The organism is Lysobacter niastensis (assembly GCF_031457115.1).
Classification (GTDB): Bacteria; Pseudomonadota; Gammaproteobacteria; order Xanthomonadales; family Xanthomonadaceae; genus Lysobacter_J; species Lysobacter_J niastensis_A.
Genome location: NZ_JAVDVY010000001.1, coordinates 1,859,078 through 1,974,420 on the forward strand (window position 1 = coordinate 1,859,078; position 115,343 = coordinate 1,974,420).

Sequence of the window (115,343 nt, forward strand, 5' to 3'; positions counted from 1 at the left end):
CCGAGCACGGAGCTTTTCGGAATGCCGAAGTACTGTTCCAGGATGCTGCCGTCGGTGTCGTACAGCACCCAGAAGCCGTAGCCGTTCTCCTTGGTGTACATCTCGGCGGCATTGGCGGCGGTGACGTCGGCGATGCCGGTCTTGCTGGCGATGGTGCCCGCGATCTCCGCCCGGAAGGTGGAGGTCGGCACCTTGCTCCATTCGTTGAACGCGAACGCGGTGATCTCGTTGGCGCGATCGATGGTGATGAACGGCGTGACCTTGTCGAAGTTGTAAGTAAAGGCGCCGCCACCGTCGGTGTAGACCGGGATCGGACCCTTGCTGGTGTCCCACGTCATCGGCTTGAGCGTGCCGCTGTCCATCGACAGGTACAGCGGGCCGGCGGCCTGCGCGGAACTTGCCGCCAGCGCCAGGCCGAGCATCAGGGTGAGTTTGGAGACTTTCATCACTTCATCTCCCCGTTCTCGACCCACTGGCCTTCGACGGCGTGGCCGACCAGGGCCATGAAGGTGCGCAGATCCACCGCGCCACCCGACGACTCGAGCATCGCTTCTTCGGCGCTGGTGGTCAGCGATGCGTCGATCTCGACGCCTTCGAACAGGCCGACGTTGTTGAACTCGTTGACCAGCTTGTCGTTGACCATCGACAGCTTGCCTTGGGCCAGGCCGACCGTGGTCTGCAGGCCGGTGATCGAAGCGGGTTTGTACAGGAAGGCGACGGCGTACTCGCCCTCGCGCCAGGTCGGGAAGCCCTCGGGCGCCTTGGCCAGCAGTCGGTGGCCGTTGGCCTGGACGCGCGGCTGCAGCAGGCCGAACTGACGGAAGGTGTAGGTCTGGCCGCCGGCGACATTGCCCTTGGCGGCCGTACCAACGGAGATGGTGACCTCGGTATAGGGAACGCCCGTTTCGTCAATGCCGTCGTGCACGTCTCGGACGATGCCGCCGATGATGCTGTCGGACTCGGCGATCAACTGGGTGAGGTTCTGCTGCTGCAACTTGGTGGCCTGCGCCGCCGGGGCGAGCGCCAGCGACATCGCAAGCGCAAGTCCTGCGCCGCGCGATGAGCGCTTGAACAACGAAAACGGGTTCATGGGTGGTCCTAATGCAAGTGGTTGGATAATTCAGTCTTAAAAACAGCGTGAAGCAAAACGTAGTCCCTGCGTGTCATGTTCGCGGCCCCCGCAAACGGATGGAACGACAAGACCGGACACGGCTTTAGAATCGGTGAAACCGCGGCCCTGGCGTAGCTGGTAAGCTTCAAAGTCACGGCGCGCACATTCGCGGGCGGCAATGACATGCCAAGCGGCCTTATCATTGCGGCCGTCGAGAATGACGATGAACCTCCCCCCCACGGAGGCAAGCGCGCCGGCCCGATTGGTACGATAGAACTCGGCGAATACCATGGTGGCCGGCGCCATGGGCGTGGCCCGTGTAGTAGCGCCTCGGGTTACGCCGGCTGCTGTCATTTTGTCTCCCATCTGTGCTTGTGCGGCGCGTGTGCGTACCGGCAGATCTAACTTGTGGATGAGATCCAGATCAGTTGAATGCCGTGAGATCTTTCGGCTTGATGCCATGCTGCTCGCAGTAGGCAAGATAGCGTTGCAACGCGGTCTTCCAGTTTTCGAGCGCGACGATGTTGTTGTTCTCGTCGAGGAACGCGAGATCGCCGGTCATCTGAACCAGTACGACCATATATCCGTCTGCGCCGCCTTCCGTGCTGACGACTTCAGGCGTGTGGGTCGATGCGGCGGTCTCGTACACGACACTGCCGGGCCCGGCGACCCAATCGTGCTCCTTGTACTTCCACTTGCCTTCGATCGTGTAGACCATGACCGTGCCGGTGTGGTGGTGCCTGGGCAGTTGCATGTCGAGCGGCGCCTTCATCAGTACGATGATCTCGCCCCGGATCGGGTCAAGCTTGAAGTACTTCATGAAGACATTGTCTGCGTAGGGCGTAAACGGTACCCACGGCAGCGATTCGCCATCGATGACTGCGGTGTCAACGTGTTCGTAGAGCATATGTAATTCCATTGATGAGTTGAGATCGAGAACCTGTAGACGCGGCAAGGCTGTTCGCCTTGCGGGCCGCGCCGTGGATTCGCCTGAGGGAAACCGTCGGATCAGGTCAGCGGAGTGCCCGCGAGGGTGGCGCGCAGCATCTTTCTTGGCGCGTTGCCGTAGTCCGCCACGGCGTAGTGCTGTACCTGCAGGTTGTCCCACATGGCAACCGTGTTGGTTCTCCACTTCAGACGAACCTGGTATTCCGGAATCGCGGCCTGGGAGGTCAGATAGTTCATCAGCTGATGAGCTTCCGGCATGAAGTCCTGGCCGTAGCGGATGTCCTCGAAGTTGAAGAAGTTCGAGAAATGGGTCGTGAACGCCGAGTTGACGAACAAAACCTTTTCGCCCGTCTCGGGATGGGTTAGCACCACAGGATGCTCAGCGGCAGGGTTCTTCGCGGCCATCGCGTGACGTTCTTCGATCGGCAACTGCGCGCCAAACGTGTGTTCGGCATCGTGCTTGGCGTACAGGCCATCGATCCGTTGCTTGATGGTGGCGGGCAGGTTTTCATAGGCCATTACCATGTTGGACCACATGGTGTCGCCGCCGGTTTCCGGACCCAGTTCGCAGCGCAACACCGCGCCGCGGGGCGGCGCCTTCTTGTACGTGACATCGGCATGCCAGATGTTTTCGCGGCTGGCCTTTTCGACGTAGTTCTTCGGCTTGCTCGGGTCGAGATTGCGGTACAGCATCAGCAGCTTGTCCGCCTCCGGATGGCTCGGAGCAAGGGGGTGGGCTTCCAGTTCGGCGAATTGCGCGGCGAAGTTCTGCTGCTCCATCGGCGAGATGTTCTGATCGCGAAAGAACAGGACTTTGTGCTTCAGCCACAGTGCCCGGATTTCGGCAATGGCGTCAGGATCGAGGGCGGCATCAGCCAGGCTGACGTTGCTGAGTTCGGCGCCGATGGCGGGCGTGCAAAGCTCCACCTTGATCGAATGCCGGCGCACCGATGTCCGGATAATGGCCGGCGCCATTGGCGTGCCTTGTGAAGCAGTATCTTGGGTTACGCCGGTTGTCATGATCTCTCCAATCTGTACTTGTGCTGCGGCGGCAATATGTGCGTTCGGCAGATGCACTTGTCCGTGTCACGGGGCAGGCACCGTTTCGTCGGTCCACGGGTTTCATAGTAGGTATTGACGACGCCGGCGCATTTGTGTGGCGGGACAATTTCTTCGCATATTGGGACTGCCGTGGGCGGCCGGGATCCAAGGCTGGAAAGCCTTCGGTGACAACGCTTCGGCGCCGTCATGCGGCAGGCCGCAATCGCGGGTGCAGGCCGGGACCTACCGTCAGGTCTGTACCGTCAGGGACGTGTACGGTGCGGCGGGGTCAGGCTGTGTGGCTGGCTGGATGCGGATGACGAAAGGACGCACCACACGCCCCCGAACCTGCGTTCCTACTTATGCGAATGCGAGACCGGCCGCCGGGCCGCCGCCTTGCTCTCCCGGTATTGGGCGGCCCAATCCGAGGGTGTCCTGCCGAACTGACCGCGGAACCAGCGCGAAAAATCACCGGCAGAAGAAAAGCCGAGGAGTTCGGCGACCTCGTACAACTTGCGTTTGCTGTTGGCCAAATATTCTTGGGCAAGTTCAGCGCGTACAGCATTGATGATCGTTGAGACACTCTCGCCCTCGGCTGCCAGGTGTCGATTAAGGGTGCGTCGATGCATGTCGAGATGCTGGGCAACCCGATCTACCGAACAAAGTCCGCTCGGCAGCAGCATCCTGACGATCTGGCGCGCCCGTTGCGCAGGCGCCTCGTCGCGGAGGTTGGCCAGTTGCATGTCGAGCCATCGCTTCACCTCGCGATTCAGTGATGGGTCCGCGGCAGGGATTGGCGCGTCAAGGTCGCGCGCGCGACAAACCATGGCGTTGGATTCCTGTGAAAACGCGACGGCGGTACCCAGCACGCGGCGATGGACTTCAAGGCTGGCGGGCCGCTCGTGGGTGAAACCGATCTTTACCGGCCGGAAGGACTCGCTGCTGAGCACTCTCAACGTCCGAAGCACGATGCCGGTCGACATTTCGATGGCCTGGCGGCAGAGGGCCTGGCGCTGCATGTTCACACCCACATGCAGCAACCCGATGTCGCCTGCATCGTCAAGGCGCAATTGCACGCCGGCGTTGTGCAGCCGCATATAGCGGACGCAGGATTGCACTGCTGCGCGAAGCGTCGGCTCTTCCCGGATCACCAGCGCCAGCATGCCGAGGTTGGCCAGGCTCCTCGTTTCTGCGAGCAACAGTCCGAAGGCCTCTTGGCCGGACAGGCGTGCCGACTCCTCCAGCAGCCACCCCACCGAATCGGCGCTGATCATCATGTTCGGATCGTCGAGCACCTTGGCCGGCAGCTTGGCCATCCGCAGCATACGAAACGGATCCAGCCCCACTGAACGGGCCACGTGCTCGTAGTCGGTAAGGCTGGCACTTCGCGTCTCGGGATACATTGCGCTTGTCCCAATTTCGCAAGTTTATATCCTAAGAAGCTTAGCTGGCGCAGGCTGCCGAAGCTATCTTTTGAGACCGAGAACTTCGAAAGATGGTGTAGACAATGGACACGAGCGCTGCAATGGACATCGATCGGCCGCGCACCGCCTTGGGGCAGGTGGATGCCGACGACCCCAACGCATTCAATCACTGCTTCGCCGAAGTCAACGGCATTCGCATGCATTACGTAGGCGAGGGGCAGGGCCCGCTCGTCATTTTGCTGCACGGTTTTCCATACCTTTGGTACATGTGGCGTCGCCAGATCGTGGCTTTGGCCGACGCCGGATTTCGGGTCGTAGTTCCCGATCAACGTGGATTCGGGCAAACCGATCACCCAGATTCCATTGAAGCCTACGACATGAGTCAGGCCGTCGGTGACATGGTGGGCTTGATGGCGGCCTTGGGTGAAACGTCCGCGGTGATCGTCGGACACGACTTGGGCGCATGGGTGGCTCAAGCGGCGGCGATGATGAGGCCGGATCTGTTCCGCGGCCTGGTGATGCTCAACACTCCGGTGCCACCGCGCGGAAAGATCAAACCGAGCATCGGCTTGCGGGAGATGGCGAAGGGCAGGGTGTATCACCACCTGTACTTCCAGCAGATTGGTAAGCCGGATCGCGAGTTGGCCAGCGACCCGCGCAAGACGTTGCGAAGCGTCTTCTACTCGATCTCCGGCAGCGCCGTCGGCGCCGAACGCTGGCGCCTGTTCATCGAACCCGGTGAGCCCATTCTCAACGCCTTTACTGAGCCCAAGGAGTTCCCATCATGGTTGAGCGCGCGGGCCCTGGATTACTACGTCGATGAATACACTCGCACGGGGTTTACCGGCGCCCTGAATTACTACCGCTGCCGCGATCGGAACTGGGAAATAACGTCCTTCCTCGACGGCGCCACGGTGCGCCAGCCAAGCCTGTTCATTGGTGGCGCTGCCGACCCTTCCCTCGAACCGATCGAAATCCGCGGGCTCTACGACCGGCTCGACACCTATCTGCCCGGACTGCGGAAGAAGGTGCTGCTACCCGGCGTGGGCCATAGCGCGGCGGAAGAAAGCGTTGAGCAGGTAAACGAATTGCTGCTGGAATTCCTCGGGCAGCTGTAGTGCGGAAGGTGAGCACAGGGCAGATTTCAAACTGCCCTGTGATGGTGGCGGCAGAAGCTACTGTCCCGCCGCGGACCAGCACGGTTACCGTGTCATGTGCAGGCCAAGTCGGCCGCGATCGAAGCCTGCACACCCTGGCTCATGGCCTCGAACAGGATGGCGGCGTTATGCGCGCCGGACAGCGACAGCCGCCCGTTGAGCACGAAATGCGGCACGCCCGGGACGGCGGGCGCGGCTTGAGCCGCGCATGCGCCGTCTGGTGCCGCGTCGGCGAGTCGATCGGAGGGCACGCCGACCTCTTCAGCCAACCGCCGCAGCGTCGCGGCGTCGCCGATATCCTCGCCGCGCTGGAAGTACGCGGCAAACAGACGATCGAGCAGCGCCTCGTACAACGCCGGCTCGCCCAGCACCGCGACCCGACGCAGCAGATCAAGCGCTCGCGCCGTGTTGGGCATACGCTGGATTGCGGTCATATCAAGTTCCAAGCCGGCCCTCCGCGCCGCTAACTCCACCTCTTGCGGTGATCCCAGACGCGTTTGGTAGAGCTCGGCGAACGCCAGTCCCTGTTCCGGCGCCTCGGGCAGCAACTGCACCGGGTGCCACTCCGATTCCACGGCGACGGCGGGATACTTCTGCGCGAACAGAGCCCTCGCGAGCGCGAGGTGACGCGTGCCGATGAAGCACCATGGGCAGATCAGGTCGAAATGGACAGCGATCGTGACTTTGTTCCTGCCGCTCACGTCGGCACCTCGACCCCGTAGGTGGGCACGTGCAGCCTTCCTACCTGCTGGACATCGGCCAGGTAGTGTCGCTTGGCGAAGTAGAACACCGCGGCCGCGGCCACGCTGATCAACGGGACCAGTTGGAACGCCTTCTCCAGACCCAATTGATCGGCGAGCAAGCCGGTGACCAGCGGTCCGGCAGCGATCCCCAGCAGGTTGTTCACCAGCGTCAGCATCGCGAACGCGGTGCCATGGATCGGCTGCGGCGTGAGATTGGCGACCATGGCCCCGGCGGGACCACTGGTGCCGACCGCCAGGAACAAGCCCAGTCCGATCACGACCAGTTGCGGCGTGCCGTGCGGCAGCGCGAACGCCAGCGACAGCAACGCGCAACTGGACAGGGCGTAGGCGATCGCCAGGCTGAACTTGCGCTCCGGCGCATTCCGGCAAAGGCGGTCACTGAGCATGCCACACGCGATCATGCCCATACCTCCGACTAGTACGATCATGGCCGCCACACCGCCGGCGGCATCGGTCGCCATCGCGTAGTAGCGATTGAGGTAGCTCGGTAACCAGACGATGACGGTGCCGCCGACGAACAGCTGCAGACCGCTGCCGATGTAGGCGGCGACCACCGAGCGGCTGTTGACCAGGCTGCGTAGCGGCACCTTCGCGGCCGGCGTGGTTGCGGCGCCACTTTTACCAGTGCGCAGCTCATCGGGACGCGGTGGCGCGATGCGCTTTTCGCGAACGATGATCGGGTACAGCAACGCCAGCACCAGGCCGAACAAGGCCACCGTGGCGAAGGCCCAGCGCCAGCCCATATGCGCTGCCACGGCTCCGCCCAACGCCATGCCCAGCACCGAACCGAACATGCCACCGGCCATGAACGCGCCCGTCAGCGTCGCCCGCATGTGCTTGGGGAACACCGACAGCACCACGGCAATGCCGACACTGCCGTAAGCCGCCTCGCCGACCCCGACCAGGAAGCGCGCAACCAGCATCTGCGGATAGTCCTGCGCCAGGCCGCAGCCGAGCGTCGCCAGGCTCCAGACGGTCGCCATCACGGCCAGGCTCTTGACCCGTCCGAACCGGTCGGCGAGCAGCGACAGCGGGAACGTCAACAACCCCACCATCAGCGCCACGATGCCGCTCAGCAGCCCCAGTTGCGCATCGGACAGCACCCACTCGTGCTTGAGCAGCGGGAACACCGCGTTGAGCACCTGCCGGGACATGTAGTCCGACAGCAGCAGGCCGAAGCTCAGTGCGAACACGACCCAGGCATACCGCCGCGGGATGCGCGCGCCGGGATCGTCGTCGCCAGGATTCGGGAGGGAGTGGTAGGTCATGGATGCAGCCCTGATGATTTCAAACGTCCGGAAAGCGGTAATCGCGGAACTGCTCGCGCAACGCCGCCTTGAGCAATTTGCCGGTCGCGGTGTGGGGCAGTTCCTTGACGAACACCACGTCGTCGGGGAGCCACCATTTGGCGACGCGGCCCTCGAGGTAGTTCAAGACGGCCTCGCGCTCCAGCGTCTGGCCGGGCTTGACGACGACCACCATCAGCGGCCGTTCCTGCCATTTCGGGTGCGCGATGCCGATGACGGCGGCCTCGGCGATCACCAGGTGACCCATGGCCGCGTTCTCCAGGGCGATGGAGGAGATCCATTCGCCGCCGGACTTGATCACATCCTTGGAGCGATCGGTGATCTGCATGTAGCCATCCGTATCGATCGTCGCGACGTCGCCGGTGTCGAAGTAGCCTTCGTCGTCGAGGATCGGACCGCCTTCATCGCGGTAATAAGCCTTGGCGACCCACGGTCCACGGATCTTCAGGTGACCCGCCGCCTGGCCGTCATGCGGAAGGCGCTGGCCGTTTTCGTCGGTCAACTTGAGGCTGACGCCGAACACGGCGCGGCCCTGTTTGGCCTGCACCTGCATGCGCTGATCCAGCGGCAGCGAGCGATGCTTGGGGAGCAGGTTGCAGATCGTGCCCATCGGCGAGACCTCGGTCATGCCCCAGGCGTGCACCACGAACGCACCAAAATCGCGCTCGAACGCCTCGACCATCGCACGCGGCACCGCAGCGCCACCGATCACGACGCGACGCAGCGCCAACTCGTCGATCGGCTTCAGGCCCGCGGTCGAGGCGTGCTGCAGCAACATCATCCAGACCGTGGGCACGCCCAGGGCGAGCGTGACCTGCTCGTCGCGCAACAACTGGTACACGCTGGCGCCATCGAGGGCCGGGCCGGGAAGGACCAGCTTGGCGCCGCTCATGGCGCCGACGTAGGGCATGCTCCAGGCGTTGACGTGGAACATCGGCACCACCAGCAACGCGGTTTCGCTCCTGGACACGGCCATGCTGTCCACGGTGCACGCGCCGAACGCGTGCAGCACGGTCGAGCGGTGCGAGTAGAGCACCCCCTTTGGCATGCCGGTGGTGCCCGAGGTGTAGCACAGCGCGGTGGCGGCGTTTTCGTCGAGATCGGGCCAGACGTAACTATCGGATTGCGCTGCCAGCAGGTCCTCGTAGCACAGCAGACCGGGGATGCCGCACTCGGGCATGTGCACGCGGTCGGTCATCACCACGAAGGTGCGCACGGTGTTCAATCGCGGCAGCAGTTTTTCCACCAGTGCCACGAAGCTCAGGTCGAAGAACAGGACCGTGTCTTCGGCGTGGTTGATGATGTATTCGAGTTGCTCGGGGAACAGGCGCGGGTTGACCGTGTGCAGCACGGCGCCCGTGCCCGACACGCCGAAGTACAACTCCATGTGCCGGTAGCCATTCCACGCCAGCGTGGCGACCCGGTTGCCGCGCTGCACGCCCAGGGCACCCAGCACGTTGGCGACCTGCTTGGCACGCTGATGGATGTCGCGGTAGGTGCAACGATGGATCGGGCCTTCGACCGTGCGCGAGACGATCTCGGCGTCGGGGTGGCAGTTCACCGCATGTTCGATCAGCGTCGAGACCAGCAGCTTGTGTTCCTGCATCAAACCAAACATTTATGCCTCCACCTTGCGTAGCAGGAAATGCGAGAGCGCGGGAATGAGCACCAGGGCGCCGATCATGTTCCACACGAACATGAAGGTGAGCAGGATGCCCATGTCGGCCTGGAACTTGATGGGCGAGAACGCCCAGGTGATGACGCCGGCGGCCAGCGTGATGCCCACCAGGGCAACGACCTTGCCGGTGAACATCACCGCACGCCGGTAGGCGGCGGCGAGCGACAAGCCGGCGCGCTGCTGCGCCAGCTGCACGCTGAGCAGGTACAGCGCGTAGTCGACGCCGATGCCGGCGCCCAGCGCGATGACCGGCAGCGTCGCGACCTTGACGCCGATGCCGAGCTGCACCATCAGTGCTTCGCACAGGATCGAGGTCAGGATCAGCGGCAGCACCGCGACGATCACCGCGCGCCAGCTGCGGAAGGCGACGAAGCACAGCAGCGCCACCGCGCCGTACACGTACAACAGCATCGAGCGGCTGGCGCGGCTGACCACTTCGTTGGTGGCGGCCTCGATGCCGGCGGAACCTGCGGCCAGCTTGAACGTCACGTCCGGATCGTTGTTTCGCGCGGCGAAGTCCTCGGCGATGGCGGCGACGCGCTTGAGCGAATCGGCCTTGTGGTCGGACAGGTAAGCGATCACCGGCAGCACCGAGCACTCGGTGTTGAACAGGTCCGGATTCAACACCGTAGCCTGCTGGCCCGAGTAATTGATCACGTCCTGGTTGCGGTTGAGGGTCAGCCACTTCGGATTGCCTTCAAACGAACCGGCGGTGATGTTGCGCACGGCGTCGGCAAGCGACACGGTCGTCTGCACCGAGGGATCCTGCTGCAGCGCCCAGCCCAGGCGATCGGCCTGCACCAGCGTCTTGTAGTTGAGGCAGGCGTCCTTCTTTGTCTTGACGATCACCGCGAACAGGTCGCTGGACAACGCGTAGTTCTTGGTGATGTAGGCGTTGTCCTGGTTGTAGCGCGAATCCTTGCGCAGTTCAGGCGCGCCCGGGTCGAGGTCGCCGATCTGCAGCCCGCGGCTGATCCACAGGCCGCCGGCGGCGAGCACCACCGCGACCGTGATCGCGCCAATCGCCCAGCGTCGTTCGGTGAATTTATCGAGGAAGTTCCAGAACGCGCCGAAACCGCGACCGTGTGCCTCTTCGTCTTCCTCGCGCAGGCTGCGCTTGGCGGCGGCCGGGCTGACGCCGACGTACGACAGCAGCACCGGCAGCAGGATCAGGTTGGTGAACACCAGCACGCCGACGCCGATGCTGGCGGTCAGTGCCAGTTCCTTGATCACCGGAATGTCGATCGTCATCAGCACGGCGAAACCGACCACGTCGGCAAGCAGCGCGGTCAGGCCGGCGAGGAAAAGGCGACGGAAGGTGTAGCGCGCGGCGACCAGGCGATGGGTGCCGCGACCCACGTCCTGCATGATGCCGTTCATCTTCTGTGCGCCGTGGCTGACGCCGATGGCGAAGATCAGGAACGGCACGAGCACGGAGAACGGGTCCAGCTCGAAGCCGAACAGGCGCACCAGGCCCAACTGCCAGACCACGGCGACAACCGAGCAGGCGACCACCAGCACCGTACTGCGCAGGCAGCGGGTGTACAGGAAGATGATCAGCGCGGCGATCAATGCTGCTATCAGGAAGAAACTCGCGACCTTGACCAGGCCTTCGATCAGGTCGCCGGCCAGCTTGGCAAAGCCGATCACGTGGATCTTGACCTTGCCGCTGCCGTACTTGGTGCGGACGCTTTGCTCCAGCTTCTGCGAGAACGCGTGGTAGTCCAACCGTTCGCCGGTATCCGCGTTGCGCTCGAGCAGGGGCACGAACACCATGCTCGAACGGAAGTCGTTGGCCACTAGGTTGCCGACGATGTTGGCGCGGCGGATGTTGAGCTTGAGCGCATCCACCGATTCCGGCGAGCCGTCGTAGTTGTCGGGCATCACCGGCCCGCCGACGAAGCCTTCCTCGTTGACCTCGCTCCAGCGCACGGCCGGGGTCCAGATCGACTTCATCCACGCACGGTCGACGTCCGAATTCAGGAACAACTCGTCGTTGACCTGCTTGAGGACCTCAAGGTACGCCGGATCGAAGATGTCGCCGTCGGTGTTCTCGACCACGACGCGCACTGAATTGCCCAGGCCGCGCAGGCTGCCGCGACTTTCCAGGTAATTTTTTACGTACGCGTGACCGTGCGGAATCATCTTCTCGAAACCGGCGTTGATCGCCAGCTTCGTGGCCTGGAAGCCGAGCAGCACGGTCAGCAGTACGCAGGCGACGACGATCAGGAGACGGTTGTTGAAGATCGCTCGCTCGAAAACATGACCCGAGCGGTGGTCGAAATCCTCGATCGTGCGAACGACCGGCATCCCGTCGAGAGAAGGGGGGGGCATATCCAACGTTAAATCCTCAACAATTACAGTTCGGGGCGTACGACGCGTACGCCGCGCAGGCCGCTCAGGACCAGCGCATCGCCGGACACGGCCAGGCCGGTGCAAGGCATCGCTGCCTTCAAGGGCAGACGGCGGAAGTGCGCACCGTCGTCGTCACTCAGCAGGACATCGCCCGCCATGGAACACAGCAGCAGGCGACCGTCAGGCATGACGCTGCTGGCGGTGATCGAGGTGGTGATGCCGGTGTCCACCGATTCCCAGTTCTTGCCGCCGTCGAGCGAGCGGTAGGCGGTGCCGCGCAGGCCGTAGGCGAGCACGAGGCCGGGTTTGGTCAGCACGCCGAAGTAGCTGCCTTCGTACGGGGTCTGCAGTGCGGTGAAGCGGCCGGACGCAGGATCCAGCCGCAGCGCCAGTCCCAGTTCGCCGACCATGTACACGCCGTCGCTGCTGCCGCGGATGCCATACAGGTGGTAGAAGCGTTCGTTCTGCGTGCGATCGACCCAGGGCTCCCAGGTCTTGCCGCCGTCGGTGGTGTGGAAGATCAGGTTGTAGGCGCCGACGACGTAGCCTTCGCGCTCGTTGGCGAACCAGACATCGAGGAACGGCCGGCTCGGGCCTTCCGCCGCTGCGCGTTCGGCCTCGGCCTTCAGCGATTCGAGCACGGCCGGATCGGTGTCGGCGGGCAGGTTGCGCACGTGCTTGAGCACGAGCGCATTGGCGCGACGGCCGTCGAGCTGTAGTTGCCAGGACGCGCCGCCGTCGCGGGTGTGCAACACCACGCCTTCGTGGCCCACGGCCCAGCCCTGGCGTGCATCGACGAAATGCAACGCGGTCAGGTCGGCGCTGACAGGCACCTTCGCCTGGTGCCAGGTCGTGCCCTGGTCGTCCGAGTACACGATGTGGCCACGCGCTCCGGCGGCGACCATGCGCTGGCCGGCGATGGCGCTGGCCTGCAGCACTCGCTGCGCGGCCAACGGGCTGATGGTGGCGGGTTGATCGAGCACGTCGGTAAAGCGGCGGCCGGGAGCCGCCGTTGCGACGAGCAACGTCGCCAGTCCGGCCACAGCGGCCAGCCTTAGGGCAGGGTGCTTCATAAGAATGATTTCGTTCTAGAGCGGACGCCGGCGGCGGGCAGGCCGCCGCCGGAGGTTCACCGTCAAGGTTCAGCGGATGCCGGCACCGGCCAGCACGTCAGGCGACCATTGGTTGACCGGGAGCGGATTGGTGTACTGCACGCCGCCATGGGGACCCATCAGGAAGCCGAGGTTGTACACACCCGATGTCAGGTCGTAGAACACTTGGGTTTCTGCGTTGGGAGTCTTGGCGTCGTAGCTCGGCGACATGTGCGCGAAGGACGCACGGTACAAGCGGCCCTTGGCGTCGTACTGGTCGGCCGCCAGCGCGGTCCAGCTGTCCTCATCGAGATAGAAGGTGCGCTTGGCGTAGATGTGGCGCTTGCCCGGCTTGAGCGTGGCTTCCACGACCCAGACGCGATGCAGTTCCCAGCGCACCAGATCCGGATTGAGGAACTGCGGCGTGGTCACCTCTGCGGCCTTGTTGTGATACGTCAGCCGGTAGGTGTTGTACGGAACCAGCATCTCCTTCTTGCCGACCAGCTTGAAGTCGTAACGGTCCATCGCGCCGTTGAAGATCCAGGTGTCGTCGTAGGTCGCCGCGCCGGCCGTGCCCGGATTCGGCGTGTCGTAGGAGATGTCGGGCGCGAGCTTCACGCGGCGCTGGCCCGGCAGGTACAACCAGGCGCGGCGCGGACGCTTGAACGGATTGACCACGTCGACCGCCATCAGCGCCTCGCCGGCGCGGCGTGCCGGGGCGTTATAGAAGATCTTGGTCTGGAAGTAGACGTCGGTTTCTTCGGCCGGCTTGGTGTTCTTCGGGTCGTAGTACGGGTACTCGACGAACAGCTTGCCGCTGGTGGACAGCGCCGGCGTGCCGGAGGCATCCACGTTCCAGTTGTCGTACTTGAAGCTGCTGGCCACGCCGGTGTAGCGCAGCAGGTGGTTCCACATCGCCTCGTTGCCGCTCTTCGGGATCGGGAACGGATAGCCGCCGATGGCACCGGAGATGCCCAGTCCGCCGTCCTTGGTGCTGGCGCGCGTCGCGTTGGCGAGCGTGTTGTCCAGCACGCGGTCGGGAAGCGCCACGGTGCGGTGGGTCGGGTACACGTCGATGCGGTACTTCGGATACTTCTTCAGCAGCGCCTGCGAGCCGGCGGTCAACTGGCCCTGGTACTTGGCCATGTTCGCCGCGGTGATCGTCAGACGCGGCTTTTCATCCGTGAACGGGTCGGGGCGGACCGCGCTGCCGGCTTTGAAGCTGGCCGGCGGCGTGGTCAGGCCGCCGGTGTAGGCGGGGATGGTGCCGTCGGCGTTGCCGGCCTTTTCGGCGCCGACGCGGGTCAGGTCGGTGCCGAGCTTCTTGGCCTCTTCCGGGCTCACCGCCTGGGCGGTGCCGAGTACGGTCAGCAGTGCGCCGGTCAGCAGTGTCTGGGTGAATTTCATGGTGTGTTCCTCTGCAATGTCTGATGGTCAGCGCGGTCTTGAAGGTGAAGACCACGAAACCGTGGTTCGTGAGCAGCTCTGAAGGACCGTCACAGCGTGGTCTTGAAGGTGAAGACCACGAAACCGCGGTCCGTGAGCAGCGAATTGGCGCCGCCGCTGGAGGTGATCTGGGCAGCCGGGTTGGCGGTGGTTTCGCCAATGAAGTCCACGTACTTCAGATCGAAGCGGTACTTCGAATGCAGGTCGATGGCCACGCCCAGGGAATAGCTGCCGGCATCCTCGTTGCCACCCAGTACTACGGCGGAGTTGCCGCTCAGACCCTGCGAGTAGCTGATCGGCAGCGACAGATCGGCGCCCGGGAAGACCTGGTACTTGGTCGGATTGAAGTTGATGGCCAGGCCGTAGAAGTCCTTGGTCACCTTGTCCGCCGGGGTCACCGGCGTGCCGGCGGGGCCGATGACCGTGTAGTTGCTGCGACCCTTGAAGACGGCGGCGTTTTGCGTGACGTCGCTCCAGTGGTTCCAGACCAGCTCCATGATCAGGTTGGCCGAATCCCACACCGGCGACTCGGCGAAGGTGGCGAAGCCGTTGAGCACGCCGTGCCAGGTGTTGCCGCGCGCGCCGCCGCTTTCGCCTTCCGCAGGCGGGGCGAACAAGCTGCCCGGCGGCAGGACCGCCGCAAACGGCGCGAACGATGCCGGCAACACGCTGACGGTGTCGCTGAGCAGCGGCATGTCCTCGCGGTAGTTCAGGTCCGCGCCGAAGCTGACGCCCCACAGGTTCTTGGACAGGCTCAGGCCGTAGATCTTGATGTCGTCGGCGTAAGCGGCGGCATAGCGACCGATGGTGCCGCCCACGACTTCCGGTACGGTCGCCGCGGACGGGTTGATGTAGCAGGTGGTCGAGGTCGGCGGGCCCAGCGGCGCCGCGCCCAGTGCGCGGCACAGGCCCGGGGGCGTGCCGGGTCGTACCGCCGGGGTGGCGTTGCCCTGCGGCAGGATGTCGGCGGTCTCGCGGTAGTAGGCGCCGAGCGTGCCGTCGAGCCACTGCGGGCTCCAGCGCGAGGAGATGCCCCAGTCGCCGTGCTTGTCCGGATCGCTGTCTTCGCCGCGCACCAGGCGGTTGACGCCCAGCGGGTTGGCCGCGGTCACTGCCGCTGCGCCGAAGATGAAGGACTCGCCGCCGCGCAGCAGATGATCGTTGAAGCCGAGGAACGAGCCGGACTCGGGGATGCGCGCCTGCTCCCAGTCGAAGAAGTACTGGCCGGCGAAGGAGAGCTCGGGCGTGGGCTGGACCTGGAACGAGACCGCTTCGCGCGGCAGGAACAGCTCCTTGGCTTCGGTGCCCGGCACCGAGAACAGCTTGCCCAGGTCCAGCGCCGACTGGCCGTAGCTCAGGCTGTGCACCGGATTGAGCATGGCCTCGCCCCAGAACACGGTGTGGCGGCCCGCCTTGACGTTGACCGGCACCCCGCCGATATCGAACTTGCCGAACACGAAGGCGTCGAGGATCTCGCCCGACGGGCCGTGGAAGTAGCGGTCGGTCTCGTCGCTCAGGCCGAATGCCGCCCGGCCGTTGACCAGGTGGTTGGACGAGACCAGGTGGTCGTTGTCCAGGTCTTCATAGGCTGCGTCGTACCAGCCGGCGCCGCTGACGCGGAAGCCGAAGCGGTCCTGCCAGATGAGGTCGAACTCGCTCAGCAGGTCGAGGCGCTCGGACACCATGCCGCGATCGAAATTGCGGTCGCCATCGTCGAAGTTCGGGCTGTTGATGATCTCGCGATCCTGGCCCTCGACACGATTGGCCAGGTTGACGCGGATCGTGTTGTCCCAGCGCAGGACCAGATCCGGGTTGCCGGTGTTGATCTCGATGGCCCCGGCGCTGCCGGTGGCCGCGAGCGACGCCACGATCATGGCGCTGAGCAGGCGCTTTGACGTCTTAGGTGACGCCTTCTTTACATGCAATGACTTCAAACTCACCCCTCCCCCTGTTGTGATCCAAAAACCCGCCCGGACCGGCGTTTTAAGCGCCGCGAAATTCCCGGACGGGGAGCCCCTCAAAGGAGGCGATTGCGTTGGACTATAGCTAGGGCGGTGGCGCGGCTCTTACCAGATTGAGACACTGGCTTATCATTTCAGGACAAGGCGATCAGCTGCCCGCCGGACAGTTCTGTGAACAGCTTGGCCTGGGTGAAGATGGTTCATCTGCGCGGCTCAAAACCACCGCCACCGCCGCTCAGTACTGGCGCAGTGCTGACCTATTTCTTCGGTCGCTGTCGCTTGTGACTGCTTGGCCGCTGCCGCGCTGTTCCCTGTCCCATACATCTCGCTTGCAAGACTTGGCGCTGGCGAAGACGAAATCGTGCCGCTCATGTCGCGCCCCATGCGGCCCTTGCGCCGGATACCTGCTGGATCCGCAAGGACGAGCCCATGGCGCCGTCGAGCTGCTCGCAGACGGCCGCTGGCTAACGCGGGTCGGCTTGCTGTGGTCGGAGCGGTTGCAGCACGAGGCGGTGGCGGGCACGCCCCGCCAGGCACGGCGGTGGGTGCAGGCATGGCTACACGCCCAGATGCCGCGGATCAACCGCGCACGGCCCATCATGCCTGGTCTGCGGGAAATCGCCCCAAACCAAGGCGGCATGCGCGAAAGTTGAGGGAGAAATGACGGTAGGGTATTAGGCGCAACCAAGCGGGCCTTGGCGAGGGGCAAGGTGAGCGCCAAACTTTTGGGAAGAAACATGCTGTTCTCCGACTATTGCCGAACCAATGACAGTCCCAGGCGGAATGAAGAATCGCAATTTGCGTTTCTGGATCGTTCGGCGCGTCCCGAGATAGAGCGCGCGCGTGAAATTCTGTCCGTGTGTCTCACGCACTTTCCAGAGAACGACGCCGACGAGCTTATGGCAAGAATCCAAAGCGGTGACGACGTCCTTTTCGCATCGGCCACTTTCGAGTTGCTGCTGCATGAAGGACTGAAACGCCAAGGATATGCATTGCGGGCGCATCCCGAGGTGCCAGGCAGTCAAAGACGACCGGACTTTCTCGTAACAACCCCGCTCGGCGACGAGTTCTATTTGGAGGCGGTACTCACGGCCGAGAAGGGCAGGGTTGTGGCTGGTGCGCGCAAGCGGATCGGGGTCGTTGAGGATGCGCTTGCACGTCAGCCTCATCCAGACTTCTATGTGTTCTTGAGCGGAAGTGGCGCTCCGAAGACGCCACCCAAAGCGGCCAAATGCTTGGCCGATATACATGAATGGCTCGATTCTCTGGACCCGGATCAAGTTACGGCCAACCGGGAGTCCGGCTATCCGCATACGACATGGAGCCATGATGGCTGGAAGCTTGGGATTACCGCCATCCCACTACCGCCAGAACGGCGAGGGACGAGCACCACTCTGGTGGGTGGGATGAGCACGGGAGCCCATATGGTTGACGCGCGATCATCGCTGCGCGAGGCGGTCATCTTCAAGGCTGGGCGGTACGGCGATCTTGATCGACCATTACTTATCGCCGCCAACTACGACTCCGTATTTCTCTCCTACCACGATGAAGTTGATGCCTTGTTCGGGGACGAACTGATTACGTTACGTGTCGGTGATGTCGATGCCCAACCATCGATTACCCGAGTGCCGAATGGAGCTTGGCGGGATCCGAAGGGGCCGCGCGGGCGGCGTGCGTGTGGTTTGTGGAGTTTTAGGGGCTTGAATCCCTACAACTTGGCGACATGTCAGCAGTTGATCTACTTGCACCCTTGGGCACGTCGGCCCATGCCGACCGAGATGCGGATGTTCCCGCATGTCGAGTTGATCGAGGATTCGCTCAGGTTTTCAGATGGCTTATCACTACGCGATGTGTTCGGCTTGGCAGAAAATTGGCCAATGTCTTCTCAGACTGCTTAGGCCAGGGAGCGAACCTGCGGGGCGTCCGCTGAGCGCCGCCGCGCTTCATGCGGCCAAACTGTGCTCGTAATAAGGGCGGAAACGATCGTCGAGGATCGCGTACAGGGCGGCGAGGTTTTTCGGGTCCGGGCTGAGCCAGGAGTCGACGTACTCGGGCTTGATCGGAATGATGCAGCGGTCGTGGCCGGCAGCCGCGACTTCCGGCGGCGGGTCGTCGGTGATCGCCGCGAACGACTGCAGCTCGGGCTCGTTATTGCGATCGCGCCAGTGCGACCACAGGCAAGCCACCAGCATGTCTTGCGGCTCCGATGGCCGGAACTCGAGCACGACGCTCTCGTCCTTTTCGCCCGGCGCCAGCTCGCGACCCTCGGCTTTGTGCCGGCTGACGTTCTCGTAGAAGGCGCTGACCACGGTGATGCCGTGGGTGTAGCCGAAGGTGCCGCCCCAGAAGCCCTCCAGGTTGTCGCGGCGGGCGTTGTAAGTGCCGGGGTAGAGGCGGTCGTAGTCGGCGGACTTGCCGGCCAGCCGGCACTGGTAACGCATCGGTTTCACCACGCGCCGCCCGTTCTCGACGATCAGCACTGGGGCGTACCAGCCCGGGAAGATCCGCTCGTCCTCGTCGATCAGGTTGGTGCGGCGATGCCCTTGGCCCACTCGATCTTGTCGGTCGAGATCCGCAGGTCTTCCTGCGCCTTCTTCGTCGTCTTGGTCTGCAGGGTGCGCTCGGCATCGGCGCGGCGCTTGGTCTGCTTGAACAGTTCCTGCTCCAGCTTGGTCGCCTGCTGGGTGTTGAACTCGTCGATCAGAGCGCGGATCTCCCGCTCGTCCTCGGACTGCGGATTGGCGAAGGCGGCGTCCATGGCCTTGGGGATCTTGATCTGGGCGCTGGCCTTCCGTTCCCAGTACAGGCGCACGAAGTCGCGGATGCTGATGTCAGCGCCGTACGCTTTCACGTACTTGCGGTAGTCCTGGCGGATCTGGGCGGAATAGCACATGGCCGAAATATACCCCCGGAGCTGTCGCACCAGATGAGACGGAGGCGGTCTGCAACTGCATTGCAGCATCGACACCCATCGGCGAGGATGAGAACTTCCGCTGCCCGCCACTTGGAGTGCCCATGGCCCAGATGACCGACCCCTCTCTGGCCATGGCATCGTTTCAAGAAGAACTCCGACAGAGCGGCGTTGAGTTGGAGCGCGGCCGCATTGATCCCGAAATCCATGTATTTGCCGATAACGCGGACGGGAGGCCGAGGCTCACCTACGTGCGGCTGCAAGGTCGAACCGTCACCGCTTACGCCAGCTTCGTGATCGGGGATCCCATCGACGACTCACCTTGTTTCCAGGTTGGCTACGCGGTGCCGGCGAAGTATCGCAACCAGGGGCGTGCGCGGGATGTGCTTCGCGCCGCCATTACGGAGCTCCAGAACGGGTTTGCCGGCAATCCGCCTTTTTACGTCGAGGCGGTAGTAGGCGTTGACAATCCGGCCTCGCAGCGCGTGGCCGAACAGGTGCTGTCTACCGAGCCGGAAACCATTACGGACCGAGTGTCAGGATTACCGGCTCTCCACTATGTTCGGAAGGTCGAGACCGGCGTACAGCGTTAGATGCCTGCGAGGTGGAGTCAGCGAGGCAGGCCAAGCGGTTTTGTTATCGTTCGGCCAGCCAAGCCTCCTCCGCCCGATGGCGGTGGCGCGAAACAATGGCGCGACGGGGATGGCGGCAATGCCAGTGAAGAAAACCACCAAAACTACGGCAAAGGCTAAGCCTGTCCAGAAGGCGCTTGATGCCTTGGTTTTCATCGACACCAGCGTGCTGCTGGATTTTTGCGGTCAGCAGAGGTGCCGATCTCTGAATTGAGACGCCGATCAGGCATTATTGCGAAGACGGTGCCACAAAAGGCGATGACCGTGCTCACCGACCGCTCTGCGCGGGCCGTCGGCTATGCCCGTATCCCGCCCGTCCAGGTGCGTAAGGGCACCAACGATCAAAAGTTTTTTCAGATGCGACGACATTTTGCCTGCGAATAAGGAACCACCATGGATTCGACCCAGCTCAGCTGGATCACCAATTTCATCTGGGGCATCGCCGACGATGTCCTGCGCGACCTCTATGTCCGCGGCAAATACCGCGACGTAATCCTGCCGATGACGGTCCTGCGCCGGCTTGACGCTGTGCTCGAGCCAAGCAAGCAGGCCGTGCTGCAGATGAGGGCCAATCTTGACAAGGCCGGCATCGCCAACCAGGACGCCGCGCTACGTCAGGCCGCAGGGCAGGCGTTCTATAACACCTCGCCGTTCACCCTGCGCGACCTGCGCAACCGTGCCAGCCAGCAGAAACTGCGCGCCGACTTCGAGGCCTATCTGGAAGGTTTCTCGCCCAACGTGCAGGACATCCTCGACAATTTCGAGTTCCGCAACCAGATCCCGCGCCTGTCAAAGGCCGACGCGCTGGGCACGCTGATCGAGAAACTGCTCGATCCGGCGATCAACCTCGGTCCGGAGCCCGTGCGCGACGCCGACGGCAGAATCCGCCAACCCGCGCTCGACAATCACGCGATGGGCACCGTGTTCGAGGAACTGGTGCGCCGCTTCAACGAGGAGAACAACGAGGAGGCCGGCGAGCACTGGACCCCGCGCGACGCCGTCAAGCTGATGGCGCGATTAATCTTCGATCCAGTTGCCGACCAGGTCGAATCCGGCACTTACTTGCTGTACGACGGCGCATGTGGCACCGGTGGCATGTTGACGGTGGCCGAGGAAACCCTGATGGAGCTGGCGGCCGCACATGCCAAGCAAGTGTCAGTGCATCTATATGGCCAGGAGATCAACGCCGAAACTTACGCCATCTGCAAGGCCGACCTGTTGCTGAAAGGCGAGGGCGACGCCGCCGACAACATCGTCGGTGGCCCGGAGCATTCCACATTGTCCAACGACGCCTTCCCCGGGCGCGAGTTCGATTTCATGCTCTCTAATCCGCCATACGGCAAGAGCTGGAAAAGCGACGCGGAACGCATGGGCGGCAAGGGAGGCATCAAGGACCCGCGCTTCCTGATCGAACATAGCGACGATCCCGAGTACTCGCTGATCACCCGTTCCAGTGATGGCCAGATGCTGTTCATGGCCAACATGTTGAACAAGATGAAGCAGGGCACCCCGCTCGGCAGTCGCATCGCAACCGTGCACAACGGTTCCAGCCTGTTCACTGGTGACGCCGGGCAGGGCGAGAGCAACATCCGCCGCTGGATCATCGAGAACGACTGGTTGGAAGCCATCGTCGCCCTGCCGCTCAACATGTTCTACAACACCGGCATCGCTACCTACATCTGGGTGCTGGGCAACCGCAAGCCGGCTCACCGCAAGGGCAAGGTGCAGCTGATCGACGCCACGCAGTGGTTCCGCCCGCTGCGCAAGAACCTCGGCAAGAAGAACTGCGAGCTTTCGCCCGACGACCTCGAGCGCATCATCGATACGTTTCTGCGCTTCGAGGAAACCGAGCAATCAAAGATCTTCGACAACGCTGCGCTTGGTTACTGGAAGGCTACGGTCGAGCGTCCGCTGCGCTTGGCCGGCATCGAGTCGGACCGCGCCTACACGCCGAAGGAGATCAAGGCCCTGAAGGATGCCTGTGAACGCCGCGAGGACGCGTCCCCGGTCATCCGCAAGATCCACAAGAAGGGCGCCACGGCCGATCCCGTGCGCGGACTGTTCGCCGTCACCCTCAACGGAAAGCCGGCCGTGGTGGAATACGAGCCCGACCCCGATCTGCGCGACACCGAGCAGGTGCCGTTGCTGGAGACAGGCGGCATCGAGGCATTTCTGCAACGCGAAGTGCTGCCGCACGCGCGCGATGCCTGGTACGTGGCCGACAGCGTCAAGACCGGCTACGAAATCAGCTTCACCCGCTACTTCTACCAGCCGGCGCCGTTGCGCACGCTGGAGGAGATCCGCGCCGACATCGCCGCGCTGGAGCGGGAAAGCGAGGGCCTGCTGGCCGACATCATCGGAGCCCGCACATGAGGCGGATCGAAGGTCACGCCAAGGCCGTACGCGACGTGCTCTCCGGCAAGCGCTATTCCATCGACTACTACCAGCGCGAATATCGCTGGCAGCGCAAGCAGGTCAAGGAATTGCTCGAGGACCTGTCCGAGCAGTTCCTCAGCTATTACGACGGCGACCACGAGCGCAAGGCGGTCGCCCAGTACGGCCATTACTTCCTCGGTTCCATCATCCTTAGCCAGCGCGACTCGCAGTTGTTCATCGTCGACGGCCAGCAGCGCCTGACCACGCTGACGCTGCTGTTGATGCTGCTGCAGGTCCGCCAGGGCGAGCGCCCCGACCGGGTCAAGCTGGAAGACCTCATCTACGTCGAGAAGTATGGCGAGCGCAGCTTTAACATTGCCGTGCCCGAGCGGGCCGCCGCGATGGAAGCCCTGTTCAAGGGCGATGCGCCGGATCTTGGTGCCGCGTCCGAATCCGTTCAGACCATCGTCGCCCGATTCAACGACCTGGGCGATCTGCTGGACGAGACCGATATCGACCACCGCGCCCTGCCGTTCTTCTGCGACTGGCTGGTCGACAACGTGCACCTGGTGGAGATTGCCGCGGCCAACGACGAGGATGCCTACACCATCTTCGAGACCATGAACGACCGCGGCCTTTCGCTCAGTCCGCTCGATATGCTCAAGGGCTACCTGCTGTCCAACATCACTGATGCCGACAAGCGCAATCTCGCCGCGACCGCATGGCGCGAGCGCATCGAGAGCCTGGGCAAGCTTGGCAAGGAAGAAGATGCTGACGCGGTCAAGGCCTGGTTGCGCGGCCGGCATGCGCAGACCGTGCGCGAGCGCAAGCGCGGCTCGGAAAACGAGGACTTCGAGAAGATTGGCACCGAGTTCCACCGCTGGGTCGGCGACCACGAGCAGGCGCTCGCGATCGGCACCAGCGCTGGATGTTTCGCCCTGACCCACGACGAGATGCCGTTTTACCTTCGCCATTACGAGCGCCTGCGCCGGGCGGCGCAGCAGCCGCTGCCCGGACTGGAGCCGGTCTACCACGTCGCCTGCTTCAACTTCACCCTGCAGTACCCGATGCTGCTTGCCGCGCTGGAGCGCGGCGACAGCCCCGCCGACATCGACCGCAAAATCCGCATCGTGGCGACGTTCCTCGACATATTGCTGGCGCGCCGCGCCGTCAATTACCTGTCGCTGACCTTCAGCGCGCTCAACTACACACTGTTCGGCGTCATCAAGGAGATGCGCGGCCGCAGTCCGCAGCAGCTCGCCGAACTGCTGACGGGCAAGCTGGCCGATTTCGGTGCCGACTTTGATGGCGCCAAGGACGGATTGCGCAAAGGCATGCAGCAGTTCTCGCTCAACCAGTGGTCCAAGCGCTACATCAAGGTTCTGCTGGCGCGCATGACCGCTTGGGTCGAGCAGCAGTCCGGGAAGCACGTCTCTGTCGCCGACTACCTGGTCGAGGGCAAGGGCCGCTTCGAGGTCGAGCACATCTGGGCCGACAAGCCGCGCCGCCACGCCGACGAGTTCGGCTCACCTGCAGATTTCGCCGAGTACCGCAACCGCTTCGGCGGATTGCTGCTGCTGCCCAAGAGCTTCAACGCCAGCTACGGCGCGCTGGCCTTCGACAAAAAGCTGCCGCACTACCTGTCGCAGAACCTGCTGGCGCGCTCGCTGCATCCGCAGTGCTATGCGCACAACCCCGGCTTCGTCCAGTTCGTCGCGCGCAGCGGCCTGCCGTTTGCGCCGCATGAGTCATTCCGCAAGGCCGACCTGGAGCGGCGCGGCGAGCTGTACCACCGTATCGCTGAGCGTGTGTGGAATCCCGATAACCTGCTGAGCGAGGTGGCGGGATGATTGCCGGACTAAAGCCGTATGCGAAGTCGAAGGACTCCGGTGTTGCATGGCTAGGTGGAGTGCCGGCCCATTGGAGCGTCTTGCCGAACCGCGCTGTCTTTTCGGAAGTGAAAGCGCGGGACAACGACAACGAGCAGATGTTGTCGGTAACGATCAAGCGTGGTGTCATCGAGCAGCGGCAGTTGCTGTCGGATAGCTCAAAGAAAGACAGCTCCAGGTTGGACAAATCCGCATACAAGCTCGTGTGCCCAGGCGATGTCGCGTACAACAAGATGCGAGCTTGGCAAGGTGCTGTAGGTGTTTCTGAATTGCGTGGAATTGTTAGTCCCGCTTATGTCGTCATGCGGCCGATTGGCGAACCCATTCCTCGCTACTTTCACTATCTATTGCGCACGCCCGCATTCGCGAAAGAAGCCGAGCGTTGGTCGTATGGCATCACCTCTGATATGTGGAGCCTTCGTCCTGAACACTTTAAGCTGATCTATTGTTGCGTGCCGCCGAAGGGGGAGCAAGCCGCCATTGTTCGGTTTCTCGATCATGCCGATCGGCGCATCCGGCGGGCAATTCAGGCCAAGCAGAAGCTGATCAAGCTGCTGGAGGAGCAGAAGCAGGTCATCATCCAGCGCGCCGTCACCCGCGGCCTCGATCCCTGTGTTCGTCTCAAGCCCTCCGGTGTCGAGTGGCTTGACGAAGTGCCGGCGCATTGGGAAGTAGTCGCCTTGAAGCGCGTACTGCGCCGCCTCATCGATTGCGAGCACAAGACTGCTCCTTATGTCGACGATTCTCACTTGAGAGTCGTGCGTACGGCCGCCGTCCGCAATGGCTTGCTCCGCCTTGCAGGAACATATGGCACTACATCCGATGGGTTCCGCGATTGGACGCGGCGCGGACTGCCTGAGCCAGGAGATGTCATCTTTACTCGTGAGGCACCAGTGGGCGAGGCCTGCGTCGTTCCTGAAGGTGTGCGCGTCTGCCTTGGGCAACGCACAGTTCTCATGAAGGTGAACCGGGAACGATACGAGCCGCAATTTCTTGTCCGTATGATCTATGCCGGTCCACCAGCTGCGCGAATCAGGGTTGCTTCGCAGGGATCGACGGTGGGACATTTCAACATGGACGACATTGGTTCGATGGCGATCTTTGCCCCCCCGATTGATGAGCAGCGTCTGCTGCTGCGCTACATCGCAGAACAAACAGAGCCGTTCGACAATGCGGAGAACCAGGTGCGTAGGGAGGTCGAACTGCTCCGCGAATACCGCACTCGCCTGATCACCGATGTCGTCACCGGCAAGCTCGATGTGCGCGAGGCGACGGCGCGGTTGTCCGAGGTCGACGAGGGCGCAGATGAGGAACCCGACGAGGACCCTGTTGGCGAGACCGAGGCAGGAATGGAGCCCGATCCTGCTGAAGCCGGGGACCTGTCGACATGAGGGTAGCGGGGGGGCGGATTTTATGTGCCACCTCCCGTTTGCGGGATGTAGTGACCACGTTGCCGTCGCCGAGGACGCCAAAAAAAGGGGAGTAATGCTGTGAGTCCGGGAAGCTTTACCGATATCAGCGAGCGGGGTCTGGAAGACCTGATCGTGGCCGCACTGACGACCACCAGCGGCGAGCGTGACGGCGGCGACATTGACTCTGCCAGCCTGCACGGCAGCGGCGGCTGGATCCTCGGCGACTGGCGCGACTACGAGCGCGAGTACGCTGTCGACCTGAAACAGCTGACCGAATTTCTGCAGGCAACCCAACCGGCAGTCGCGGAGGCGGCGCACCTGGCCGAGGATGGGCCGGTGCGGCGCAAGTTCCTGGCGCGGCTGCAGGGAGAGATCACCCGGCGCGGCGTGGTCGAGGTGCTACGCCACGGCATCCAGCACGGTCAACATCACGTCACCGCGTTCTACGCCTCGCCAACGCCCGGCAACCGCAAGGCGGAGGAACAGTTTGCGCTGAACCGTTTCAGCGTGACCCGGCAACTGCGCTACAGCCGCGAGGCGACGCAACTCGCGCTCGACCTTGCTTTGTTCATCAATGGCCTGCCGGTGGCGACGTTCGAACTGAAGAACAGCCTGACCAAGCAGACCGTCGGCGATGCGGTGGAGCAGTACCGCAACGACCGCGATCCACGCGAACTGCTGTTCGGCTTCGGCCGCTGTCTGGTGCATCTCGCCGTGGACGACGCGGAGGTGCGGTTCTGCACCGAGCTGAAGGGAAAGGCGTCGTGGTTCCTGCCATTCAACAGGGGTTGGAATGATGGCGCCGGCAACCCACCCAATCCGGCCGGGCTCAAGACCGACTATCTGTGGAAGCAGGTGCTGAGCCGCGCCAGCCTCACGGGGATCATTGAGAACTACGCGCAGATCGTCGAGAACAAGGACGAAAAGACCGGACGCAAGAAGCGTACTCAGATCTTCCCGCGCTACCACCAACGTGACGTGGTGATGGCGCTGCTGGCCGACGCGCAGGCGCGTGGGGCCGGGCGGCGCTACCTGATCCAGCACTCGGCAGGCAGCGGCAAGTCCAACTCGATCGCCTGGCTGGCGCACCAGCTGGTTGGCCTGCAAGGTAAGGACGACAAGCCGGTGTTCGACTCGGTGATCGTGGTCACCGACCGCCGCATCCTCGACAAGCAGATCAAGGACACGATCAAGCAATTCGCGCAGGTAGCGGCGACCGTCGGCCATGCCGACCATTCCGGCGACTTGCGCCGCTTCATCGCCAGCGGCAAGAAAATCATCATCACCACCGTGCAGAAGTTCCCGCACGTGCTGGACGAGATCGGCAGTGAGCACGCGGGACGGCGCTTCGCGATCGTCATCGATGAGGCGCACTCCGGGCAAGGCGGCAAGACCGCGCTGGCGATGAATCGGGCGCTGACAGGAACGGGCCGGGACACGGAGGAGGATGCGGAAGAATCCACCGAGGACCGGATCAACCAGCTGATGGAGGCGCGCAAGCTGCTGCCGAACGCCAGCTACTTCGCCTTCACCGCCACGCCCAAGAATAAGACCCTGGAGCTGTTCGGCGAACCGATGCCGCAGCCGGACGGGGTGGTCAAGCACCGTCCGTTCCACAGCTACACGATGAAGCAGGCCATCGAGGAACGCTTCATCCTTGATGTGCTGAAGAACTACACGCCGGTCAACAGCTACTACAAGCTGATCAAGAAGATCGAGGACGATCCGAAGTTCGACGCCAAACGCGCGAAGAAGAAGCTGCGCCGTTACGTCGAGAGCCATGACCATGCGATCCGGCTCAAGGCCGAGATCATGGTCGACCACTTCCATCAAGACGTGCTGGCGCGGCAGAAGATCGGCGGGCAAGCGCGGGCGATGGTGGTCACCAGCGGCATCGAGCGCGCACTCCAGTACTACCATGCGATCAATGACTACCTGGTCGAGCGCAAGAGTCCGGTCCGCGCCATCGTCGCGTTCTCGGGCGAGCATGAGTATGCGGGCAAGAAAGTCACCGAAGCCAGCCTCAATGGCTTCGCCTCCAGCCTGATCTCCGATCGCATCGCCGAGGACCCGTATCGGCTGCTGGTAGTGGCCGACAAGTTTCTCACGGGTTACGACGAGCCGTTGCTGCACACGATGTACGTGGACAAGGGCTTGTCCGGCATCAAGGCGGTGCAGACGCTGTCTCGGCTCAACCGCGCGCATCCGAAGAAGGATGAGGTGTTCGTACTGGATTTCATGAACGATGCCGACACCATCAAGGAGTCGTTCGAGCCGTACTACCGCACCACGCTGCTGTCCGAGGAAACCGACCCCGACAAGCTGCACGATCTGAAGAGCGCGCTCGACGACCACCAGGTTTACTCGGCGGAACAGGTGCTGCAGTTCGTCGAACTGTTCCTAGCCGCTGCGCCACGCGAACGGCTGGATCCCATCCTCGACGCATGCGTGGCGACCTACAACGAGCTGGACGAGGACGCGCAGGTCGACTTCAAGGGCAAGGCCAAGGCCTTCGTGCGGGTGTACGCGTTCTTGGCGGCGATCCTGCCGTACACGCAGGCGGACTGGGAGCGGCTATCGATTTTCCTCAATCGCCTGGTGCTTAAGTTGCCGGCGCCGAAGGAAGAGGACCTGTCACGCGGCATCCTCGAAACCATCGACATGGACAGCTATCGGGTCGAGAAACAGGCGGCGATGCGCATCGCGCTTCCAGACGCCGACGGTGCGGTCGATCCCGTGCCGGCGACCGGCGGTGGCGGCAAGGCACCACCCGAACTGGAGCCGCTGTCCAACATCCTTAAGGCGTTCAACGATCAATTTGGAAACGTCACCTGGGAAGATGCGGATCGCGTGCGTCAGCTAATCACGGAGGAGATCCCGCAGCGCGTTGCAGCCGATCAGGCCTATCGCAATGCGCAGGCGAACTCCGGCCGCGACAACGCCAGGGTCGAACACGACAAGGCGCTCGGACGCGTATTAATCTCCCTGATGAAGGACGACACCGAGTTGTTCCGGCAATACAGCGATAACGACGGTTTCAGGCGCTGGCTGGCGGACACGATCTTCGGGCTCACCTACAGGGCGCCTACAGATAACCGGCCGAGCCAGCGACTGGGGTGAAACCAGACCTGTTGTGAGTTCCACCGTGGCGCGCTATATACTGAACCAATGAGTGCAGTAATTATCGACCAACAACGCGCCTTCGCCGAGGCTTACGTCTTGGGCAACGGCAACGCCACGCAGGCCGCGATCGCCGCGGGTTACAGCCCCATCAGCGCCCGGCAGACCGCATCACGGCTGCTGCATACGCCGCACGTCCAGGAAGCGATCCGGCGCGCCCAGGCGCACGCCCTGCGCGGCAGGTTGGCGAGCAAGGCGCTCGGGGTGCTGGAGAAGATCCTGGATGATGACGGCGCGCCGGCAGGGGTGCGGGTCGACGCCGCCAAAACGGTGCTTGACCGGGCAGGGTTCGCGGCGGCCAGGACACCGGAACCGGATTCGCTGGTCGAACAACCGCTTCACGCAATGGGCGCGGCGGAGCTTGAGGCGTTCATCCGGAAGGAGCAGCGGGCGCTTGACGTACTTCGCGCCCACGCCGGCGACGTCGCCGAGGGTTAGGCTGCCAATGGGCAGGAACAGCGGCACCGCGTGACGGCGGCTTAGGGCGTGTGCCGCGTGCGGTACATCCGATGCGCCATGTAGTCGCGCCTGATCCGCACGGACAAAAAAGCCGTGCCGCGATCGACGCGGACACGGCGTAGGTGCAAGAAGTAGGCGGGCGCGTTAGGAAGAAGAATGCGCTTTAGCGCGGCGCCAGATGGTCGACGAAGAGCGGTGTTCATCTTCCGCCCGCTGGTCAGGGTGGCCTGCCTGAAGCGCACGCTCGCGCTGCGCAAAAAGTTGTTCAATCTCGACCGCCGTCGCCTGCCTGGTACGGTCGAGCGCGGGCATGGCCGCCGGAGCGCCCGCATAACCCCAAGGAATCGCGGCCGGCGGAATTTCACGGTCCTCGCATTCCAGCGGGCCGTGCCGCAGTTCGGCCCGCAGAAGGACGGCCTCGTAGAGCGCGTCCATTTCCGCGAAGGTCATGTCGATGAACACGGCAGCGAACGAGTGGGTGATGCTGACGTACTGGCCCCGGAGGCGACCGTGACGGTCTTTAGGTTGAAGCATCAGCTCCATCAACATGTCGCCGAGCATGACGTCGATGTTATTGGTGAGCAGCGCGCCGACGAGCTGCTCCAGGATCGCAAGTCGGAGGACCTGTACGGGGTTGTCGGAAATATCGGTCATGCTTGTCCTTTCATCAGGTGGATCGGGGAGGGGGCGGCGGTTGGAGCCGTGCCGCGATCGATGCGGACACGGCTTTGGTCAACAACGACGATTAATGGAGCGTCGGCGCTTTGCTGTTCTTGACGGCGACGGCGGGACGCCAGAACGTGTAAGGAGCGCGACCCTTGAGCCAGTACCGTTGATCGGGGTGGCCCTCGTCCAGCGCCTCGGTCCGGCGAATCCACAGTTCCACGATGTCACTGGTCGCCTCAATTCCGCCGCCATTTCCGTCGCCAAATTCGCCGGCATAGCCCCACATCCGCGGTCCAGCCTCACCGGGTGCATCGCACACGAGCGGGCCATGCTTGAGGTTAAGGAAGTTCAGGAGCGGTTCGTACAGTGCATCGACTTCCTTTTTCTCGATGTACTTGAACAGGCAGCCGTTCTCGCCAGCGATGGATTCACCAACAACGGGGTCGCGGAACGAGTCGAGAAAATGCCCGAGCGAGATCCCGCCATTGGTGCGCAGGTAATTGCTGGCGATGCAGCTGACAACGGCGAGGCGAAGGGAGTGAAGGGTAGGGGCGTCGGTGATAGAAGACATAGTTTTCCTGTTTGTTTGATAAACCGCTTGCGCGGAGAGAAGGGGATTTCCTGGACGGCTTAATCGGAGCAGTCCCGCCACATACGTGGTCGCTCGCCGTGGAAGAGGCAGGCGCACAGCAGGTGTAGGTCAACGGTCATTGGTCGCTCCTGAAGAACTGATAGAAGGGGTGGTGTTGGAGGTGAGGGGCCGACTAGTCGTCGGTTACCCACACCCATATAGGTGCCGACGACTACTCAAACCGACGGGTCAGCAGGCGGGGAACGGTCGGTGTGCCGCCAAGAGCGGCGGCCACACACACGACTCGATCCCGCTTCCCCAAGTTGAGCCGACTAGTCGGAAGCTGCCGACAACTCGAAACTGAAGCTGGGCCTACGTTTGAGGGCTAACCCGTCGGTTCATGCGTCGGTTCCGACGGGTAGTGATCCGACAGCTCGGGCGGGGGCAAGGCCGCGGGTCGGTAGACGTCGGTCTTGCCTTTGGTCTTCGGGATGCACTCCTCGGACCGCACGAGCTGTCCGCGCGCCGCTGCGCCCTCCAAGCGAGACCTCGCCCAATCGGCGCCGTGCCCAAGCGCCCGCGATACAGCGCGCACCGTCGGGTGCTTGCCCTCGTCATGCAGTTGGATCGCCATGGCAACACACGCCGATGCATCGGCCGAATGCTGCTCGGCCCTGTTCTCCTTGCGCTCTTCCTGGGCGTGGGCGATCACGACGGATCGCACCTTGCGCCACCTGGCGCCGGCGATCTCGGCCGGAGGGTGGATCTCCTGCATCGTCGGGCCGTACTCGGTCTGCACCCACGCCAGGAACACGGGCGGCGGATCCATGGACTTGGAGCTGTCGAGGCAGATCAGCGCAGTCACCCGGCCGGCGTAGAACGGTGCGACAAAGCGTCGCAGCAGCGTGCGCATGTCCCTTTCCGGAAAAGGGTCGTCGGCGCTGCCGAGGTTCACCAGTAGGAAACACTGCCGCGTGTTAAACGCCAGCGTCGTGCCGCCTCGGATGTCCGCAACCGATACGTTCAGCGACGGCAGGTTGGCGGCTGCAGCTTGACTGGTGTGGTGAACCAGAACGGCGGCCACGCTCAATTCGCGCGCGATGCGCTTCAGGGCCGCGACCAGGGTCTTCAGACCAGGGTTGTCCTCGTCGGCATCCGACAGCGTGCTGGCGGTTTCGAAGATCACCATGCCGATGCGGTCCGGCCCGGTGGCCAGCGGCTTCAGGACTGCGATCAGCGCGTCCACCATCGCGGTTGGCACGGGGCGGCGCCGATCGGACACGCCGACAATCTCCCGCGCCTCAACCAGTCCGGGGACCTCAAGATCAGGAACCAAAAGGCCCCGCCGCAGCCGCTCGACGTCGGCGGGTGGCAGGCGCGAACAGATGGCCCGCACCTTGCGCGCATATTGGATTCGATCATCTTCGTTGCTGTAGCACAGGACACGCAGGCATTCAGGCGGCGCCAGGCCCGCAAGCGGCAGGCCCAGCACGCACGCAGCACCCACGTGCACCATGGCGTACGTCTTTCCCTCGCGGCCAGGTGCAGCAACGATCGTCACCTCGCCAACCGGAAAGGCGCCGGCACCGGCATGCTGAAAAATGTGTGGGTGTGACGCGCTGGCCCGCAAGAAGTCGTCGTCGGTGAACGGCGTAATCTCCCGGGCCAACGCCTCGGCCAGCGAGGTCCGAGACGGTTCCATCCCAACTCCGGATGGCGCCTCCTTCCATTCACCGCGACGGCACTTTTCCAGCGCGCTATCGAGTGCAGCGTGCAGCTCATGGTCCGGGATCTCCCTCGTCCAGCGCCCACGCGCGCGCTCTGCTTCCAGCGCAGCTATGGCAGCCTGCCGACTCAACCCGTCAAAGTGCATCTGAACTGCAAACCGAGCCGTTTGCTTGATCAAATCCGTGTGGCGGCCAACGGTCACGACGACACCGCCGGACTGGCAGAACGTAAAGGTGCCGGGAGCGTTGGTGTCTGCGGCCGAAGCGGGCAGCAGTGGCTTTGGAGCGAACGCCTGCAAGATATCCGCGGCGGGGTAGCGGGCGATCACGCGACCTCCTGTGCGGGCACCGCGCCGAAGATGCGCCTGATCCGGGTGAGGAAAGGGGCGCCCTTGTGGTGGATGAAGCCGGGCAGCCGCATCACACGCGACAGGTCGCACACAGACGGATCCGAACCACAGTGGGCGGCGATCGCCTTCTGCAGCGGGTCGAACTGGTCCAAGGGCACATCGTCGACGAGCCAGTAGACGTGGTATTTCCCGGGGCTGCTTTCGACGACGATGTGGGGATCTAGCGGCAACGTGCAGGGCAAGGCCGGTCGATCGAAGTCGGCCCAGAGCGCCCGCACGCGGGTAATGTCTGCCTTCTTATGCCCGCCCTCGTTGATGACGACGAAAACACCGTAGCCGTTGCCGTTGTCCAGTTGCAGGTCCGTCGCCACTTCGTGCAACGGCCCCGTGTAGTTATGCGCTGAGCCGCCGCCTCGTTCAGGGATGGTCCGATAGTTCCAGTGCTGGGCGAGGGAATCGACGATGCCCAGAAAAAGTTGGGTCTGGGCCAGGTCCGCCTCGGGTGCAAGATGCTTGATGTCGCCAGCCTGATCAGGTTGACGCTCGTCGGGACCCAGAGCGCCAGCTGGGCTTCTGATTTCTGCACCGGTAATCATGGGCGACCACGCTTCCCTGACCGCTGCACGCGGGCGAGGCCCAGCCGATCCGGCGTAAGAGCCTCGATGTCCTCCGCGCGCCACAGCGACGATCCACCTACCTTCGTCGGTGCGGGGATGACACCTTGCTTCACCAGCTCCCAGAAGACCGTGGCCGACACCGGGAGAATCGGGGCGATCCCAAGGCGTGCGCGAAGTGGGCGACGGGGTGCTTTTTCGCCGCGGGTCAGGTGGTGAGCCAATGCCACGCGATTGGCGTCTGCTTCGGCTTGGGTGACAGGGCGCTGCCCAATAATCTGGTTTTTCCGGAGGTACCTAGTGACCGTTGGTGCTTGCATGTCTGCGCCCGCGTTGGAATGGGTGCAGGATCCGCGTATTGATGGCGCTCTTCTAACCGGAAAACGTCTGCAGATTTTTCAGCTGCTTTCGGATTTCCGAGGCCAGGGCGTCGTCGCTTGGCTGGCGGATGCTGGCAAGGTCAAAGAGGTCCCTTGCCAACGCGGGCAGTGGCCCAGTCAGCTTCGAGCGCGCGCGGTCCTGCGTATATCCGCCTCGCTTGCCAGCAGATAACCACACGGCAACGCATGCTCGGAGCACCCGGTAGTACGGCGCGCGCGCCCTGGCAGCCTTCCGGGCGGGTTCGATCTGTACAAGTGCAGCTCCGAGGGCATGTAAATCATCAACGGTGGTCCTGCACATTGCCCCGGGAAGACGGCCTGAGCGAATGAACCATGAGCGCAGCGGGCTGGCATCGAGCTCGGCTGCGCGGCGGTCAAATCGCAGACGTTCCAGAACTGGCGCTACTGAATACCCGGCCGCGATTGACAGGCGGACCGCCGCATTGAGGTGGTCGATCAGCTCAAGCAGCTCCACCCGTCGATCAGCGGTGACACCAGGGCGTCGAGGGGGCGCGAATCGGTGCCGAAGCAAGGCCCGAACGCATGCCAGTGCCTTCTCGCGCTCGCGCGCTCGCAGGGCTGGAGTAGCACCACTTCGCCTAGCCCATCTGATAGCCCGCGCGAGCGCCTCGACTGCGCTGCCGTCAGGGCATTCGACATGATGGGTCGCAAGGACCCCCATTACTTCGAGAACAGTCTCGTCTTTCGTCGGGTGCGACCGTCGCGGGCTACTGGGCAGCGCGTCCATCATGGTGGCGCTTCAGAGGCACGACGTTGCTTTGCTCTTCGCGTAGGCGGTCAAGCCAGTCGGCGTACGCCTGCATCATGGCGCGCCGCTCCGGCAACCACTGCGCCTTGTTGTAGGCGCCCCGAACGCCTTCATTCCAGTGCGCGAGCTGCATTTCGATCCAGTCGCGATTGTAGCCCTGCGAGTTGAGCGTGGTGCTGGCGAGGTGCCGGAAGCCGTGGGCGGTTGTGGGCAAGCCCATGTAGTCGCGCAGGGCGCGGATGAATGTGTTGCGGCTCATGGCTTCGCCTTCGCGGCGCGCGTGGGGGAACAGCAGCTCGCCTGTGCCGGTGATGGGGTGCAAATTGCGGAGAAGGACTGCCGCCTGCTCGCTGAGTGGCACGACATGTGGACGGCCGCGTTTCGTGCGCTCGGCGGCGATGTTCCAGATCGGCGCGGGCTTACCGATCGCATCAATGGCGTCCAAGTCGAACTCGCTCCACCGTGCCTCACGCAGCTCGCTCGGACGCACGAACGTCAACAGCAGCAGGCGCAGGGCGATGATGGTTTCGGCGCGACCCTTGTAGGCAGCCAACTTGTCCAGCAGTCGGCGGACCTCGGTAGTGCCCTCCAGGTGGCGGTAGGACTTCTTTGCGCCCTTCTCGCGGCGAGGCGCTTTGACCTCGCGCGCCGGGTTGTACGGGATCAGCTTCTTGCCCACAGCGTGGGTCAACACCCCGCGCACGAGCAGGAGCACATGGCCGGCGGCCACCTTGCCGCGTTCAGCGACCTTATCCACAACGGCTTGGACCTGGCTGGCATCCACGTCGGCAACGGGCAGTCGGCCGAGGGCCGGCTTGATGTCGTTGTCGAACATCTTGTCGTATTGCTTGCGGACAAGCGGCGTCCATACCTGGCGTTTGCGCCATGCGTCGGCGACCGCGTTGAAGCGCGCGGCATCTGCCGCCGCTGCATTGGACTTCTCGCGGCGCTTGTTCTGCACCGGGTCAACGCCTTCGGCCAATCGTGCGCGGGCTTCCTGGGCGCGCTCACGCGCTTTGGCAAGCGATACAGCGGGGTAGCGCCCGAGTGCTGCGGATCGCTCCTTGCCATGGATGCGGTAGCGCAGGACCCATGACTTCGTGCCCGTCGCGGCAACGTGCAAGAACAGTCCGTCGCGGTCGTGGACCTTGGTGATGCGCTTGCCGGGTGCTGGCTTGAGCGCCCTGGCGGCGGTATCGGAGAGAGGCATCGACGTGGCCCATGGGATTTTCACCCCGGATTTCACCCCTAATCATCCCCGGATGCAAGCGAATGCGGACGAACGCACGCGATTGCATGTTCTTCGAAAACCGCTTGTTTTGTAGGGTTTTGTAGAGTTTGTCGGATGTTGTCGGAAGCCTTTGTCGACACGTGTTAGTGCGTATCGATCTTCAGCATTGCGCGCTCAGGTGTCCGGCATCACGTACTTGGCGGGCGCCGGGTTCAGGTGTCCGCACTGCGTGCAGGTGCGGTGTTCGCGAGAGGAATAGAAACGGTCGAACACGACCGGGAAATCGGTCTCGATGTTCTTCAGCGGGAAGAACTCCTCGTAGATCTTGTGGTTGCACTGCTCGCAGAACCACAGCAGGCCGTCCAGCTCGTCCGGCAGGCGCCGGCGCTCGATCACCAGCCCGATCGAGTCGGGCATGCGCTGTGGCGAGTGCGGCACGCGCGGCGGTAGCAGGAAGATCTCGCCGGCGCGGATCGGGATGTCGCGCACGGCCCCGTCCTCCTGGATGCGCAGCACCATCTCGCCTTCGAGCTGGTAGAACCATTCGGCGCCTTCGTCCCAATGGTAGTCGGTGCGCTGGTTCGGGCCGCCGACCACCATCACGATGAAGTCACCGACATAGATCACCTTGTTGCCGACAGGCGGCTTCAGCAGATGGCGGTGTTCCTCGATCCAGGCCTGCAGGTTGAGCGGGGCGGGCAGCATGGGGTCTATTCCGGTTTGGTGTTGCGGCTCAGCGCGGCGACGCACTTGAGCTCGATCGCGATTGGCGTCGGCAGCGAGGTAATGCCCAACGTGGTGCGGCACGGCGCCGTGTCGATGTCGGGAAAGTACTCCGCCCACACCGCGTTGTAGGCCTTGAAGTCGTGTGCCATGTCGGTGAGGTAGACGGTGACGTCGACCAGATCCTCCCAGCGCGCGCCGCTGGCATGCAGTACCGAGCGCACGTTGGCGAACACCGCGCGGGTCTGCGCATCGATGTCATAACTGATCAGCCGGCCCTGGGCATCGTGGACGTTGCCGACGATGGCGTTGCTGGCGGCATCGCGAGGACCGATGCCGGACAGGAACAGCAGGTCGCCGACGCGGCGGGCGTGCGGATACTGGCCCACCGGCCGAGGGGCGGTTTCGGTGCGGATCGCGTCGCTCATCTTGGCGAGTCTCCCTGATAGGCGTTGACGCGCGCCACGGCGCCGGCGTAAAGCGCGTCGAGCTTGTCGTAGGCATCGACGTCGATGCCCATGTCGTGGACCAGGCCATTGCGCAGGCTGTAGACCCAGCCGTGCACGGACAATTCCTGGCCCCGTGCCCAGGCATCGCGCACGATGGTGGTGAGGCAGACGTTCTGCACCTGCTCGATCACGTTGAGCTCGCACAGGCGGTCGTGGCGTTCACTGTCGTGTGCCTGAGCCAGGCAGGCGCCATGTTTGTCGGCGACATCGGTCACGTGGCGCAGCCAGTTGTCGGCCAGTCCGACGCGCTTGCCGTGAAGCGATGCATGCACGCCGCCGCAACCATAGTGGCCGACGACGAGGATGCGCTTGACCTTGAGCACGTCGACCGCGAACTGGATCACCGACAGACAGTTGAGGTCGGTGTGAACGACCACGTTGGCGATGTTGCGGTGGACGAAAACTTCGCCCGGCGCCATGTCGATGATCTGGTTGGCCGGCACGCGCGAATCGGAGCAGCCGATCCACAGGTATTCGGGGGCCTGCTGTTTGGACAGCCTGCCGAAGAACTCCGGGTCCTCACGATTGATCCGCTCCGACCATTCGCGGTTTTTTTCCAGCAGGTCGGCCAGTGGGCTGGTCGTCATGGCTTATCCCAGGTGCAGACCGACGTTCTTGGCGTCGGTGAAGAATCGCATGGCTTCCATGCCGCCCTCGCGTCCCAGGCCGGACGCGCCCATGCCGCCGAACGGCGTGCGCAGGTCGCGTTGCAGCCAGGTGTTGACCCAGACCATGCCGGTGCGCAATTGCGAGGCGAGGCGGTGGGCGCGATTGAGATCACGGGTCCAGATCGAGGCAGCCAGGCCGTAGTCGCCGTCGTTGGCGAGAGAGAGAGCTTCCTCGTCGCTGTCGAACGGTTGCAGCGTGACCACCGGGCCGAAGATCTCGTCGCGATTGCTCGCGCATTCTGGCCCAAGCCCTTCGATGACGGTCGGCGTAACGAACCAGCCCGGCCGGTCGAGCGCCTGGCCGCCGCACAACACATGGCCGCCTTCGTCGCGGGCACGCTGCAGCGCGCCGGTGACCTTGTCGAAATGAGCCTGCGAGACCAGCGGGCCGAGCTGGTTGTCCTCGTCGATCGGATCGCCCACGCGCAGCGATGTTGCGCGCTCGACCAGGGTGTCGCGGAACTCGCTGTAGATGCGCCGCTCGACCAGGATGCGCGAGCCACACAGGCAGATCTGTCCGGAGTTCTGGAAGGCCGAGCGCACCAGCGTGTCGAGGTGTTCACGCCATTGGCTGTCGGCGAACACCAGCGTCGGGTTCTTGCCACCCAGTTCCAGCGACACCTTTTTGAGCAACGGACTGGCCAGTCCTGCGATGCGACGGCCGACCGGCGTGCTGCCGGTGAAGGAGACCGCCTTGACGCGCGGATGCACCACCAGCGGCTCGCCGACCTCGGGGCCCAGTCCGTGAACGATATTGAGTACGCCCTTCGGGAAACCGATTTGCGCAGCGAGTTCGCCGAGCATCGTCGCCGTCAGCGGCGTGATCTCCGATGGCTTGGCGACCACCGTGTTTCCGGCGGCGAGCGCAGGCGCGATCTTCCAGGTGAACAGGTACAGCGGGAGGTTCCACGGCGAGATCGTCGCGACCACGCCGAGCGGCTGGCGCAGCGTGTAGTTCAATCCTGCCTGGCCGTGGTGCGACTCGCTGGCGAACTGGGTCGCGGCGTGGGCGAAGAAGCGCAGGTTGCTGACCGCGCGCGGGATCTCGACCTCGCGCGCCAGCTTGATCGGCTTTCCGCCGTCGCGCGATTCGGCGTGGGCGAAATCATCGAGCCTGGCTTCCAGTGCACTCGCCAGTTTCTCCAGCCACTGCGCGCGCTCGCTGTTGGGTAGCGCGGACCAGGCAGGGAAGGCGGCTTCGGCCGCCGCGACGGCGTCGTTCACGTCCTGTGCGTTGCCTTGCGCGACCTCGGCGAAGGCCTTGCCGTTGGCCGGATCGAAGACTTCGATCCAGCGCCCGGACGCAGGCTCGCGGGATTGGCCGGCGATGAAGTGATGAAGGCGCATCACACTAGCTTATCAGCGCCGGCTGTCCGTGCCCCCACGTATGTCGGGTGGGCATGGCATGGCTCCCTCTCCTGGGGCTGGGTTGAGGCAGTGACGCTGCCGCTGAAGCCAAGGCGCCAAGCCCCTCATCCGCCGGGCACTTCTTCCGCAAACAGGAGAGAGGAGGCCAGGCCTTTACAGCGACCGCGTACGCCCGCCATCCACCGGCAGGTTTACGCCGGTGATGTACGAAGCTGCCGGTGAGCACAGGAAGGCGATGGCTGCCGCGGTTTCCTCTGGCCGGGCAAAGCGGCGCATCGGAATCTCCCCGACCATCTTCTCGAACACTTCCTCGCGGCTGCGGCCGGTCTTGCTGGCGGTGTTGCCGATGATCTGCTCGATGCGCGGGGTTTCGGTCGAACCGGGCAGCACGTTGTTCACAGTGATGCCCTTGGCGGCCACTTCCGTGGCCAGCGTCTTGGCCCAGCTCGCCACCGCCCAGCGCGTGGTGTTGGATACGCCCAATCCCTGCAGCGGTTCCTTCACCGAGGTGGAGATGACGTTGACGATGCGGCCGTAGCCGTCGCGCTCCATGCCGGGAATGACGGCCTCGGCCAACACGTGGTTGGCGATCAGGTGCTGGCGATAGGCGGCCTCGAAGGCGGCGATCTGTGCGCCGTGCACGGTGCCCGGAGGCGGGCCGCCGCTGTTGTTGACCAGGATGTGCACGGGCTTTGCGGCGACCAGGGCTTCCACCTTGGCGCGCAAGGCGTCGGTATCGGCGCTGTCGGCGGCGATCCAGCCGTGCGACTGGCCCTCGCGCGGAGCCGGCAGTTGGCCTGCCAGTTCGCGCAGGATGTCCTCGCGACGGGCGAGCAGGGTGACATTGGCGCCGAGTGCGGCCAACGCCCGTGCGGCCGCCAGGCCGATGCCCTGGCTCGCGCCACAGACGAGGGCGTGCTTGCCGGTGAGGTCGAGATCCATCGTTCAGTCTCCTGTGGATGCGTCGGTGCGCTCGCGCATCAATGCCGCGACGTGGCGGCTGTCTTCGCGCCGCTGCTGCTCAAGATTGGCGGCGACGGCATTGCGGTTGGCGAGCGGGTGGTTCTGGCTGAGTTTGAACTTCAGGTCGATGCGCTGCGCGATGAAGCGGAAACCGATGATGCCGCGCAACTGGGTGCGGTGATCGGCGCGTTCGAATTCGAAACGCCACTCGCCGCCGACGGTGGCCTCATGTTGGCCGGTCAGGCCATCGACCACGCCCGCCAGCGATGCCTCGTCGTCGAAGGTCTCAAGCGTGCCGTGCAGGTGCGCCACTGCGTAGTTCCAGGTCGGCACGCGCGCGGCTTCTTCCTTGTCCGGGTACCAGCCGGGCGAGACATAGGCGTGCGGGCCGTGGAAGATCGCCAGTGCCGGTCCCGAATGTCGTGCCTGTGGGTTGGGGCGCGCCCAGTGGCCGATCAGTTCGACATGATCCCCGTCGCGTCGGTACAGCACCGGCAGGTGGCTGACGGTCGGCAATCCGTCATGCACGGTGACCAGGGTGATGAAGCTGTCGCTGGCCGCGAGCCGGTCGAGCGCGGCCAGGTCGGATTCGGCAAAGGCGCGCGGAAGATACATGGCGGGAGCGCTCAGTGCCGCGACGACAGCTTCTGCACCATCTGTCCGCGCAGCAGCTCGTCATCGTCGCCATGCGGAGGCACCAGCTCATCGATGGCAAAGCCGCGACCGCGCGCATCCTCGTCGTCCAGCCCGTCGAGCGAGACGAACTCCGCGTCCATCAATGCCGCGCGGGCGGTGTCTTCGCTGTCGTAAGGCTGGGTGACGCCGTCGCTGTCGAGCACTTCGGCCGTGCCTGCATCGAGGACGCGCAGACGCGCCCAGATCACGGTCCGGCCGATCGTGGCCAGCCACCATTGGTCGTTGTCGTTCATGCCATCACCGTGGAAAGCAGCCAGAGCAGGGCAGCGCAGACGAGGCCGGCGATGATCGTCAGCAACGAGATCCGCGCGGGATTGGCCAGGCCGTTGAGATTGGCGTCGTTCGCGTCCAGGTAACCGCGCCGCAGCAGCCAGCCCCAGGCCGACGGCCGCGCGAACGCGCCTTCGCCCAGCGCGCCCTGCAAACCCGGGTGACGGTCGCGGATATGCACCAGCGACAGCGGCCAGAAGATGGCGAACGCGCAGAAGCCGGCGATGGCGACGGCGACGAATAGTAGTGCGAAGAACAGGATCACTTCTGGAGACCTCGGATACTTTTCGGCGTCATTCCGGCGAATCAGGAATCCATTTTGTTACCGCTCTTCGTTCGCGGTTCGCGAAGGTAGCCAGATCAAAATGGATCCCAGCTCTCGCCGGGATGACAGGCAAACCGGTCAGAACTCGGCGTTGCCAGGCGCGCGCGGGTAGGGGATGGCATCGCGGATATTGGACAGGCCGCAGACGTACACCACCAACCGCTCGAAGCCCAGGCCGAAGCCCGCGTGCGGCACCGTGCCGTAGCGACGGAAATCGCGGTACCAGCCGTAATGCATGGCATCGAGACCGAACTGCGCCATGCGCGCGTCGAGCAGGTCGATGCGCTCCTCGCGCTGGCTGCCGCCGATGATCTCGCCGATGCCCGGCGCCAGCACGTCCATCGCGGCGACGGTCTTGCCGTCGTCGTTCATGCGCATGTAGAAGGCCTTGATGTGCTCGGGGTAGTTGGTCACCACCACCGGGCGGCCGACGTGTTCCTCGGTCAGCCAGCGCTCGTGCTCGGTCTGCAGGTCCAGGCCCCACTCGACCGGGAACTCGAACTTCTTGCCGGCGCCCTGCAGCAGCTTGATCGCATCGGTGTACTCGATGCGTTCGAACGGCGCGTTGATGAAGGCCTCCAGGCGCGTGATCGCATCGGGCTGCACGCGCTCGGCGATGAAGGCCAGATCGTCCATGCGCTCGTCGAGCACGGCGCGGAAAAGGTACTTGAGGAAATCCTCGGCCAGCTGCGCGTTGGCGGCCAGGTCGTTGAAGGCGACCTCCGGCTCGATCATCCAGAACTCGGCCAGGTGGCGGGTGGTATGGCTGTTCTCTGCGCGGAAGGTCGGTCCGAACGTGTAGACCTTGCTCAGCGCCAGCGCGTAGGCCTCGGCGTTGAGCTGGCCGGATACGGTCAGGAAGGTTTCCTTGCCGAAGAAATCGCGGCTGAAGTCGACCTCGCCCTGGCCGTCGCGCGGCAAGTTGGCCATATCCAGCGTGGAGACGCGGAACATCTGACCGGCGCCTTCGGCGTCGGAGGTGGTGATGATCGGCGTGCTGATCCAGTAGAAACCGTTCTGGTGGAAGAATCGGTGCACCGCCTGCGCCAGCGAGTTGCGGATGCGGGTGACCGCGCCGAACAGGTTGGTGCGTGGGCGCAGGTGGGCGACTTCGCGCAGGAATTCCAGCGAGTGCGCCTTGGGCTGGATCGGATAGGTTTCCGGATCCTCGACCCAGCCGACCACCTCGATCGCGCTGGCCTGGATCTCGAACGACTGGCCCTGGCCCTGCGAGGCCACCAGCGTGCCGGTGGCGACGACCGCACAGCCGGCCGTGAGGCGTTTCACCTCGGACTCGTAGTTGGGCAGCTCGCTGGGCGCAACGACCTGGATCGGCGCGAAGCAGGAACCGTCACTGACATTGACGAAGCTCAGGCCGGCCTTGGAGTCGCGACGGGTGCGCACCCACCCGCGGACCGTAACTTCGCCGCCGGCAGGCATCTTGCCTGCGAGCGCGTGCTCGACGCTGACCACCGTCATGCTCTTGAATCCTTGCCGCTGCGGGCCGATATGGGAAAAGCCGGAGTTTACTTGGTGAGCCGCCATGCTTGCGAGGCGCTTGCCGCGGCGACTGGGGCCGGATCGCCTTCGGGACCTTGCATGGCCGGCGCCATTGACCCTGGTCGGCGGCCATTCTGTCCCCGGGACGTATAATTCGTCCGTTATCGGGTGTCCCCCCGAAGTTTCTGGAGTTGCCCATGTCCGTCACGCTCGCCCCCGCCGCTCTGGAACGCGTCCAGCGCTACCTCGTCGAGTCGCCCGATGCGCTCGGCCTGCGCCTTGGCGTGAGCAGGACGGGGTGCTCCGGTTGGCAGTACAAGGCCGATCTGGCGCGCGAGCAGCACGAGGGCGACACGGTGTTCGAGCAGGAAGGCGTTCGCATCTACGTTGATGCCCTGAGCCTGCCGCTGGTCGACGGCACCCTGATCGACCTGGTGAAGCAGCGCCTGGGCGAGCAGTTCCTGTTCCGCAATCCCAACGTCACCGCCGAATGCGGTTGCGGCGAGAGCTTCACCACCAACGCCGACGCCGCCTGAGTCCAGGCGCCGGAAATGAGCAGCAACGGCGGATCCCAGCATTCGGCGGGATGAGGGATTGCCGCCCCCCTAGCTGAGACATGGGCCGGTCCATGCCCACTTTCGTCATGAGATTCCCGCAGTCCGAGCCGGCTAGACTCGGCCTCTGATTCGAGGGGAATCCGCCATGCTCCGTCCTTTCCTGCTTGCCGCGGCCATCGCTGCTTGCGTGTCCGCGCCGCTGCTGCCGGCCACCGTCCATGCCCAGCCTACTGCGGCAAAGTCGGCGCGCAATGCCGCCAGCACCGAGCTCTACCGCCTGTTCGACGACGAATGGGAGCGCAGCATGCGCGAGAACCCGGAGGAGGCGAGCTATCGCGGCGACAAGCGTTACAACGACCGCTGGACCGATATGACCATGGCCGCGATCCAGTCGCGCATGGACGGCGACCGCAAGGCGCTGGAGCGACTGCGCGCGATCGACCGCAAGGCGCTGTCGGCATCCGACCAGCTCAACTACGACGTCATGGCGTGGGACCTGGAGAAGTCGGTGGAGCGGCAGAAGTACCGCGAATACCTGCGTCCGGTCAGCCAGCGCGGTGGCATCCAGAACGCCGAGGGCATCGCCGAGGTGCTCCCGTTCGCGACCGTCAAGGACTATCGCGACTGGCTGGCGCGCATGCAGGCGCTGCCCGTCGCCATCGAGCAGACCCAGGCGCTGATGCGCGAGGGCGTGGCCGCCGGCAACACGCCGCCGCGCGTGCTGATGGAGCGCGTGGTCGGGCAGATCCAGGCGCAGATCGTCGACGATCCGACCAAGAGCCCGTTCTACAAGCCTTTCAGCAAGTTCGCGGACACGGTGCCGGTCGCCGAGCGGGCCGCGCTGCAGGGTGAGGCGAAGCAGGTGATCGCCGACAAGATCGTTCCGGCCTACCGCCAGTTCGCGACCTTCTTCAGCAACGACTACCTGCCCAGGACCCGCACTTCGATCGCGGCGGTGGGCCTGCCGGACGGCAAGGCCTACTACGACTTCGTGGCCGGATACTTCACCACCACCGACCTGACCGCCGACCAGATCCACCGGATCGGCCTGAAGGAAGTCGCGCGCATCCGCGCAGACATGGAGAAGATCAAGGCCGAAGTCGGCTTCAAGGGAACGCTGGCGGAGTTCTTCCAGCACCTGCGGACCGATCCGAAGTTCTTCTATCAGTCGCCGCAGGAACTGTTCACGGCGTACGAGGCCATCTCCAAGCGCATCGACCCGCAACTGGTAAAGGCGTTCAAGACCATTCCGCGCCTGCCGTACGGCGTGCGCCCGATCCCCGACAACATCGCCCCCGACACCACCACGGCCTACTACCAGCCGGGCGCGGTCGACGGCACCCGGGCCGGCTTCTACTACGTCAACCTGTACAAGCCGGAAGTGCGGCCGAAGTGGGAAATGATGGCGCTGTCGCTGCACGAGGCCGTGCCGGGGCATCACTTCCAGTTCGCCCGCGGCATGGAGCTTCCGGACGTGCCGATGTTCCGCCGCGTCGGTTACTTTGTCGCCTACGGCGAGGGCTGGGGCCTGTATGCCGAGCGCCTGGGCTACGACATGGGCCTGTACGACGACCCGTACGACCGCATGGGCCAGCTGGCCTACGATATGTGGCGCGCGGTGCGGCTGGTAGTGGACACCGGCATGCACAGCAAGGGCTGGAGCCGAGACAAGGCGATCGAGTTCTTCATGGACAACTCGCCCAAGACCCGCCAGGACGTGGTCAACGAGATCGACCGCTACATCAGCTGGCCGGGCCAGGCCCTTGCCTACAAGATCGGGCAGCTGAAAATCTCGGAGCTGCGTGAGAAAGCCTCGAAGCAGCTGGGCGACCGGTTCGACTTGCGCGAGTTCAATGACGCGGTGCTGGAGACCGGATCGGTACCGCTGAAGACGCTGGAGGCGCATATCGACGCCTGGATCGCGGGCAAGCAGAGGGGCTGAGGGCCTCTCGCACCCGCTGTCCCGGTCTCGCCACGCGGAAAGGATTTGCGTCCAACCCGTTGAATCAGCCATACTTTCCGGCTCCCGAGGGCAACCCCCTGGGAGACCTTGCCCTACCGCGCCTGTTCAGGTGGCGGGGGGCTGACCGAACCGCGCAGTGCAACGCAGTCGCGCGGGACATCATCCACAAGGAAAACACCATGCGTCATTACGAAGTCGTGTTCCTGGTCCATCCGGACCAGAGCGAGCAGGTGCCGGCCATGATCGAGCGCTACAAGAGCTTGATCGAAGGCGGCGAAGGCAAGATCCACCGTCTCGAGGATTGGGGCCGTCGTCAGCTGGCTTACCCGATCGAGAACCTGGTCAAGGCCCATTACGTCCTGCTCAACATCGAAGTCACCCAGACCGTGCTGAACGAGCTGGTCGACGGTTTCCGTTTCAACGACGCCGTGCTGCGTCACCTGGTCATGAAGCGCGACGCTGCCGATACCGAGCAGTCGCTGATCATGAAGTTCAAGGACGAGAAGGGCGACAAGCCCGAGCGCGGCGAGCGCCGCCGCCGTGACGACGAGAGCGACAGCGCCATTGGCACTGCCGATTCCGCCGACGCCGACATCGAAGCCGCATAAGGAACGCCCCCATGTCCAAGTTCTTCCGTCGCCGCAAGTTCTGCAAGTTCACGGCTGAAGGTGTGAAGGAGATCGACTACAAGGATCTCAACACCCTGCGCCAGTACCTCACCGAGACCGGCAAGATCGTGCCGAGCCGCGTGACCGGTACCAAGTCGAAGTACCAGCGCCAGCTGTCCACGGCCGTCAAGCGCGCCCGTTTCCTGGCCCTGATCCCGTACACCGACAACCACAACGCCTGAGTAAAGCTGTCTTCGCCGTAGGCGAAGACACCACTTCCCCCTCTCCCGCCCGCGGGAGAGGGCAGGGGTGAGGGCAGCCCGACCGGGCAGCCACTTTCGGACAGCGCAACCCGCTGCGGGGCACCGCCTCGCTAACGAATACGGAGCAACACCATGCAACTGATCCTCCTGCAGAACGTGCAGAACCTCGGCAAGCTCGGCGACAAGGTCAACGTCAAGCCGGGTTACGGCCGCAACTTCCTGGTCCCGTTCGGCAAGGCCGTGCCGGCCACCGAAGCCAACCTCGCCGAGTTCGAAGCGCGTCGCGCAGACTACGAAGCCAAGGCCAAGGCCTCGCTGGAAGGCGCCGAAGGCCGCAAGGTCGACCTGGAAGGCGTCGAGGTGACCATCACCGCCAACGCTTCCACCGAAGGCAAGCTGTACGGTTCGATCACGCCGCGCGACATCGCCGAGGCGCTGACCCAGGCCGGTCACAAGGTCGAGAAGTCGGAAGTCGTGCTGGGCGAAGGCCCGCTGCGCCGCACCGGCGAATACGAGATCGTCGTGCACCTGCACGCCGACATCGAAGCCAAGGTCAAGGTCACCGTCGTCGGCGAAGTCGCCTGATTCGACGATCCGCCCGGATCTGAGAGGGGGGCGCCGAAAGGCGCCCTTCTTTTTTTCCGGAGCCCGATCGGCCGAAATGACGCGACGCAGCCCGTGAGACATGGGCATGCGATCAAACCGGGGGCGATCCCGCGCTTCGCTATCCACGCGATATCCACAGACTTATCCGTGGCTGTGGAGCGCGTCGATGACTACGATGCCCCACCACCACCATTCGACAGGCCGCGAAGACGGCAAGGGATCGGTAATTCGAGATGAGCGCGCGACCTGGGTTTCGTGGTGACCGCGACAAGCGTTTCGATAACCGGACCGAGCAGCGGTTGGATGCGCTGCGCGTCCCGCCGCAGTCGATCGAGGCCGAGCAGGCGGTGCTCGGCGGCCTGATGCTGGCGCCCGATTCCTACGACCGCATCGCCGACCAGCTCAACGAGCAGGACTTCTACCGCCGCGACCACCAGTTGATCTACCGCGCCATCCGCGAACTGGCCGAGAAGGCGCGGCCGTTCGACGCGGTGACGCTGGGCGAATGGTTCGAGTCGCAGGGATTGATCGAACAGGTCGCAGGCGGTGCCTACCTGATCGAACTGGCCAGCACGACGCCCTCGGCCGCCAATATCACCGCCTATGCCGAGATCGTCCGCGACAAGGCGACCCTGCGTCAGTTGATCGACGTGGGCACCGGCATCGTCAACGACGGTTTCCAGCCCGACGGCCGCGACAGCAGCGAGATCCTCGAGGAAGCCGAACGCCAGGTGCTGGCGATCGCGCAGGCCAACAGCACCGGCAAGACCGACTTCACGCCGGTCACCAAGGCGCTGTCGGAAGCCTTCGACATGCTGCAGACCCGCTACGCCAACGGTGGCGGCATAACGGGCCTGCCGACCGGCTACACCGAGTTCGACATGATGACCGCCGGTCTGCAGAAGACCGACCTGATCATCCTGGCGGCGCGTCCGGCGATGGGCAAGACCACGCTGGCGTTGAACATGGCCGAGTACGCCGCGTTCCGCAGCAAGCAGCCGGTGGCGGTGTTCTCGATGGAAATGTCGGCCAGCCAGCTGGCCATGCGCCTGATCTCGTCGGTCGGCCGCGTCAATGCGCAGCGTCTGCGTACCGGCCAGTTGGAGGACGAGGACTGGAGCCGCGTGACCAGCGCGATCCGCCAGTTGCGCGAGGTCAAGATATTCATCGACGACGAACCGGGCCTGTCGCCGGTCAAGCTGGCCTCCAAGGCGCGCCGCCTCAAGCGCGAGCACGGCCTGGGCCTGATCGTCATCGACTACCTGCAGCTGATGTCGGTGCCGGGCAACAACGAGAATCGCGCGACCGAAATCTCGGAGATCTCGCGCTCGCTCAAGGGCCTGGCGAAGGAACTGCAGGTGCCGATAATCGCGCTGTCGCAGCTCAACCGCTCGCTGGAAACGCGCACCGACAAACGCCCGGTGATGGCCGACCTGCGCGAATCGGGCGCCATCGAGCAGGACGCGGACATGATCGTCTTCATCTACCGCGACGATTACTACAACAAGGAAAATTCGCCCGACAAGGGCCTGGCCGAGATCATCATCGGCAAGCAGCGTAGCGGTCCGACCGGGTCGTGCAAGCTGAAGTTCTTCGGCGAATACACGCGCTTCGACAACCTGGCGCACGACTCGGTGGGCAGCTTCGAGTAGTGCATTCACCGCGCGTTTCGAACCGGCGCGCGGATTGACGCGGCAATAACATTGGTCGGCGCAGGGTGGAAAAATCCTTCCATCGGAGCCTCGCCATGCGTATCGGCGTCCCCTCAATCATCGTCCTGGCGATCACCCTGTCATTGGGCAGTGCTGCCAATGCGGCAGGCCAGTCTTCGTCCAGCAAGTCCAGCACCAAGCAGCCGCACTGCTACGACGTACAGGTCGAACGTCCGAAAGAGGTCAAGGACGAACACAAGGTCGCCGGCACCGCCTTGGGGGCCGTGGCCGGTGGACTGCTGGGCCACCAGGTCGGAGGCGGCAGCGGCAAGACGGTCGCGACGGTGGCCGGCGCCGCAGGCGGCGCCTACGCCGGTCGCAAGATCCAGGAAAACCAGCAGAACAAGACCGAGACGGTCACCGAGCGGCGCTGCGATCCCGACTGAGATCCGCAGCGCGGCGGGCGAGCGACTTCGTTGACCGCCGGAAGAGTCCGGCAAGCAGTGGTCCGGGAAGCACTGCGGGAAACTGTCCGGTTGATCGTGCCTGGTTGATCCATCCAATCCAATGCGCCGTCCCGCTTAGAATGGTGTCCGCGCGACCACCATCCGGGAAACACGTGCGCCAGTCACCAGGCAAGCCCCCCGCCGTCAGCGAACGGCCGACCCGCATTGCGGTCGATCTCGATCACCTGGCATTCAACCTGCGCAGCATCCGGGCCCATGTCGGCGTGCCGGTGATGGGCATCGTCAAGGCCAATGCCTATGGACACGGCCTGGTGCCCGTGGCGCGGCACCTGCAGGCCCAGGGCGTGGAGCAGTTGGGCGTGGCTTTCGTGGAGGAGGGCATCGCGCTGCGACAGGCGGGCGTGACCACGCCCGTGCTGGTGCTGGGCGGCATCTTCGGTCGCCAGGTGGCGCAGTTCATCGCCCACGACCTGGAGATCACCGTGTCGTCCCCAGACAAACTGCGCCAGGTGGAAGCCGCGGCGCAGGCGATGGGCCGCAAGGCGGTCATCCATCTGAAGATCGACACCGGCATGGAGCGCATCGGGGTGCACAGCTACTCCTCGAAGGCCTTCATCGAAGCGGCGGTGGCTTCGCAGTGGTGCGCGCTGAAGGGCATCTATTCGCACCTGGCGTGTTCGGACGACCCGCACTCGTCGATGACCGCGCAGCAAGTGGAGCGTTTCCTTGAGGCGTGCTCGCATATCGAACGCATCGGTGCGCCCATGCCGCTGCGACACCTGGCCAATTCCGGTGGCGTGCTGCATTTCCCCGACACCTGGCTGGACATGGTCCGCCCGGGAATCATGCTGTACGGCGTGCAGCCCGATCCGGCGTCGCTGCGCACCGTCGACCTCAAGCCGGTGATGTCGCTGGCGTCGCAGGTCGTCTACTTCAAGGTGGTCAAGGAAGGCCACCCGGTCAGCTACGGGGCGACCTGGGCGCCGGAACGCGACACGCGCGTGGTGACCATCCCGATCGGCTACGGCGACGGCTATCCAAGGGCCCTGTCCTCCCGTGGCGAAGTGCTGATCCGCGGCCACCGTTATCCCATCGTGGGGCGCGTGTGCATGGACCAGTTCATGGTCGACATCGGCCAGGACAGCGCCTGGAACGAGGACGAGGTCATGCTGATCGGATCGCAGGGCGATGAAGCCCTTACCGTCGAAGTGCTGGCGCAACGGGCCGGCGTGATCCCCTACGAGATCCTGGTGGGCCTCAACGACCGCATCCCGCGCGAGTACCGCGGCGCCTGATTCCTGCGTGGGCGCCGCAGGAGCCGGCGTTACCTCCCACCGTGGTATGGCCGTCGCTGCGGCGCCAAAACCATCTTCTTTGATTCAAATAGTTAGGTCGTATTCGTGATGTGATTTGTCATCGCGACACGAAACTCACGCCCCTTGTTGATGCTGGCACGACGCTTGCTGCCGGCCTCACGCGGCTTTGGCGTTTCTCAATCGGGGGTCCAATCAAAGGGGTGTCAGATGAAACAGAAGTCGCTTGTAAGCGCGCTGAGCGCAGGCCTGGTGCTGGCCTTGGGTGCCGTGGCCATTACCACCACTTCCACCGCAGCTCCACCACCGGAGCGGGTGCTGATCAAGTTCAAGAAGGGGAGCAAGGCCGCGGTGCAGGCCGAACTCAAACGCGGCAACGCCAAGGTCCATTACAACTTCGACAGCTACGACCTCGTCGCGGCGACTGTGCCGGCGCAGGCGCTCAAGGGCCTGCGCAACAATCCCAACGTCGAGTTCGTAGAGCCCGATCAGGTCCGGCGCCCGGAGGCACAGACCGTTCCTTACGGCATCGACATGGTGCAGGCGCGCGACGTGTGGGATTCCGACCACAACAACGTGCTCGACCCGGGTGCACCGACCGGCGCGGGTATGCGGGTCTGCGTGATCGACTCGGGCGTTCATGCCGGACACGAAGACTTCCAGGGCGTCGACATCGTCGGCGGCTTCCCGAAGGACAAGTGGTACTTCGACAACTGCGGCCACGGCACGCACGTCGCCGGCACCATCGCCGCCGCGCAGAATGATCTGGGCGTGGTTGGCGTCAGCCCGGGCAAGGTCTCGTTGTTCATCGTGAAGGTGTTCGGCAACGATGTGCAGACCAGCTGCACCTGGTCCTTCTCTTCGCAGTTGATCGATGCGGCCAACCGCTGCGCGGACGCGGGCGCCAAGGTGATCAACATGAGCCTGGGTGGCGACGCCCCCAGCCGCGGTGAGGAGATGGTGTTCCGGGCGCTTGATAAACGCGGTGTGCTGAGCATCGCCGCCGCAGGCAACCAGGGCGTGCCAACCACGCCGACGGATGCCTATTCGTACCCGGCGGCCTACGACAGCGTGGTCTCGGTGGCCGCCATCGACAGCAACAAGGCCCTGGCGGGCTTCTCGGCGAAGAACGACCAGACCGAAATCGCCGCGCCTGGCGTGGCCGTACTTAGCACCTATCCGTTGGGGCCGGCTGCACCGGTGACCTCGGGCGCGGATTCGTACTCCGCTGTCCCGATGTCCAACAGCTTCGTCGGCGTATCGACCGCGCCACTGGTCGACGGAGGACTGTGCAATACGCCGCTCCCCGCCGGCGATACGAGCTGGTCGGGCAAGGTGGTGCTCTGCCAGCGCGGTGCCGCGCCCTTTGTCGCCAAGGCCGGCAACGTCTTCGCTGGGGGGGGTACGGCGGCGGTGATCTACAACAACGTGGCCGGCGATCTCAACGGAACGCTGGGGGAAGATCTGTCGATCATTCCGCCGATCCCGGTGGTAGGCGTGACGCTCGCCAGCGGCGTGGCATTGCAGGCGCATGTGGGTCAGGCCACTACCGTCGATACGCGTCTGCCACTGAACTACAACGGCTATGCGCTGCTCAACGGCACCTCGATGGCCACCCCGCACGTGGCCGGTGTGGCGGCACTGATCTGGAGTGCGAATCCGTCGTGGACCAACCGGCAGATCCGCGAAGCCATGGAGGTGACGGCGCAGGATCTGGGCGCGCCCGGCTACGACACCAGCTTCGGCTGGGGCCTGGTGCAGGCCAAGGCGGCACTGGAAGAACTGCAGGGTCAGTAGGCTGTAGCGGTGTTCGAAGCGAAAGGCCTGGGGAGTCCCGGGCCTTTCGCTCTTTGGCTTCAAGGTATTGGTGGTTCCGGTGTCGACGTGGCTGCTCGCGCCCCGGACAGGCAGTGCCCGCTGCGCCTGACGACGTGGCGCGATTCGGCTGGGCCGGATGGCCATGAACTGACCTGCTCGTTCACGGGTCGGGTACGTTCGTCGAGGGTTGACCGTTCGCGGGCATACTGCGGCGTCGCTCCTTCGGCACTTGATCGATGTCCGGCTCCGAAGCCTCAGCACCCGCGCTGGTCTGGTTCCGCAACGACCTGCGCCTGGCAGACAACCCGGCATTGGCCGCCGCGCTCGAGGGCGGCTACACGCCGATCCCGATCTACATCCATGCCCCCGAGGAGGGCGGGGACTGGCGGCCCGGCGCGGCGTCCGATGCCTGGCGTCATCGTTCGCTGGCGGCGCTGGACTCGACCCTGCGCCAGCGCGGAACGCAACTTCGGCATTTCGTCGGGCCCAGCCTTGTCACGCTGCAGGCCGTGGTCGCGGCCACCGGAGCCGAGGCGGTATTCTGGAATCGCCGCTACGAGCCGGCGTTCGAACGGCGCGATGCCCGCATCAAGCAGACGTTGCGCGGGCAGGGCATTCGCGTGGAGAGCTTCAACAGCGCGCTGCTGTTCGAGCCGTGGACGCTGCAGACCCAGCAGCGCGGTCCCTTCAAGGTGTTCACTGCGTTCTGGCGTGCAGCGCTGGCGTCATGGAGGACTGAGCCATGCCTGCCAGCGCCGGGCGCCATCGCGGCTTGGGAAGGTGGACCGGAAGGCGTGCCGCTGGCGGCGCTGAGGCTGCGTCCGCAACGCGACTGGGATGGTGGATTCTGGAAGGAGTGGAGCCCGGGTGAAGCGGGCGCGCACCAGATGCTCGAAATTTTCATCGAAGGCGCGCTGCGCGGCTACGACGGGCAGCGCGATTTCCCTGGCCGCGTGGGCACCTCGCGGCTTTCGCCACACCTGCACTTCGGCGAGATCGCACCGTGGCGTGTCGCCTCGGCGCTGGAGGCCCAGCGTAGTGCGGCAAGCGGCCGCGACATCGATTCGGCGCTGCGCGAATTGGGCTGGCGTGAGTTCGCCCACCATCTGCTGCATCACTTTCCGCACACACCCGAGCGCAACTTCAATCCCCGCTTCGACGACTTCGACTGGGCCCGCATCGCGCGGGACCGCCTGGAGGCCTGGCAACGCGGAAACACCGGCGTTCCGATCGTCGATGCCGGCATGCGTGAGCTATGGCACACCGGCTGGATGCACAATCGCGTGCGCATGGTCGTGGCGAGCTACCTGACCAAGCACCTGCGCTATCACTGGCGTCACGGTGCGCGCTGGTTCTGGGACACGCTCGTCGACGCGGACCTCGCCAACAACACACTCGGCTGGCAGTGGGTGGCCGGGACCGGAGCGGACGCCGCGCCGTATTTCCGTGTCTTCAATCCGCTCACGCAGGCCGAGAAGTTCGATGCCGACGGACACTACATCGCGCGTTGGGTGCCCGAGCTCGCATCGTTGCCGGCGCCATTGCGGCTGGCGCCCTGGCGCGACGCGACGACGTCGCGCCGGCTGGCGCCCGGTTACCCCGAACAGCCAGTGGTCGACCTCGCGGCAGGGCGCGATGCCGCACTCGACCGTTACCGGAAACTGCGGGCGGATTGATCCCGGCGCCGTCCACAGCCGCCGGGCGCGGCATTGCGACCGCTTGTCGCGCGCTGCGCGGTCGTGCCGGCGATGTCCCGTTGCCTCCTGTTCGCGGGAAATCTCGGCAACAAGCGCGTTTCAGCGCTTTTCGCCATGCCGCGACGCGACCGCGCGTGAAGGAGGCGCGAAGGCACGAAGTTTTCCCGATGGTAGCGTCCCTCGCCAAAGCTTGAGCAGCAGTTAGCGGGGGGAGGAAAAGGCCCGGCCAGCCGGGCCTTTTCCTTGCCCGGCGTTTGTGTCGGCGTCGTGCGCACTTCGCGTTGACGCTGTTCGCGAATGCGTGATTCACTCGTGGTCACGCTTGGGAGGGCGCATGGCCACGGCAGAAGCGCAAGCAGGCAATCGCGCGCGTCGCGCGGGAAAGACGCGACGCGAACCCATGACGCGGGTGGATACCGCATGGCTGCGCATGGAGCGGCCCACCAATCCGATGATGATCACCGGCGTGCTGATGTTCGCCGAGGCGATGTCGCTGGAGCGGCTACGCAAAGTCGTCAAGCAACGGTTTCTGGCTTACAGGCGCTTCCGCCAGAAAGCGGTGGATACACCAGCCGGCGCCTCCTGGCAGACCGACGAGAACTTCGACCTCGACTGGCACGTGCAACTGGCGGCGTTGCCCGGGCGCGGCGGCAAGCGCTCACTGGAGCGTTTCGTCAGTCAGCTGGCGTCCACGCCCCTGGGCCATAACCGGCCGCTGTGGCAGTTCCATCTGGTCGAGCGCTACGACGGCGGTTCGGCACTGGTGGCGCGCATCCACCACAGCTATGCCGACGGCATCGCGCTGGTGCAGGTGCTGCTGTCGCTGACCGACACTTCGCCGGAACCGGACAAGGACAGCGAACTGTCGCGCGCCTGGCTCAAGCAGGATCATGCCCACGTCGCGCGCCGTGTCGGCGCCGTCGACCGCTACATGAAACTCGGCAGCAAGGTGGTCGAGAAGGGCATGGAGGTCTATCGCGATCCGGGTCTGGCCGGCGTGCTCGCGAAAGAAGGCAGCGAGATCGCACGCGAACTGCTGCACGCGCTCGCGTTGCCGGACGATCCGCCATCGTTGCTGCGTGGCAGGTTGGGCGCCAGCAAGCGCGTGGCCTGGGCGGAGCCGTTGGACCTGGAGGAGGTCAAGGCCGTCGGTCGGGCCTGCGATTGCACCGTCAACGATGTCCTGATGGCGACGGCCGCCGGAGCGTTGCGCCATTACATGATGGAGCGCGGCGACGACGTCGATGGGATGACGCTGCGCGCCACCGTGCCGGTCAACCTGCGACCGCTGGAGCACGCCAAGAAGCTCGGCAACCATTTCGGCCTGGTCTTCCTGGACCTGCCTGTGGGCGAGGGCAATCCGATCCGCCGGCTGGAGCGCGTAACGCACTGCATGCAGGAGCTCAAGAATTCAAGGCAAGCCATTGTTGCATATGGACTTCTTGCCGCACTTGGCATGGCTCCTTCGCAAGTGCAGGGGCTCGCGTTGGATCTTTTCAGCCGCAAGGCCACGGCGGTGGCCACCAACGTGCCCGGGCCGCAGCAACCGCTGTACCTGGCCGGCTGCATGCTGCGCGAGATGATGTTCTGGGTGCCGCAGACCGGGACCATCGGCATCGGCATCTCGATCCTCAGCTACAACGGTCGCGTGCATTTCGGATTGATCGCCGATGCCAAGCTCATTCCCGATCCCGATGCGGTCATCGGGCGTTTCGGCGCCGAGTTCGACAAGCTGCTCTACCTGGCCCTGATGGGCGATTGGAACGAGCGCCTCGATGCCGGCTTGGCCGCGGGACTGATGCCGCCGCCAGACTAGGGCCACGGCGGATAGTGGGACGTGTGTAGGGCTTCTTCGTTCGGTTAATTGCCCGTCACCTGCGGGCATCCCGGGCATGGTTAGCTTGCACCCTGTTCAGGCACTCCCACAAAAGGACGATTCATGAAGCACAAGATCAAGACGATGTTTGCCGCAGCGGCAATCGCCGCGACTCTCGCTGGTTGTGCCACCAGCGGCGGCGGTTACTACGGCGGCCAGCCGCAGCCGTATCCGCCGCAGAACCAGCCGTATCCGCCGCAGGGTCAGTCGTATCCGCCGCAGCAACAGCCGGCGCCGCAGCAGCAGGGCATGAGCAAGACCAGCAAGGGCGCCATCATCGGCGCGCTGGCCGGTGTCGCCGCCGGACTGCTCAGTGGCGACGACGCCACCGAGCGCCGTCAGCGCGCCCTGGTCGGCGCGGGTATCGGCGGCCTTGCCGGCGGCGCCATCGGCAACTACCAGGACCGCCAGGAGCGGGCGCTGCGCGAGCAGATGGCCGGTACCGGCGTCGACGTGGTGCGCCAGGGCGACAACATCACCCTCAACATGCCCAGCGGCATCACCTTCGATTTCGACAAGTCGAACCTGAAGCCGGAGTTCTATCCGGTGCTCGATAACGTCGCCCGCACGCTGCAGGAGTACAACCAGACCATCGTCGAGGTCGCCGGCCATACCGACAGCGTCGGTTCGGACGCCTACAACCAGAGGCTCTCCGAGCAGCGTGCCAATGCCGTCAGCAGCTACCTGACGGGCCGTGGCCTGAACCGCGACCGCTTCATAGTGGTCGGCGCCGGCGAGTCGCGCCCGGTGGCCAGCAACGACACCGATGCCGGCCGTGCCGAGAACCGCCGCGTCGAGATCACGTTGGTGCCGATTCAGTCGTAAAGCCCAGTCGTAAATCGCATTCGAACCGCTCCCGCACATTCGGGAGCACCATGGGGGACGGGCCGCGCGAGCGGCCCGTTTTTCGTTGCGGGGCAGGAGAGCGAAACCGCCTGCTGTCAACGGGTTCCGCGACGGCTCCGGCATTGCCACAATCGCCATATCCCCCGTGTTCCCGGGGAGCCACCGATTGGAAGCAATGCAAGACAACGCCAGCAAGTCCGCACGACAGGTCGCCGACAAGATCGCCCGCCTCATCGCCGAAGAAATCGGCGCCCAGCCCGCTCAATCCCTGGCCGCCATCGCGCTGCTCGACGAAGGCGCCACCGTGCCCTTCATCGCGCGCTATCGCAAGGAAGTCACCGGCGGGCTCGACGACACCCAGTTGCGCAACCTCGAAGTGCGCCTGACCTACCTGCGCGAACTGGAAGATCGCCGCGCCGCGGTGCTGGCAAGTGTCGCCGAGCAGGGCAAGCTCAGCGACGAATTGCGCGCCGACATCGAGGCTGCCGACAGCAAGGCGCGACTGGAAGACCTGTACCTGCCGTACAAGCCCAAGCGTCGAACGCGCGCACAGATCGCGCGCGAAGCGGGGCTCGAGCCGCTTGCGGATGGACTGCTAGCCGATCCGATGCTCACCCCGGAGGAATTTGCTGGCGGCTTTGTCGATGCCGAGAAGGGGGTGGCCGACACCAAGGCCGCGCTCGACGGTGCGCGCGCCATCCTGATGGAGCGTTGGGGCGAAGACGCGCAACTGGTGGGCGAGCTGCGTTCCTGGCTGCACGAAGTTGGCGTGATCCGCGCGCGCGTCGCCGATGGCAAGGAGAACGAAGGCGCCAAGTACCGCGACTACTTCGATCACGCCGAAGCGTTGGCGAGGATCCCGTCGCACCGCCTGCTGGCACTGTTCCGTGGCCGTCGCGAGGAGTTCCTGTTCCTCGACCTCGATCCGGGCACCGATGCAGAAGCCGGTCACCTGCAGGCCGAAGGCCGCGTCGCGGTGCACGCCGGCATCAAGGCGCTGGGACGTCCGGCAGACAAGTGGCTGCTCGACAGTTGCCGTCTGACCTGGAAGGCGAAGTTGCACCTGCACCTGCTGCTCGATCTGTTCTCGCAGGCGCGCGAAAGGGCTGAGGCCGAAGCGATCGACGTGTTCGGCGACAACCTCAAGGATCTGCTGCTGGCCGCGCCGGCCGGGCCCAAGGCCGTGCTCGGCCTGGACCCGGGCCTGCGCACCGGCGTCAAGGTGGCCGTCGTCGACAGCACGGGCAAGCTGGTCGACACCGCGACGATCTATCCGCACGAACCCAAGCGCCAGTGGGATCAGTCGTTGCACGTGCTGCGCGCGCTGTGCATCAAACACCAGGTCGAACTGATCGCCATCGGCAACGGCACCGCCTCGCGCGAGACCGACAAGCTCGCCGGCGACGTGATCAAGCTCGCGCCCGAGATCAAGATGCAGAAGATCGTGGTGAGCGAGGCGGGCGCGTCGGTGTACTCGGCGTCGGAGTTTGCCGCCAAGGAATTCCCGAACCTGGACGTGTCGATTCGCGGCGCGGTGTCGATCGCGCGACGCCTGCAGGATCCGCTGGCCGAGCTGGTCAAGATCGAACCCAAGGCCATTGGCGTGGGCCAGTACCAGCACGACGTCGACCAGTTCCGCCTGATGCGTGCACTCGACGCCAGGGTCGAGGACTGCGTGAACGCCGTCGGCGTCGACGTGAACACCGCGTCGGCCGCGCTGCTGACGCGCGTGTCCGGCCTGTCGTCGACCGTGGCCGAGAACATCGTCGTCTACCGCGACCATAACGGTGCCTTTCGCAGCCGCAAGGAATTGCTGAAAGTGCCGCGCCTTGGCGACAAGACGTTCGAGCAGTGCGCCGGCTTCCTGCGCATCGCCGATGGCGATCAACCTCTCGATGCTTCTTCGGTCCATCCGGAGGCCTATCCGGTGGTCGAACGCATCCTCAAGCAGTGCGGGCGCCAGGTGAAGCAGGTGATCGGCGATGCGCCGCTGCTTCGCGGACTGAAGCCCGAGCAGTTCACCGACGAGAAGTTCGGCGTTCCGACCGTGCGCGACATCCTGAAGGAACTGGAAAAGCCTGGTCGCGACCCGCGCCCCGAGTTCAAGGCGGCACGCTTTGCCGACGGCGTGGAGGACATCAAGGATCTGCAGGTCGGCATGATTCTGGAAGGCGTGGTCAGCAATGTCGCCGCGTTCGGTGCGTTCGTCGACATCGGCGTGCACCAGGACGGCCTGATCCATATCTCGGCGCTGTCGGACAAGTACGTGAAGGATCCGCGCGAGGTGGTCAAGGCCGGCGACGTGGTCAAGGTGCGCGTGATCGAGGTCGACATCCCGCGCAAGCGCATCGCGTTGACACGACGCCTGGACGACAGCGTGCCCGCTCCGCGCCCAGCGCGCGAGGAGCGCGATGCGCCGCGTGGCGGTGGCCGGGCCGACAATCGCGGCCAGCGCGAACCTGCTCGCGGCAGTTCTGGCGGCGGCAAGACTGCACCGGCACCCGCCAACAATGCCCTGGCCAACGCATTTGCGCGCGCCAAGCGCGAAAGCTGAGTTCCTCGCCAGTCAAGCGCAAAAAAGAGCCCGCCGGAAGGCGGGCTTTTTCGTGATCAATGCATCAGCGTGCCGCCGTTGGCCAACAGCAAATCAGTGCACCCATTCCATCTGTACCCAAGCCTTGGTGGTGTCCTGCGCGAAGCCGTCAGCTCGGTAGTCGGCCAGCTTGAGCAGGCCTTTCACCGGGCCGTATACGGGGAAGCCGAACGAGGCGTTCCATTCGCTACCATAGCCCCCTCCGGTGTCGGCCTCGTAGTCATGCCACGCCAACACCCAGTCGTACTTGCCATCGCCGAACTTCCCGCCGGCGCTGAGGTAGCGGTCCTCGAGTCCACCCGTTGGGGTCGAATTGAACTTGTCGGCCCATCCGTTGAACACATGCAGTGTGGCCAGTGGCGTCTGCAGTGAGTGCTGGCCATTGCCGCCGAGGTGTTCCCAGCCGGCTCGCCAGGTGACGCCGGCATGCGTGAGCGACGGCTCCAGCAACCAGTAGCGATGCGAGAACGACAGCGGATTGCTGGCATATTCGTGCTGTTCGGCCAGTTCGAGCGCCAGGCCCCATCCGCGGCCGTCGCGCACGGCGTCGGTCACCGCGCGCACGCCATAGCTGGCGGTGGAGGCCGTGGCGACGTCCTTGTCGTCGTGCAGGTACCCGTAGCCGACGATCTGTTGAATGCCGTGCTTCCAAGCCAGCTCGAACAGGTGTGTGTCGAGCTCACGCTTGCGCGCGAGCGGATCGATCGCCTGGTCGCCGTTGACGCGGTTCACTTGGCCGAGCCAGGCGTAACGCGCAAGGCCTGGGCCCAGCGTGGCGTCGAATGCGAGCGAGTCGAAGGTCTGTTCGTTCTGGCGCCAGCCGCTGTTGCCGATCCAGCGCTGGTTGTCGAGCTGCAGGCGCTGGCGGCCAAGCGTTACGTGCAATTTTGCGGACTTCCAGCCCAGCCACGCCTGATTGAGCTGGGCGCCTTCTGGATCGGCGATCACCGGATAGGCGATGCGACCGTTGGCCCCGCTGTTGTAGTCATCGCCGGCGCTGGCGATGCCTTCACCTTCGACCAGCGCCGACCAGCCCGCGCCGAAGCGGAAACGCAGACCCAATCGCAGGCGCAGGGTGGTCGCATTGGCATCGGGACCGAAGGCGTCGTCGTCGACGTGCTCATAGCGCAGCCTCGCGTTCCATTCCGGGCTCACGCCGGGCACGGGAGCGGGCGGGTCCGTCGCGTGTGCCGGAGGCGAAAACCACGGTGCGAGCAAGAGCGGGAAGGCCGCAAGCACCGGACGAAGGCTATGCATGTCGAACAATCCCTTTGGAAGACTGCGTATCAGCCTCGCACTGTCCGCGAGGGCAGCTTTGACGCATGTCAAACGGCGGCTTCCGCGCCGTTGCAATTTCGTCCCGGGTTGACCTGGGTCAACACTGCGGCTTCAGGAGGGCCGAGGCTTCGAGATAAGGCGCTGCGCCGTGGGATCATCAACGCCGTGTTCGCCTTACGACACGCCTGCTGCCGGGTGGCTACGCGTCCAGATGCCGGAGGCCGGTGATGCCTGGGCTGCGGGAGATCGCGCCGAACCATGGTGGGCTTCACCGATAGTTGGTGATTCAAGTGAGGCGTCTGCTCCGGCCAGGAGCAGTCATTCGCCCGGCCTTCCCGTGCGTCGAGTGAATCATCCGGAGACCTGAGCTAACCAGCGGAATGCCGTACCCCAAGCGCCTGCGATGGCGCCACGCCGAAATGTCGCTTGTACTGACTTGCGAAGCGGCCAAAATCCCAGACGCCGAATCTGGCGCAGATGGAGGAGACGGTGTCGGCGGGCGTGGCATGACGCAACGCCGAGCGGATGCCATGCAGGCGCTTGAGCATCAGGTAGCGGTGTGGGCTGATGCCGAACTGCTCGACAAATATGTTCTGCAGCGTCGCGGCGGACACGCCGACGCGGGCGCAGCAATCCGCGACCTGGATGGGTTGATCGATTCGCTCCTCCATGAACTGGAGAACACGGTCCAGCACTTCCTGCCTGGCGATACGCGGGCGACCCTGCCGGGCGGTCTGCCCGGGTGGGATCGATTGCAGTACCGATAGCGCCGCTTCGAGCAGTTGGTGCCGCAGCCAGTTCCGCGCATGGGCGGAGTCCAGCGCGTCAGGGCCACCCGCCGCAACGCGCAGCGCGCCGTAGGCGAGCGTCGCCGCACGCTGGATGTCCAGCGCATTGGCGCGACCGGTGCCAAGCGCCAGGAAATCCGATGCCACCAGGTCGTCGTCGAGCCAGCGGTCCACCGAGCCCCGGCCAATGACGATGGCCAACCAGGTGAGCCCGACTTCGTGCGGAATCCTGCAGTCAACGGCGGGCGGCATCCAGGCGGGGGTTTCCTGGTCGATCGGGCGGCCATTGATCTTCAGTCGCTCAACCCGGGACACGGGTACGAACAAGGCGTACCTGTCGGCAAGGCAGGCACCTTGATACGCACTGCTGCCGCCACAGCTGCCGTCCATGACCGTGACGCCTTCCAGGTCCAGGACGCTGAGGGTCCAATCCAGGACGCTGCGCCCGACCAGCAGATGCCGCCCCTGGACACCGCGCATGGACTCTTCGTATTCATCGAACTGCGATGACCGGATGGATTGGAGCAAGCGGGACGCCCCACGATGTCAGGGCGTGCTTTTTATCCTGTCCGGCAGGGCGATGGACCCTTTCGGGGTATTTATTTCTGTTTTTACACAGGCGACCCAACGGAACTTTCTTTGGAATTTACGTAGTCGCCCGACAGCAAGGCGCGAAGATCCGCCGCATTCAGGCGCTGAACAGCGATGTACCTGCCCCGATTCCGGCGACGCGCTAATGAGGCAACCTGAGCCGCCCGCGGCCCAGGTCCTGTGATGGCAATGCGCCGAAGTGGCGACGGTACTGGCTGGAGAAGCGTCCGAAGTCCCACACGCCGAAGCGCTCGCAGATGGACGACACGGTTTGCCCGGGTGCCGCAGAGCGGATGGCGGCGTGGATGGCGCACAGCCGGCGAAGGGCCAGGTATCGATGCGGCGTCATCCCGAAATGCTCGATGAAGATGGCCTGCAGGGTACGCGGTGTAACACGCGCTCCCCGACAGAGGTCGTCGACGTAAAGCGTCTTGTGCATGGATGCGTCGATGATGCTCAGCGCATGGTCCAGCACTTTGCGCCGGTCCACCTTGGGCCGTCCCGGCCCGCGTGAATCGTCGATCTCCACGGACGCGGCGCAGCGAAGCACAGCCTCGAGCAGTTGGTGGCACAGGTTGTTGCAGACAGTGTCGTGCGTGAACGTCTGTGGGTCATGGGCTTGTACGCGCAGGGCACGTCGTGACAACACGACCAGTTCGAATATTGCCCGCATGTCGGCCTGGAAGATCTGGTTTCTTGCCAGCAGCGCCGGGACGGCTTGCCCGCTCTGCTCCAGGCGGCTTTGCACCATCGCGCGGCGGAGGTTGATGCCCAGCCAGCGCGTTGGGATGTAGGCGCGGAACTGGAACTCGCGATTCGCCGGCAGCCAGGCCACGAATTCACGCGTCATCAGGTTGCCGTCGATGGCAATCGCCTGCGGTTTCGACAGGGGCACTATCACGGTGAAGAAGTCGGGAAGGCAGACGCCGTGATAGATGTTGCTGGCGCCGCCCTGGCCCGTCATCACCGTAGCGTCACCCAGTTCCAGCACACGCAACTGCCACTGGCGCGTACTGCGCATGGTCGGTACGTAGCGCCCCTGCACACCGCGGAGCGCGCTGACGAATTCCTCGAAATCGGTGAAGGCAAACCCGGCCATTTAGGAATGTTGCACCCATGCGCCGGGGGATGGAAAGACGTGCGAGTTGTTGTTGGTTTTACGTAGCGCCTCGACATCGCCTGATCTAGTTTCGCAGAACGTCCGGTGTCGGTCCCAGGAACGAAAGGGGCCCACCGGATGTCGTGCAGTTCCAGGAGTTTTTGGCGCGGCTGCACGCCAAACGACTTTGCCCAGGGTGGGGGCGGGTCACAAAGCGCAAACGACGAACCACGGCGTTGACCGGGCTCATGTTCCGGCAACCGGGCCGACGGGCGTCGTTTGCCTTCGCGAGTGGCTGGGACATTGATGAACAAGTGTGACCGGCAGGGCTTTTCCGTAGCGATTTCATTTTTCTTTTCTTGGGGAGTAACGAAGTGAGCAAGTGCATGAACATTCTCGGCGCCAGCGCTCTGGCGGTTGCCGTCATCGGCGCGCTGTCCGTGACCCCGGGCAACGCAGCCCCCGGTTCCTCGGTCACGCCGCGCATCAAGCCGTTTGCCGCATCTCGCGAGCAGACCCAGTTCGACCGCTTCATCGTCCGCTACCGTGATGGCGCCGCTGCTCCGCGCACGCAGGCTGCCGTCGTCAATGCGTTCCAGACCCACGCCCAGCGCGCCGGCGTGGCCGGCATGAAGATGGGCGCCAACGGCGTCGCCGTGGGGCTGACTGCGCAGTACGTGCGCAAGATGGCGGTCGGTGCCGACGTCATCAAACTGTCGCGCAAGCTCGATGCCGCCGAAGCCAATGTACTGCTGGCCCAGCTACGCTCCGATCCGGTCGTGGCCTACGCCGAGCCGGACCTGATGATGCAGGCGTTGGACTTCAATCCTGACGACACGCACTACAGCACCCTGCAGTGGCACTACCGCAACGTCTCCGCTGCGGTTCCCCCGGGTGCGCCGCCGAACAGCCCGGGCGGCATCAACCTGCCCAAGGCCTGGGGCGCGGCGATCACCAACGCCGGCAATCCGGTGCCGACGCCGAACGGCGAAGGCGTCGTAGTGGCGGTGCTCGACACCGGTTACGTCGACCACGGCGACTTGGGTGCCAACATCGTGCCGGGCTACGACTTCATCAGCGCCTACGGCCAGAACGCGTCGAACCCGAACGTGGCTGGCGACGGCGACGGCCGCGACGCCGATGCGCACGATACCGGCGACTGGGTAGATGCTTCGATGTCGAGCTGGTGCGGCGGCCCGGCGTCCAACAGCTCGTGGCACGGCACGCACGTGGCCGGCACGGTCGCGGCCGTGAGCAACAACACGAAGGGCGTCGCAGGCGTCGCGTTCAAGGCGAAGGTCATGCCGGTGCGCGTGCTGGGCCACTGCGGCGGCCTGACCTCGGACATCGCCGACGCCATCACCTGGGCTTCGGGCGGCGCCGTTCCGGGCGTGCCCGACAACACCAATCCCGCCGAAGTGATCAACATGAGCCTGGGCGGCTCGGGCACCTGCCTCGCCTCCTCGGTGACGCAGCTGGCCATCAACGGCGCGCTCTCGCGCGGTTCGACGGTCGTCGTCGCCGCCGGCAACAACAATGCCGATGCCTCCAGCAAGACGCCGGCGTCGTGCGCGGGCGTGATCACCGTCGGCGCCACCGGCGTGGATGCTTCGCGTGCCTTCTATTCCAACTACGGCCTCAACGTGACGCTGTCGGCGCCGGGCGGCGGCGCCCCCACCAACGGCACCGCGCTCGATGCCACCAACGTCATCTGGTCCACGCTCAACAGCGGCACGACCACGCCGGTGGCGAGCGCGGACGGCGGCGACATCTACGCCGGTTACGTCGGTACCTCGATGGCGTCTCCGCACGTGGCCGGCGTGGCCGCGCTGATCCAGAGCACGGCGGTAGCCGCGGGCCAGCCCGTGCTGACGCCGGCGCTGGTGCGCCAGGTGCTGACCAAGACCGCGCGTTCGTTCCCCTCGGCGGTGACGCCGACGGTGCCGATGGGCGTGGGCATCGTCGATGCCAACGCCGCGGTGCTGATGGCCAAGGGCGCGGTCGTGGCGGATCCGGCGACCGTGCTGGTCAACCGCACGCCGAGGCAGATCACCGTCGCCAGCAAGAATCCGGTGTTCAACACGGCCGCAGGTAGCAGCAATCTGTTCGTGCTGAACAACGTGCCGGTTGGCAAGGCCAGCATCAACTTCCGCACCTACGGCGGCACCAGCACCAGCGACGTGGCCATTTACGTCAAGCGCGATTCGGCACCGACCACCACCGACTTCGACTTCAAGTCGGACAGGGTTGGTACCGGTGAGGTGGTAATGCTCACCAGCCCTGCCGCGGGCAACTACTACGTCCTGGTGGTCAACACCAAGGCCTCCGCCGACGAGTACGTGCTGGCCGCGTACTGATCGCACCGCTCGGCAGAAAAAAGTCGGGGAGGCGTGCTTCCCCGACTCTGCCTCCGATATCCGCCGTTAGCGAAGCAATGGACCTGCCATCTGGCTCCATCGGGAGCCGGACAGCGCTGTTGTGTCGCTGACTTCAGTGGAGCCGGCCATCGACGACTGGCATGAGCCATCCGCGCCCGGTATCCGACTTGAGGAAAACCACGTGAACAAGATCTACAGCAAGGTTTGGAATGCGGCGCTCGGCCAGATGGTCGTGGCGTCAGAACTGGCCAGCAGCGACACCGTCGGCACGACCGGCGCCGCGCGTGCGTCGCTGAGCCGCCATCCGCTCACTATTGCGCTGATGCTGATGTTGTCGTCGGGCGCATCGCTATCGGCGATGGCGGGCGAGGGCCTCTACATCAACGACGGCAGCGATGCCGACTGCGTCGCCGTGCACGACGACGGCAGCAATGCGGTGACGGCGGTGAGCGACGCCACGCGTTGCAGTACAGCCGATGCCGACACGCAGACCGATCGCGTGCTGTTCCACGGCGACGGCACGGGCGCCAACTCGCTGAGCCTGGGCGGTTCGCTCAGCGTCAACAGCGGCCGCATCAACCTCGGTGGCGCCGCCAGCGGCAACATGATGCTCGGCAATGCGGCCACCTCGGCGACCGGCGGAAACGCACTCGCCATCGGCACGGCGGCCATCGCGGCCAACACCAACGCTATCGCGATGGGCAACGCCACGATGGCGAGCGGCGCCAGCGCAATCGGCATCGGCGATGGCAGCATCGCCTTCGACGCCGACAGCGTGGCGATCGGCACGCGCAGCGTCGCCCAGGGCACGACCAGCCTCGCGCTCGGCTACCAGAGCAATACCCTCGGCAACGACGCGATCGCAATGGGCGGCAACAGTTTCGCGATGGGCAATGGCGCGATCGCGATCGGCAACGGCACGCAGGCGCTGGGCAACAACAGCCTGGCCGGTGGATTCGGCGCCTCGGCCATCGGCAACAACTCGGTCGCGCAGGGCTTCAATGCCAGGGCCGAGTTCTACGGCGCCGTCGCCATCGGCGCGAGCTCCGTCGCCAGCGGCAGCGACGCGATCGCCATCGGCGACGGTGCCGTCGCCACCGCCGGCATCGGCGCCGTGGCCGTGGGCCCCCTGGCCCTGGCCTCTGGACGCGACGCCACGGCGATGGGCGATTTCGCCACCGCCAAGGGTCTGGGTGCCACCGCGGTGGGCGTGGGCTCGTACGCCAAGACGTACAAGGCGACGGCGATCGGTGCATTCGCGACGGCCGACGACTCGGCCACCGCACTCGGCAACAACACCCAAGCCGATATCCTGGGCGTGGCGATCGGCAACTTCAGCAAGGCCGGCATTGTCGCGACCGCACTGGGTCCGGATGCAAATGCACTGGGAATGCGCAGCGTCTCGATCGGCCAGAACTCCGCCTCTACCGCGCTCGAGTCCGTGGCGCTCGGCCCCAATTCGCTCGCAGGCAAGGACAACGCAAGCGTTACCGATGCGGTCCACACCACGGCGGTCGGTTTCGGAGCATGGGCCACCGAAGACAACGCGACGGTGGTGGGCTACAACAGCTATGCGCAGGCGGTCGATTCGGCCGTGCTGGGCTCCAATACCTGGACCACCAAGACCGCGACCAACAGCGTGGCGCTGGGCTCCGGCTCGCTGGCCGATCGCGCCAACACCGTGTCGGTGGGTGCTGACAACGAGTGGACGGACTTGGGTGGCGTGACGCACGCCGCCATCGATCGCCAGATCACCAACGTCGCGGCCGGCACCGAAGCGACCGACGCGGTCAACAAAGAACAGTTGGACGCGGTGGCGGCCACCCTCGCCGATGCCAATGACTATTTCGCCGCCACTGGTGCGGGCGACGGCAGCGATGCGTCCTTCGCCGGCGGCGCGCGTTCGGTCGCGGCCGGTGCCGGAGCGGCAGCGGTTGGCGATGACAGTGCGGCCGTGGGCAGCAGCAGCGTCGCGGTGGGCAAGCAGAGCGCGACGTTCGGCTACCAGAGCAATGCGCTGGGCGACCAGTCGATGGCGCTGGGCGGCCAGAGCTTCGCGATGAGCATTGGTTCCACGGCAGCCGGCTATGGCGCCAGCGCGGTGGGTACCTACAGCTTCGCCGGCGGCTACGGCGCTTCGGCTGCGGCCGACAAGGATGTGGCGATCGGCTACAACGCCACGACCGATTGGGGTGGCTGGAACGTGGCGATCGGCGGCAACAGCTACTCGCTGGGCGGTGGTGTCGGCATCGGTTACAACGCCCGCGCCAATGGCGCCAATTCGGTGTCGATCGGTTTCAACAGCAAGACCACCGGTGCCTACGGCATTGCCGTGGGCTGGAACACCAATGCCTTCCTCGGCGCGCTGGCGATCGGCAATGGCTCACAAGCCACCGGTACGCAGGCCACTGCGGTCCAGGCCAGCGCCAGCGGCTGGCAGAGCACCGCCATGGGTTACACCGCCAACGCATCGACCCCGTATTCGGTGGCGCTCGGCGCAGGCTCCGCTGCCAGCGGTCAGGGGGCGGTCGCGATCGGCGGCAGCAGCATCGACACCCACGCCGGAGCCGGCGCGAGCGGCTATCACGGCGTATCGGTCGGCGCGGGCAGCAACAGCACCGGACGCTATGCCACCGCGCTGGGCGCCCACGGCAAGGCAGGCAAGCACACCGACAGCACCACCAATGCCGACTACACCACCTCGGTCGGCGGTGAGGCGTGGGCCACGGAAGACAACGCCACCGCGGTCGGCTTCAACAGCTACGCGCAGGCGGTGAACGCGACCACGCTCGGCAACAGCGCCTGGACCACCAAGGCGGCCACCAACAGCGTCGCCCTCGGCACCGGCTCGCTGGCCGATCGCGCCAACACCGTTTCCGTCGGCGCGTCCGCGCAGTGGACCGAAGGCCCGAGTGGCATCGTGCACGCCGCCATCGACCGCCAGATCACCAACGTCGCCGCCGGTACCGAGGCGACCGACGCGGTGAACAAGGCGCAGCTCGACGCGGTCGCCGGCGTGGTCGACACCGTGGCTGCCACCGCGGTGAGCTACGACGACGACACCAAGGGCAAGGTCACCTTCGCCGGTGCCGAGGGCACGGTGCTGACCAATGTCGCCGTCGGCGAGCTCAGCGCCGCCAGCACCGATGCGGTCAACGGCAGCCAGCTGTTCGAGACCAACAACCGCGTCGACACGCTGGAAACGCAGATCGGAGATGTCGCTGGCGTCGTGGCCAATTCGGTGGCCTACGACGACGACAGCCACGACGCCCTGACCCTCGGTGGCAGCGAAGGCACCGTCATCGGCAACGTGGCCGCGGGCACCACTGCGATGCAGGCGGTCAACTTCGACCAGCTGTCGTCGGTGGCGGCGCTGTTCGGCGGTGGCGTGACCACGTATGGCAACGGCCTGTTCGGCGCGCCGGCGTACTCGATTGGCGGCAGCAGCTTTGGCAACGTCGGCGAGGCGTTCGCGGCGGTCGACGGTGCACTCACCGGCCTGACCTCGCGGTTGTCGACCCTCGAGCAGACTCCGGGCCTGGGGCTGCCCCTTGGCACCGGCGACGGCCTGGCCATCGGCGAAGGCAGCCACGCGCAGGACGCCAACGACACCGCCTACGGCAATGGTGCCGTGGTCAACGCTGATGGCAGCACCGCGGTCGGCAACAACAGCGTGATCGACGCGGCGGCGACCAACGCGGTCGCGGTGGGTGCCGACACGCACGTCAGTGCGGCCAGCGGCACGGCCCTCGGCCAGGGCGCAACGGCTTCGGCCGATGGCGCCGTGGCCCTCGGCCAGGGCTCGGTGGCCGACCAGGCCAACACCGTGTCGGTCGGCAGCGTGACGCAACAGCGTCGCGTCACCAACGTCGCCGCCGGCACTGCCGCAACGGATGCCGCCAACGTCGGCCAGATGCAGGCCGGTGACGCGCAGGCCGTGGCCACCGCCCGCGCCTACACCGACACCACCGCGACGCAGACGCTGACCCGCGCCAACAGCTACACCGACAGCCGCTTCCAGACGTTGAGCGACCAGTTCACCCAGCTCAACAACGGCATCGATGCGCGTTTGAACCAGCAGGACGAGCGCATCGACCGGCAGGGAGCGATGAGCGCGGCGATGATGAACATGTCGATCAATGCGGCGAACAGCCGCAGCGCGAATGGCCGCATCGGCGTCGGTGCGGGCTGGCAGAACGGCGAGAGTGCGTTGTCGGTCGGCTATTCGAAGGCCGTCGGCGAGCGCGCGTCGTTCTCGATCGGCGGTGCGTTCAGCAGCGACGACCAGTCGGCTGGCGTCGGCTTCGGTATCGACCTGTAACGTTCCGGCTGCGCCTCCGCGGCCGGCCGGTCTTCCGGTGTCGGCCGGTCGCGGAACGCGCGATCTTTCGCCTGCTCTTTTGAACTCGTCCCGAGCGCAACCATGAAGTCCGTAATTGCAGCGGTCCAACCGTTTGCGGGATACGTCCTCCGCTGAGCCGCGGTAGCGGTGTTGGCGCGCGCGAGGCCAGCACCACGAGGAAGATCGCCGATCTGGCCGGCTGGCCGATGGAAAAGCGGCAGGCCCCGGCAGGGCTGTATCTGCTGCGATCGTCCAGCCAGTTCCACTGAGCGGGGAGACCTTCGCTGGCACGCCGGCATGCGCGCTACTTTCTAGTGTTTTTACGTAGCGCGCTGCGGTGGGTTCGCCCATTGTTGCGACAGCAGCACCGGGTGCTCGGACGGTAAGTGGAATCGCGATCTGCGAGTTCCCGTCAAACCTACCGCCAGTTACCGTCGGATTTCAACGAACCTTCGCGAACGACCTTGGACTACTTCAGGCACAAAAAAGGCCGAAATCCCTCTACAGGATTCCGACCTCAGTTGCGCGTCCTGGGACGCTGAGATGGTGGAGGTGGGCGGAATCGAACCGCGCCGAAAAGCTGGGAAAAGCGGCATTCGGTATTGGTTGCGTGGGCCCCATATACGCACGGATATACGCATCGGTCGAAGGCTCCTTGGCGACGCTCCGTGCTCAACCCCTAGAATGGAAGATAGGGGGCGGCGCACGAGGTGGCGCCCTCGCCATGCCGAAAAGGGGAAGCATGACTCCCGGCTGGCATCTCGATGGGTCACGGGCGTGCCCGCCATCACAGGCTATGGCGCGTCCGCCAGTACGCCGGATGATTAGTGGCACACGCCGCTGAAAATTACAGCATCACCGCCGTTTCCCCAGAACGGCTTTTCAAATCCATCTTTGTATTCGGCGATATGGATGTATTTTGCCGACACATTCGGGCCGCCAGAAAGGACGATCGCCTTATACGAGTTACCGTCTCCTCCACGGTTCAAGATCTTGACCCCGCCACGCCAAGAGTCAGTGCCGAACGGAAGGCCGATCATCTCTCCATTGTTACGATTGACCGTAAAGGTTTCCCCGAGAGTGCTACGCCACATTCCCTGATGCTCAACGATGCGGCCATCATCGGACATTTCAACAATCTGCAGGATCTTGCATGCGTAGGTGTTAGGGCCCGCAGCGGCGCCAAAAGGTGCAAAGGAGAGCAGGAGGGAAAACAGAAGTTTATGCATGGCACTCTCCAGGAGGTGACAGAAGCGAAGGGCGCCGCCATGGCAAGACAGCCCGTGTGTCATTTGCACTTGTGTCACAACGCACAGTGTACTTGAGGCCTACTCAAGCGATTGTCACGGTTGGGCAGAATAAGGCGCTGCGATCGCTGCGCGGTCCAAAGACGCGACCTGTTCGTGCAGCGAATCCTCCTTTATGGTCAGTTCCACGATTCGCCTTACGATCGAATCGCGAGTCTTGTTTGCTATTTCATCCTCAAACACAACCTGGTCGCCGACAATTGATGCTGAGCCGATCTGCGCCTCAATCAGGTCCAAGATAAGTTTCCCCTCGGTGTAGATCGCGCGCTTAGTATCGAAGAGCTCATCAATCAATCTGCCTTGCTCGTTCCTGGCTGACTCGTAGTTCTGCCAAAAACCATAAAAGTCCGTTGGCACCTCAGCCGTAAGGCGGCGATCCAGGTTTTTAGTGAAGTTGGCGAAGAGCGCGACCCGACGGTCCAAGAAGGCTTCGTCCTTGGCAATCCAGCCTCGGAGTCGCTCAATCTCCGCAAGGTCAATGGACTTCAGGTCAAAACCTTCTGCAAGTTCAACTGTCTTCTGCTCAATATCGAGACGTCTTGATTCTTGCAAAAGGCTTGCGCGCTCTTCGTTGATTATGCGTCGAGCTTCTCGGAGCGTATCCAGGTGTGGCTTGCGGTCGCGTACCAGCGGTGATGCAAGTGCGTTTGTCTGCTCCGAGCGACCAGACTTTGGAGGCGACGCCATACTGGCGAGCGTTCTATCGCATTGGTGGTCATGAATCAGCCTTACGCGCAGAGACAACAGCTCGCTCGTTGTGATGTTTGGGTGCTCGCGCCTCGCGGTCTGCAAGAACGCAGTCAAAGCATCAGTCCGAGCCTCATCGGTGGGCAGATCCTCTGGACAATGAAACGCCTTAGCGAGTGCGGGATTCTTGAGCTGCGCCGTCGCCTGTGAATTCCGCTTCCCATCGACTATCGTCGACTGCAAGACCTGCCGGCGGTTCTCGTACCAATGAACCAGGCACTCCTTGGTCTGACATTTTTCTTCACGCCACTTCCATGAGGCTTCGGACTGACGCTTGAAAGCCATTTGGTCTGGCGCAACTGCCTTGGCCGCTATGTACTGACGTCCGAGCTCGTCGTCGAGGCGAGACAGCTCGTCGTCGTTGCAGATCAACATCTCGGGCATTGAGGCGGCTTTCTTGCAGTCGAAACTGGCGCCATTTGCGCTCGTTGCGAATAGGGCAAGAAACATCAATGCTCCGGTGAATCGATATCCGGGAGTGGATTTCACTGAGGTTTTCCTATATCCCTCGCGCGACCCGGCCCTTGCTTGGACGATGGCGATGGCGGGGCGGAAGGCGGCCGGGGATTGCAAGCACGTTGGGGCTAATCCGACCCGGCGGCTGTCGCGGTAGGAGATGCCGACGCAGTCGTGGAATCCACTACGAGTTCCGGTTTGTAGATCCTAAATACCTCAATGACTCGTTCTACATTGCGCTGCTTGTGGGCAGAAGCAAGTAGGTTGTAGTACGTCTCGCCCGAGTGCTCATCACGATTCTTTAGCCAGTCAACAAACTCCCGGGAGTCGTTGACCTTCTCCCAGTCGGGTATCTTGGCATCGAGATCTGCGAAGTACTGGTCATCTACGCGCGCGGTCTCTTTCATTATGCGTGCAGCCTCGTCTGCTTCGGATGAGGCCCCGTCTGCTACGCGTGCAGCCTCCAACGCCGCTGCTCTCGCAAATTCTTCTACGGTACTTGCTACTCCTGGTGCTGTGGCGGCGTCAGGAGTGGGGCTTGCCTCAACAGGTTGACTTGGCTTTGCCGATTGCTCGTACCATTTTATAGATTTGTAGTCGCCAGTGAAGGAGCAGCCAATCGAGCGTTCGTACTCGCAGCCTGGGCCTTCGCTTATCTCGACTCTGCCCGCGGTAATGCGCGTGCGAAGGACGCATCTGTTCCCGATCAGTAGCGTGTGGTCGTCCGACTTCCTGACGGATTTAATCGAGACTTTGCCGCGACAGATGCCAGCTCCACCTCTGATCCTCACGTCGGCCAGGTATCCATCGGCGATATCGTCTTCGTCGAGCGTAACCAGGCGTTCATTGTCATGGAAGTAATCTCCTTCTGGCCACGGCACCTCCTTCGATTTCGACTCCAGGAGTCCAGCAGCCGCGTCGCTTTTCTCAGCAAATGTCAGTAGCCCTCCTGAGCCAAGGCGGACTACTGCTACTGCGGATATCGTAGATAGCGGGCCGAATAGAAGGGTCGGCGATAACCCAAGCGAGGCGCCTAATCCGCAACCCATGATGTGAGATCTTGCGGCATCCGACTTGGGAGAGGCGAACGCCTTGTATTCTCCGAGGCTTAGGTCCCGATTGTTGTCTTTGGCATCCGAAGCTAGTGAGTAGTAACAGTAGTGTTGCGTGAGATCACTGACTACCCGCGCTCGCTCAGGTCTCCACAGGCCGCCAGTTTTGACAAGTGCGCCAAGCAGGAGCGCCATGCCGGCCAGCAGGGAGATCAATAACCATCCTTGAATGGCCCGCGCGAGAATTCGCTTGGCTTGGACGGTGGAGGCTACGCGTCCGGCGGCTTTCCACGTCCCGCGAAATTGCCATGTCGCTAATGCGCCCGATAGCAGCGCCAAGGTCATGCTGACGCCCTTTCCGCCGTAGCCGAACGTGGATGTCAAAGCAAAATAGCCTGCAGGTAGGAATGCGAGGTTTGGCAGTAGCGTATTGAGGCAGATGCATTTCGCGAGCGAATGCCGACCATTCCAGTGGTCGAGGAGGTAGCCTTGCGATTGAGCGAGGCTAGCGTCCTGCGACAAAGAGTCGCTGCTATCGACTGGCCCGCCAGTGGTTTCAGTTAGAGTGGAAAGCGGCGGTGGTAGATCGGAGAGAAGCGCCGCGCCCTCGTCCGTTTCTCTAAGCGGCTGCCAACTTTGCTGTCCGGCCCGCCAGACGGGCGAATTCTCTGAAAGCTCTCCACGCAGCAGGAGCGCCCGCAAGTCGTCCACGGAGGCAGGCCCACGGCGTTCGGTCCCAATGGAGTACCACCAAATTTGACCCATATCGCCCCTGTCCCCGATTGAGTGCCAGCACTGTCCCAAGACAATATGGCCGTTGAAGTAATGATGACCTCGGTGCGATGCCGAACCGCGAAGCAGCGCCGGCTTGATGAATTGTTAGGCACTGCCTAACGCGACCAGCATCAGAAATCCTAAGAAGAAGATGATTGCAACAAGGACTCGTAGTGGGCCGATACGATCGTGCACGATGTTGATACCATCGTCGCGGTCCCAGGAGGTCACGCCGTTCTTTGTCAGATTTCCATGAGCAACAAAGAGCGTGATAATGCTCGCAAGCGGGAATCCGATGCCAAGACCGCGCCACCAGACCTTAAAGCTCCTAGACAGCGCAGACGAGTAGTCCAGCTTGGCGCCGGTTGCAGGGACAACACGTGTTCTGAATAGCCATTTCCCGGGTGTTGTTCCTGCAGTTGAAAGAAATAGCGCCTCAACAAACACCCATGCAAAAAGGCAGGCAATGCTGACCAATAGATCGTTGGTCTCATTGAATGCATCCGGGCTGAGTATGCCGATGGCAAGCCCGATGACAATGCAGGTTAGATAGATGTCAAACATGCGCGCCCAATAGCGAACCCAAGGACGGGCTTGGGGTGACGCTACCTGGGCTGCTGGGGCTGCTGGGGCTGCCTGTGCTGCCTGCGCTGCCTGGGCTGGCGTTAGCCACGAAATTGGCTTTGGAGTCGAAGTGCCGATGACGGGCGCGACTTGGATAGATACGCCGCAGTTGCCGCAGAACTTGGCTGTTTCTGCCGTCGCGTTACCGCATTGAGTGCAAAACATCGAATCCCCCCCCAGTTCAATGCCGCCACCTGTCTAGGACCGGTAGTGGCTAATGCTTTCGACTATAGGGAACAGGGAAGGCGCGACTCTTGCCAAACGACGACACCGACTTGTCATTCCATGACAGGCGCCGAAACCCCCGCCTGTTCAGCCTCTCGGCTGCCCCGACAACCGATACGGTAGCGCTAGTCGCAATCCAGGAGAAATCATGAACAGCGCAGTTTTGGGGGTTTGGTTTGGCGGCTTCATCATCCCGATGATCGTGGCCTATGTCTTTCTGCGGCTTGCCGGCTCGGCCAATCGCAAGCCCGGCACTGCTACAACTCTGCGAGTGCTTGGTGTTTTAGGCGCATTGTTTCTTGGGTGCGCCGGATACGTTGGCGACGGCGGGCAAGTCAATCTTGGCAGCCTGCTAGGTGTCGTTGTCGCTATCGCGTGGGCGCTCAAGCAGCAATTCGCGCGTAAGACCGCCTAACAGTTCATTCAAGCCGAAGTCGTTATGGCTCGGTTCAACTCAGGTGCAAGGTGTTTACCAATCTCAGGGGATGGGTCGTGAGCGAAGAGCAAAAGAAGAGTTCTTGGTTCGGAAAAATCGATGGCCGTGATGGAGCCATCGAGCTAGCCAAAGGCTGCGGCACAGCATTTCTAGTGGTGGCTGCATTGCAAGCAGCACTTTCCTTCATCATTGGTTACTCAGTGCTGATCGACGCAGCGCTCTACGCCTTTTGTGGCTACTTCATTCGTAATAAACATAGTCGGGTTGCGGCGGTTGTGGCTCTTCTGCTCGCGTTGATAGCGCTTGTTGTTACATTTATCAACAAGGCAGGTCAAAACCTTGGCGGTGGCAACAACGTGTTCATTGCGCTTATCGTTGCTTGGGCTGGCGTGCGTGCGGTTGAGGCCACGTTTAAGCTGCACGGCAAACTTTCTGCGCAAGCGAGCGTCGCGGAAAGAGCCTAACAATTCATTGAAGTCGAATTCGCTTCGTGACTCTGATATCACTATGAAACTCCAAGGTGGAAGCCATGAAAACCCGCCTCATTTCCGTCGCTTTGCTTGCACTTGTCTGCGCGACCGCAGCGGCGCAACAACCCATTGGCAACCTTAGCGCCAACCCGTATGCGCCAAATTCGACTTCAAATCAGTACGGTGCAGGGAGTCGCTACAACCCCAACAGCGTCAACAATCCTTACGGGCAGTATGGAAGCCAGTACTCACGTCGAAGCGCCAACAACCCATATGCAACAGATGCTCCGAAGCTCTATGACAGCCAAGGCAACTATCGCGGCAAGCTAAGCAGCAACCGTTACGACCCGGACTCAGTTTCGAATCCTTACGGTCGTTACGGCAGTAAGTACTCATCCGACAGCATCAATAACCCATATGGAGCTGGCAGCCCTTATCGATCTGACAGCCCCAATAATCCATATGGCACAGGGCTTCAGATCATCACTGACGATGATTAAGTCCGTGGTTCAAAGATAGAGCCCATTCGAGCCGAAGCTGCGTCGCAATTCGGCTCGATTCAGGCGTTAGGGGGTTAGGCGGACGCATGAGACTGACAACAAGAAGAGCGGCCTTAGTTGTCGTCCTTGTCATGAGTGGTGTCGCTTACGGGCATGGTGGTGGCCTCAATAAGGACGGCTGTCACAACAACCGCCAAGCCGGTGACTATCACTGTCATCGAAGTGGCTCGGCACGTTCAGCGCCGGCCACATCCAAGAGCCTTGGGCCATCTGACTCTTCACCAAATCGATCGACCGGTGGCCGACGTTCATTCGCGAATTGCACCGAAGCGCTTTCTGTTGGCGCGGCGCCTGTGATGCGCGGTGATCCTGGCTACGGGCCACACCTTGACCGCGACAACGACGGTGTTGGGTGCGAGTCTTACCGTGGGCGTCGCTAGCTTGAGTGCGAATGAACCATTCGCGAGGGATTGGCGTTGTTGGCCAGGAAAGCGTGGAGAGTGCGTCCTTATGGGGCGCTTGACCCGAGGGCCTTGAGGCGTAAGGCCTTGGTAAGGCCGCAGGGCTTCGTTATACGAACTGTGGTCTTATGGTCGGCCAGTGCAAGCAGGAAGACGCCACTCCCGGCACATCGGGGTCTAAAGGGGTTCCATGAGGGCGCCAATGTTGTGCCCCGGAATCCCTGGGTGATCGCGCGCCCATGCGTGGAGCGCGACCCATAGCGCCCTGCTGGCCTGCGGGATGCGGTTTGCCTCGTCAAACGTCGGGTCCGGGTCGGTATTCGCGCTCGTCCCGAATTCCGTGCGCGGTCGGACCGGTGGGCCGGCTCATGTGCTCCTCAAACTCGGATTCCGGCACAGCGGCCAACGCTTGCCAGCGAGTCGCGGTGCTTGCGGAACGTTGGCTTGCTTCATCGCGGGCTGATACTCGGACGGCTGGCATATCTGCTCATCGTGATTAGAAATGCCAGCGCGCGGGTTGCGCTGCTCGGGAGGCATTCGTTCCATTTTCGAGAACAGTTTGCCAGCGCGTCTTTCGGCCCGCATGCGCACGCGGGCGGCCTGCGTCTCCGCAACGGCAGTTGAAGACGGCAAAAGCCCCCCTGTATCCGATGCGCGGCGATGAAAGGAGCGGCTCCCCCGCAGGTAGAGGAGGGGTTACGTTTTTTCCTGCTAGCGCCCCCCTGGCCGGGACCCTGCGCCGACCATCTGCAGCGACATCGGCTGCTCGGCGGCGTCCAAGCCCGGCGTTCCCCTGGCTTCTTTCCGCAGGGCACCGAGCTTTTCAGCAAATCTTCGCCGCAATGGCGCGCGCATTGATTCGGGGATCGTCCGTAGCGTCGGCACCAATTCGGCCAAGCGGGTATCGGTTGCGGCGTCGTCAATTGCATCCGCCAAATCAGCCGCCAGGGCATCCGCCCGAGTTCCTTCCTGAAGCATCGCTGGGTGAGATTTCCGCGATTCTGTCGGTTCAGGCCCGCTTCTCTTCGCGGACGCGGCCCTATCCTCGACTGGCTCGTTCGTCACCGAATCTGCGTCAGCCATGCCTTGATAGGCGATGCAGAACACCTGCACGCAGGCGTATTTGAAGGCCGCCGCCATCGCCTTGTTAATGGCCTTGTCAGCGCGGTCGCTCGCCTCGCCTAAGACCTCGATCTCGTAGGACGACCCGTCGATTGAACAGACGAATCGGTAGCGAATCGTCAATGTGATGTGCATCAGAATCCCTCCCGATTTGCTGGTGCGCTCGATGGTCTCCTTTGCAATCACGGTAGGGAGGATGATGAGATGGTGTCGCGCCAGTATCGGCGAGAGTGCGTTGAGCACTGCGTCGATGCTCCGATAGCGATAGGCATCGTGCTGGTTGATCGCATCCTTCCCCACACCGACCTGAGCCAGATCGGCCATCACAGAACCGATTGCGGCGTAGACAGCCGGAGTTGCGGACGCCGCGGTCATGGCTCGCCGAGCTTGCAGGCCTGGTAGCCAGACGTAGCGCTCGTCGCTGCACTGAGTTCGTCTGCTTCCTGCCCGGCCACGTGCGAAGTGTGAACCCCCTTACAGGGAGGTTCGCACGCATCGCACGTATGACCCCTGCTGGGCTGTACGTTTCGCACTGGTTTCGTACGTTCGCACGGTTTTGCGAACCCGTTAGCGATCTCGACCAAGCCGGCGGACTGCAAGCCTATGGACGCTTCTCGAAATCTGGACCGGTTCATGTCCTCCGCTGCGCACTGGGCACGCCATTTATCCATTGCGACTCTTGCCCCGATTTGGGCGAGACCCGTCTTGGTTAGGGAGGCCTGCATGTCGCGCAGGATGCGCAGCGCGCGCCTCTGATTCTTACCGGTGCCTGCGGCCGAGGCTTTGGTCGGCGCCTTGTACTCTGTGGGTACCAGAACTGCGGACGTGATGGTTTCGCCCTCAGCGTCAGTTAGCCCTAGGTCGACGGCACCAATGCAGAAGGCCATGGGAGCGGGGAATGCCGCATCCTTCATTTTCGTTGCAGTCAATACCACTGTTTCGTCGACCTTTCGGGTCAAAAGGAATTCTGCATCCGCGGCCGCACGAAGGACGGTGGACCCTCGTCCGCGTCCTTTGTCGGCATGGCTGCTGTGGTGGGTGATCAGCACGGAAGCTCCAGTGATTCTGCGAATGGAGTCGCAGGCAAATACGGCCCTGTTCATGTCTCGTGTATCGTTCTCATCGCCGGGGCCGAAGTTGCGGGCCAGCGTGTCTAGGACAACCAGCACGGGTGGACCATGCTCGGCAGTGAAGCATTCGATTTCGTTCAGCAGCAGGGCCAGACATGCTCCGTCCGTCAGGCGCGTCGCGACGGTCGAGGCAAACAGGGGGGCGTTCCTTAGGCTGATGCCGTGCGCCTGCTCCCAAGCCATGCGCCGCCGTGCTAGCCCGCTCTGGCCTTCGCCTGCGAAGTACAGAACGGGGCCGGCCTTCACGTTGCGGCCGTGGAAGGGCTTGCCGGTGGCAATGGAGGCGGCGAGATCGAGCGCACAGAAGGTCTTGCCAGTGCCGGGGTCGCCAACCAGCAGCGCGAGGCAGTCAATCTCGAAGAAGCCGCGAACTAGCCAGTCAGGAGGGCGGACGCTGAGGTCCCCCATTCGTTCAAACTTCAATGCGTTTGGCGCAATCTTCGCGTTGGCGTCTCCAACCCGCGAGCGCCTACCGCGTGAGAATTCGATCACGTCGACCGCGGGCCCGAACCTAGCGGCCATCTCGTCGGCGCTGCGGAAATCTTCGAGGTCAGTCATGGCAGGGCCAGGCACAAGTTGGCGACTCGCTCGCCAAACCTTTGAGGTTCGCGATGCATGTTTTAGCGCGCGCAGCAGTGGAGGACGGGGCTCGCAGCGCGGAGCATGTGTCCCGTGCGCAGCCAAGCAGAGGGGCGTGCAGGGCTCGTGGACGTTCTGAGGCGCGCCCCGCGCCAGCGGGCATCAGAGTTTGGGCTGCTCTGCCGGCAGCCTTGATGGTGTGCGGGATAGGCATTGCTACTCATCCCGACGCTCTTGCGCTTCGGCGCGGGGGCTGTGGGAGTCCATCGCCCTGAGCCTGGGCGATAGCTTCAGCGATCAGGAGATCATCGAACTCGTCCAGTTGTTTCGAGTCCCAGCACTTGCCGATTCCGCGAATGATGAGCGGCTTGGGGAAGCGCGGGTGATGGCGGATGTGCTGGTAGAAGCCGGTTCGCCCGGCATACCGTTGCTGGACTTGACGGCCCTTTTGGAAGCGAGACATTGCGGCGATACCCTTGTGGGATTGTCGCGAGTCTCCACTCGATTGTGGAGGGTGTAATCCCCCCAAAACTGCGTTTTCTGGGGGGTCAACCTTTGAGCCGGGCAAGCGTCTTCCTGGCTCGCCGGTCCAAGCGCTCGGCTTCAACGCCCGTCGGATGCTGGTGCTCCTCTGCTTGGAGCACGGCTTCCGCAAGGCGCCGCGCTGTTGCGAGGTCCTTGCCAAGCGCGATGAACTGCATTTCCAGATCCCTTCGCCGGTCGCGGATGGAATCATGGAGAACGAGGGCCTTAACGGCTTCGTTCAGGGTAGTCCGTCCGGCAATGATTTCGCGATACAGATTTGCAGCGCGCTCGACGTGTGGCGACTTCAGCCCGCGGCCTAAGTCGGTCGCCACCTTCTCCAATGCGGCAATGTATTCGCGAAAGTTGGGCGGAAGCTGTGCTTCGGCACATCTGCTGGCAGCCTTCAAAAGCTGTGCCCGCTCTTTGTCTACGTCGTCGATCAGTCGGCGGCGGACGAGTCGATCTTCGATCGTTAGGCGCGTCATGCGGTCTCCATCGCTTGCGAAAGGGTCGAAGCCCACCATTCGAGAATCACGCGGAGTCGTGGCAGCGCGCGCTTCCGGTCGTAGGCGCGAACCGTTTCGGATTGGATTTCATGGTCCAAGACATGCTCGATGTCGTCGCGGTCAAATCGACGACTTCCGTCGGCATGGCTCGCTTGGTTCGCTAGCGTCGAGAGCGCGGAGCGGAAGCCGTGTGGTGTATGGACATCCGCTAGCCCCAGCGAAGTTCGAAGTAGCTTAGACGGTGCCTCAAGAGTGACGTGCCTCCGCTTGTTGGTCGGCTCGGGAAACACGAATTCGCCATCGCGAGGAAGCGTGCGCAGCCACCGTGCCACTTCCGGCGCGAGCGGTATTACATGGTCGCCTCGCTCATCGGCCTTGTTCTTCTGTAGCTCACGCGGGATCGTCCAGGTTGGGTCCTTGCCCTCCAGGCGGAACTCGCTCCAGCGCGCGGCCACGGCACGCCCTGGCCGGGCTGCGGTGAATGCCATGAGCCGCAGTGCCCCACGGACTTTCCAGCTCGCTTGAGCCATCTCGATCTTTCGCAGAATGGCGGCGATCTTGGCCAGATCGGTAACGGCGGGAAGGTTCTTCCGCGAGGCCCGCTTCCTTCTCATGCCGCTGCCAAGCCGAGTCGTCGCTACTGGGTCGCTTTCGACCAGACCGCGGGCTGCGGCATAGCGAAAGGTGCCGGAGAGAATTTGGCGAACCTTATTTGCCGTGTCCGGAGCCTTCGCATAGAGCCTGTCCAGCAGCGTCGCAATGTCCGCTACCCGTACTAGGGCGATGGGGGTCGTCCACAGGCCAGTAGGCTTGATGTGATTGTCGATCCGGCCGCGCGTCTTGTCTCGGTGGCTCTCTGACCAAGTGCCCTGTTCCGCAGCGGCGGTCGCGAACCATTTTTCGACCAAGGCCCCGAGTGTTGCCTCGGCCCCGCGCTTTTCCTCGGCGGCGGCGATGGTGGCTTCACGGCGGCGCAGGATAGGGCGGCGTCCGGCCTCGACATCTTCTTCGGCGTCCTCGCGGGCGGCGCGAGCTTTCGCCAAGCTCATGTCTGGATAAGTGCCCAGTACGAAAATGCCAGCCTTGCCGTTTAGCCGATAGCGCCAGCGCCAAGACAATGTGCCGCCGGGTAGCCGGTGAAGGGCTAGTCCCGCGCCGTCTGGATAGATGCCGACGTCCTTGATCTTGGCGATAGCCCGATCTGTGAGGGCCTGGGTGTAGCGAATACCGGGCGCAGGCGTCCGGCGTGCCGGCGCAGGGCGCGAGCTTGATTTGGCCGGCCTTCTTGCCATGTGTATACGCCGGGAACCTGAGGTGGTGACGTTGTATACGATCTACACCCAAGCCGCGACATTGGGTTGATACTCGGGCGGCACGGTGGCGGCATAAGTACCGCTAACTATCAGATTTGTAAACGAAAATGGCCCGCGCTAGGCGGGCCATTTTCGACAGATGGTGGAGGTGGGCGGAATCGAACCGCCGTCCGAAGGCTCTCCATCCCCGGCACTACATGCTTAGCGCTCCGTTAGATCTCGCCCCCGGGCAGCACGGCGCGCAAAGCGCACCCGGAGACCAGCCTGCTTTGGGTTAACCGGGGACTGACAGGCAGCCATCTCCAGCGATTCCGTGATGATGACCCTACGCTGCGAGCACGGACACAAGCAGTTTCGGGGCTTAGGCCTTAAGCGGCCAGAGCGTAGTTGTCGTCGTTGGCAACTAGAAGTTTGCAGCTGGATTTACGAGGAAAGCTACCCCCTCGGCATGCGCCAGGCGATTTCGCGACCCCCGTCGAAGCCAGTGCACCCCCGGGTTTCACGTCATTGCTGACCCGGTCAGTATAGGGCCGATGGCCGCCGACTCAACCCGTGGAGGTGTCTGGCGAGGCCTCCATTCACGTATCGGCCGTCACGGGTATGCTTGCCCGCAATGGACGCCAACGTCTCGCACGCCAACGAACTGGCCGAACTGGAGCCGCGCCGCGGCTATCTGTTGGCGCTGGTGGTCCTGCTGGGCGCCTTGATCCTGGTGTTCATGGCGTGGAAGGGTGCCCGTGAGCGCGAGCTGGTCACGGCCAATGCCGAGTTCGTCAACCGCGCCAACGAGATTACCGCGCGCCTGCAACAGCCGATGACCAACTACGAACTGGTCGCGCGCGGAGGCGCCTCGTTGTTCGCATCGGTGGCCAGGCCCACGCCCGCGCAATGGCAGGCATACGTCGAGAGCATGCGCATCCAGCCGCGTTTTCCGGGCATGGTGGGGTTGGGGTTTGCCGGTTACATCCCCGGCGCAGAGCTTGATGATCTGCAGTTGCAGTGGCGCGATTCCGGCTACGGCATGCTGCAGATCCGGCCCCATGGCATCCGGCCGGTCTATGGACCGGTCCTCTATCTGGAGCCGCGCACGCCCGAAAACGTGGAGGCGGTTGGCTACGACATGTTTTCCGAGCCGACCCGGCGCGCCGCGATGGAGCTGGCGCTCGACACTGGGTTGCCGCAGTTGTCCGGGCCCGTCGTGTTGATCCAGGACCTGGGCGAACAGAAAACCGGCATGTTGCTGTTCATTCCGCTCTATCGGGGAGGCGGGGTTCCAGGCTCGCGCATGGCACGCCGCCAGGCAGTCCAGGGATGGGTCTATGTGCCGATCCGACTGGAGCCGTACCTGCAGGCGGCCCTGGGCAGCGCTTACCGCGAAGCGCGGTTCCGCATCTACGACAGCACCGCTGGCAACGAACGGCTGATGTTTGCCAATCATGCCGGCGGCGACATCCTGCCGGCGTTCCGCCACAGCACCACGCTTCAACAGTACGGCCGGAGCTGGCGGATCGAATTCGAATCCCTGCCGCTGGCCGAGGCCGCACCGCGCCTGCAAACGCTGGAGAACCTGCTCGCGCTGGGGCTGTTCGCGTGCCTTCTGCTGTATGGCATCGCGCTGGTGCTGGCGCATACCGAATCGCGCGCGCATACCATCGCGACGCTGATGACCGAGGATTACCGGCGCAGCGAGCAGCGCTTCCGCGTTGCCATGCAGTATTCGGCCATCGGTAAGGCGCTGCTGGACAGCGATGGCCGCATCGTCGAGGCGAATCCGTCATTGGGCGCGATCGTCGGTATCGAGCCGCACGCACTGATCGGCGTCCGCTTCGACACCTTGTTCGAGGACGACGAACCCGGACTCGGCGGCGCCGGCGGCGGCACGGACGCGCACGGTGTGCACCGAACCACCCGCAGATTGCACCGTGAGGGTGGCATGCCACGGCATGCGCAGCTCACGTATGCGCCGGTTCCCGGCAACGTGGGACAGGACATCGCGGGACTGGTGCAGGCCGAGGACGTCACCGAACGCCTGCGCGCCGAGGCCCGCGTGCACGCACTCAATCGCACGCTGGAGGCGCGGGTGGCCATGCGCACTCGCGAGCTCAGCCAGGCCAACCAGGAACTGGAGGCGTTCGCCTACAGCATCTCGCACGATCTGCGAGCCCCGCTGCGGGCGATCGATGGCTTCAGCCGGACCCTCGCCGAGCGCTACGAGACGGTGCTGGACGACGCGGGGCGAGGCTATCTGTCGCGCGTGCGCCGTGCCGCCGCGCGCATGGGGGAGTTGATCGATGCGTTGTTGAAGATGTCACGGCTCAGCCGCAGCGAGCTGAAACTCGAGCGTGTGGACCTGAGCCGGATGGCGGGCGAGATCGTCGAGGAACTGCGCATGGGCGACAGTCCGCGTGCAGTGGAGGCCGTCATCGAGCCCGGGCTGCAGGTGGTCGGCGATGCCACCCTGCTGCGCAACATGCTGGGCAACCTGCTGGGCAATGCCTGGAAATTCACCCGTGAGCGCCCCGACGCCAGGATCGAGTTCGGCGTCTCCACGGATACGGAAGCCGTGCCGGAATTCTTCATCAAGGACAACGGCGCGGGCTTCCCGCAGCAGTACGTCGACAAGCTGTTCCGACCGTTCCAGCGACTGCACCACGAGGGCCAGTTCGCCGGTCACGGCATCGGGCTGGCCTCGGTCAAGCGCATCGTCGAGCGGCATGGCGGCGTGATTCGCGCCGAAGGCCAGGAAGGCGAGGGGGCGACGTTCTTCTTCACCCTGCCGGGCCTGGGCCGGCACTGATGCTCAGGCGTCCTTGTTGTGCCGGCGCATCACGCGCTGCTTCTCGCGCGCCCAGTCGCGTTCCTTGCTGGCTTCGCGCTTGTCGTGCGACTGCTTGCCCTTCGCCAGCGCGACCTCGGCCTTGACCTTGTTGCCTTTCCAATAGAGCGAGGTCAGCACTACGGTGTAGCCATCGCGCTGGACGCGACCGATCAGGTTGTCGATCTCATGCCGGTGCAGCAGCAGCTTGCGGGTGCGGCGTTCTTCGGCGACGACGTGGGTCGACGCCGAGATCAGCGGGGTGATCTGGGCGCCGAACAGGAACATCTCGCCCCCACGGACGACCGCGTAGGCTTCGCCAATGTTGGCGCGGCCGGCTCGGATCGACTTCAATTCCCAGCCCTGCAGGGCCAGGCCGGCCTCGAATCTGTCTTCCAGGTGGTACTCGTGGCGCGCGCGCTTGTTCAACGCAATGGTGCCGCCGCCAGCGCCCTTTCCTTTATCCTTGCCGGCCTTGTTGCTCGAGTTCTTTGCCATCGCGGTATTGTCCCTGATTGCAGGGCAACTCGCGAACCCGCCTCCTGACCATGCCGACCATTCGTCGCTCCGCCCTGGTTGAACACTCCGCCGCGCGCATGTTCGCGCTGGTCAACGACATCGCGGCCTATCCGCGCCGCTTCGACTGGTGCGAGCAGGCGCAGGTGATCGAGTCCGGGGAGTCGCGCATGGTGGCGCGGCTCGACCTTGGGCTGGGCGCGCTGCGGACCTGGTTCACGACCGAGAACACCCTGGCGCCGCCGCACCATATCGACCTGAAGCTGGTCGACGGCCCGTTTCGCAGCCTGACCGGGCGCTGGCAGTTCCATTCGCTGGACGAGTCCGCTTGCAAGGTCACGCTGACGCTCGACTTCGAGCCGTCGGTGAAATTGCTCGGCCCGGCCATGGCGCTGGGCTTCCAGGCCCTGGCCGATCGCATGGTCGACGATTTCGTCCGCGTCGCCGACCGCGACCCCGTCAACGGGGCGGGAGAGTGAAAGTCGAGTTGCTGCGCGCGTGGCCTCGCCGCTTCGAAAGGGTCGAAGTGGAGTTGCCGGAAGGCGCGAGCGTGGCCGAGGCGCTAAGCAAGGCGGGTTGGAGCGGGGGCCCGGAAACGGTCGCCTGTGCGGTGTTCGGCGTGACGGTCACGCTGCAGACGGCTCTGGCGAACGGCGACCGGATCGAATTGCTGCGACCGCTCCAGGCGGATCCCAAGGATGCGCGCCGGCGTCGCGCCGAAGCCCGGCGCGGCGGCAAATAAAGTCGATAAGACGCCGGATTCAGCGCCCGCGGCGCTTTTCCTTTTCCTTCGGCAGGTTGCGTCCGAACTGCTTGTAGGCCGAGTTGGCGATGTCTTCGTCCTGCTCGGGGAAGTAGTCGCCTTCCCACTTGGCCAGGCTGTCGCCTTCGAACCACAGCGTCAGGTTCTTGGTGTCCGCCTTGCCGACGCGGCCGACCCGCTGCGTGGCGGTGTAGTCCCAGCGCTCGTGGTGGAAGGGATCGGTCACCGACGGGGTGCCCAGAAGCAGCATGACCTGCTGCTTGCTCATGCCGGTCTGCAGCTGGTCGACGTTGGCCTTCTCCAGCAGGTTGCCCTGGTAGATCGGCTGGCGATAGAGGATGCCGCAGCCTGCGGTCATCAGGGCAACGGAAACGACGAGCAGGAGCTTGTGCATCGAGTGCTTGGGCATCGGATGGCGCAGATGGGAAAGAACAGGCCGATGATACACTGAAGCCCACGCCCACGAACCGCATGGGCCGGCGCCAAGGACCGGTCTGCGTTCACTCGGCATTACGGCCCTGGTCTCATCCGATCGCCCGTACGCCGCATCAGCCTGACAGCAGGGAGCCCAGATGGAATCGCAAGACCTGCGCAAAGCCGGACTCAAGGTCACACACCCGCGCCTGCGGATCCTTGAGTTGCTCGAGCAATCCAAGCCTCGCCACATGACGGCCGAGGACATCTACCGTCACCTGCTCGAGCACGGCGACGACATCGGCCTGGCCACGGTCTATCGCGTGTTGACGCAGTTCGAGGCCGCCGGGCTGGTGCTCAAGCACAACTTCGAGGCCGGCCAGTCGGTGTACGAACTCGACCGCGGCCATCACCACGACCACATGGTCGATATCGACAGCGGCAAGATCATCGAGTTCGAAAGCACCGAGATCGAGGAGCTGCAGCGCAAGATCGCCGATAAGCTCGGTTACGAGATCGAAGAGCACTCGCTGGTGCTCTACGTACGCAAGAAGCGATAAGTGTGTGCGATGGGATCGGTTTGGCCGATTCCGTCCGACCGCTATTCGACGTCGGCCAACAACCGCTTCGCCGCCGCGCGCGCCTCGCGGGTCAGTTCGACGCCGCCCAGCATCCGCGCCAGTTCCTCTTCGCGCTGCTTCGCGTCCAGCGCCTGCACGGCGCTCTGGGTGACGCCCTCGCTGGCGGCCTTGCTGACGCGGTAGTGCGCGTGGCCCTGCGCGGCGACCTGCGGCAGGTGGGTCACGCACAGCACCTGGCGACTGGCGCCCAGCGCGCGCAGCTTCTGCCCGACGATCTCGGCGACGGCGCCGCCAATGCCGGTGTCGACTTCGTCGAACACCATCGTCGGCACCGCATCCAGACCCAGCGCCGCAACCTCGATGGCCAGTGAGATGCGCGACAGTTCGCCGCCGGAGGCGACCTTGCGCAGCGCCCGTGCCGGTTGGCCGGGGTTGGCGGCGACCAGGAATTCGACGCGTTCGCCGCCCTGCGGATCGGGACGGTCGGTCTCGATGGGCTCGATGGCGACGTCGAAACGGCCACCGCCCATGCCCAGTTCGGCGATCAGCGCGGTGGTGCCGGAAGCCAGTCGTTCCGCCGCCTTCCGGCGCGCCTGGCCCAAAACGTCGGCGGCTTGGCGCCAGGCGCCGCGGGCCTGCGCGATCTCGGCATCGAGCCGGCCCAGGCGCACGCCTGCACCGCGTAGCGATTCCAGTTCGGCGGCGATCGCATCTCGCTGCACGGCCAGTTGTTCCGGCGGCACGCGGTGCTTGCGTGCCAGCTCGTGGATGCGACCGAGCTGGCGTTCGATGGCATCGAACGCGGATGGGTCCAGATCCAGATCGCTGCGCACGCGGTCGAGCAGGGCCAGGGCCTCGTCGATCTGGATGGCGGCGTTGTCGAGCATCGCGTCGACGTCGTTGAGGCGGGGCTCGTGCTCGGCCACGCGCTGCAGCTCGCCGCGCACCTGCTGGAGGCTGCGCGACAGCGACGGGCTTTCGTCGCCGCCGAGGCGGGCGAAGGCGCTGTCGCAGGCGGCGATCAGGCCGGCGGCGTGGGCATGGCGGCGGTGGTCGGCCTGCAGGCGGGCGATGGCGTCGGGTTCGAGGGTCTCGCGGTCGAGCTCGGCGTGTTGGTGTTCGAGCCAGTCGATGCGGTCGGAGACGTCGCCCTGCGACGACAGTGCATCGCGCTCCTGCAGCAGCGCGTTCCAGCGAGTCGCGGCGGCCTCGACCGGCCCGCGTTCGGCCTCGGTGCGGCCGAATGCATCCAGCAGGGCGAGCTGGCTGGGCCTGGACATCAGGGCCTGGTGCTCGTGCTGGCCGTGGATTTCGACCAGTTGCGCGGCCAACTCGCCCAATTGCCCCAGCGTCACCGGACGGCCATTGACCCAGGCCTTGGAGCCGCCGTCAGCGCGGATGACCCGGCGGATCTGGCAGCCCTCGTCCTCGTCCAGTTCGTTGTCGCGCAGCCAGGCCTGGGCCTGCGGGACGTCGTCGAGGGTGAAATCGGCAACCAGTTCGGCGCGGTCGGCGCCGTGGCGGACCACGCCGCTGTCGGCGCGTAGCCCGGAAATCAGGCCCAGGGCGTCGACCAGCAGTGATTTGCCCGCGCCGGTTTCACCGGAAATCACGGTCAGACCGGGACCGAAACTGAGTTCGGCGGCGCTGACGACGGCGAAGTGCTTGAGGGAAAGGTGCGCGAGCATTGGGGCGGGATTGTGCCTTGTGTCGGTGGCGGCTTGATAGTCGCCCGCCGTCTCGCCCGTTAGGACGAGCACGCCGGACGCCGGACGCCGGTGCCGGTGCGCAGAGTGAACACCGTGACGATGTCGCTTGCGCCCGCCCGCGGCGACGGCTTATACCGCTGTCATGAACCGCCGATCCGCCGATCCCGCCCTCGACCCGCGCGCACGCCAGCTGCTGCGCACGCTGATCGGCCGCTACATCCGCAGCGGCGAGCCGGTGGGTTCGCAGACGCTGGCGCGCCATTCGGGCCTCGACGTGAGCTCGGCCACCATCCGCAATATCCTGTCCGACCTGGAGGAGGCCGGACTGCTGAGCGCCGCGCACAGCTCGGCGGGGCGGATCCCGACGGCCCAGGGCTATCGCCTGTTCGTCGATTCCCTGCTGCAGGTACGGCCGCTGCCCGAGAGCGACGTGGTGCGCCTGCGTAGCGAGCTGCCGGCGGGGTCGGGCACCCAGGCGCTGCTGGGCAGCGCCTCTGAACTGTTGTCGGCGATGACCCATTTCGTGGGCGTAGTCAGCGTGCCCAAGCGTGAGCAGTTCGCGTTCCGGCGGATCGACTTCGTGCCGCTCGATGGCCAACGCGTGCTGGCGATCCTGGTGTTCGCCGACAACGACGTGCAAAACCGGATCATCCAGGCTCGCCGGCCGTATGAGGCGGGCGAGTTGGAGCGGGTGGCCAATTACCTCAATGCCCATTTCGCCGGTCGCACCCTGTCCGACATCCGCGCCACGCTGCTGCACGAGCTTCGCAACGCCCAGAGCGAGATGCAGCGGCTGCTGTCGCAGTCGGTCGAACTGGCCGAGCAGTTGCTGACGCCCGGCCAGGACGACATGGTGCTGGCCGGCCAGACCCGCCTGATCGGCGTGCAGGACCTGGCCGACCTCGACCGACTGCGCGACCTGTTCGAGGCCTTTGCCCGCAAGCGCGAGATCCTGCAACTACTGGAGCGTACGGTGCAGGCGCCCGGCGTGCGCATCTTCATCGGCGAGGAAACCGGCCTGGCCCCGCTGGAGGGCATGTCGCTGGTCAGCGCCCCTTACGGCGCCGGCGGGCAGGTGCTGGGGGTCCTGGGGGTCATCGGGCCCAGCCGCATGGCATATGAACACGTGATCCCGGTGGTGCAGGCCGCCGCGGATGCGCTCGGGGCGGCGATCCACCCGGAGTAATCGATCCCCGGGTGGTGGCCAACCCCCCAAAGCAATGCGCTTGGTTGTCTTGAAACGCCGTCAGGCGGGCCCCATTGCTGCCCTTGTTGCGCACTCAGGCGCAGTTTTCGCGCATTTCGATGCAGGGATAGGGCACGCATGACCAATATCGACCAGAACGACACCCCCGACGTGGCAGAGCAGGAAGGCGAGGCATCGCTCGCCAGCCAGCTCGAGGCCGCACGGGCCGAGCTCAAGCAACTGCGCGAGGAATCGCTGCGCGAGCGCGCCGAGCTGGACAACCAGCGCAAGCGCATGGCCCGCGACATCGACATGGCGCGCAAGTTCGCCAACGAGCGGTTGCTGGGCGCGCTGCTGCCGGTGATCGACAGCCTGGAGGCCGGCCTCAGCGTACAGGCCGATACCGCCCAGCACCTGCGCGAGGGCATGGAGCTGACCCTGAAGCAGTTGCTCAAGGTCGCCGGGGACAATGGACTGGTCGCGGTCGATCCGACCGGGCTGCCGTTCGATCCGGAGCATCACCAGGCCATGAGCATGGTCGAAAGCGCGACCCACGCGCCCGGCGAGGTGGTCCAGGTCTACCAGAAAGGTTGGCTGCTGAACGATCGGCTGCTGCGCCCGGCGCTGGTGGTCGTGGCCAGGCACGACTGACGCCTTGAACCGGGGGACGCAGCCCCCCAGATAACGGACATCGGCGGCGCGGCCGCCTCATCAAATTCAAGCATCAGAGAGGGAGCAACATCATGGGCAAGATCATCGGCATCGACCTTGGCACGACCAATTCGTGCGTGGCGGTCATGGAGGGCGGCAAGGCCAAGGTCATCGAGAATTCCGAGGGCGATCGCACCACGCCTTCGATCGTGGCCTTCACCAAGGACGGCGAAGTCCTGGTCGGCGCCTCGGCCAAGCGCCAGGCGGTCACCAATCCCAAGAACACGTTCTACGCGGTGAAGCGCCTGATCGGCCGCAAGTTCACCGACGCGGAAGTGCAGAAGGACATCGGCCTGGTCCCGTACAAGATCCTCGCGCACGAAAACGGCGACGCATGGATCGAAACGGCCGACGGCAAAAAGATGGCGCCGCAGCAGATCTCGGCCGAAGTGTTGGCCAAGATGAAGAAGACCGCCGAGGCCTACCTGGGCGAGGCCGTCACCGAAGCGGTCATCACCGTGCCGGCGTACTTCAACGACAGCCAGCGCCAGGCGACCAAGGACGCCGGCCGCATCGCCGGCCTCGACGTCAAGCGCATCATCAACGAGCCGACCGCGGCCGCGCTGGCCTACGGCCTGGACAAGAAGGGCACCGGCGACCGCAAGGTGGCCGTGTACGACCTCGGCGGCGGCACGTTCGACATCTCGATCATCGAGATCGCCAACGTCGACGGCGAGATGCAGGTCGAAGTGCTGTCCACCAACGGCGACACGTTCCTGGGTGGCGAGGACTTCGACAAGCGCGTCATCGACTACCTCGTCGAAGAGTTCAACAAGGACCAGGGCATCGATCTGCGCAAGGACCCGCTGGCATTGCAGCGCCTGAAGGACGCAGCCGAGCGCGCCAAGATCGAGTTGTCCAGCGCGCAGCAGACCGAAGTGAACCTGCCGTACGTGACGGCCGACGCCTCCGGTCCGAAGCACCTCAACATCAAGCTGACCCGCGCCAAGCTCGAAGCGCTGGTCGAGGACCTGATCAAGCGCACGATCGAACCGTGCCGCATCGCGCTCAACGACGCCGGCCTGCGCGCCAGCGACATCGGCGAGGTGATCCTGGTCGGTGGCCAGACCCGCATGCCGAAGGTGCAGCAGGCGGTCACCGAGTTCTTCGGCAAGGAGCCGCGCAAGGACGTCAACCCGGACGAGGCCGTGGCGGTTGGCGCGGCGATCCAGGGCGGCGTGCTGAAGGGCGACGTCAAGGACGTGCTGCTGCTGGACGTGACCCCGCTGAGCCTGGGCATCGAGACGCTGGGCGGCGTGATGACCAAGATCATCGAGAAAAACACCACCATCCCGACCAAGGCCTCGCAGGTGTTCTCCACCGCCGAGGACAACCAGTCGGCCGTGACCGTGCACGTGCTGCAGGGCGAGCGCGAGCAGGCCCGCTACAACAAGTCGCTGGCCCGCTTCGACCTGACCGGCATCGACGCCTCGCCGCGCGGCATGCCGCAGATCGAGGTGTCGTTCGACATCGACGCCAACGGCATCCTGCACGTGTCGGCCAAGGACAAGAAGACCGGCAAGGAGCAGAAGGTCGAGATCAAGGCCGGCTCGGGCCTGTCGGAGGAAGAGATCGCCAAGATGGTGCAGGACGCCGAAGCGCACCGCGAGGAAGACCTGAAGTTCCACGAGCTGGTCCAGGCCCGCAACCACGCCGATGCGCTGATCCACACGGCGCGCAGCGCCATCAAGGACAGCGGCGACAAGGTGCCGGGCGACGTGATCGGCCGCGCCGAAGGCGCGATCGCCGAACTGGAGACGGCGATGAAGGGCGACGACAAGGCCCAGATCGAGGCCAAGTCGAAGGCGCTGGAAGAAGCTGCGCAGTCGCTGTTCGCGGCGGCTTCGGCCGGTCAGCCGGGCGGCCCGGAAGCCGGACCTGCCGGTGCGGCCGGTGGCGCCAAGTCCGATGACGTGGTGGACGCGGAGTTCACCGAGGTCAAGGACGACAAGAAGTAAGCAGGCCGGAATCGCAACCCGGTGACGACGCACGGAAGAGCAGGGCGCTGGCCTTGCTCTTCTGTTTTCGACAACGACCGGGACGTGTCCTCAACATCCGATTTCGACCATGAGCAAGCGCGACTATTACGAAGTCCTGGGCGTGGCCCGCGACGCCAGCGACGATGACCTGAAAAAGGCCTATCGCCGCTGCGCGATGAAATACCATCCGGACCGCAATGCGGGCGATACGACCTCCGAAGCTGCCTTCAAGGAATGCAAGGAGGCCTATGAGGTCCTGTCCGACAGCGGCAAGCGTCGCGCCTACGACCAGCACGGCCACGCCGCGTTCGAGCACGGCATGGGCGGTGGTGGCGGCGGTTACGCCGACATGGGCGACATCTTCGGCGACATCTTCGGCAACATTTTTGGCGGAGGTGCCGCGCGAGGTCCGCGTCGCGGCGCGGACATCGGTTACGTCATGGAGCTGGTGCTGGAGGAAGCGGTCGCCGGCATCGAGAAGCAGATCGAGATCCCGACCCTCGACGAGTGCGATACCTGCAACGGCAGCGGCTCGGCCGACGGCAAGCTCGAGACCTGCGAGACCTGTCACGGTCGCGGCCAGGTGCGGTTCCAGCGGGGCATCTTCTCGATGCAGCAGGCCTGCCCGCATTGCGGCGGACGCGGCAAGACCATCCAGAACCCGTGCGTCGACTGCCACGGGCAGGGGCGCGTCGAGCGCACCAAGACCCTGCAGGTCAAGATTCCGGCCGGCGTCGACAACGGCGACCGCATCCGCCTGGCGGGCGAAGGCGAGGCCGGTCCGGCCGGGTCGCCTCCTGGCGACCTGTACGTCGAAGTGCGCGTGCGCGAGCACGAGATCTTCCAGCGCGACGGCGACGACCTGCACTGCGAAGTGCCGATCCGTATCTCCCAGGCCGCGCTCGGCGACTCCATTCGCGTGCCGACCCTGGAGGGCGATGTGGAACTGCGCGTCCCGGCGGAAACCCAGAGCGGCAAGTTGTTCCGACTGCGCGACAAAGGCGTCAAGTCGGTGCGCAGTCGCGCGCCGGGCGATCTCTACTGCCGGGTCGTGGTCGAGACGCCGGTCAACCTCACCACCGAGCAGCGCGAGCTGCTGGAGAAGTTCGAGGCGACCTTCGTCGGTGACGGCGCGCGTCGCCACTCGCCACGTTCGTCGACCTTCCTCGATGGCGTGAAGGGTTTCTGGGACCGCATGACGTCGTCCTGAGGAATGGTTTTGCCGCTGCGCGTCACAGGTTGACCGCCTTTGACGACAAGCGGCAGGTTGCACAGGATGGCCGGCGAGTAGACCTTGACGGCCATCAACCATTGCCGTGGGGGTAGACGGCTAGCATGGCGCCGGACGTACTGCGCGCGCCCAAATGACCATTACCCTGCAAGAAACACCGACGTTGGGGGCACGGGATCCAAGCCTGCTGCTCGCCGGTCTGCAACAGATTTCGCTTGAACAGTTGGTTCCCGCCCTGGACGCTGCGCTGCGCCGTGTCGACGACTACCTGTTCGACCGCAGCACTGCCGGCAGCGAGAGCGCCGAACTCACCGCCCTGCGCGACCTGCGCCGGGCCCGTGCGCAGGTCGCACAACGTTTCGAGCAAGCGCTGATCGAAGGATTCCGACGCGCTTCCGGCGCTGCCCCGACGGTCAAGACCGGTGCAGTGGAACTCAGCCTTGTCGACGAGTCCGCGCTGGAACAGCAACTGGCCGACGAGCAGATGATCGACGGCCTGACGCGACTGCATGCGGCGGCGCTGAAGCGGCTGGACGCGCGCCTGGCCTCGCTGCTCGAACGTCCGGCCATCACGCCGGCCGACAACCCCATCAGTCCTGCCTCGCTCGCCTCGGCCATGCGCAGTGCCGTCAGCGGGACGGAGCTCTCCGCCAGCGTGCACATCGCGCTCTTCAAGTTCTTCGAGCGTGAACTCGGCAATGCGCTGAAGGGGCTATACGACCGCGCCAACGAGCGGCTCGCGGCCGCCGGCATCCTGCCTCGACTCGATCCCGTGGTGCCGATCGCGCCGCCTGCTCCTGCGCCGCAACACTCCGACGTGGCAGCGGGAGCCGTCGCTTCCGATTCGATGCAGGACACGAGCCCGGCACCGGCCGATCAGACGCTGTTCTCCAGCCTGGTGGGGTTGCTGCAATCCTGGCGGACCCGCGTGACCGGCGGTCCCATGACGCAGGCGGGCCCGGAAGTGCCGCGACTGCGCGATGTCGAGGTGATGTCGGTGCTGTCGCTGATGCAGAACGAGCCGCCGCGCAGCCTCGACCAGGCGATCGGCGACGGCCGTCAGTCGCTGGCAGAGCAGTTGCGCAACGAAGTGCTGTCGAATGCGCGACGCCTCGGCTTGGGCGGAGAGCGCGTGCACCTGTCCAACCACGACGAGGACGCGCTGGACCTGGTCGGCATGCTGTTCGACGTGCTGCTGGACGATCGCGACTTCGAGCCGGAGGTGCGCCGCAAGATAGGCCGCCTGCTGGTGCCTTACGTGAAGGTGGCGGTCAAGGACCGCCGCATGTTCCTCTACAAGGGGCATCCGGCGCGGCGCCTGCTCAACGCCGTGGCCGAGGCCTGCGAGGGCAACCATGGCGATGGTCCGCAGGAGCGCGAGCTGCTCGATCGTGTCGATACCACGATCGATCGGCTGGTCACCGAGTTCAACGAAGACACCGCGATCTTCGAGACGCTCGAGACCGAGCTGCGCGCCTTCATGGACCAGCACCGCAAGCGCGTGGAACTGGCCGAGAAGCGCGCTGCCGAATCGCAGCGCGGACGCGAGCGGCTGGAGCAGGCCCGCGTCGAGGCCTCGGTGGACCTGCTCAACTGTCGTGGCGACCGCAGGCTGCCTCCGGCCCTGGACGATTTCGTCACCCACTACGTCGGGCACCACCTCACGCAGGTGATCCTGCGCGAAGGCAAGGACTCGCCGCGTTATGGCGATGCGCTGCGCGCGGTCGCCGGGCTGCTCGCGGCCTATGACATGGCCGAGCTGGGTGTGCCCCTGGAGCGGCAGCCGGCGCTGGATCGCGCGGTGTTGCAGACGATCATGGCCAGCTCGGGCTGCATCGGCGATTCGGCCGACAGCGCGCTGGTCACGATGCAGCGCACGCTGGAGCAACTGGTCATCGGCGACGAGGTTTCGGCGAGTGCGGCGCAGTTGCCCGAGCGCCCGGCCCAGCCGGTAGCGGTCACGCCGCCCGAACCGTTGTTGTCCGTCGTCGACGCGACCGCGGCGCTGGACTACGACCCGGCGATGGCCGAACGCATGCGCGCACTGGAGGTCGGCACCTGGCTGCAGTTGACCTCCGAGACCGGCCGCACGGAACCGGCGAAGGTGTCCTGGATCAGTCCGATCTCCGCGCGCCTGCTGTTCGTCAACCGCCGTGGCATCCGGCTGCTGGTGGCATCGGCGGAAGAACTGGCCGCGCTGGCGAAGCTGGGGCGTGTGCAACTGCGCGAGGGCGATACGGTCTTCGACAACGCCATGCACCAGGTGCTGGGACGCTTGAAGAAGGAAGCCGAAGCCGTCGCCTGACGGCTCCATGTCGATACGTCCCTTGTCGCGCGACGGCGTCAGCCGGTAGCCTTCGCGCATGAATGAAGCACATGCCCCCGTCCGCCTGCTGATCCACGGCGCCTCCGGCCGCATGGGCCAGGCCTTGTTGCGATTGGCGAGCGAGCGCGACGACCTGGTCGTGGTGGCTGCCGTGTCGCGTTCGCAGCCGGCGCAGCGCGTGGTCGATGGCGTCGCGCATTTCGCCGTGGCCGAACTGTCGGGGGCGCCCGAATTCGATGCCGCGATCGACTTCAGCCTTCCTGAAGGTTTCGACGCGATCCTGCACCTGTGCGACGAGCGCAGGGCCGCGCTGGTATCCGGCACCACGGGCCTGGAAGCGGAACAGCGAGAGGCCCTGACGGCCGCCGCCGGACGCATACCGCTGCTGTGGGCGGCGAACTTCAGCCTCGGCGTGGCGGTACTCAACGAACTGGTCGAGCGGGCCGCCGCGGCGTTGCCGGGATGGGACTGCGACATCGTCGAATCGCACCACGTCCACAAGAAGGACGCGCCATCCGGAACGGCGCTGGCGCTGGGTGCCAGCGCGGAGCAGGGCGGTGCCCACCCCCGGTATCAGTCGCTGCGTGCCGGCGACATCGTCGGCGAGCACTTCGTTCAGTTCACCACGCTGGGCGAGCGCATCGAACTCAACCACCGCGCCACCAACCGCGACATCTTCGCGCGAGGAGCACTCCATGCCGCAGTCAGGTTGGCTGGACGCGCACCGGGTGCCTACCGTTTGCGGGATCTGTTGGCCTGAACGTTTTCGCCCCCGTAGGCGATATGACGCTGGCGTTACCGGCGCCGGCCCGCTAGAATTCCGGCTCGCCTGAACCCCTCCGTCGGACCGGTCCCGCACCGCGTCCGCGTTTTGCTGCAGCCCGGTTTTGCCGGCGTCTGCGCTATCGGACGGGGTCAGCACCCCCCGGCAGCAAAGGCGACCTCCGTGACCCATCCCGCAATCCTCGCGCTCGAAGACGGCACCATCTTCGAGGGCGTTTCCGTAGGCGCGCCCGGCCTTTCGGTCGGCGAAGTCGTATTCAACACCGCGATCACCGGCTACCAGGAAATCCTCACCGATCCCTCGTACGCCCGCCAGCTGGTCACGCTGACCTATCCCCATGTAGGCAACACCGGCTGCACCGACCAGGACGACGAGTCCACGAAGGCCTGGGCCGCCGGCCTGATCGTCCGCAACGTGCCGCGCCGCCCCAGCAACTGGCGCAGTCAGGTTTCGCTGCCCCAGTGGCTCAAAGCGCGCGGCATCGTTGCCATCGCCGATATCGACACCCGCAAGCTGACGCGCCTGCTGCGCGACCGTGGTGCGCAGAACGGCGCGCTGATGGCCGGCGAGATCGACGTCGGCAAGGCGCTGGAAGCCGCTCGCAAGTTCCCGGGCCTGAAGGGCATGGATCTGGCCAAGGAAGTGTGCACGCGCGATCGCTATGAATGGCGCGACGGCCAGCTCGACCTGGATCGCAACGAGTTCGTCCACGCCGAGCCGAAATTCCACGTCGTGGCCTACGACTACGGCGTCAAGCACAACATCCTGCGCATGCTGGCTGAACGCGGCTGCCGCCTGACGGTGGTGCCGGCGCAGACTTCCGCTGCCGATGTGTTCGCACTCAAGCCCGACGGCGTGTTCCTGTCCAACGGCCCCGGCGATCCGGAGCCCTGCGACTACGCGATCGCTGCGATCCGCGAATTCATCGCCGCCAGGATCCCGACCTTCGGCATCTGCCTCGGCCACCAGCTGCTCGGCCTGGCCTCGGGGGCGAAGACGCTGAAGATGAAGTTCGGCCACCACGGTGCCAACCACCCGGTGCAGGACCTCGACAGCGGCCGCGTGATGATCACCTCGCAGAACCATGGTTTCGCGGTGGACGAAGGCACGCTGCCGGGCAACGTGCGCGTCACGCACCGCTCGCTGTTCGACGGCAGCAACCAGGGCATCGCCCTGACCGACGCGCCGGCCTTCAGCTTCCAGGGCCACCCGGAAGCAAGCCCGGGCCCGCATGACGTTTCCCCACTTTTCGACCGCTTCGTTGCGCTGATGGAGAACCGCTGATATGCCAAAGCGCACCGATATCAAAACCGTCCTGATCATTGGCGCCGGTCCGATCGTGATCGGCCAGGCCTGCGAGTTCGACTACTCCGGCGCCCAGGCCTGCAAGGCCCTGCGTGACGAGGGCTACCGCGTGGTGCTGGTCAACAGCAACCCGGCGACGATCATGACCGACCCGAACATGGCCGACGCCGTGTACATCGAGCCGATCAACTGGCAGACGGTCGAGAAGATCATCGCCAAGGAAAAGCCCGACGCGCTGCTGCCGACGATGGGCGGCCAGACCGCACTGAACTGCGCGCTCGACCTGGCCGACAACGGCGTGCTCGAGAAGTACAACGTCGAGCTGATCGGCGCCTCGCGCGACGCCATCCGCATGGCCGAGGATCGCGAGCTGTTCCGCGTCGCCATGGCCGACATCGGCCTGGAATGCCCGAAGGCCGAGGTCGCCAGGAACTTCGAGCAGGCCGTCGAGATCCAGACCAAGGTCGGCTACCCGACCATCATCCGCCCGTCGTTCACGCTCGGCGGCACCGGCGGCGGCATCGCCTACAACAAGGAAGAGTTCGAGGAGATCGCAAAGCGCGGCCTCGAGCTTTCGCCCGTGCACGAGATCCTGGTCGAGGAGTCGGTGCTGGGTTGGAAAGAGTTCGAGATGGAAGTGGTCCGCGACAAGGCGGACAACTGCATCATCGTGTGCTCGATCGAGAACTTCGACGCGATGGGCGTGCACACCGGTGACTCGATCACCGTCGCCCCGGCACAGACCCTGACCGACAAGGAATACCAGCGCCTGCGCGATGCCTCCATCGCCGTGCTGCGCAAGATCGGCGTCGATACCGGCGGCTCCAACGTGCAGTTCGGCATCAACGCCAAGGACGGTCGCGTCGTCGTCATCGAGATGAACCCGCGCGTATCGCGTTCCTCGGCGCTGGCATCGAAGGCGACCGGCTTCCCGATCGCCAAGATCGCCGCCAAGCTGGCCGTCGGCTACACGCTGGACGAGCTGCGCAACGAGATCACCGGCGGCGCCACGCCGGCGTCGTTCGAGCCGACGATCGATTACGTCGTCACCAAGATCCCGCGTTTCGCCTTCGAGAAGTTCCCGCAGGCCGATGCGCGCCTGACCACGCAGATGAAGTCGGTGGGCGAGGTGATGGCGATGGGCCGCACCTTCCAGGAGTCGCTGCAGAAGGCGCTGCGCGGCCTGGAGACCGGCAAGGTCGGCCTCGACCCGACCGGCCTGGACGTCACCAGCGAGGACGACCTGACCAAGCTGCGGCGCGAGCTCAAGGAGCCGGGCCCGGAGCGCATGTTCCACATCGGCGACGCGTTCCGCGCCGGCATGAGCGTGGAGGACGTGCACGCGCTGTCGTTCGTCGATCCGTGGTTCCTCGACCAGATCGAAGAGATCATCGCCGCCGAGAAGGCGCTGGCCGATGCGGGCCTGTCCTCGCTCGACAAGCACCGCATGCGCGCGCTCAAGCGCATGGGTTTCTCCGACGCGCGCATGGCCCAGTTGACCGGCACCGACGAGACCGCGGTGCGCACGTTGCGCCGCGCCTTCGGCGTGCGCCCGGTGTACAAGCGCGTGGACTCGTGCGCGGCGGAGTTCGCCACCACCACCGCCTACATGTACTCGACCTACGAGGACGAGTGCGAAGCCAACCCTAGCAACCGCGACAAGATCATCGTGCTCGGCGGCGGTCCCAACCGCATCGGCCAGGGCATCGAGTTCGACTACTGCTGCGTGCATGCCGCGCTCGCCCTGCGCGAGGACGGCTATGAAACCATCATGGTCAACTGCAACCCGGAGACGGTCTCCACCGACTACGACACCTCCGACCGCCTGTATTTCGAGCCGCTGACGCTCGAGGACGTGCTGGAAATCGCGGACCTGGAAAAGCCCAAGGGCGTGATCGTCCAGTACGGCGGCCAGACCCCGCTGAAGCTGGCGCGGGCACTCGAGGCCAATGGCGTGCCCATCATCGGCACCTCGCCGGACAGCATCGACCTGGCCGAGGACCGCGAACGCTTCCAGAAGCTGGTGCAGGACCTGGGCCTGGCGCAGCCGCTCAACCGCACCGCGCGCAATCCGGAAGAGGCGGTGGTGCTGGCCTCGCAGATCGGCTACCCGCTGGTGGTGCGCCCGAGCTATGTGCTGGGCGGCCGCGCCATGGAAATCGTCCATGCCGACACCGACCTGCAGCGCTACATGCGCGACGCGGTGAAGGTGTCCAACGACTCGCCGGTGCTGCTGGACCGCTTCCTCGACAACGCAGTGGAAGTCGACGTCGACGTCATTGCCGACAAGGACGGCCACGTGCTGATCGGCGGCGTGATGGAGCACATCGAGGAGGCCGGCGTGCATTCGGGCGATTCGTCCTGCTCGCTGCCGCCGTACTCGCTGACCCCGGCGATCCAGGACAAGCTGCGCGAGCAGGTCGTCGCGCTGGCCAAGTCGCTGAAGGTCGTGGGCCTGATGAACACCCAATTCGCGATCACCTTCGACGAGCAGGGCAAGGACACCATCTACCTGATCGAAGTGAACCCGCGCGCGTCGCGCACCGTGCCGTTCGTGTCCAAGGCCACCGGCATGGCGCTGGCCAAGATCGCGGCGCGGTGCATGGTCGGCCAGACGCTGGCCGCGCAGGGTGCGACCGGGGAGATCGTGCCGGAGTACTACTCGGTCAAGGAAGCGATCTTCCCGTTCGCCAAGTTCCAGGGCGTCGATCCGATCCTCGGACCGGAAATGCGCTCGACCGGTGAGGTGATGGGCGTGGGCCGCAACTTCGGCGCGGCGATGGCGCGCGCGCAGGAAGCCGGCGGCATCAAGGCGCTGCCGCAGGGCGGCAAGGTGTTCGTCTCGGTGCGCGATCCGGACAAGGTGCGCGTGCTGTCTGTCGCGCAAGACCTGGCCAAGCGTGGATACAAGCTGGTCGCCACCGAGGGCACCCACGCCTTCCTGACGGCCCACGGCCTGGCCTGCGAGCGCATCAACAAGGTCACCGAAGGCCGTCCGCACGTCGTCGACCTGATCAAGAACGGCGAGATCGTCTACATCGTCAACACGACCGAGGGCCGCCAGGCCATCAACGATTCGTTCTCGATCCGCCGAGAGGCGCTGCAGCACCGCGTCACGTACTCGACCACCGTATCCGGTGCGCGTGCGCTGGTGAACTCGCTCGACTACCGCGGCACCGGCCCGGTCTGGTCGTTGCAGGAACTGCACGCGGAACTGCAGGGCGCAGCGACCGGCGTCGCCGCTGCCTGACTGCGGACCGGCGCCGTCATTCCCGCCAGGAATGACGGCTAGCCGGCTTCCGTGCACAATCTCCCCTGATCGTCGGCCCCAGAACCACGGGTGATGGGCCGGCCGTACCTGTGAAGAATTGCGCTGGCTTGCGCCGGCACGAGGATGTATTGCAATGCGAGCACCCATTACCTTGAAGGGCGCGCAACGTCTGCGCGCCGAACTCGAAGAACTGAAGTCGGTCAAGCGCCCGGCGGTGATCAATGCGATCGCCGAAGCGCGTGCGCATGGCGACCTCAAGGAGAACGCGGAGTACCACGCCGCGCGCGAGCAGCAGGGCTTCATCGAAGGTCGAATCAAGCAGCTCGAAGCCGAGCTGTCGCATGCGCAGGTCATCGACGTTTCCTCGCTCAACGCCGGTTCGCGCGTGGTGTTCGGCGCGACGGTCGATCTGGCCGACGTGGAAAGCGACGAGCCCAGGACGTACCAGATCGTGGGCGACCTGGAAGCCGACATCAAACTGGGCCTCATCGCCATTTCCTCGCCGGTGGCGCGTGCGCTGATCGGCAAGCACGAAGGCGACAGCGTCACGATCGAGGCGCCGGGCGGAATCCGCGAGTACGAAATCGTCGGCGTGACCTACGCCGGCTGATTGATGGCCTCGGCCACGCTGCTGCTGCCAGTCCGGTCGCGTTTCGGCGGCCAGCGCCTGTCGGAGGCGACCGGCCGCGCTTTGGCTCGCGCCGATCTTGTTCGGCACGATCTGTCGGCGCATGACGGCAACCAGCTGGCGCGGGCCGTGGACGTGCTACCGCGCGGTTGGCCGGTGGCGGCCGCGGCGCGACAGCGCGATGCCGGCGATGCCGCCAATGCGGTCTGGCTGCGTGCCGATCCGGCGTATGTACAGCCCGACATCAACGGTGCGCGCCTGTTGTCGTACGGACGCGCCCTGGAGTTGCGCGCGGCCGACGCGGAAGCGCTGCTGCGGCCGTTGAAGCCCCTGTTCGGCGACGCCGGTTTCCCGATCGACGCGCCCGAGCCTTCCCGGTGGTACCTGCGCCTGCCCGAAGGCGCGAAGCTTCCGTCCTTCATCGCGCCCGAGGATGCATTGGGCGCCGATCTGTTCGAGCACCTGCCGGCAGGCGACGAGGGACGGCGCTGGCGTGCCCTGCTCAGTGAGGCGCAGGTGGTGCTGCACAACCATCCGCTCAACCAGCAGCGCATCGCCGCCGGACTGGCGCCGGTGAATTCGCTGTGGTTCTGGGGCGCGGGCAAGCTTCCCGATCACGTCACGTGTCGCTTTGACCGTGTGGCCAGCGACGAAGAGACGCTGGCAGCGCTGGCGGCGCTGGCACAGGCGCAGGTCGTCGCGCGCCCGCAGCGCTGGCGCATCGAAGCAACCAGCGCCCTGTTCGACCTTCGCGATGCGCGCGATCTTGCGGTGCTCGAGTGCGATTGGTTCGCACCGGCCTTGGCGGCGCTGGCGACAGGCGAGGTCGATGACCTGCGCTTCGACTTCGCCGACGGCGCGATCTACACCCTGCGCCGGGGCCAGCGCTGGCGCTTCTGGCGCCGGCCGTTGCACTCGTTCGTCGCCGCAGGCGTCGAGTCAGGGGCCGAATGAAGCCCATCGCGAGACTGAGGCGTCGCGAGATCCGCGAACCGGGCCAATGGCCCGAGACCTTGTCGCCGTTGCTGCGTCGTCTCTACGCCGCCCGCGGCGCGACCTGCATCGAGCAGGCGCAGCCACGCCTCGCCCACCTGCTGCCGCCAGACGGCATGGGTGGCCTGGACGAGGCCACCGCCTTGCTGGCGCAAGCCATGGCGGACGATCGCCATATCGTCGTGGTCGGCGACTTCGACTGCGACGGCGCCACCGCCTGCGCGGTGGGCGTGCGCGGCCTGCGCATGCTCGGTGCGCGCCGTATGTCGCACGCGGTGCCGAACCGCATCGTCCATGGCTACGGACTGTCGCCCGCGCTCGTCGACGAACTGGCCGCGCTGCAACCGGACCTGCTGGTCACCGTCGACCACGGTATCGCCTGCCATGCGGGCATTGCGGCAGCGAAGGCGCGAGGGTGGCAAGTGCTGGTCACCGACCACCACCTGCCGGGCGAACAACTGCCGCCGGCCGACGCGATCGTCGATCCGAACCTGCGCGGCGACGCGTTCCCGAGCAAGGCCCTGGCCGGCGTCGGCGTGATGTTCTACGTGCTGCTGGCGCTGCGACGCCGCCTGCGGGAGCAGGGCGCTTTCGAGGGCCCAGGCCCCGACCTGTCCACGCTGCTGGATCTGGTCGCGGTCGGCACGGTGGCCGACCTGGTTCCGCTGGATGCCAACAACCGCGCCCTGGTGGCCGCCGGATTGCGCCGCCTGCGCGCGGGGCAGGGCTGCGCCGGGCTCAATGCCCTCATCGAAGTCTCCCAGCGCGATGCGCGGCGGTTGACCGCGGGCGACATCGGCTATGCGGTCGGACCGCGCCTGAACGCCGCCGGCCGGCTCGAAGACATGGCGCTGGGCATCGAGTGCCTGCTGACCGACGACCCCGGCCAGGCCCGTGGGATTGCCGCCACGCTCAATGAGATCAACGGCGAGCGCCGCGCCGTGCAGCAGCAGATGACCGACGAGGCCGAACTGGCGTTGTCGCGTGTTGCACTGACGGAAGTGGGGGCACCGATCGCGGTTTGCCTGTTCGATCCGGAGTGGCATCCGGGCGTAGTCGGCCTGGTCGCTTCGAAGATGAAGGAGCGCCTCCACCGGCCCGTCATCGCCTTTGCCCCGGCCGAGCCGGGCAGCCAACGACTGCGCGGATCGGCCCGGTCGATCCCGGGCTTTCATATCCGCGATGCGCTGGCCGATGTGGCCGCACGTCACCCACACCTGATCGAGCGCTTCGGAGGCCACGCCATGGCCGCCGGACTGTCGCTGGGCGCCGAGGACCTTCCGGCCTTCGTCGATGCCTTCCGCCAGTGCGCGGCCGCCGCGCTGACCCCGGAACTGCTGCAGGCGGACGTGCTCAGCGATGGCGAACTGTCGGCGGATGAATTCGATCGACCCTGCGCCGAAGCGCTGCGCGACGGCGGGCCCTGGGGGCAGGGATTTCCCGAGCCGCAATTCGACGGCGAATTCGAGGTGCTGGCCTGGCGCGTGGTCGGCGAGCGGCATCTCAAGCTCGAACTTGGCATGGGCGGCAGGCGCCTGAACGCCATCGAGTTCGGCGGCTGGACCGGGGAGGCCCCGTCTGCCCGGATCCGCATCGCCTACCGGATGGAGCCAGACGATTACCGCGGCGGCCAGGCCGTCCAGCTGGTGGTGACGCACCGCGAAGGCTGAGCGGGGGCGGTGGCACGAATTGACACGGATTCAACGAACGCGGACCTAGGCTGAATGGATACCCGCCCCAGGAGAGCGTCCGTCATGCCACTGACCGTCAACATCGAGTTGTCCGACAAGGACCTCGAGCACTTCAATCGCGCGATCGACAAGGCCCGCGAGCTGGGCGAAGGCAAGTCCAACCAGGAGGTCGTGCAGGGGGCGATGGACCTGCTCGAGAAGGCGCAGCAGAGCGAGCCACCGGAGTTCGTCAAGCAGCGCCTGCTGCTGCTGGACACGCTGATCGCGATGATCCGCGACGAAGGCTGGGCGTTGTCCGGTGAGGACGCACAGCACGTTCGTTCTGCCCTGACGTATTTCTCGGTCCCCGGCGATGCCATCCCGGACCACGTGCCGGTGCTGGGATTCCTCGACGACGCGATCATGATCGAGCTGTGCGCACGGGAGCTGCGCCATGAGATCGACGCCTACGCCGATTTCATCGAATACCGCCAGCGTGAGGCCGACCGGCGGGGGTTGAAGCCCGACACCGTGGGCCGCGCCGACTGGCTGGACAGCCGCCGCGAAGAGCTGCAGGACCGCATGCGCCGGCGTCGCGGGCGCGAGGGCGGCTCCGGCTTCGGCACCGGCTATGGCAGCAGCAGCGGCTACGGCGCGGCAAGCACCAGCTACACCGGCGGCTGGCGCCCGGGGCTGTTCAAGTTCGGCTGACGGGAGCGGGGCGAGGGCGCTGGCGTGGGCGGTTTGTTAGACTCTCCGGTTTCTCTGATCGACTAAGACCGGACATGATCGAACTCAATCCCGTCCGCCAGCGCATCGCCGACCTCACCGGTCGGCTGGATTCGCTTAGGGGGTATCTTTGACTACGACGGCAAAGTCGAACGTCTCGAAGAGGTAAACCGCGAACTCGAAAGCCCCGACATCTGGAACGACTCCGAGCGTGCCCAGGGCCTGGGCCGTGAGCGCTCTTCGCTGGAAAAGGTCGTCGACGGCATCCGCAACCTCACCGAAGGTCTCGTCGGCGCGGGCGAATTGCTCGAGCTGGCTGAAATGGAGGACGACGAGGGCACCGCGCTGGCCGTGGTCGACGACGTCGAGCGCTACGCCAAGGAGGTCGAGAAGCTCGAGTTCCGCCGCATGTTCTCCGGCAAGATGGACGCGGCCAACGCGTTCGTCGACATCCAGGCCGGCGCCGGTGGCACCGAAGCCCAGGACTGGGCCGAGATCCTGCTGCGCATGTACCTGCGCTGGTGCGAATCGCGAGGCTGGAAGACCGAGTTGATGGAAGTCAGCGGCGGCGACGTAGCCGGCATCAAGTCGGCCACGTTGCGCGTCGAGGGCGACTTCGCCTACGGCTGGCTCAAGACGGAAACCGGCGTGCACCGCCTGGTGCGCAAGTCGCCGTTCGACTCCGACAACCGCCGCCACACCAGCTTCACTTCGGTGTTCGTGTCGCCGGAAGTTGATGACAACATCGACATCGACATCAACCCGGCCGACCTGCGCACCGATGTCTATCGCTCCTCCGGCGCCGGTGGCCAGCACGTCAACAAGACCGAATCGGCTGTGCGAATCACGCACATTCCGTCCGGAATAGTCGTTGCCTGCCAGACCGGCCGCAGCCAGCACCAGAATCGCGACAACGCGATGAAGATGCTGGCCGCCAAGTTGTACGAACTGGAAATCCAGAAGCGCAACGCCGAGCGTGATGCGGTCGAAGCCACCAAGTCCGACATCGGTTGGGGCAGCCAGATCCGCAACTACGTGCTCGACCAGAGTCGCATCAAGGACCTGCGCACCGGCATCGAGCGCAGCGACACGCAGAAGGTGCTCGACGGAGACCTGGACGAGTTCGTGGAGGCCAGCCTGAAGTCCGGCCTCGAGGTCGGATCGAAACGCGCCGACGCCGTTTGATCGCGGCGTCACCAATGCGCTCGTCATTCCCGCGAAAGCGGGAATCCAACAAGTAGTCCGGTTTACGACTAGTCCGGTTTACGACGCTGGGTCCCCCTTTCGCGGGGATGACGACCGCAAGCAAAGACACCGCGCCGCAAGTACTCTTCCCAGGCAATCCCAGCCCGCAATCCCAAAGCGTAACCACGACCATGACCGAACACACGCCTCCGACGCATATCGACGAGAACCATCTGATCGCCGAGCGTCGCGCCAAACTCACGGCGCTGCGCGGGCAGGGCGTGGCGTTTCCCAATGATTTCCGCCGCGCCGACTACGCCGGCGACCTGCAGGCCGCCTATGCGGACGCCGAGCAGTGGACGGCCGAGGCGCTGGAGGCCAAGGGCCATCGCGTGGCGGTGGCCGGTCGCATCCTGCTCAAGCGCGTGATGGGCAAGGCCAGCTTCGTGCAGATCCAGGATGAGTCGGGTCGCATCCAGCTGTTCCTGCAGGCCAATGTGCTGGGCGAGACCTACGAGTCGTTCAAGGGCTGGGACGTCGGCGACATCGTGTCCGCCGAAGGCGTGCTCACCCGCACCAAGACCGGCGAACTGTCGGTCAAGACCGATGCGCTGCGCCTGCTGACCAAGTCGCTGCGGCCGCTGCCGGACAAGTTCCATGGCCTGGCCGACGTCGAACAGCGTTATCGCCAGCGCTACGTGGACCTGATCGTCACGCCGGAATCGCGCGAGGTCTTCGTCAAGCGTTCCAAGATCATCCGCGCCATGCGTGCCTGGCTGGACACGCGCCGCTTCCTTGAAGTGGAGACGCCGATGATGCATTACATCCCCGGCGGCGCCGCGGCCAAGCCGTTCGAAACGCACCACAACGCGCTGGACCTGGATCTGTACTTGCGAGTCGCGCCGGAGCTTTACCTCAAGCGCCTGGTCGTCGGCGGCCTGGAGCGGGTCTACGAGATCAACCGCAACTTCCGCAATGAGGGCGTGTCGACCCGGCACAACCCCGAGTTCACCATGCTCGAGCTGTACGAGGCCTACGCCACCTACACCGAGATCATGGACCTGACCGAGGGCGTGATCCGCGACGTCGCCCGCGACGTGCTGGGCACCACGCAACTGCATTGGGAAGGCAGCGACATCGACCTTGGCCCGTCGTTCCGTCGCTGGTCCATGACCGACGCGGTGCTCGAACACAACCCCGAGATCAAGCGCGAGGACCTGCGCGACCTCGAGAAGATGCGCACCCACTGCGCCCGCCTGAGGCTGCCGGTCAAGCCGGGCTATGGCTGGGGCAAGCTGCTGCTGGAGATCTTCGAGAAGACCGTCGAGCACACCCTGGTCCAGCCGACCTTCATCACCGACCATCCGGTCGAGGTGAGCCCGCTGGCACGCGCAAACGACAACGACCCGGAGCTGACCGACCGCTTCGAGCTGTTCATCAACGGCAAGGAGATCGCCAACGGCTTCTCCGAGTTGAACGACCCGGAAGACCAGGCGGCCCGTTTCCAGGCCCAGGTCGAGGCCAAGGAAGGCGGGGACGACGAGGCCATGCATTTCGACGCCGACTACATCCGGGCGCTGGAGGTGGGTCTGGCGCCGACCGGCGGACTGGGCATCGGCATCGACCGCCTGGTCATGCTGATGACGGGTTCGGCCTCGATCCGCGACGTGCTGCTGTTCCCGTACATGCGCCCGGAGGCCGGCGGCTGACCCCCCTCATCCCGCCAAGTGCCAGCGGCCGTGAGGCAGGGTATCCTGCTCGCATACGCCACTGAGGGGGTGGCCCCATGCGGGTGCAAGCGTGAACGTAGTCATCGTCGATGATCAGACCTCGGCGCGCACGATGCTGCGCCACATCATCGAGGACATCGCACCCGAGTTGGCCGTACACGACTTCGGCGAGCCGGGCCACGCATTGTCGTGGTGCGAATCCAACCAGCCCGACCTGCTGTTGCTCGACTACCGCATGCCGGGCATCGACGGTCTGGAGTTCGCCCGCCGCTTTCGCCGCCTGCCACTGCACCGCGACATCCCCATCATCCTGGTGACCGTGGTCGGCGACGAGCCGGTGCGCCAGGCCGCGCTCGATGCCGGTGTCATCGACTTCCTCGTCAAGCCGGTGAGGCCGCGCGAACTGCGCGCCCGTTGCCGCAACCTGCTGCAACTGCGCCAGCAGTCCGAGAACGTCAAGCAGCGTGCGTTGTCGCTGGAACAGCGCCTGCTGTCGAGCATGCACGAGGTCGAGGAGCGCGAGCGCGAGACGCTGTCGCGCCTGGCCCGCGCCATCGAGTACCGCGACACCGGCACCAGCGCCTATCTCGAACGCATGGCGCATGTCGCCGGCCTCATCGCCGAGCAACTAGGCATGTTCGAGGACGAGGTGCGGATGATCGAGATGTCCGCGCCGCTTCACGACATCGGCAAGATCGCCATTCCCGACGCGGTGCTGATGAAGGCCGGTCCGCTCACCGACGAGGAAACCGCCGTGATGCGGCGCCATCCGAAGATCGGTCATGAACTGCTGAGCGGCAGCCAGAACCGCTTCATCCAGGCCGGCGCGGTGATCGCGCTGCGCCACCATGAGCGTTACGACGGCAGCGGTTACCCTGACGGCCTGATCGGCGAGGAGATCCCGCTGGAAGCCCGGATCGTGGCCGTGGCGGACGTGTTCGACGCGCTGCTGTCGCCTCGCCCGTACAAGAAGGCCTGGGACATGGACGCCGCCATGGGCTACCTCTATGCCCAGCGTGGGCGGCTGTTCGACCCGCGCTGCGTGGATGCCATGATCCGGGGACGCTCGCGCCTGGAGGAGATCTGCCAGCGCTATTCAGCCAGCTCGGCGCGTCCGGGTATGGAATAGCCGCATGAGGCACCCCCTGTCCTGGATGCGTGATCGGCTGGCGCAGCGCAGCGATAGCGAGCACGGGCAGGCGTTCGTCCGCATCGCCGTCCTGCTGGTGGTGTTGGTCTACATGCTGGTGCGGGGCGCGGGCGGCAACCTGCCGCGCGAGGAATACGTCAACGTCCTGCACATGGTGGAGATGGGTTTCACCGTGGGCATGGTGCTGATCGTCTGGATCTTCGCATCGCCCGGCCCCTCGCACGTGCGCCGCATGATCGGCATGTTGTCCGACTATGGCCTGATGGGATTGGCCATGGTCCACATGGGCGAGCCGCTGGCCTGGGTGTACGTGATCCTGATGTGGGTGACGGTCGGCAACGGCCTGCGCTATGGCAGCAACTACCTCAATGCCGCCGTGGCGATGGCCTTCATCAGCTTCGGCGTGGTCATCGAGCTCAACGACTACTGGATACGCAACCGCGTGCTGGCAGTGGGCCTGTTGATCGGCCTGGTCGCGATCCCGTTCTACCTGTCGGGCCTGCTGCGCGCGTTGACGCGCGCGACCGACGAGGCGCGCCGCGCCAACGAGGCCAAGAGCCGGTTCCTGGCCAACATGAGCCACGAGTTCCGCACGCCCCTCAACGGGCTCGCGGGCATGTCCGAGTTGCTGGCGACCACGCGCCTGGACCCCGAACAACGCGAATGCCTCAACACCATCCAGGCCTCGACGCGAAGCCTGCTGGCGCTGGTCGAGGACGTGCTGGATATCTCGGCCATCGAAGCCGGCAAACTCAAGCTCAACCTGGTCGAGTTTTCGCCGCGCGAACTTGGGCAGGGCATCTCGATGATCCTGCAGCCGCAGGCGAAGGCCAAGCAGTTGCGCTTCGACGTGCAGGTGGCCGGCGATGTGCCCGACCGGCTGCTGGGTGACGTGGGACACCTGCGCCAGGTGCTGATCAACCTGGCGGGCAATGCGGTCAAGTTCACCGACCGCGGCTCAGTGCGCCTGGACGTGGCCATCTCGCGCCAGGAGAACGACCGCGTCCGCCTGCGTTTCACCGTGACCGATACCGGCATCGGCATCCCGATGGCCGCGCAGAAGCGCCTGTTCGAGGCCTTTGAGCAGGCCGACGTCAGCCTGGCCCGACGCTATGGCGGCACGGGCCTGGGTACGACGATCGCCAAGGGCCTCACCGAAGCGATGGGTGGCAGCATCGGCTTCGAGAGCACCGAACAGCGCGGCAGCCGCTTCTGGGTCGAGTTGCCGTTCCAGGCGTTCCAGCGCGTCGAGGTGCGCGTCGACCCCGTTGCCGTGCCCGTCGCGCCGGGCAGGACGGAACGGGTCGAAAGCGAAGCGCAGGAAAACATCATCGCGTTCTCCGATCCGTTCCTGCGCCATCGCGCCCGCGTGCGCAGCCTGCAGGTGCTGGTGGCCGACGACCATGCCGCCAACCGCATGGTCCTGCAGCGCCTGCTGCAGAAGGCCGGGCATCGTGCTGTTTGCGTGGAAGGCGGCGAGGAAGTCCTCAACGCCCTGGAGACGTCGGACTACGACGCCGTCATCGCCGACCTGCACATGCCCGGAATCAGCGGCCTGGACCTGTTGCGGCAATTGCGGATCATGGAGGCGGGTAGTGCGCGGCGCACGCCGGTCATCGTGCTCAGCGCCGACGTTACGCCCGAATCGATCGGCGCCTGCGAACAGGCCGGAGCCCGGGCCTTCCTGGCCAAGCCGGTGGCGACCGCGCGACTTCTGGACACGCTGGCCGAAATCGCATCGAAGGGCCGCAGTTCTGCACCGGTCACCAGCGTGCGCAGCGAATTGCCGGTCAGCGACGGCACGTTCGATCCTTCGGTACTGGACGAACTGGGCGCGCTGGGCATGGGCGATGGCTTCGAGCGCGAGTTCATCGCGCAATGCCTGCGCGATGCCGACGGTTGCGTCACCGCGCTGATGCAGGCGGGCGAACACGACGACTGGGAGCGGGTGCGCGAGCAGGCTCACGCGCTCAAGGGCGTCTCCAGCAATCTGGGCCTGATCAAGCTGGCGGCCGTCAGCGGCGAACTGATGCGGCTTGCGGACTGGCAGGTCGCACGCGAGTGGCGCCAGCGTCTGGGCGGCCTCAACGAACGCCTTGCCCAAGGCAAGGCGGCGCTCGAAGCGCGCGAACGGGCACGTGGTGCCCGTGGCGGCGACGAGCGCTCATCCTGAGGGGCGGGCCGGCATGCGGCCCGCTCGACCCATCAGGCGGCCAGTGACGAACGGCGGGTCTGTGCGCGGACGATGCGTTCCATTGTGCGCAGCGACTTCTCGCCCAGCGCCAGGGCCGTATCCACCCACACTTCGGTGATGCCCATCAGCTCGTCGTAGCCGACCGGCTGCGAGATGCCACGCACGGCGTTCATGGCCAGATGGGCGTGCGGCGAACGCTGCTGCTGGCGGATCAGATCCTGCACGGCCGCCTCGCCCTGGCCCTTGGGCACGAGCACGTCGACCACGCCCATGCGGTGCATCTCGTCGCTGGTGAGGATGGAGCCTTCGAGGATGAGCTTCTCGGCCATCTGCGGCGACATGCGCTTGCACAGGAACGAATAGGCGCCCATGCCCGGGAACAGGCCGAACAGCACTTCCGGCAAACCCATGTCGACGCCTTCCTCGGCGACGATGGTGTGGCAGGACAACGCGAGTTCAAGGCCACCGCCCAGCGCATCGCCTTGAACCAGCGCGATAGTGCGCACGTCGCCGCCCAGACCGTTGTGCAAGTGGTAGACACCGTCGATGCAGCGGCGCGCGTACGCGAGCAGGTGTTCGCGGTTGTTGCCGCGGATCAGCTTGGAAAACAGATCGAGATCGCCGCCGAGGTTGAAAGCCGAAGCGGCGGAGCCGAGCACCACATGACGCAAACGACCGGGCTGGCGCTGGCCTTCGCGCAACGTGATCGACGAGAGGAAGCTCCACATGTCGTCCATGAGTTCGGTACGAAAACACGGGCGCACTCCACGACCGATATCGTCGTGCATGTACATCCAGTGCGTATCGCCCGCAGGGTCGGACTCGACCCGCAGGGTCGCGTAGTTGCGCGTGCGGTGCAGCTTCTCGATGGTGCTCATTTGGCAGTCCCCATTGTGCCGCCCGCAAGGCAGGGTGGGTGGGCGGCGGACGGCTTGTTATGGCCCACACGTTCCGATGCTACACCCCAGCCACGGCCAAAAAGGAAGCCCCTCCGGCGGGGAGGGGCTTTCGGGGACTACCGAGCGGCAGGGACTCAGTTGCCGGCCGGCGCGTCGCGCAACTCCCGGCGCAGGATCTTGCCGACGTTGGTCTTTGGCAGTTCCGTGCGGAATTCGACGAAGCGTGGGTGCTTGTAGCCGGTCAGGTGTTCGCGGGCATGCGCCTTGACCTGCTCGGCGGTCAACGACGGGTCCTTCTTCACGATCACGACCTTCACAGCCTCGCCGGACTTCTCGTCGGCCACGCCCACCGCGGCCACTTCGAGCACTCCGGGCATCATCGCGATCACATCCTCGACCTCGTTGGGGTACACGTTGAAGCCCGACACCAGGATCATGTCCTTCTTGCGGTCGACGATGTAGAAGAACCCCTTTTCGTCCATGCGCGCCATGTCGCCGGTGTGCAGCCAGCCGTCGGCGTCGATGACGTTGGCGGTCTCTTCCGGACGGCGCCAGTAGCCCTTCATGACCTGGGGCCCCTTGATGCACAGCTCGCCGACGTCGCCGATCTGTGTCATCGCATTGCCGGCCTCGTCCTTCAGGCAGGCGTCGGTGGAGGGGATCGGCAGGCCGATCGCGCCGTTGTAATCGGCCAGGTCCATCGGATTGATGCAGGCCGCCGGCGAGGTCTCGGTCAGGCCATAGGCCTCGACCAGCGTCGTGCCGGTGACCTGCTTCCAGCGTTCGGCCACCGAACGCTGCACCGCCATGCCGCCGCCCAGGGTCAGGTGCAGTTTGGAAAAGTCGATCTGGTCGAAGCCGGGCGTGTTGAGCAGGCCGTTGAAGAGCGTGTTGACGCCGGTGATCGCGGTGAATGGAACCTTCTTGAGCTCCTTCACGAAGCCGTGCATGTCGCGCGGATTGGTGATCATGTAGTTCAGGCCGCCGAACTTCATGAAGACCAGCCCGTTCGCCGTCAGCGCGAAGATGTGGTACAGCGGCAGCGCGGTGATGATGATCTCCTCGCCGTACTTCACGTTCGTGCCGATCCACGCCGCGGCCTGCTGCATGTTGGCCACGAGGTTGCGATGGGTGAGCATCGCGCCCTTGGCCACGCCGGTGGTGCCGCCGGTGTACTGCAGGAAGGCGATGTCGTCCGGAGTGATCTCGATCTCGGGCAGTTTGCGCATCTGGCCGAGGGTGAGGGCGTCCTTGAAGCGGATCGCGCCGGGGATGTTGTAGTCCGGCACCATCTTCTTCACGTACTTCAGCACGAAGTTGACGATCGCGCCCTTGGGCATGGCGAGCATGTCGCCCAGGCCGGTGGTGATGACCTGCTTGACCTGGGTATCGGCGAGGACCTCCTGCACGGTATGGCCGAAGTTGTCGAGCACGAGGATCGCACTGGCGCCGGAGTCGGCGAGCTGGTGCTTGAGCTCGCGCGCCGTGTACATCGGGTTGGTGTTCACCACGGTCAGGCCGGCGCGCAGGATGCCGAACGTCGCGATGGGGTACTGCAGGCAGTTGGGCATCATGATCGCGACGCGATCGCCCTTCTTGAGCTTGAGCTCGCCGAGCAGGTAGGCCGCGAACTGCGCGCTGAGCCGGTCGACCTCGGCGTAGGTCAGCACCCGGCCGAGATTGGCGAAGGCGGGGCGGTCGCGGTACTTGTCGATCGCGTTCTCGAGCACCGAGACAATGGAGGGATACTCGTCGACGTCGATCTCGGCCGGCACTCCGGCCGGGTAATGCGCAAGCCACGGACGTTCAAAACCCATCGCGATCCCCTATGTAATTCTCGCGTTGATTGCCGCACTGCCGAATGCGCTGGCGTACGGTCTTTCCCGGATTGGAGCATAGGCACTAGAGGCTGGCAAGGCGGCCTCAGGTGGGTAAACGCAGGCGACCTCGATGTGCGGTCGTGTCAGGATGCGGTCTCTTGCTGTCGAGGAACCATCATGCTGAAACCTTCCCGGCCGGGATTGCAGATGCCGGCCTGGCTTGCGCCGGCCCTGCTGGCGCTGGCCTTGTTGGGCTGTTCGCGAACCGCGCCGGAGGAGCGCCTGCGAGCGGCCATGAGCGAGCTGCAGGCGAGCATCGAGCAGCGCGATGCGAAAGAACTGGAATCGTACCTGGCGCAGGACTTCGTCGGTCCCGATGGGCTCGATCGCGAAGGGGCACGCCGCATGGCGCAGGTGCTGTTCCTGCGGCATCGCGATGTCGGGGTGCGCACGGGGCCGGAAGAGGTCACGTTGCAGGCGGGGTATGCGACGGTACGTTTCAGCGCGGCGCTGACCGGGGGCGCAGGCGGAGTGTTGCCCGATTCGGCCCAGGTCTACGACGTGGAGAGCGGGTGGCGCGAAGAGGAGGGCACATGGCGGTTGACCAGTGTGCGCTGGACGCCGAAGTTCCAGCCGGCGCGGTAGGGTCGGCTGGAACCAAGGGCGGCTGAAGCGCACGTTGTGCGAAGGCCCTCGCGCTGAGCGCGAGGGCGGGGCTTGCGCCCGATCAGGATCAGGCTGTCTTCTTCGCCGCAAGATGTCGAAGCACGTAATGCAGGATGCCGCCGTGGCGGAAGTACTCCACTTCCTTCGGCGTCAACAGCAGCACCCTCACGTCGAACTGCGTGGTGGTTCCGTCGACCTTGGTGGCCATGACCGTGGCGGTCTTGGCGGCACCGTCGCGCAGGCCGGTCACGCTGAAGGTCTCCGAGCCATCCAGGCCGAGCTTCTGGGCATTTTCTCCTTCCTTGAACTGCAAGGGCAGCACGCCCATGCCGACCAGGTTGGAGCGGTGGATGCGCTCGAAGGTTTCAGCGATCACCGCCTTCACGCCGAGCAGGTTGGTGCCCTTGGCCGCCCAGTCGCGCGACGAGCCGGTGCCGTACTCCTTGCCTGCCAGCACCACCAGCGGCACGCCATCGGCCTTGTAGCGCATCGCGGCGTCATAGATCGACAGCTTCTCGGTGCTGCCGTGCGCGCCGTGATAGATCGTGTTGCCGCCTTCCTCGCCGCCGAGCATCAGGTTCTTGATGCGGATGTTGGCGAAGGTGCCGCGCACCATCACGTCGTCGTTGCCGCGACGGCTGCCGTAGCTGTTGA

Annotated in this window: 93 protein-coding genes, 1 other RNA gene and 2 pseudogenes (2 of these 96 running past the window's edge); 48 read left to right on the forward strand and 48 right to left on the reverse strand. The window is 64.7% G+C overall.

Features of this window, described 5'->3' with window-relative positions; all coding sequences use genetic code 11:
* The 6 genes from J2X06_RS08460 to J2X06_RS08485 all read right to left on the reverse strand — a co-directional run.
* Nucleotides 1-446 carry the 5' end (the start) of a hypothetical protein gene (locus J2X06_RS08460; protein WP_310060779.1) on the reverse strand. It extends 2,005 nt beyond the left edge of the window, so only the first 446 of its 2,451 coding nucleotides appear in the window; its start codon is at nt 444-446; its stop codon lies off the left edge, out of view.
* Nucleotides 446-1,090, reverse strand: coding sequence for a hypothetical protein (locus tag J2X06_RS08465; RefSeq protein WP_310060781.1), 645 nt, complete (start codon nt 1,088-1,090; stop codon nt 446-448). Before J2X06_RS08465 ends, J2X06_RS08460 begins: the two co-directional genes overlap by 1 nt.
* Nucleotides 1,091-1,126: 36 nt before the next feature.
* Nucleotides 1,127-1,417, reverse strand: coding sequence for a hypothetical protein (locus tag J2X06_RS08470; RefSeq protein ID WP_310060783.1), 291 nt, complete (start codon nt 1,415-1,417; stop codon nt 1,127-1,129).
* Nucleotides 1,418-1,535: 118 nt separating this feature from the next.
* Nucleotides 1,536-2,018, reverse strand: coding sequence for a 2,4'-dihydroxyacetophenone dioxygenase family protein (locus J2X06_RS08475; RefSeq protein WP_310060787.1), 483 nt, complete (start codon nt 2,016-2,018; stop codon nt 1,536-1,538).
* Between the two features lie 101 nt (nt 2,019-2,119).
* Nucleotides 2,120-3,079 carry a TauD/TfdA dioxygenase family protein gene (locus tag J2X06_RS08480; RefSeq protein WP_310060791.1) on the reverse strand — a complete coding sequence of 320 codons (960 nt, stop codon included), beginning with the start codon at nt 3,077-3,079 and terminating at the stop codon, nt 2,120-2,122.
* A 377-nt stretch (nt 3,080-3,456) separates the two neighbouring features.
* Nucleotides 3,457-4,503 carry an AraC family transcriptional regulator gene (locus J2X06_RS08485; protein ID WP_310060794.1) on the reverse strand — a complete coding sequence of 349 codons (1,047 nt, stop codon included), beginning with the start codon at nt 4,501-4,503 and terminating at the stop codon, nt 3,457-3,459.
* Nucleotides 4,504-4,625: 122 nt separating this feature from the next.
* Between J2X06_RS08485 and J2X06_RS08490 the strand changes: the two genes are divergently transcribed.
* The gene (locus J2X06_RS08490; RefSeq protein ID WP_310060797.1) at nt 4,626-5,642 is read left to right on the forward strand and encodes an alpha/beta fold hydrolase; all 1,017 of its coding nucleotides are present in this window, start codon (nt 4,626-4,628) and stop codon (nt 5,640-5,642) included.
* 92 nt (nt 5,643-5,734) lie between these two features.
* On the opposite strand, the gene J2X06_RS08495 is transcribed toward J2X06_RS08490, so the two are convergent.
* From J2X06_RS08495 to J2X06_RS08525, 7 genes are all read right to left on the reverse strand, one after another.
* Nucleotides 5,735-6,382, reverse strand: coding sequence for a DsbA family protein (locus J2X06_RS08495; protein ID WP_310060800.1), 648 nt, complete (start codon nt 6,380-6,382; stop codon nt 5,735-5,737).
* Nucleotides 6,379-7,713 (reverse strand): MFS transporter, encoded by a 1,335-nt coding sequence (locus J2X06_RS08500; protein WP_310060803.1) that lies wholly within the window; start codon nt 7,711-7,713, stop codon nt 6,379-6,381. The genes J2X06_RS08495 and J2X06_RS08500 overlap by 4 nt, the downstream gene beginning before the upstream one ends.
* Nucleotides 7,714-7,732: 19 nt before the next feature.
* A complete protein-coding gene (locus J2X06_RS08505) occupies nt 7,733-9,370 on the reverse strand; it encodes a 3-(methylthio)propionyl-CoA ligase (protein WP_310060806.1) in 1,638 nt (545 codons plus the stop codon).
* Nucleotides 9,371-11,764 (reverse strand): efflux RND transporter permease subunit, encoded by a 2,394-nt coding sequence (locus J2X06_RS08510; RefSeq protein WP_310060808.1) that lies wholly within the window; start codon nt 11,762-11,764, stop codon nt 9,371-9,373.
* A gap of 23 nt (nt 11,765-11,787) precedes the next feature.
* On the reverse strand, nt 11,788-12,858 hold the full coding sequence (locus tag J2X06_RS08515; RefSeq protein ID WP_310060813.1) for a WD40/YVTN/BNR-like repeat-containing protein: 1,071 nt from the start codon (nt 12,856-12,858) through the stop codon (nt 11,788-11,790).
* A 69-nt stretch (nt 12,859-12,927) separates the two neighbouring features.
* Nucleotides 12,928-14,283: a DUF1329 domain-containing protein gene (locus tag J2X06_RS08520; RefSeq protein WP_310060816.1), complete on the reverse strand. Its 1,356-nt coding sequence runs from the start codon at nt 14,281-14,283 to the stop codon at nt 12,928-12,930.
* 89 nt (nt 14,284-14,372) lie between these two features.
* On the reverse strand, nt 14,373-16,196 hold the full coding sequence (locus J2X06_RS08525; protein WP_310060818.1) for a DUF1302 domain-containing protein: 1,824 nt from the start codon (nt 16,194-16,196) through the stop codon (nt 14,373-14,375).
* Nucleotides 16,197-17,020: 824 nt separating this feature from the next.
* Here J2X06_RS08525 and J2X06_RS08530 point away from each other — a divergent pair.
* Entirely contained in the window at nt 17,021-18,181 is a 1,161-nt protein-coding gene (locus J2X06_RS08530; protein ID WP_310060821.1) for a hypothetical protein, read from the forward strand.
* Between the two features lie 45 nt (nt 18,182-18,226).
* Here J2X06_RS08530 and J2X06_RS08535 read toward each other — a convergent pair.
* Nucleotides 18,227-19,176: pseudogene (locus tag J2X06_RS08535) on the reverse strand (SOS response-associated peptidase family protein).
* Nucleotides 19,177-19,298: 122 nt separating this feature from the next.
* On the opposite strand from J2X06_RS08535, the gene J2X06_RS08540 reads away from it, so the two are divergent.
* The 6 genes from J2X06_RS08540 (at nt 19,299) to J2X06_RS08565 (ending at nt 29,121) form a co-directional block, all read left to right on the forward strand.
* Complete coding sequence (locus tag J2X06_RS08540; protein WP_310060823.1) at nt 19,299-19,787, forward strand: GNAT family N-acetyltransferase; 489 nt, start codon at nt 19,299-19,301, stop codon at nt 19,785-19,787.
* 432 nt (nt 19,788-20,219) lie between these two features.
* On the forward strand, nt 20,220-22,199 hold the full coding sequence (locus tag J2X06_RS08545) for a type I restriction-modification system subunit M (RefSeq protein WP_310060826.1): 1,980 nt from the start codon (nt 20,220-20,222) through the stop codon (nt 22,197-22,199).
* Nucleotides 22,196-24,052 carry a DUF262 domain-containing protein gene (locus J2X06_RS08550; protein WP_310060829.1) on the forward strand — a complete coding sequence of 619 codons (1,857 nt, stop codon included), beginning with the start codon at nt 22,196-22,198 and terminating at the stop codon, nt 24,050-24,052. The genes J2X06_RS08545 and J2X06_RS08550 overlap by 4 nt, the downstream gene beginning before the upstream one ends.
* Complete coding sequence (locus tag J2X06_RS08555) at nt 24,049-25,482, forward strand: restriction endonuclease subunit S (RefSeq protein WP_310060831.1); 1,434 nt, start codon at nt 24,049-24,051, stop codon at nt 25,480-25,482. Before J2X06_RS08550 ends, J2X06_RS08555 begins: the two co-directional genes overlap by 4 nt.
* Before the next feature lie 99 nt (nt 25,483-25,581).
* Nucleotides 25,582-28,623 carry a type I restriction endonuclease subunit R gene (locus J2X06_RS08560; protein ID WP_310060834.1) on the forward strand — a complete coding sequence of 1,014 codons (3,042 nt, stop codon included), beginning with the start codon at nt 25,582-25,584 and terminating at the stop codon, nt 28,621-28,623.
* Between the two features lie 48 nt (nt 28,624-28,671).
* Nucleotides 28,672-29,121, forward strand: coding sequence for a terminase small subunit (locus tag J2X06_RS08565; protein WP_310060836.1), 450 nt, complete (start codon nt 28,672-28,674; stop codon nt 29,119-29,121).
* A gap of 165 nt (nt 29,122-29,286) precedes the next feature.
* On the opposite strand, the gene J2X06_RS08570 is transcribed toward J2X06_RS08565, so the two are convergent.
* The 15 genes from J2X06_RS08570 to asnS form a co-directional block, all read right to left on the reverse strand.
* Entirely contained in the window at nt 29,287-29,796 is a 510-nt protein-coding gene (locus tag J2X06_RS08570; RefSeq protein WP_310060838.1) for a hypothetical protein, read from the reverse strand.
* A gap of 91 nt (nt 29,797-29,887) precedes the next feature.
* Nucleotides 29,888-30,379, reverse strand: a complete 492-nt coding sequence (locus J2X06_RS08575; RefSeq protein ID WP_310060841.1) for a hypothetical protein — start codon at nt 30,377-30,379, stop codon at nt 29,888-29,890.
* 385 nt (nt 30,380-30,764) lie between these two features.
* A complete protein-coding gene (locus tag J2X06_RS08580; RefSeq protein ID WP_310060843.1) occupies nt 30,765-32,435 on the reverse strand; it encodes an AAA family ATPase in 1,671 nt (556 codons plus the stop codon).
* Nucleotides 32,432-33,052 (reverse strand): DNA-primase RepB domain-containing protein, encoded by a 621-nt coding sequence (locus J2X06_RS08585; RefSeq protein ID WP_310060846.1) that lies wholly within the window; start codon nt 33,050-33,052, stop codon nt 32,432-32,434. Before J2X06_RS08585 ends, J2X06_RS08580 begins: the two co-directional genes overlap by 4 nt.
* A 390-nt stretch (nt 33,053-33,442) precedes the next feature.
* Nucleotides 33,443-33,925, reverse strand: coding sequence for a hypothetical protein (locus tag J2X06_RS08590; protein ID WP_310060848.1), 483 nt, complete (start codon nt 33,923-33,925; stop codon nt 33,443-33,445).
* A 253-nt stretch (nt 33,926-34,178) separates the two neighbouring features.
* A complete protein-coding gene (locus J2X06_RS08595; protein ID WP_310060850.1) occupies nt 34,179-35,465 on the reverse strand; it encodes a tyrosine-type recombinase/integrase in 1,287 nt (428 codons plus the stop codon).
* Between the two features lie 159 nt (nt 35,466-35,624).
* Nucleotides 35,625-36,155 carry a 3-hydroxyanthranilate 3,4-dioxygenase gene (locus tag J2X06_RS08600; protein WP_310060852.1) on the reverse strand — a complete coding sequence of 177 codons (531 nt, stop codon included), beginning with the start codon at nt 36,153-36,155 and terminating at the stop codon, nt 35,625-35,627.
* A 5-nt stretch (nt 36,156-36,160) separates the two neighbouring features.
* Nucleotides 36,161-36,601, reverse strand: a complete 441-nt coding sequence (locus J2X06_RS08605) for a RidA family protein (RefSeq protein WP_310060854.1) — start codon at nt 36,599-36,601, stop codon at nt 36,161-36,163.
* On the reverse strand, nt 36,598-37,269 hold the full coding sequence (gene can, locus J2X06_RS08610) for a carbonate dehydratase (protein ID WP_310060857.1): 672 nt from the start codon (nt 37,267-37,269) through the stop codon (nt 36,598-36,600). The genes J2X06_RS08605 and can overlap by 4 nt, the downstream gene beginning before the upstream one ends.
* A 3-nt stretch (nt 37,270-37,272) precedes the next feature.
* Nucleotides 37,273-38,697, reverse strand: a complete 1,425-nt coding sequence (locus tag J2X06_RS08615; protein ID WP_310060860.1) for an aldehyde dehydrogenase — start codon at nt 38,695-38,697, stop codon at nt 37,273-37,275.
* Between the two features lie 174 nt (nt 38,698-38,871).
* Nucleotides 38,872-39,660 (reverse strand): SDR family oxidoreductase, encoded by a 789-nt coding sequence (locus J2X06_RS08620; RefSeq protein WP_310060862.1) that lies wholly within the window; start codon nt 39,658-39,660, stop codon nt 38,872-38,874.
* 3 nt (nt 39,661-39,663) lie between these two features.
* A complete protein-coding gene (locus J2X06_RS08625; RefSeq protein ID WP_310060865.1) occupies nt 39,664-40,296 on the reverse strand; it encodes an FMN-binding negative transcriptional regulator in 633 nt (210 codons plus the stop codon).
* 11 nt (nt 40,297-40,307) lie between these two features.
* Nucleotides 40,308-40,610, reverse strand: a complete 303-nt coding sequence (locus J2X06_RS08630; RefSeq protein WP_310060867.1) for a hypothetical protein — start codon at nt 40,608-40,610, stop codon at nt 40,308-40,310.
* Entirely contained in the window at nt 40,607-40,912 is a 306-nt protein-coding gene (locus J2X06_RS08635) for a hypothetical protein (protein ID WP_310060870.1), read from the reverse strand. Before J2X06_RS08635 ends, J2X06_RS08630 begins: the two co-directional genes overlap by 4 nt.
* Before the next feature lie 138 nt (nt 40,913-41,050).
* The gene (asnS, locus tag J2X06_RS08640; RefSeq protein ID WP_310060874.1) at nt 41,051-42,451 is read right to left on the reverse strand and encodes an asparagine--tRNA ligase; all 1,401 of its coding nucleotides are present in this window, start codon (nt 42,449-42,451) and stop codon (nt 41,051-41,053) included.
* Between the two features lie 218 nt (nt 42,452-42,669).
* On the opposite strand from asnS, the gene J2X06_RS08645 reads away from it, so the two are divergent.
* From J2X06_RS08645 to J2X06_RS08705, 13 genes are all read left to right on the forward strand, one after another.
* The gene (locus J2X06_RS08645) at nt 42,670-43,008 is read left to right on the forward strand and encodes a HesB/IscA family protein (RefSeq protein ID WP_310060877.1); all 339 of its coding nucleotides are present in this window, start codon (nt 42,670-42,672) and stop codon (nt 43,006-43,008) included.
* A gap of 166 nt (nt 43,009-43,174) precedes the next feature.
* Nucleotides 43,175-44,971 (forward strand): DUF885 domain-containing protein, encoded by a 1,797-nt coding sequence (locus tag J2X06_RS08650; RefSeq protein ID WP_310060879.1) that lies wholly within the window; start codon nt 43,175-43,177, stop codon nt 44,969-44,971.
* A 200-nt stretch (nt 44,972-45,171) separates the two neighbouring features.
* A complete protein-coding gene (gene rpsF, locus J2X06_RS08655) occupies nt 45,172-45,600 on the forward strand; it encodes a 30S ribosomal protein S6 (protein ID WP_310060881.1) in 429 nt (142 codons plus the stop codon).
* Nucleotides 45,601-45,611: 11 nt separating this feature from the next.
* On the forward strand, nt 45,612-45,842 hold the full coding sequence (gene rpsR / locus J2X06_RS08660; RefSeq protein WP_055899483.1) for a 30S ribosomal protein S18: 231 nt from the start codon (nt 45,612-45,614) through the stop codon (nt 45,840-45,842).
* Nucleotides 45,843-45,995: 153 nt separating this feature from the next.
* Entirely contained in the window at nt 45,996-46,448 is a 453-nt protein-coding gene (gene rplI, locus J2X06_RS08665) for a 50S ribosomal protein L9 (RefSeq protein ID WP_310060887.1), read from the forward strand.
* Between the two features lie 254 nt (nt 46,449-46,702).
* Entirely contained in the window at nt 46,703-48,121 is a 1,419-nt protein-coding gene (locus J2X06_RS08670; protein ID WP_310060889.1) for a replicative DNA helicase, read from the forward strand.
* A 95-nt stretch (nt 48,122-48,216) separates the two neighbouring features.
* A complete protein-coding gene (locus J2X06_RS08675) occupies nt 48,217-48,567 on the forward strand; it encodes a glycine zipper 2TM domain-containing protein (protein WP_310060891.1) in 351 nt (116 codons plus the stop codon).
* A 173-nt stretch (nt 48,568-48,740) separates the two neighbouring features.
* Nucleotides 48,741-49,883, forward strand: coding sequence for an alanine racemase (gene alr, locus J2X06_RS08680; RefSeq protein ID WP_310060893.1), 1,143 nt, complete (start codon nt 48,741-48,743; stop codon nt 49,881-49,883).
* A 228-nt stretch (nt 49,884-50,111) separates the two neighbouring features.
* Entirely contained in the window at nt 50,112-51,698 is a 1,587-nt protein-coding gene (locus J2X06_RS08685) for a S8 family serine peptidase (protein WP_310060895.1), read from the forward strand.
* 257 nt (nt 51,699-51,955) lie between these two features.
* The gene (locus J2X06_RS08690) at nt 51,956-53,395 is read left to right on the forward strand and encodes a cryptochrome/photolyase family protein (protein ID WP_310060898.1); all 1,440 of its coding nucleotides are present in this window, start codon (nt 51,956-51,958) and stop codon (nt 53,393-53,395) included.
* Nucleotides 53,396-53,750: 355 nt separating this feature from the next.
* A complete protein-coding gene (locus J2X06_RS08695) occupies nt 53,751-55,232 on the forward strand; it encodes a WS/DGAT/MGAT family O-acyltransferase (RefSeq protein WP_310060901.1) in 1,482 nt (493 codons plus the stop codon).
* Nucleotides 55,233-55,355: 123 nt separating this feature from the next.
* Nucleotides 55,356-56,117, forward strand: a complete 762-nt coding sequence (locus J2X06_RS08700) for an OmpA family protein (RefSeq protein WP_310060904.1) — start codon at nt 55,356-55,358, stop codon at nt 56,115-56,117.
* A 196-nt stretch (nt 56,118-56,313) separates the two neighbouring features.
* Nucleotides 56,314-58,692 carry a Tex family protein gene (locus J2X06_RS08705; protein ID WP_310060906.1) on the forward strand — a complete coding sequence of 793 codons (2,379 nt, stop codon included), beginning with the start codon at nt 56,314-56,316 and terminating at the stop codon, nt 58,690-58,692.
* Between the two features lie 93 nt (nt 58,693-58,785).
* Here the strand turns inward: J2X06_RS08705 and J2X06_RS08710 are convergent, their stop codons facing one another.
* The 3 genes from J2X06_RS08710 to J2X06_RS08720 all read right to left on the reverse strand — a co-directional run bounded on the left by J2X06_RS08710 (nt 58,786) and on the right by J2X06_RS08720 (nt 62,487).
* Nucleotides 58,786-59,988, reverse strand: a complete 1,203-nt coding sequence (locus J2X06_RS08710) for an alginate export family protein (RefSeq protein ID WP_310060909.1) — start codon at nt 59,986-59,988, stop codon at nt 58,786-58,788.
* A gap of 389 nt (nt 59,989-60,377) precedes the next feature.
* Nucleotides 60,378-61,277, reverse strand: coding sequence for a helix-turn-helix domain-containing protein (locus J2X06_RS08715; protein WP_310060912.1), 900 nt, complete (start codon nt 61,275-61,277; stop codon nt 60,378-60,380).
* 253 nt (nt 61,278-61,530) lie between these two features.
* Nucleotides 61,531-62,487 (reverse strand): AraC family transcriptional regulator, encoded by a 957-nt coding sequence (locus J2X06_RS08720; RefSeq protein ID WP_310060915.1) that lies wholly within the window; start codon nt 62,485-62,487, stop codon nt 61,531-61,533.
* A 374-nt stretch (nt 62,488-62,861) separates the two neighbouring features.
* Here J2X06_RS08720 and J2X06_RS08725 point away from each other — a divergent pair, with 374 nt between their 5' ends.
* Entirely contained in the window at nt 62,862-64,844 is a 1,983-nt protein-coding gene (locus J2X06_RS08725; RefSeq protein ID WP_310060917.1) for a S8 family peptidase, read from the forward strand.
* Between the two features lie 202 nt (nt 64,845-65,046).
* Nucleotides 65,047-69,186 (forward strand): ESPR-type extended signal peptide-containing protein, encoded by a 4,140-nt coding sequence (locus tag J2X06_RS08730; RefSeq protein ID WP_310060920.1) that lies wholly within the window; start codon nt 65,047-65,049, stop codon nt 69,184-69,186.
* Between the two features lie 845 nt (nt 69,187-70,031).
* Here J2X06_RS08730 and J2X06_RS08735 read toward each other — a convergent pair.
* The 5 genes and pseudogenes from J2X06_RS08735 to J2X06_RS08750 all read right to left on the reverse strand — a co-directional run bounded on the left by J2X06_RS08735 (nt 70,032) and on the right by J2X06_RS08750 (nt 74,332).
* Entirely contained in the window at nt 70,032-70,436 is a 405-nt protein-coding gene (locus tag J2X06_RS08735) for a hypothetical protein (protein ID WP_310060923.1), read from the reverse strand.
* A 114-nt stretch (nt 70,437-70,550) separates the two neighbouring features.
* Nucleotides 70,551-71,750: a lysozyme inhibitor LprI family protein gene (locus J2X06_RS08740; RefSeq protein ID WP_310060925.1), complete on the reverse strand. Its 1,200-nt coding sequence runs from the start codon at nt 71,748-71,750 to the stop codon at nt 70,551-70,553.
* 95 nt (nt 71,751-71,845) lie between these two features.
* Complete coding sequence (locus J2X06_RS08745) at nt 71,846-72,985, reverse strand: hypothetical protein (protein WP_310060927.1); 1,140 nt, start codon at nt 72,983-72,985, stop codon at nt 71,846-71,848.
* 402 nt (nt 72,986-73,387) lie between these two features.
* Nucleotides 73,388-73,534 (reverse strand): annotated as a pseudogene (locus J2X06_RS18040) (DUF4339 domain-containing protein); the annotation flags it as partial.
* Between the two features lie 114 nt (nt 73,535-73,648).
* Nucleotides 73,649-74,332, reverse strand: a complete 684-nt coding sequence (locus J2X06_RS08750; protein ID WP_310060930.1) for an RDD family protein — start codon at nt 74,330-74,332, stop codon at nt 73,649-73,651.
* Nucleotides 74,333-74,540: 208 nt separating this feature from the next.
* Here J2X06_RS08750 and J2X06_RS08755 point away from each other — a divergent pair, with 208 nt between their 5' ends.
* The 4 genes from J2X06_RS08755 to J2X06_RS18045 all read left to right on the forward strand — a co-directional run bounded on the left by J2X06_RS08755 (nt 74,541) and on the right by J2X06_RS18045 (nt 76,238).
* Nucleotides 74,541-74,807 carry a hypothetical protein gene (locus J2X06_RS08755; RefSeq protein WP_310060933.1) on the forward strand — a complete coding sequence of 89 codons (267 nt, stop codon included), beginning with the start codon at nt 74,541-74,543 and terminating at the stop codon, nt 74,805-74,807.
* Between the two features lie 77 nt (nt 74,808-74,884).
* A complete protein-coding gene (locus tag J2X06_RS08760; protein ID WP_310060937.1) occupies nt 74,885-75,292 on the forward strand; it encodes a hypothetical protein in 408 nt (135 codons plus the stop codon).
* 65 nt (nt 75,293-75,357) lie between these two features.
* Nucleotides 75,358-75,798, forward strand: coding sequence for a hypothetical protein (locus J2X06_RS08765; RefSeq protein WP_310060940.1), 441 nt, complete (start codon nt 75,358-75,360; stop codon nt 75,796-75,798).
* Between the two features lie 131 nt (nt 75,799-75,929).
* On the forward strand, nt 75,930-76,238 hold the full coding sequence (locus J2X06_RS18045; RefSeq protein WP_430539550.1) for an excalibur calcium-binding domain-containing protein: 309 nt from the start codon (nt 75,930-75,932) through the stop codon (nt 76,236-76,238).
* Nucleotides 76,239-76,970: 732 nt separating this feature from the next.
* Here J2X06_RS18045 and J2X06_RS08770 read toward each other — a convergent pair.
* The 5 genes from J2X06_RS08770 to ssrA all read right to left on the reverse strand — a co-directional run bounded on the left by J2X06_RS08770 (nt 76,971) and on the right by ssrA (nt 81,928).
* Nucleotides 76,971-77,756 carry an ERF family protein gene (locus tag J2X06_RS08770; RefSeq protein ID WP_310060942.1) on the reverse strand — a complete coding sequence of 262 codons (786 nt, stop codon included), beginning with the start codon at nt 77,754-77,756 and terminating at the stop codon, nt 76,971-76,973.
* Complete coding sequence (locus J2X06_RS08775; RefSeq protein WP_310060944.1) at nt 77,753-79,069, reverse strand: helicase RepA family protein; 1,317 nt, start codon at nt 79,067-79,069, stop codon at nt 77,753-77,755. Before J2X06_RS08775 ends, J2X06_RS08770 begins: the two co-directional genes overlap by 4 nt.
* Before the next feature lie 569 nt (nt 79,070-79,638).
* Complete coding sequence (locus tag J2X06_RS08780; RefSeq protein ID WP_310060946.1) at nt 79,639-80,100, reverse strand: hypothetical protein; 462 nt, start codon at nt 80,098-80,100, stop codon at nt 79,639-79,641.
* Nucleotides 80,097-81,413 carry a tyrosine-type recombinase/integrase gene (locus tag J2X06_RS08785; RefSeq protein ID WP_310060947.1) on the reverse strand — a complete coding sequence of 439 codons (1,317 nt, stop codon included), beginning with the start codon at nt 81,411-81,413 and terminating at the stop codon, nt 80,097-80,099. The genes J2X06_RS08780 and J2X06_RS08785 overlap by 4 nt, the downstream gene beginning before the upstream one ends.
* 161 nt (nt 81,414-81,574) lie before the next feature.
* Nucleotides 81,575-81,928, reverse strand: a transfer-messenger RNA (tmRNA) gene (gene ssrA, locus J2X06_RS08790).
* Nucleotides 81,929-82,047: 119 nt separating this feature from the next.
* On the opposite strand from ssrA, the gene J2X06_RS08795 reads away from it, so the two are divergent.
* The gene (locus J2X06_RS08795) at nt 82,048-84,231 is read left to right on the forward strand and encodes a CHASE domain-containing protein (RefSeq protein ID WP_310060950.1); all 2,184 of its coding nucleotides are present in this window, start codon (nt 82,048-82,050) and stop codon (nt 84,229-84,231) included.
* Nucleotides 84,232-84,234: 3 nt separating this feature from the next.
* Here J2X06_RS08795 and smpB read toward each other — a convergent pair whose 3' ends face one another.
* Nucleotides 84,235-84,747, reverse strand: a complete 513-nt coding sequence (gene smpB / locus J2X06_RS08800) for an SsrA-binding protein SmpB (protein ID WP_310060952.1) — start codon at nt 84,745-84,747, stop codon at nt 84,235-84,237.
* A gap of 50 nt (nt 84,748-84,797) precedes the next feature.
* Here smpB and J2X06_RS08805 point away from each other — a divergent pair, with 50 nt between their 5' ends.
* Both J2X06_RS08805 and J2X06_RS08810 read left to right on the forward strand, forming a co-directional pair.
* Complete coding sequence (locus J2X06_RS08805) at nt 84,798-85,244, forward strand: type II toxin-antitoxin system RatA family toxin (protein ID WP_310060955.1); 447 nt, start codon at nt 84,798-84,800, stop codon at nt 85,242-85,244.
* Nucleotides 85,241-85,507, forward strand: coding sequence for an RnfH family protein (locus J2X06_RS08810; RefSeq protein ID WP_310060958.1), 267 nt, complete (start codon nt 85,241-85,243; stop codon nt 85,505-85,507). The genes J2X06_RS08805 and J2X06_RS08810 overlap by 4 nt, the downstream gene beginning before the upstream one ends.
* 19 nt (nt 85,508-85,526) lie before the next feature.
* Here J2X06_RS08810 and J2X06_RS08815 read toward each other — a convergent pair whose 3' ends face one another.
* A complete protein-coding gene (locus J2X06_RS08815) occupies nt 85,527-85,922 on the reverse strand; it encodes an outer membrane protein assembly factor BamE (protein WP_310060962.1) in 396 nt (131 codons plus the stop codon).
* Nucleotides 85,923-86,100: 178 nt separating this feature from the next.
* Between J2X06_RS08815 and fur the strand changes: the two genes are divergently transcribed.
* Nucleotides 86,101-86,502, forward strand: coding sequence for a ferric iron uptake transcriptional regulator (fur, locus tag J2X06_RS08820; RefSeq protein WP_310060964.1), 402 nt, complete (start codon nt 86,101-86,103; stop codon nt 86,500-86,502).
* A gap of 41 nt (nt 86,503-86,543) precedes the next feature.
* Here the strand turns inward: fur and recN are convergent, their stop codons facing one another.
* Nucleotides 86,544-88,211: a DNA repair protein RecN gene (gene recN, locus J2X06_RS08825; protein ID WP_310060967.1), complete on the reverse strand. Its 1,668-nt coding sequence runs from the start codon at nt 88,209-88,211 to the stop codon at nt 86,544-86,546.
* A 163-nt stretch (nt 88,212-88,374) separates the two neighbouring features.
* Here recN and hrcA point away from each other — a divergent pair, with 163 nt between their 5' ends.
* The 16 genes from hrcA (at nt 88,375) to J2X06_RS08905 (ending at nt 111,283) form a co-directional block, all read left to right on the forward strand.
* Nucleotides 88,375-89,418, forward strand: a complete 1,044-nt coding sequence (gene hrcA / locus J2X06_RS08830) for a heat-inducible transcriptional repressor HrcA (RefSeq protein WP_310060969.1) — start codon at nt 88,375-88,377, stop codon at nt 89,416-89,418.
* A 138-nt stretch (nt 89,419-89,556) separates the two neighbouring features.
* Nucleotides 89,557-90,069, forward strand: coding sequence for a nucleotide exchange factor GrpE (grpE, locus tag J2X06_RS08835; RefSeq protein WP_310060972.1), 513 nt, complete (start codon nt 89,557-89,559; stop codon nt 90,067-90,069).
* A 92-nt stretch (nt 90,070-90,161) separates the two neighbouring features.
* Nucleotides 90,162-92,087: a molecular chaperone DnaK gene (gene dnaK / locus J2X06_RS08840; RefSeq protein ID WP_310060974.1), complete on the forward strand. Its 1,926-nt coding sequence runs from the start codon at nt 90,162-90,164 to the stop codon at nt 92,085-92,087.
* A 109-nt stretch (nt 92,088-92,196) separates the two neighbouring features.
* A complete protein-coding gene (dnaJ, locus tag J2X06_RS08845; RefSeq protein WP_310060977.1) occupies nt 92,197-93,318 on the forward strand; it encodes a molecular chaperone DnaJ in 1,122 nt (373 codons plus the stop codon).
* Nucleotides 93,319-93,472: 154 nt separating this feature from the next.
* A complete protein-coding gene (locus J2X06_RS08850; protein ID WP_310060980.1) occupies nt 93,473-95,644 on the forward strand; it encodes a DUF1631 family protein in 2,172 nt (723 codons plus the stop codon).
* 58 nt (nt 95,645-95,702) lie between these two features.
* Complete coding sequence (gene dapB / locus J2X06_RS08855; RefSeq protein ID WP_310060983.1) at nt 95,703-96,425, forward strand: 4-hydroxy-tetrahydrodipicolinate reductase; 723 nt, start codon at nt 95,703-95,705, stop codon at nt 96,423-96,425.
* 186 nt (nt 96,426-96,611) lie between these two features.
* On the forward strand, nt 96,612-97,733 hold the full coding sequence (carA, locus tag J2X06_RS08860; protein ID WP_310060985.1) for a glutamine-hydrolyzing carbamoyl-phosphate synthase small subunit: 1,122 nt from the start codon (nt 96,612-96,614) through the stop codon (nt 97,731-97,733).
* Between the two features lies 1 nt (nt 97,734).
* Nucleotides 97,735-101,004, forward strand: a complete 3,270-nt coding sequence (carB, locus tag J2X06_RS08865) for a carbamoyl-phosphate synthase large subunit (protein WP_310060987.1) — start codon at nt 97,735-97,737, stop codon at nt 101,002-101,004.
* Nucleotides 101,005-101,158: 154 nt separating this feature from the next.
* Complete coding sequence (gene greA / locus J2X06_RS08870; protein ID WP_310060988.1) at nt 101,159-101,635, forward strand: transcription elongation factor GreA; 477 nt, start codon at nt 101,159-101,161, stop codon at nt 101,633-101,635.
* 3 nt (nt 101,636-101,638) lie between these two features.
* The gene (locus J2X06_RS08875) at nt 101,639-102,607 is read left to right on the forward strand and encodes a phosphoglycerate mutase (RefSeq protein ID WP_310060990.1); all 969 of its coding nucleotides are present in this window, start codon (nt 101,639-101,641) and stop codon (nt 102,605-102,607) included.
* Nucleotides 102,604-104,316, forward strand: a complete 1,713-nt coding sequence (gene recJ / locus J2X06_RS08880) for a single-stranded-DNA-specific exonuclease RecJ (protein WP_310060993.1) — start codon at nt 102,604-102,606, stop codon at nt 104,314-104,316. The genes J2X06_RS08875 and recJ overlap by 4 nt, the downstream gene beginning before the upstream one ends.
* Nucleotides 104,317-104,400: 84 nt before the next feature.
* A complete protein-coding gene (locus J2X06_RS08885) occupies nt 104,401-105,027 on the forward strand; it encodes a YkvA family protein (protein WP_310060995.1) in 627 nt (208 codons plus the stop codon).
* A gap of 74 nt (nt 105,028-105,101) precedes the next feature.
* Nucleotides 105,102-106,230, forward strand: a protein-coding gene (gene prfB, locus J2X06_RS08890; protein ID WP_310060997.1) for a peptide chain release factor 2 whose coding sequence is annotated in 2 segments (ribosomal slippage) — nt 105,102-105,176 and nt 105,178-106,230 — 1,128 coding nt in all. Because the reading frame shifts where the segments join, the coding sequence is not laid out codon by codon here.
* A 191-nt stretch (nt 106,231-106,421) separates the two neighbouring features.
* A complete protein-coding gene (gene lysS, locus J2X06_RS08895) occupies nt 106,422-107,939 on the forward strand; it encodes a lysine--tRNA ligase (RefSeq protein WP_310061000.1) in 1,518 nt (505 codons plus the stop codon).
* Nucleotides 107,940-108,000: 61 nt separating this feature from the next.
* Entirely contained in the window at nt 108,001-109,089 is a 1,089-nt protein-coding gene (locus tag J2X06_RS08900; RefSeq protein WP_310061332.1) for a two-component system response regulator, read from the forward strand.
* A gap of 4 nt (nt 109,090-109,093) precedes the next feature.
* Nucleotides 109,094-111,283, forward strand: a complete 2,190-nt coding sequence (locus tag J2X06_RS08905) for an ATP-binding protein (protein WP_310061003.1) — start codon at nt 109,094-109,096, stop codon at nt 111,281-111,283.
* Nucleotides 111,284-111,315: 32 nt separating this feature from the next.
* Here J2X06_RS08905 and J2X06_RS08910 read toward each other — a convergent pair whose 3' ends face one another.
* Nucleotides 111,316-112,182, reverse strand: coding sequence for a crotonase/enoyl-CoA hydratase family protein (locus tag J2X06_RS08910; RefSeq protein WP_310061007.1), 867 nt, complete (start codon nt 112,180-112,182; stop codon nt 111,316-111,318).
* Nucleotides 112,183-112,337: 155 nt separating this feature from the next.
* Nucleotides 112,338-114,020 (reverse strand): long-chain fatty acid--CoA ligase, encoded by a 1,683-nt coding sequence (locus J2X06_RS08915; RefSeq protein WP_310061009.1) that lies wholly within the window; start codon nt 114,018-114,020, stop codon nt 112,338-112,340.
* Between the two features lie 180 nt (nt 114,021-114,200).
* Between J2X06_RS08915 and J2X06_RS08920 the strand changes: the two genes are divergently transcribed.
* Entirely contained in the window at nt 114,201-114,668 is a 468-nt protein-coding gene (locus J2X06_RS08920) for a nuclear transport factor 2 family protein (RefSeq protein ID WP_310061012.1), read from the forward strand.
* 88 nt (nt 114,669-114,756) lie between these two features.
* Here the strand turns inward: J2X06_RS08920 and acnA are convergent, their stop codons facing one another.
* Nucleotides 114,757-115,343: the 3' end of an aconitate hydratase AcnA gene (gene acnA / locus J2X06_RS08925; RefSeq protein WP_310061013.1), read on the reverse strand. Its footprint extends 2,173 nt past the window's final position; 587 of the gene's 2,760 nt are visible here — the last part of the coding sequence; its start codon lies beyond the right edge, outside the window; it ends in the stop codon at nt 114,757-114,759.

Coding starts and splice junctions, on each gene's coding strand:
- J2X06_RS08465 (WP_310060781.1), bottom strand. CDS start 1,090: ATGAACCCGTTTTCGTTGTTCAAGCGCTCATCGCGCGGCGCAGGACTT.
- J2X06_RS08470 (WP_310060783.1), bottom strand. CDS start 1,417: ATGGCGCCGGCCACCATGGTATTCGCCGAGTTCTATCGTACCAATCGG.
- J2X06_RS08475 (WP_310060787.1), bottom strand. CDS start 2,018: ATGCTCTACGAACACGTTGACACCGCAGTCATCGATGGCGAATCGCTG.
- J2X06_RS08480 (WP_310060791.1), bottom strand. CDS start 3,079: ATGACAACCGGCGTAACCCAAGATACTGCTTCACAAGGCACGCCAATG.
- J2X06_RS08485 (WP_310060794.1), bottom strand. CDS start 4,503: ATGTATCCCGAGACGCGAAGTGCCAGCCTTACCGACTACGAGCACGTG.
- J2X06_RS08490 (WP_310060797.1), top strand. CDS start 4,626: ATGGACATCGATCGGCCGCGCACCGCCTTGGGGCAGGTGGATGCCGAC.
- J2X06_RS08500 (WP_310060803.1), bottom strand. CDS start 7,713: ATGACCTACCACTCCCTCCCGAATCCTGGCGACGACGATCCCGGCGCG.
- J2X06_RS08505 (WP_310060806.1), bottom strand. CDS start 9,370: ATGTTTGGTTTGATGCAGGAACACAAGCTGCTGGTCTCGACGCTGATC.
- J2X06_RS08510 (WP_310060808.1), bottom strand. CDS start 11,764: ATGCCCCCCCCTTCTCTCGACGGGATGCCGGTCGTTCGCACGATCGAG.
- J2X06_RS08515 (WP_310060813.1), bottom strand. CDS start 12,858: ATGAAGCACCCTGCCCTAAGGCTGGCCGCTGTGGCCGGACTGGCGACG.
- J2X06_RS08520 (WP_310060816.1), bottom strand. CDS start 14,283: ATGAAATTCACCCAGACACTGCTGACCGGCGCACTGCTGACCGTACTC.
- J2X06_RS08525 (WP_310060818.1), bottom strand. CDS start 16,196: ATGATCGTGGCGTCGCTCGCGGCCACCGGCAGCGCCGGGGCCATCGAG.
- J2X06_RS08530 (WP_310060821.1), top strand. CDS start 17,021: ATGCTGTTCTCCGACTATTGCCGAACCAATGACAGTCCCAGGCGGAAT.
- J2X06_RS08540 (WP_310060823.1), top strand. CDS start 19,299: ATGGCCCAGATGACCGACCCCTCTCTGGCCATGGCATCGTTTCAAGAA.
- J2X06_RS08545 (WP_310060826.1), top strand. CDS start 20,220: ATGGATTCGACCCAGCTCAGCTGGATCACCAATTTCATCTGGGGCATC.
- J2X06_RS08550 (WP_310060829.1), top strand. CDS start 22,196: ATGAGGCGGATCGAAGGTCACGCCAAGGCCGTACGCGACGTGCTCTCC.
- J2X06_RS08555 (WP_310060831.1), top strand. CDS start 24,049: ATGATTGCCGGACTAAAGCCGTATGCGAAGTCGAAGGACTCCGGTGTT.
- J2X06_RS08565 (WP_310060836.1), top strand. CDS start 28,672: ATGAGTGCAGTAATTATCGACCAACAACGCGCCTTCGCCGAGGCTTAC.
- J2X06_RS08570 (WP_310060838.1), bottom strand. CDS start 29,796: ATGACCGATATTTCCGACAACCCCGTACAGGTCCTCCGACTTGCGATC.
- J2X06_RS08575 (WP_310060841.1), bottom strand. CDS start 30,379: ATGTCTTCTATCACCGACGCCCCTACCCTTCACTCCCTTCGCCTCGCC.
- J2X06_RS08585 (WP_310060846.1), bottom strand. CDS start 33,052: ATGATTACCGGTGCAGAAATCAGAAGCCCAGCTGGCGCTCTGGGTCCC.
- J2X06_RS08600 (WP_310060852.1), bottom strand. CDS start 36,155: ATGCTGCCCGCCCCGCTCAACCTGCAGGCCTGGATCGAGGAACACCGC.
- J2X06_RS08605 (WP_310060854.1), bottom strand. CDS start 36,601: ATGAGCGACGCGATCCGCACCGAAACCGCCCCTCGGCCGGTGGGCCAG.
- can (WP_310060857.1), bottom strand. CDS start 37,269: ATGACGACCAGCCCACTGGCCGACCTGCTGGAAAAAAACCGCGAATGG.
- J2X06_RS08615 (WP_310060860.1), bottom strand. CDS start 38,697: ATGCGCCTTCATCACTTCATCGCCGGCCAATCCCGCGAGCCTGCGTCC.
- J2X06_RS08620 (WP_310060862.1), bottom strand. CDS start 39,660: ATGGATCTCGACCTCACCGGCAAGCACGCCCTCGTCTGTGGCGCGAGC.
- J2X06_RS08625 (WP_310060865.1), bottom strand. CDS start 40,296: ATGTATCTTCCGCGCGCCTTTGCCGAATCCGACCTGGCCGCGCTCGAC.
- J2X06_RS08630 (WP_310060867.1), bottom strand. CDS start 40,610: ATGAACGACAACGACCAATGGTGGCTGGCCACGATCGGCCGGACCGTG.
- asnS (WP_310060874.1), bottom strand. CDS start 42,451: ATGACGGTGGTCAGCGTCGAGCACGCGCTCGCAGGCAAGATGCCTGCC.
- J2X06_RS08645 (WP_310060877.1), top strand. CDS start 42,670: ATGTCCGTCACGCTCGCCCCCGCCGCTCTGGAACGCGTCCAGCGCTAC.
- J2X06_RS08650 (WP_310060879.1), top strand. CDS start 43,175: ATGCTCCGTCCTTTCCTGCTTGCCGCGGCCATCGCTGCTTGCGTGTCC.
- rpsF (WP_310060881.1), top strand. CDS start 45,172: ATGCGTCATTACGAAGTCGTGTTCCTGGTCCATCCGGACCAGAGCGAG.
- rpsR (WP_055899483.1), top strand. CDS start 45,612: ATGTCCAAGTTCTTCCGTCGCCGCAAGTTCTGCAAGTTCACGGCTGAA.
- rplI (WP_310060887.1), top strand. CDS start 45,996: ATGCAACTGATCCTCCTGCAGAACGTGCAGAACCTCGGCAAGCTCGGC.
- J2X06_RS08670 (WP_310060889.1), top strand. CDS start 46,703: ATGAGCGCGCGACCTGGGTTTCGTGGTGACCGCGACAAGCGTTTCGAT.
- J2X06_RS08675 (WP_310060891.1), top strand. CDS start 48,217: ATGCGTATCGGCGTCCCCTCAATCATCGTCCTGGCGATCACCCTGTCA.
- J2X06_RS08685 (WP_310060895.1), top strand. CDS start 50,112: ATGAAACAGAAGTCGCTTGTAAGCGCGCTGAGCGCAGGCCTGGTGCTG.
- J2X06_RS08690 (WP_310060898.1), top strand. CDS start 51,956: ATGTCCGGCTCCGAAGCCTCAGCACCCGCGCTGGTCTGGTTCCGCAAC.
- J2X06_RS08695 (WP_310060901.1), top strand. CDS start 53,751: ATGGCCACGGCAGAAGCGCAAGCAGGCAATCGCGCGCGTCGCGCGGGA.
- J2X06_RS08700 (WP_310060904.1), top strand. CDS start 55,356: ATGAAGCACAAGATCAAGACGATGTTTGCCGCAGCGGCAATCGCCGCG.
- J2X06_RS08705 (WP_310060906.1), top strand. CDS start 56,314: ATGCAAGACAACGCCAGCAAGTCCGCACGACAGGTCGCCGACAAGATC.
- J2X06_RS08710 (WP_310060909.1), bottom strand. CDS start 59,988: ATGCATAGCCTTCGTCCGGTGCTTGCGGCCTTCCCGCTCTTGCTCGCA.
- J2X06_RS08715 (WP_310060912.1), bottom strand. CDS start 61,277: ATGCGCGGTGTCCAGGGGCGGCATCTGCTGGTCGGGCGCAGCGTCCTG.
- J2X06_RS08720 (WP_310060915.1), bottom strand. CDS start 62,487: ATGGCCGGGTTTGCCTTCACCGATTTCGAGGAATTCGTCAGCGCGCTC.
- J2X06_RS08735 (WP_310060923.1), bottom strand. CDS start 70,436: ATGCATAAACTTCTGTTTTCCCTCCTGCTCTCCTTTGCACCTTTTGGC.
- J2X06_RS08750 (WP_310060930.1), bottom strand. CDS start 74,332: ATGTTTTGCACTCAATGCGGTAACGCGACGGCAGAAACAGCCAAGTTC.
- J2X06_RS08755 (WP_310060933.1), top strand. CDS start 74,541: ATGAACAGCGCAGTTTTGGGGGTTTGGTTTGGCGGCTTCATCATCCCG.
- J2X06_RS08765 (WP_310060940.1), top strand. CDS start 75,358: ATGAAAACCCGCCTCATTTCCGTCGCTTTGCTTGCACTTGTCTGCGCG.
- J2X06_RS18045 (WP_430539550.1), top strand. CDS start 75,930: ATGAGTGGTGTCGCTTACGGGCATGGTGGTGGCCTCAATAAGGACGGC.
- J2X06_RS08770 (WP_310060942.1), bottom strand. CDS start 77,756: ATGACCGCGGCGTCCGCAACTCCGGCTGTCTACGCCGCAATCGGTTCT.
- J2X06_RS08775 (WP_310060944.1), bottom strand. CDS start 79,069: ATGACTGACCTCGAAGATTTCCGCAGCGCCGACGAGATGGCCGCTAGG.
- J2X06_RS08780 (WP_310060946.1), bottom strand. CDS start 80,100: ATGACGCGCCTAACGATCGAAGATCGACTCGTCCGCCGCCGACTGATC.
- J2X06_RS08785 (WP_310060947.1), bottom strand. CDS start 81,413: ATGGCAAGAAGGCCGGCCAAATCAAGCTCGCGCCCTGCGCCGGCACGC.
- J2X06_RS08795 (WP_310060950.1), top strand. CDS start 82,048: ATGGACGCCAACGTCTCGCACGCCAACGAACTGGCCGAACTGGAGCCG.
- smpB (WP_310060952.1), bottom strand. CDS start 84,747: ATGGCAAAGAACTCGAGCAACAAGGCCGGCAAGGATAAAGGAAAGGGC.
- J2X06_RS08805 (WP_310060955.1), top strand. CDS start 84,798: ATGCCGACCATTCGTCGCTCCGCCCTGGTTGAACACTCCGCCGCGCGC.
- J2X06_RS08815 (WP_310060962.1), bottom strand. CDS start 85,922: ATGCACAAGCTCCTGCTCGTCGTTTCCGTTGCCCTGATGACCGCAGGC.
- fur (WP_310060964.1), top strand. CDS start 86,101: ATGGAATCGCAAGACCTGCGCAAAGCCGGACTCAAGGTCACACACCCG.
- recN (WP_310060967.1), bottom strand. CDS start 88,211: ATGCTCGCGCACCTTTCCCTCAAGCACTTCGCCGTCGTCAGCGCCGCC.
- hrcA (WP_310060969.1), top strand. CDS start 88,375: ATGAACCGCCGATCCGCCGATCCCGCCCTCGACCCGCGCGCACGCCAG.
- grpE (WP_310060972.1), top strand. CDS start 89,557: ATGACCAATATCGACCAGAACGACACCCCCGACGTGGCAGAGCAGGAA.
- dnaK (WP_310060974.1), top strand. CDS start 90,162: ATGGGCAAGATCATCGGCATCGACCTTGGCACGACCAATTCGTGCGTG.
- dnaJ (WP_310060977.1), top strand. CDS start 92,197: ATGAGCAAGCGCGACTATTACGAAGTCCTGGGCGTGGCCCGCGACGCC.
- J2X06_RS08850 (WP_310060980.1), top strand. CDS start 93,473: ATGACCATTACCCTGCAAGAAACACCGACGTTGGGGGCACGGGATCCA.
- dapB (WP_310060983.1), top strand. CDS start 95,703: ATGAATGAAGCACATGCCCCCGTCCGCCTGCTGATCCACGGCGCCTCC.
- carB (WP_310060987.1), top strand. CDS start 97,735: ATGCCAAAGCGCACCGATATCAAAACCGTCCTGATCATTGGCGCCGGT.
- greA (WP_310060988.1), top strand. CDS start 101,159: ATGCGAGCACCCATTACCTTGAAGGGCGCGCAACGTCTGCGCGCCGAA.
- J2X06_RS08875 (WP_310060990.1), top strand. CDS start 101,639: ATGGCCTCGGCCACGCTGCTGCTGCCAGTCCGGTCGCGTTTCGGCGGC.
- recJ (WP_310060993.1), top strand. CDS start 102,604: ATGAAGCCCATCGCGAGACTGAGGCGTCGCGAGATCCGCGAACCGGGC.
- J2X06_RS08885 (WP_310060995.1), top strand. CDS start 104,401: ATGCCACTGACCGTCAACATCGAGTTGTCCGACAAGGACCTCGAGCAC.
- lysS (WP_310061000.1), top strand. CDS start 106,422: ATGACCGAACACACGCCTCCGACGCATATCGACGAGAACCATCTGATC.
- J2X06_RS08905 (WP_310061003.1), top strand. CDS start 109,094: ATGAGGCACCCCCTGTCCTGGATGCGTGATCGGCTGGCGCAGCGCAGC.
- J2X06_RS08910 (WP_310061007.1), bottom strand. CDS start 112,182: ATGAGCACCATCGAGAAGCTGCACCGCACGCGCAACTACGCGACCCTG.
- J2X06_RS08915 (WP_310061009.1), bottom strand. CDS start 114,020: ATGGGTTTTGAACGTCCGTGGCTTGCGCATTACCCGGCCGGAGTGCCG.
- J2X06_RS08920 (WP_310061012.1), top strand. CDS start 114,201: ATGCTGAAACCTTCCCGGCCGGGATTGCAGATGCCGGCCTGGCTTGCG.